Origin of the sequence: Glaciibacter sp. 2TAF33, from assembly GCF_052114945.1 — a bacterium.
Taxonomy (GTDB): Bacteria; Actinomycetota; Actinomycetes; order Actinomycetales; family Microbacteriaceae; genus Cryobacterium.
Genome location: NZ_JBFRFS010000012.1, coordinates 57,672 through 158,703, shown reverse-complemented (window position 1 = coordinate 158,703; position 101,032 = coordinate 57,672). Strand labels below are relative to the sequence as shown.

The window sequence follows — 101,032 nt, the reverse complement described above, 5'->3', positions numbered from 1 at the left end:
ACTGACATTTCCTCAGACCCTGTGGATAACTCCCCCGTGACACCAAACGTGACACCACATAGGCGCGCAACCAACCAGGCCGTTCGGCAATCCTGCGCGGTCCAGGTATCCATACATCCACCCTACGAACCACCACTGACATTTCCTCAGACCCTGTGGATAACTTCGCTCCGCACGCAGGACGCCGGACGTTCATCGAGGCAGTAAGGTCGATCAGCGCCCGGGCAGCTGGGCCCGCGAATCGCGTGCGCCGGCCTGCCAACGCCGCCGGGGCAACTGAGCGAGAAAGGAGAACAGGCGCTCCAGCGGCCCCGATCCGAACCACCACCGCCACGCGGCAGCGAGCACCAGCGAGGCCAGGGTCAGCCAGATCAGCAGCGGCCACCCCGGGTACTCGATGGCACCTCCGCCTTCGTCCACGGCGACCACGATCGCCAACGAGATGATCTGCACCGTATAAACGGTCAGCGCCATCGCCCCGAGGGCGCCCACCGGCCAGGCGACCGCCAGCGCCGCGCGTCCGGCCGCACCGCGTCGCATGGAGGTCGCCCAAAGCAGCGCGCCGATGACGGCGATGGCAACGCCGCCCGACCCGAACACCTCGGCCGTGGTGGAGGAATGAGCCTCGGCCGTGATTCCCGGCACCGCGCGCGCGGCGCCGTATCCGACGATCGCCGCCGCCGTCCCAGCGACCATCATGAACACCTGCGTTCGGCCCCGCGTGAGGCCCGATCGCGCCGCGGCCAACCCGGTCAGCAAAAACGGCATCCAGACCAGGGCCGGGTATGTGCCGTCGAGCAGGTAGTACTGCAGCAGATGCTGCGCCGGCGCGGCGTCGGCATCCGCTTCACCCACTCCGGCTGCCAGGGCGGGCGCTGCCACCGCGAGTGCGACCGCGAGGAGGGCCATCGCCCACCGGGGCAGGAACAGCGCCGGCACCAGCATCAGGAACATGAACGCGTAATAGTCCAGGATCACCACAACGCCGCTGTTCAACGACGCGAGGATGCCGCCCAGCAGGAACAAGCAGACCGCCCGCACGACGACTCCCAGCACGAAGGCCGCGCGGTTTCCACGTGCCAACGGAGACCCTGCGCCGCTCATGAGGCCGAGCGAAACCCCCGCCAGAGTCGCGAACAGCACAGATGAACGACCGTCGACGAGGAGTTCAGACTCGTCAGGCCGCGGAATCGTGTGGGCGACGAACATGCCGATGATCGCGAGCCCCCGAGCGACGTCCACGCCGATGATCCGCCCGCCACCGGACCGCATCAGTGCACGCTCGCGCATCATCGGCCGATCGGCGTCGTCACGGATCGGTGTGACGGATCGCCGTCACACCCCGCGAGCGTCATCGAGCCACTGCAGCGATCGCCCATGCGGTTGCGTGAAGGCCAGCGGCTCTCCATCGAGCGACAGCACGAAATTCGTGGTGTCAGTGGGCGGCGCAACCAACTTCTCCATCACGCCCGGAACAACGGTCTGGCCCTCATTCGCGAGCCAACGCACCGGCAGACGCCCCATCGTCGCGACGAATCGCCGCCGGTCGGCCTCGTTCAGGTAGGCCAGGACCACGGTATGAAACACCACAACGGATGCCCCGGCCGGCGCCCGCGCTACGAGCGCCTCGATCTCGGCGTTCAGGTCTCCCTTCACGATCTCCACCGGTTCGGCCCGCGCCACCTCGAGTGCGGCACCCAGCCGCACCCGACGGTCCTCGTGCTCGGGCCAGATCAGTGCCTCGAGCCAGGCGACGTCGTCCGGATCGTTCACGTCCAACGGGTTGAGATCGATGCCGGCGCGCCAGACGACCTCGGGCAGATGCTCGGGGAACGGCACCGGGCCGGAAGCCGCGCAATCGAGAACGACCGGGCTCGGTCCGTCAGCGGGATGCAGCATCCGTTCACTGCCGTCGGGGAGGGTGTATCGATAGCTGTAGCGGTCCGGGTGCAGGCACAGCCCGGCGGATGTCCCGACCTCGATCAGGGCGAGCGGACCGGGAATACCGGCGAGCGCGGGCACGAGCGTCGCGCAGCGGCCGGCCTCGTTGGTCTGGGTGGCGTGCGCGAGGCACACCTGCTCCACGTCGCCCCAGTTCTCGGCCAGCCAGGCGGCGAATTCGGGATAGCCACTGACCGACGCACCCCGGAAGCGAGCCGCACTGAAGACCAGGTTCGGCTGGCGTTTTGCAGGCGGAAGCCGGTTTATCAGTCCGATGGTCGCCCTGTCGCCGGCGACGCCGTGCGCCCAAGACTCGTAGCATTCGCTCATCCCCCGCGCCTCCACGTCGGCGAAGGCCCGGTAGCGGTCAGCCGTTTCCGCGTGCGGGTCCATGCTGGTTCTCATGCTGCAACACTAATCATGGCTAGGCTTGGGGACCGTGCACCGGCGCCATAAGAGCCTCTGCACTCTCACTTCCCCACGACCATTTGGAGACGCAGTTGCCAGGAGAAAACCTCACCCGAGTCGAAGCCCAGGAGCGCGCCGCTCTCGTCACCGTGCAGAGCTACGACGTGGCGCTTGACCTGACGACCGGGCCGGAAACCTTCCGCAGCGCGACCACCGTGAAGTTCGCGGCACAGCCGGGCAGCTCGACCTTCATCGACGCGATCACGCGCACCGTGCACTCCGTGACCCTCAACGGCGCCGAACTCGACCCGGCGACCGTCAGTGACGGCATCCGGATCCAACTCGACGATCTCGTCGCCGACAACGAACTCACCGTCGTCTCCGATGCGATCTACACCAATACGGGCGAAGGCCTGCACCGATTCGTCGACCCGGTCGACAACGAGGTCTACCTGTACAGCCAGTTTGAGGTACCCGACTCCCGGCGCATGTTCGCGGTGTTCGAGCAGCCCGACCTCAAGGCCACGTTCACGTTCACCGTCACCGCGCCGTCGAGTTGGGAAGTCGTTTCCAACTCCCCCACCCCGGCGCCCACGGACGCCGGCGACGGCGCATCGACCTGGGCGTTCCAACCCACCCACGTGATCTCCAGCTACATCACGGCGTTGGTCGCCGGCCCGTACGCCGTGGTGCGGAGCGAACTCACCTCCAGCGACGGACGCGTGATCCCGCTCGGCATCTTCAGCCGCAAGAGCCTGTTCGAGTACGTCGACGCCGACTACATCTTCGAGAAGACCCGGCAGGGCTTCGCCTACTTCGAGGACAAGTTCGACCACCCGTACCCGTTCACCAAGTACGACCAGCTGTTCGTGCCCGAATTCAACGCCGGCGCCATGGAGAACGCGGGCGCGGTGACGTTCACCGAGACGTACGTGTTCCGTTCGAAGGTCACCGACGCGATCAAGGAACGCCGCGTCGTCACGATCCTGCACGAACTGGCGCACATGTGGTTCGGCGACCTGGTCACCATGAAGTGGTGGAACGACCTGTGGCTGAACGAGTCGTTCGCCGAATGGGCGTCGACCATCGCCACCGCCGAGGCCACCGAGTGGACCGAGGCGTGGACCACCTTTGCGGCCATGGAGAAGAGCTGGGCGTACAAGCAGGACCAGCTGCCCTCCACCCATCCGGTCGTGGCCACCATCAACGACCTCGAAGACGTGCTGGTGAACTTCGACGGCATCACCTACGCCAAGGGCGGCTCGGTACTCAAGCAACTCGCGGCCTGGGTGGGAATCGACGCGTTCTTCACCGGAGTCGGCGCGTACTTCAAGAAGCACGCCTGGGGCAACACCGAGCTGAGCGACCTGCTCAGCGAGCTCGAGTCCTCCAGCGGTCGCGACCTGTCCGAGTGGTCGAACCTGTGGCTCGAGACCGCCGGCGTCAACACGCTGCGGCCCGAGATCACGACCGACGATGCGGGAACCATCACCGGATTCGCCGTGCTGCAGACCGCTGCCGCCGACTACCCCACCATCCGCCCGCACCGTCTCGCGATCGGTTTCTACGACTTCGATTCAGCTGATGGCCAGGGGCACGGCCCCTTGGTAAGGACGCATCGGGTGGAACTCGATGTGGACGGTGAGCGAACGGATGTCGCTGAGCTCGTCGGCCGCGCCCGCCCGGCCCTCGTGTTGTTGAACGACGACGACCTGGCCTACGCCAAGATCCGCCTCGACGAGGCCTCGCTGGCGGTGGCGATCGAGAACCTCGCCGCCATCGAGAGCCCGCTTGCGCGCTCCCTGGTCTGGGGTTCGGTCTGGGACTCTACCCGCGATGCTCAAACGTCGCCGCGCGACTTCGTGCGCCTGGTGCTGAACAACATCGCCACCGAGACCGAGTCGACCACGCTCCGTACTGTGCTCGGGCAGCTCGTGCTCACGGCGAGCCAGTACGTTGCCCCGGAGCACCGCTCAGCTGTGCTGGGCGAGGTCGGCGACGCACTGCTCTTGCTCGCCCGGAGCGCCGAGGCGGGCAGCGACGCGCAGTTCCAGTTTGTGAAGTTCCTCGCATCCGTCGCCAGCACCGGCGAGCAGCTGGACGCTGTCGCTGCGCTGCTGCACGGTTCGGCGCCGCTTGAGGGGCTCGTTATCGACACCGACCTGGCCTGGGAGCTGCTCATTTCCCTCGTCGCGGGCGGGCGGGCCGGCGAAGCAGAGATCGCTGCAGCGCTGGCGCACGACAACACCGCGACCGGCGCGCAATCCGCGGCGCAGGCCCGTGCGTCGATCCCGACCGCCGAGGGCAAACAGGCCGCCTGGGCGTCGCTCATCGATGTCGACACGGCACCGAACACGATCGTGCGGGTGACGGCGGCGGGGTTCCTTCGGGTCAACGACACGGCGCTGCTCGAACCGTTCGTGGAGCAGTACTTCGCCGTGCTGCAGCAGGTCTGGGCGTCGCGCGCGTATGCGATCGCGGAGAAGCTGGTCGTCGGCCTGTACCCGGCGCCGCTGGCCAATCGGGAGCTCGTTGACGCGACCCGCGCATGGCTTGACGCAAACGCCGAGCCGCACGCGCTCCGCCGCCTGGTCGTCGAGAGCCTCGCCGGGGTCGAGCGGGCACTCGCCGTGCAGGCTCACGACGCGGTGTAACCTCCGCTCGCGGTGGTCGAGCGTGTCGAGGCCCGGTCTCGACAAGCTCGACCACCGGCGCCTCAGCCTTTGCCAAGCGGGCCTCGGTAGACTGGTTTGCCTATGGACTTCGACGCACTGTGGACATCACTCTGGAACACTGACAACCTGGGCAAGTTGATCACGATCGTCGTGATCATCGTCATCGCGTTTGCGCTCCGCTGGGGCCTGCACTTCGTGATCCGGCGGGTCGTGCAGCAGATCGTCTCCGGCGCCAAAAAGAAGCAGAACGTGCAGGACACGCAGGCGCTGGTCGCGTCTCCGCTGGCGGCGGTACGGCTGGTGCAGCGGACGCGCACGCTTGGATCGGTGCTGACGAACATCGTCAACGTGCTGATCTTCGTTGTCGCCGTGCTGCTCATCATCAATACGATCAGCCAGACGGTGCTCGGCTCCTTCGCCCTCCTCACCGCCGCCCTGGGCGCTGGCCTTGGTTTCGGCGCCCAGAACATCGTCAAGGACGGCCTGAACGGCCTGTTCATGGTCATGGAAGACCAACTCGGCGTCGGTGACGTGGTCGACGTCGGCCCGGCGACGGGTGTCGTGGAGGCGGTGGGGATCCGGATAACCCAGATCCGCGACGTCAACGGCATCCTCTGGTTCGTCCGGAACGGTGAGATCCTCCGGGTCGGCAACATGTCGCAGGGCTGGGCGCGTGCCATCATCGACCTCGCCGTTCCGTATGACACCGACGTGGATGCCGTCCAGGCCGAGGTCCTCCGGGTCGCCGTCGACATGGCGGGCAGCCCGAAGTGGCGTTCCCGCATCCTCGAGAAGCCCGAGGTCTGGGGGCTGGAATCGATCTCCGACGAAGCACTGGTCATCCGTCTGGTCGTGAAGACCCGCACGTCGACCAAGGACGACGTGTCCCGGGAACTCCGCATCCGCTTGAAGAAGGCGCTCGACGAGATGGGCGTCACGCTTCCCTCGCTCAACACCGTCGTGCTCACCGGGTTCGACGGGGCCGCGAGTGTCTCCGGCGCCCGCCCGCCGCGCACGAGCCCGCTGCCGGTCCTCGAGCCCATCAAACCGGTGCGCAAGAAGCGCGTTTCGCGAGCGGAGGCGCCCCGTGGCAACTGAACCCACCGGAGTACACCTCCGCGACGGCGAACACGGGGACGCCGTCGTGCCGACCTTCTATGACCAGATCGGCGGCCGGGCGTTCTTCGAGAAGCTCATCACCGAGTTCTACCGCGGGATCGCGAACGATCCCGTGCTGCGGCCGATGTACCCGGAACAGGACCTGGGGCCGGCGACCGAACGCTTCACCATGTTCCTTGAACAGTACTGGGGCGGCCCCGGCACATACAGCGAGCAACGCGGACACCCGCGGTTGCGCATGCGCCACCAGCCGTTCAAGGTGAACCCCGACGCCCGCGACCGCTGGCTAGGGCACATGCGCGACGCCCTCGACACGTTCGACCTGCCACCGCTGCAGCGTGAGACCCTCTGGGACTACCTCGACCGGGCGGCGCACGCCATGGTCAACACGTTCGAGGAATAGGAAGCTAGTCCGGCAACGCCGGAGCCAGGTACGGAGCGGTCACACTCTTCGCCATGGTCACCAGCTGCCGCGGCGTGCCGACGGCCACGACGCGGCCACCCTTGTCACCGCCCGCCGGACCGAGTTCGATGATCCAGTCCGACGCTGCGACGACATCCATGTTGTGCTCGACCGCGATCACCGTGTTCCCCGTCTCGGTGAGCGTCTCGAAGACGTCGATGAGCGCATGCACGTTGGCCGGGTGCAGGCCGCCGGTGGGCTCGTCCAGCACGAAGATCGTGCCGACCCTCCCGGGGCGCTGAAGCTCCGTCGCCAGCTTGATCCGTTGCGCCTCACCACCGGACAGCTCCGTGGCGGGTTGCCCGAGGGTGAGGTAGCCCAGCCCGACGTCGGTCAGCACCCCGAGCGCACGGTCGACGGCAGGAACATCCGCGAAGAACGCGTGCGCCGTCGTGACAGGCATCGCGAGCACGTCTGCGATGCTCAGGCCGCGGTAGAGCACCTCAAGGGTCTCGGGGTTGTAGCGGGCACCCTGACAGGTGGGGCATGGCGAGAAGTCGTCGGGCATGAAGATCAGCTCGATGCTGATGAATCCCTCGCCGCGACAGGTCGGGCAACGTCCGCCCTCGACGTTGAATGAGAAACGGCTTGCCGTGTACCGGCGAGCCTTCGCGTCTGGAGTGGCCGCGAAGAGCTGGCGCACGGTATCGAAAAGCCCGGTATACGTCGCGAGGTTGGACCGTGGTGAGCGCCCGATCGGCTTCTGGTCGATCGAGATGATTCGCTGCCTGGGCTGCCCCGCCTCGTTGTCGGAATCGACCCGGTCGATGATTTCGGTGAGCAGTGATGATTTGCCCGAACCCGAGACACCCGTGATCGTGGTCATCACCCCCAGCGGAATCGTGACCGACACGTCCTGGAGGTTGTTCCGGGTCAGCTGGGTGAATTCTCGCCACGCCTGCGGCGTGCGGAGGGCGTGCCGGCGCGGCGGCCCGTCGGGGAACATGTAGCCCGCGGTCACGGACTCGCCCGCATCCTCCAGTTCAGCCGGCGGTCCGCTGAAGATCACCCGTCCTCCCTCGCTGCCGGCCCTCGGCCCCACGTCGACGATCCAGTCGGCTCGGCGGGCGATTCGAAGGTCGTGCTCGACCACGAGCAGGGAGTTGCCGGCGGCGATGAGCTCGCGGAGCGCGGCGTAGAGGGCCCTGGCATCCGCTGGATGCAACCCGGCGGACGGTTCGTCCAGCACGTAAAGCACGCCGAACAGACCGGACCTCAGCTGGCTGGCGAGCCGAATCCGTTGCAATTCACCCGGGGAGAGATCGACGCTGGAGCGGTCCATGGACAGGTAGCCGAGCCCGAGGCGGATGATGGCGTCGACGCGCCCGCCGAGATCCTTGACCAGGGCCCGGGCAGCGGATGCCGCCGGCGCGCCATGCTGGTCCTCCCCGCGGGCTTGCGTCCCAAGGCCCTCGTCCAGCACCTGGCGCAGCCGCGACAAGGGCAGTGCAATCAGTTCGGCGATGTCGTTCCCGCCGAAGGTGACGGCGAGCGCCTCCGGCCGCAGTCGCTTCCCCCGGCAGGTGGGACAGGCGCCCACGACCAGGTACGGTTCCAGCCGGTTGCGCTGGGACTCCGCCTCGGTCTTGGCGTAGGTGCGCATCAAGTACTTCTCCGCCGACTGCCAGGAGCCGTTGTACGGGCGCTTGTTCCCTCCCTCGCGGGCGTGGACGACGACCGTGGGTTCGTCATCGCCGAACAGGATCTCCCGCCGGACGGAGGGCGCCAGGTCTTTCCACGGCGAGTGGATGTCGTAGCCGAGCTCGTCGGCGATGCGCCGGTAGTTGACGCCCTGCCAGCCGCGGTTCGCCCACACCGCGATGGCGCCCCCGTCGATCGACAGCGACGGGTCGGGGACGAGGAGGTCTTCCGTGGTGGACCTCGCCACGCCCAGCCCGTGGCAGGTCGGGCACGCTCCGGGGGGCGTGTTGGGAGAGAACGCGGCAGCCGACAGGTGTTCTGCGCCCTCCGGGTAGGTGCCGGCCCGGCTGAACAGCAGGCGCAGCACGTCGGAGAGGGAACTGATGGTGCCGAGCGATGAGCGGGAGCTCACGCCGCCCCTGGCTTGTTTGAGCGCCACCGCAGGAGGGAGCCCGTCGATCGAATCGATGTCGGGCGCCCCGGCCTGGTCGATCAGGCGGCGGGCATACGGGGCGACGGACTCGAAATAGCGTCGCTGGGCTCCGCGAAGACCGTGCCGAACGCGAGCGATGACTTGCCGGAGCCGGAGACGCCGGTGAACACAACGAAGGCGTCGCGCGGAATATCGACGTCGACGTTCCGCAGGTTGTGTTCCCGTGCGCCCCGCACCCTGAGCCAGCCCGACGACCCCGGAGGGAGTTCAGAACTCGCGGTCACTGTCTCGCCGGTGGTCACCATCTGTCAACGCTAACAAAGCGGAAACGGGTTCGAGGAATAGGCTCGGGTCTCGGGTCTCGGGTCTCGGGTCTCGACAAGCTCGACCACCGAGGCACGACCACCGGGTCTCGACTGCCCGACCACCACGACAGGAGTCACGATGCCCTCTCATCCTCCCGAGGCCGATGTCATTGTTGTGGGGGCGGGCCTGGCCGGGCTGGTGGCCACCGTCGAACTCGTCGACGCCGGCAAACGGGTGCTGCTGGTGGAGCAGGAACCGGCGGCCTCGCTCGGCGGGCAGGCGTGGTGGTCGTTCGGCGGCCTCTTCCTGGTGGACTCCCCCGAACAGCGCCGGATGGGAGTGCGCGACACTTTTGAACTGGCCCGGCAGGACTGGTTCGGCAGTGCCGGTTTCGACCGCGACGAGGACTACTGGCCCCGCGCGTGGGCGGAGGCGTACCTCGATTTCGCCGCCGGGGAGAAGCGCGCCTGGTTGCACCAGCGGGGCATGAGATTCTTTCCGGTGGTCGGCTGGGCCGAGCGGGGCGGATACACGGCCCTCGGGCACGGCAACTCAGTCCCACGCTTTCACATCACCTGGGGTACCGGACCTGGCGTGCTGGCGCCCTTCATCACCCGGGTGCGGGACGGTGTCTCGGCGGGTCTGGTCACGGTACGGCACCGCCACCGGGTCGACGAGCTTGTAACGGTCAATGGCGCCGTCGTCGGCGTGCGCGGTACGACCCTGGCGGCGAGCAACGCCCACCGCGGCGAGGCGAGCACCCGCGACGCCGCCGGCGAATTCGAGTTGCGCGCCTCGGCGGTCATCGTCACCAGCGGTGGCATCGGCGGCAACCACGACCTGGTGCGCGCCCACTGGCCGGCGCGGATGGGCGCGGCACCCGGACACCTGCTCTCCGGGGTCCCCGACCATGTCGACGGGCGGATGCTCGGCATCGCCGAAGCCGCCGGCGCCCGCCTGATCAACGGCGACCGGATGTGGCACTACACCGAGGGGATCACCAACTGGGACCCGGTCTGGGCTGCCCATGGCATCCGGATACTGCCGGGCCCGTCGGCGTTGTGGCTGGACGCCACCGGCACCCGGCTGCCGGCGCCGCTGTTCCCCGGTTTCGACACCCTGGGCACGCTCGAGCACATCGTGAAGACCGGCTACGACCACAGTTGGTTCGTACTGACGCAGAAGATCATCGAGAAGGAGTTCGCGCTGTCCGGCAGCGAGCAGAACCCCGACCTCACCGGGAAGGACCTGAAACTGTTGGCGCAGCGGGTGGGGCCCGGCGCGCCCGGCCCGGTCGAAGCGTTCAAGGAGAAGGGCGCCGACTTCGTCGTCGCCGACACCCTGCACGACCTGATGGCCGGAATGCAGAAGCTCTCCCCCGAGGTGGAGCTCGATTTCGCGCAGATCGAACGGGAGGTCGTCGGGCGTGACCGCCAGCTCGACCACGATTTCAGCAAGGATGCCCAGATCAACGCGATCCGGCAGGCCCGGCACTACCGGGGTGACAAGCTGATCCGGGTGGCCGCGCCGCACAAGCTGCTCGACCCGAAGGCGGGACCGCTGATCGCCGTCAAGCTGCACATCCTCACCCGCAAGTCACTGGGCGGCATCGAGACCGACCTGACAGCGAAGGCCCTCGGACCGGGCGGGCAGCCGATCCCCGGTCTCTACGCCGCGGGCGAGGCGAGCGGTTTCGGCGGCGGCGGAATGCACGGCTATCGCTCGCTCGAGGGCACGTTCCTCGGCGGTTGCCTGTTCTCCGGCCGCACGGCGGGCCGGGCGGTCGCCGCCGCGCTGTAGTCGCGCCGCGCTGGAGCCCCCAAAGTCCAGCTCAGGCGCGGAGTGTCCACGGCTTGCGGCGCACCAGCACGTGCCCGCGACTCGTGCTCAGCCGGGTCCACGGGCCGGTCTCGTAGAGTGCCACGGGCTCATCCGCCGATAGGAACCCGAGGCTGAACGCCGCGAATCCGGCACCGGCGGGCACGAAGTCCAGGCCCTCCACCGGCTTCCCCCACACGTCGGAGCGCACCCGATGGACGATCTGCTCGCCGGTCCCGGCCGGTATGACGGATGCGACCTCGTCGATACCCGCGCGGGCCGCGTTCTCCAGACGGGCGGCATCCGTCTCACCGTGCGGGGCCCAGCCGCCCTGCGGAGGGGAGATGCCCGCCCAGGTGACGGTGCTGACCTGAAGCGGCACAGTCACCTCGACCGGCGACTCCACCGGCTGCGGAACAGTCTGCAGCCGGGCGATCCGATCGAGGAGCGAACGGATCGGCACCACGACGTCGAGCTCGACCGGCTCGCTCAGGGCGAAGGTGCGCAACGCGAGCACGGTGGGGCTGGCGTCAAGAAGCCCCCGCGGGTACAGGATCGCCGTGTAGACGGCGAGCACCCCGGCGGCCGAGACCAGGCGCACCGAACCGTCCTCCACCCTGCTGGCGCGCGACAAGTAGACCTGAAGGTCACCGAGGGAAAGGGAATCTGTGAGGGAAAATGACTGGCTCATCTGCTGTCTAAACTACCAAGGTACGCAGAGGTTCATGCCGGCCCGGCCCGGGTCGCCTGAGGAGGCCACGTGGATACACCCCTGGAGGGCTTGGTTGCCGCCCTCGACCTGACCGACACCGGAGCGCGAACCAGCGAGGACATCTTCACCGGCCCCTCGCAGTGGATGCCGCTCGGCCGGGTTTTCGGCGGCCAGGTGCTGGCGCAGTCCCTGGTCGCGGCCATGCGCACCGTGCCAGACGACCGTACGGTGCACTCCATGCACGGCTACTTCCTGCGCCCCGGCGATGTGGAGCAGCCGATCACGTTCTCGGTGGACCGCATCCACGACGGCCGCTCGTTCTCGACCCGGCGCACCCAGGCGTACCAGGACGGCCTGCCGATCCTGTCGATGATCGCGTCGTTCCAGGACCACGACACCGGACTGGAACACCAGATCGAGATGCCGGACGACATCCCGGACCCTGACACGCTCCCCACCACCGCTGAGCTGCTCGGCCACATCGACCACTCCGTCGCCCGGCACTGGGCGAATGACCGCCCATTCGACATGCGTCACCTGCCGTCGCCGATCTACCTCAGGGTGAACGGCGAACGCACCGCGAAGCAAGCGGTGTGGATGAAGACATTCGGCACCCTCCCGGAAGACCCCGACCTGCACCGGGCCGCACTCGCGTATGCCAGTGACTATTCGATCATGGAACCCGTGTTGCGCCGGCACGGCATCGCCTGGGCAAGCCCCGGCCTCAAGGTGGCCAGCCTGGACCACGCGATGTGGTGGCACCGCTTCGCCCGGGTCGACGAGTGGCTGCTCTACGTGCAGGATTCCCCATCGGCCCAGGGCGGCCGCGGCCTGTCCACCGGCAGCATCTTCAACCGGTCAGGCGACCTGGTCGCGACCGTCGCGCAGGAGGGCATGATCCGGGTCCCACCGGGCACCGAGTAGCCCCGCGGGCGGCGGGGGTGCCTACCCGTCGGCCAGGCGGGATTCGAGCAGCACCTGGCCGGTGGCCACCGAGCGGATGTCGACAGCCGCGATGTCCCGCGCCCGCAGCCAGGTGGTCCCAACCGCTTCAACGGTGCTGCCCGGCTTGGCCAGCCAGGTCGCGACTTCACTCCGCTGCCCCTGCCGGTCGGTCACATACATCGCGTAGGCCTGCGCGCCGGAGGCGTACAGGGTCTCGGCGTACGCGCAGTTCGAATCGATCCGCGTGCCCCAGGCATGGTCGGCCAGGGTCACCTCCGCGCTGAGCGGACTGGGCACGACCTGCTCCAGCACCGCGGTGACAGCCTGCGGCGCGGCCGGCGCCGGGTTGGCGGCAATCCAGCCGGGCAGGACCAGGGCCAGCGACGCGGCCAACCCCGCCGTCACCGTGACAACTCCCGCGAACACAGCGCGCGAACGTCGACGCTGGGTCTTCGCGGCCGCCAGCAACCTCGGCAGGCTGGCGGCCGGCATCCGCTCTCGCTCCTCGTCGTGTGTGGGCGCACCGGCCGCGCTGCGGGCCGGGTCAGCGGCGCCGGCGGCGACGGCCTGCGCGACGGGCACGGCGGCGAGGAGACCCGGCATGCCGGCGAGCTCGGCCACCTGGTCGCGGCACGCGTCGCACGCGGCGAGGTGCCGTTCGTACTCACGGCGCTCATCGGCGGAGAGGGCGCCGATCACGTATGCGGCGTCCCAGTCGCTGTAGCGGTCGTCCATCATGGTTCGGTCACCCCGCGCTCCTGCAGGTCGAGCCGGAGGGCACGCAGCGCGTAGTGAAGCCGGGATTTGACGGTGCCGGCCGGAATATCCAGAAGCGCGGCCGTCTCGGCCACCGATCGACCCTGGTAGTACGCGCACACCACCACGGCACGGTGCTCGACGGACAATCCGGCCAGGGCGTCGGCGATCAGCCACGCGTCCAGCACGGCGTCGGTCTGGTCGGCGGCGGCCCGCTCGGGCATCGGGTCGGCGCCGAACTCGTGCAGCGCACGAGCCGAACGGCGGTCGTCGATGACCAGGTTGCGGGCAACGGTGAACAACCATGCCCTGGCGCTGGACTCCGACTGGTCGAGGACCTGCGGCCGCCGCCACGCCCGGAGCAACGTCTCCTGCACGATGTCATCGGCGAGGCCCTCGTCGTGGGTGAGGTGCACGACATACCGCCAGATCGCCGGGGCATGCTCGTCGTGGAGAGCCCGCAGCAACTCGGTGCGTTGGTCCGTCATGCCACACCTCCATCGTTAACACGAGACTCGGAGTCTCCCGGTTCAATCCGCACGCCGCGATGAACCGAACGACACGCTGTCTCGTGGTTATGGAGAGCAGTGGCCCGCGCAGTGCAAACCTACTCCGGACGTGCGCGGACGTGCCCACGGCCCGGCGACGAGCACGACGACGAGCACGATGACGAGCACGATGACAAGGAGAACCAATGACCCAGCCACCTGATGTCTCGCGACGCACCCTCATCGTCATGGGAGGAGCCGGCACCGCGCTGGCACTGGCGGGGTGCAGCGCTGCGGCATCACGCGGCGTGGGCAGTGACGGCGGGGGCGCTGGCGGCGGCAGTGGCGGTCCCGGGTCGGGCGGCGCGGCCGGCTCCCGGGTGCAAGTGGCCAAGCTCACCGATGTTCCCGTCGGCGGATCCATCTCGGCCACCCTCTCCGGGGCTCCGATCCTTCTCTCGCAACCCACGGCCGGCGAGGTCCTGGCTTTCACCGCCATCTGCACCCATCAGGGTTGTGTCGTCGAGCCGGCGAAGGCTGAATTCGACTGCCCCTGCCACCAGTCGCGCTTCGATGCGACGACGGGCGAAGTCCTCAGCGGGCCGGCGCCGCGAGCACTCAAGAAGATCCCGGTGACCGTCACCGGGGACGCGATCATGGCTGGATAGGGAACATGGACATCTACGTCGTCAACGGCCTTCCACTGCACGTCCTGCTGGTCCACGCGGTGGTGATCCTGGTTCCGCTCACGGCCCTCTGCGTCGTGCTGGCCGCGGTGTGGCCGGCCATGCGGCGTCGAATCGGAATCGTCAATGCACTGCTGGGCCTGGCGTTGATCGGTCTGATTCCACTGACCACCATGGCCGGCCAATGGCTCAGGGATCGGGTGCCGGACACCCCGTTGATCGCGAAACACGCGGACCTCGGTGGCGCGCTGTGGCCCTGGACGTTGTCGCTCGGCATCCTCGGCATTGTCACCTGGCTGTGGTACTTCGTCAGCGACCGACGGGACCGCCGCCGCACCACGCGCGGGGACGCGCGGCGGGTGGTAGCGGTCGTGATCGCCGTCGCCGCGATCGGCATCGGGGGCTTCGCGACGTGGCAAACCGTTCAGGTGGGTGAAGCCGGATCCCGGGCCATCTGGCAGAACTCGTTCAGCGAGACGCCACTGCCATGACCGGGCCGTCCCGCGCCGTCGGCCCACGCGAGAGGGCCGGTGCGGAAAGGTCAGCGCCAGCTTCAGCGGCGGGAGAACTGGACCGGCTCGTCGAGGTACGGCGTCCAGGCGGCGCGCTCGATGTCGTTGATCTTGCGCGGCCGCTCTGACGCGGCGTCGACCATCACGATGGTCGTGTTCGCGCGGGCATAGAGCACGTCGGGTTCGACGCCCTCCGGGCTTCTCACCTCGTAACACACGTCGAGGCTGGCGCCGCCGAGCTTACCGAGCCACAGTTGCACGTCCAGTGGTTGCCGCATGTAGGGAACCGGCGCCAGGTACTCGACCTCCTGCCGGGCGATCAGCGTGAGCGTGGCGGCGCCGGGACGGCCGTCGAGCACCGCTGTGCTGGCGCCGACGGCCGAACCGCCGTCGTCGGTCACCCAGAACGCCTGGATGCGCGCCTCCTCGAGGAGGCGCAGCATCTCGGCGTTATTGACGTGGCCGTAGGCGTCGAGGTCTGACCAGCGCAACCGGATCGGGACATGGAGCTTCATGACCGCAGCCTAGTCACGGGTGAGCTTCCGGTAAGCAGAGCGGTGCGGCTTCGCGGCGTCGGCGCCGAGGCGCTCGATCTTGTTCTGCTCATACGATTCGAAGTTGCCCTCGAACCAGTACCAGTTGGCCGGGTCCTCCTCCGTGCCCTCATAGGCGAGGATGTGCGTGGCGATGCGGTCGAGGAACCACCGGTCGTGCGTGATGACGACGGCGCAGCCGGGGAACTCGAGCAGTGCGTTCTCCAGCGAACCGAGGGTTTCGACGTCGAGGTCGTTTGTCGGTTCGTCGAGCATCAGGAGGTTGCCGCCCTGTTTGAGCGTGAGGGCCAGGTTCAACCGGTTGCGCTCTCCACCGGAGAGTACGCCGGCCTTCTTCTGCTGGTCGGGTCCCTTGAAGCCGAAGGTCGAAACGTACGCGCGGGACGGGATCTCGCTCTTCCCGACCTGGATGTAGTCCTGGCCGTCGGAAACGACCTCCCACAATGACTTGTTCGGGTCGATGCCGCCGCGTTCCTGGTCGACGTAGGAGATGTCGACCGTTTCGCCGACCTTGAGCTCCCCGCCGTCCAGCGGTTCCTTGGCAACGATCGTCTTGAACAACGTCGTCTTGCCCACACCGTTCGGACCGATGACGCCGACGATGCCGTTTCGCGGCAGGGTGAACGACAGGTCTTCAATGAGCACGCGGTCGCCGAAGCCCTTCTTGAGCTTCTTCGCGTCGATGACCTGGGCGCCCAGGCGCGGACCGACCGGAATCTGGATCTCCTCGAAGTCGAGCTTGCGCGTGCGCTCGGCTTCGGTGACCATCTCCTCGTAGCGGGCCAGGCGCGCCTTGGACTTGGCCTGGCGTCCCTTCGCGTTGGAGCGGACCCAGTCGAGTTCCTCAGCGAGGCGCTTGGACAGCTTGGCGTCCTTCTTGCCCTGCACCTGCAGGCGCTCCTGCTTCTTCTCCAGGTAGGTGGAGTAGTTGCCCTCGTACGGGTACAGGTGGCCGCGGTCGACTTCGGCGATCCATTCGGCGACGTGGTCGAGGAAGTACCGGTCGTGGGTGACGGCGAGCACGGCGCCGGGGTACTTGGCGAGGTGCTGCTCGAGCCAGAGCACACTTTCGGCGTCGAGGTGGTTGGTTGGTTCGTCGAGCAGCAACAGGTCTGGCTTCTGCAGCAACAGCTTGGTCAGCGCCACCCGGCGCTTCTCACCACCGGAGAGATTCGCGACTTCGTAGTCCCCAGGTGGGGTACGGAGCGCATCCATCGCCTGCTCGAGCTGGGAGTCGAGGTCCCAGGCATCCGCGTGGTCGATCTCCTCCTGGAGCACGCCCATCTCAGCCAGCAGAGCGTCGAAGTCGGCGTCGGGTTCAGCCATCGCCAGCGAGATCTCGTTGAACCGGTCGACCTTCGCCTTGATCTCGCCGACGCCCTCCTGCACGTTTTCGAGTACGGTCTTGGTCTCATCGAGTTCGGGCTCCTGCATCAGGATGCCGACACTGTAGCCGGGGCTCAGTTTGGCTTCGCCGTTGCTCGGGGTGTCCAGTCCCGCCATGATCTTGAGGATCGTGGACTTACCGGCGCCGTTCGGCCCGACAATGCCGATCTTGGCGCCGGGGAAGAATGACATCGTGACGTCGTCGAGGATGAGCTTGTCGCCAACCGCCTTGCGAGCGCGGACCATCGTGTAAATAAATTCGGCCATAATACCTACCAGTCTATTTGGCGCGTCGCCCCGACGAGACACCGCCCTGTCCCGAGGAGTGGCGCGACCATGCTGTGGAAGCCGTCGCTGGCCGGTCCGTGCTGCCCGATGAGGCATTCGCCGTTGAAACGCACCGCGAACTGGATGGAATCGGCAGCCAGGTTGGCGGCGGTGGTGTCGAATGTCACTTCCATCTGCGTCTTGTCGAACCCCGCGGCGGCGAGGGCGTCGATGAACGCGCGCCCGTCGGCGGACGGATTCGCTGCGAGCGCCCCCGCCGAGACCGAATCGAAGTACGCCAGGTTTTCCGACGCACTCAGCATGGGCTTGACGGTGGGCACCGCGGCCGTCGTCGGTCCCGGTGAGACGACGTCTGGGACGGTCGACGACGGATGCGGCCCGGGCGGTGTCGGCGCGCACCCCGACAGCACCAGTCCGAGCAGCACTCCCCCGGCGAGCAGCGAGCCGGAGAGCACGGAGAATGTCGATATCCGCCGGCGCCCCGTTGATCGGTGTGCTTCTGTCGACCGTTCCGACACGCTGGTCCTCCCCCGCCGCCGTGCGGCAGCACCTGTGGTTGATCTGGTCGCGGGTCGCGCCTCGGACCCGCCGCCTGTCGGCCGCCGTCCGTGGGCCAGTCCGCTGAGCCAGTCCTATGAGTCTAGGGTCGCCATCCCGGTCTCCGATTCGGGCAGGAACCCGTCAGCGGATGCCTGGTACGGATCCTCGGGGACGGGGTCTGCCAGATCGGCCGGTACGCCTGCATCATCCGGGCCGCCCAGTTCCGCGGCCGACCATCCCCCTGGGCTCCGATCAGGGTTCGCCATCCAGTCCGCCGGGCTGGCCGCAGGTTCCGCCGCCAGGGACCCCCCGGCAGCCCGGTCGTCACCGGTCGGGCGAGCCCCGAACTCCTCGGGGTCATACTGGCCGGCCGCGTCCTGCAGTCGGGCGCGGGGCGCGTTGCGCGCGAACGACGTCGTGCACCAGAACAAGTCGTGCCCGATCGCATCAGCTTCGACGTCCATCGTGGTTCCCTTCCTCTCGTCGCTCTCCCAGTTCCGCACATGGAGGCGTCCGGTGACCAGCACGTGTTCGCCCTTCCGGAGCGAGGCCGCCGTGTTGTAGGCCAGGTGGCGAAACGCCTTCACGGTGTACCAGTTGGTTTCACCATCAACCCAGCCCTTTTTTTCCTTGTCGAACCGGCGATTGCCGGACGCCAGGCGGAACGAGGTGATCGCCAGCCCGTCGCTGGTGATGCGGTGATACGGTTCGCTGGCAACGATGCCCGTCAATGTCGTCATGTCACTCATCTGATCTGCTCCCTGCGCTGTCTCCGGCCGCCGGCGGTCGCCGACGCGTGCAGTCCGGAAGCGACCGCTCGTGCCAGAGGACGGTCGCTCCCGGTTCCACATACAGGAGTGTGAGGCGGCAAAGCGGCGCGTGGGACGGCGCTCGACAGATCGGTGGACAACTCCCGCAGAAGGCCACTTGTGGAGGAGGTCCTAGAGTGACTTCATGACCTTCGTCGCCACCGAAAACCGCTATGACTCCATGCCGTACCGACGCACCGGCAGAAGCGGGCTGTTACTGCCCTCGCTGTCGCTCGGCCTCTGGCACAACTTCGGCCACGAACGCACCATTGACACCCAGCGCGCGATACTCCGGCGGGCGTTCGACCTGGGAGTCACGCACTTCGACCTGGCGAACAACTACGGGCCACCCCCGGGGTCGGCAGAAACCAATTTCGGGCGCATCTTCGCCGAGGACTTCCGGCCATACCGCGATGAACTCATCATCTCCAGCAAGGCCGGCTACGACATGTGGCCAGGGCCGTACGGCGAGTGGGGCTCCCGCAAGTACATGCTCTCGTCGTTGGACGCGAGCCTCTGCCGCCTGGGCCTCGACTACGTCGACATCTTCTACTCCCACCGGCCCGATCCGTCCACACCGATCGAGGAGACCATGGGCGCGCTGGCCACCGCGGTGCACCAGGGCAAGGCGCTCTACGTCGGCATCTCGAACTACGACCCGGCGCAGACCCGGGCCGCCGCCGCGGCATTGGCCGAGCACAAGGTTCCCCTGCTCATCCACCAGCCCCGGTACTCGATGTTCGACCGGCATATCGAAGACGGCCTGTTCCCGGTGCTGGACGAGCTCGGCGTCGGCAGCATCGTCTTCTCACCGCTGGCCCAGGGCCTCCTGACCGACCGCTACCTCGGCGGCACCGTTCCGTCCGATTCCCGAGTGGCCACCAGCCGGTTCTTGAACGAAGAAGACCTCAGCGCCACCTACCTGGCACGCGCACGGGCGTTGAACGACATTGCCGCTTCGCGGCACCAGTCCCTCGCCCAGCTCGCCGTGACCTGGATCCTCAGACAGGAGTCCGTGACATCCGTCCTGGTCGGCGCCTCGAGTGTGGCGCAACTGGAACAGACCATCGGCGCACTCGACGCCCCGCCGCTGGACGAGGGCGAGATCGCGTCGATCGAGCCGTACGCGGTGCACGGCACCGCACACTGACCGGTGGGCTACCTCTTTGCGCTGATCGCCTCCCTGCTGTTCGGCCTCAACGGCAGCACCACGAAGGTGGTCATCGAAGCCGGAATCTCCCCGGCGCAGTTGACGTTCATTCGCGTCACCGTGATCGCGGTCATGGCCGGGATCGTGCTGCTGGTCAGCAACCGCGCGGCGTTCCGCATCGACAGACGGCAGATCCTGGTGATGGCGGTCCTGGGAATCGCCGGCGTTGCCCTGATCCAGTGGTTCTACGCGATCGCCATCAGCCTGTTGCCGGTCGGCATCGCCCTGATGCTCGAGTACGGCGGCGTGCTGCTCGTCGCCCTTGCCGCCCGTTTCATCTTCAAGGAGAGGGTGAAGGCACGGATCTGGGTCGCGATCGGCGCCGTCCTGGTCGGCATGGCCGTCGTCGCGCAGGTCTGGGCCAGCACACTCAACGCGCTGGGCGTGCTCGCCGGGATCCTCGCCGCGATCTGCCTCGCCGTCTACTTCCTGATCGGCGAGCGGCAGGTCCAGTCGACGTCCGCCCTGGCGGTGTCATTCTGGTCGATGCTGTTCGCCAGCGCCTTCTGGCTCGTCTTCAGCGGCTGGTGGAACATCCAGCCGGCCGTTCTGGGCCGGCAGACGAGCCTCGGCGGCAACCTGGCCGACTTGTCCTTCCCGCTCTGGTCCGTCCTGCTGTGGAACGGTGTCCTCGGCTCATTCGCCCCCTACCTGTTGTCGTATCTGGCGCTGGGCCGGCTGAAAGCCACCGCGGCGGGAATCGTGTCGTCCTCTGAGGTCATTTTCGCCTTCCTCTTCGCCTTCCTCTGGCTCGGTGAAATGCTCGACCTGGTGCAGGCCGTGGGTGCAGCGATCGTTCTGGTCGGCATTGTCCTGGCGCAGACATCACGCGCCGACAAGGTCATCGACCTGGACCTGGCCAGCCAGGACCTGACCGGTCCGAAAGTGTCCCTCACCAGCTGACCCAGCCGAATGTCGGTGGCCCCGATTAGCGTGAAAGCATCACCAACGCGCACCGGCTGACATCACGGAGGACCACATGAGCGCACTGCCCACTCTCGTTCGCACCACCGCCTTCCACGGGCCCAACCTGGTGCCGGTGAAAGACGGCCTGTGGCGGGTGACCGGGCGGTCGGGCGCGGTGCTGGGCCACATCGAGCGACGAGCGGATGCCGACGGCGACCGTTTCGCAGCCCGGCGGTTGATCGCGGCCACCCGCACCATCGACCTCGGCGTGTTCTGGAAGATCGATGACGCGGCCGACTGCTTTCGCTGACCGATTTTTCGGTCCAGGCGTGGCGCGCCGTCCGCCCTGCCGGTGAACCCGAGCCGGCGGAGGTAAGTTCGGCACATGCAGTGGTGGAATAGCTTCGTAAACTGGCTCACAGACGCCGACACGCTTCCGTTTGTCTACGGTGCGATCGTGCTTGTCGTTTCCCTCGTCGTGGGCAGCGTGCTCGCCGCGTGGATCTCCCGCGGCGCGATCCGCGGCCTGATCGACCAGCGCGACAGGGAGGTGAAGGCCGCCGCGATCGGCGCCCTCATCGACGCCGCAACCGAGGCATCCGTGTGGAATTCGCTCACCCCGCAGGAACAGGTGATGGCCGACCGCGCTGTCGGCCAGGCAGACATCCAGGTGCGCCTGCTTCCGATCCGCGGCGCCGGTACTGCGGCGAACTGGGCCGCCCACCAGCTTGCCGAGTTCAAACGCACGTCCGCGACGTTCGGCTACCAGCTCGAACCGGCGGTGCACGAGTTCCGTGATCGCCTCATCGAGTGGCAGAACAAGCCCTCCCGGGCGCGGAAGATCTTCCAGTCAGACCTCGAACGCTGGGGCACGCAGAGTGCCGCACCGGAATCGGGATTGTTGGCGGAGCAGGACGCCTGGGTGGCGCAGCAGCACCACGACCAGTTCTCAGCGCCCGAGGCCCGTCCCTTCCCCGCCGCACCCGCGCCGGTTCCTTCCAGTCCCGCGTCGGCCACCGCGCCGTCGACCGAGACGCAGCGCCTGCTGGATGACGTTCAGGCGCTCGAGGTGCGCCCGGCGAGCACCGGCAACCACACCGCGGCCGTCAACACGCTGTAGTCCAACGCCCAGACGCACGGGAAGGTGCCAGGGGTCAGCGCCACCAGTCGTCTGCGGGTGACACCGGCAGGTTTCGCTTGTGCCGGGTGGCCAGGTAGCGCTTCTCGATCGCCTCGGCGACGTCGGCGTCGATGTCTCCGCCCTCCAGGTAGTCGTCGATGTCCTGGTAGCTCAGGCCGAGATTCGCCTCGTCGGTCTGGCCGGGGTTGTCGTCGAGAAGGTCCGCCGTCGGGAGCTTGAGGTAGAGCCGCTCCGGGGCGCCCAGTTCGACCAACATGGCCCGGCCCTGCCGCTTGGTGAGCCCGGACAGCGGCAGGATGTCCGCCCCGCCGTCCCCGAACTTGGTGTAGAAACCGGTGACCGCCTCCGCGGCGTGATCGGTGCCCACCACGAGCAACCGGTCGTCACCGGCGATGGCGTACTGCGCGACCATACGCTCCCTGGCTTTCACGTTCCCCTTGTCGAAATCACGGAGCTTCTCGCCGGTGCTGTCGCCGAATTCCGCCTCAACCCCGTCGACGGCCCGTTTGATGTTGAACGTGAGGGCCTGATGGGGCTTGATGAAGTCCAGGGCGAGGTGGGCGTCGTCCTCATCGCTCTGCCGGCCGTACGGCAGCCGCACCGCCACGAAGCGGGCGGTGACGCCATCCTGCGTCAGCTCTTCGACCGCGAGCTGGCAGAGCCGGCCGGCCAACGTGGAGTCCTGGCCGCCGCTGATTCCAAGCACCAGGCCCCTGGCGCCGGAGCTGCGCAGGTAGTCGGTGAGGAAACCGACGCGGCTGGCCACTTCGGCGGCGGGTTCGATCGTGGGTGCCACGTTGAGTTCCGCGATGATTCGCGCCTGAAGGTCTCGCATACAGGCAATCTATCAAGCGGATGCACCGGGTGCCCCCGGTAGGAATCGAACCTACGACAAGCGGATTAGAAGGCCGCTGCTCTATCCACTGAGCTACGGGGGCGGGCTGAGCGGTTCCACGATACCGCAGACCAGGGTACGGCTCCGGTCAGCACGAACGGTCCCGGCGCATCCGCTCAGACGGCCTTGGCCGCCGCGACCAGCACCTGGGCCAGCGTCGGGACTCCGACGGCGCGGAACACCTCGGTGCCGGCGTCGTCGGCCACGATCACGGTGGGCGTGAAGCGGATGCCGTTCGCCTCAGCCTTGTCAGTGTCGCGGGCCACATCGTACTCACGCACGGTGGCCTGGGGAACCAGTCGTTTCACTTCGGCGAGGACAGCGCGGGTCTGGATGCACGGCTCGCAGAATGAGGACGAGAACAGGGTCAGTTCCATGGTTCTTCCAGTCTACGGACGGTTCGCCGCGGCGGGCGCTGTCCGAGCCCACCGATAGACTCGCCCCATGACAAACAGCAGTGACCGGTTGGTGTGGATCGATTGCGAAATGACCGGCCTGGACTTGGATTCAGACGAGCTGGTCGAGATCGCGGTGGTGATCACCGACTACGACCTCAACCTGGTCGATCCCGGCATCGACATCGTGATCAAGCCCGACCCCTCGGCGCTCGAGCACATGGGTGACTTCGTGCGCGAGATGCACACCACGAGCGGGTTGATCGAAGAGATCCCGAACGGCGTGAGCGTGGCCGAGGCCGAGTATGAGGTGCTCGAGTACCTCCTCAAGTTTATCCCGGCCGACCAGAAAGCGCCGTTGGCCGGCAACTCCATCGGCACCGACCGTGCATTCCTGTCGAAGTTCATGCCCCGGCTGGACACCCACCTGCACTACCGCAACGTCGACGTCTCGTCGATCAAGGAACTCGCCCGCCGGTGGTACCCCCGTGCGTACTTCAACTCCCCGCCGAAGGATGGTGGACACCGCGCGCTCGCGGACATCCTCGAATCGATTCGGGAGCTCGCGTACTACCGCCAGACGGTGTTCGTGGCCGACCCGGGGCCCACAAGCGAGGAAGCAAAAACTGTTTCAGCGGACGTTGTGAACAACTTCGGGCCGTTGGTGTAATAGTATTCTTGAGTTGCCTTCGTCCGAGAGGACGGAGACGCACATGGTGGGTATAGCTCAGTTGGTAGAGCGCCTGGTTGTGGTCCAGGAGGTCGCGGGTTCAAGCCCCGTTACTCACCCCAATGAAAACAGCGACAACGGATGCCCGGTCTGACTGATGCTGGACATGGACACCGCCGAGTTCGACCGCCTGGTCGTTGACGAACTCGATCTTCTGCCCGACGACATGGTCGACGGCCTCGACAACGTGATCTTCGTGGTCGAGGATCGACCGGAAAACGGCACCCTCGACACGCTGGGCCTCTACGACGGCATCGCACTCACCGAGCGCAGCCAGTACGGGTTCGGCGAAATGCCCGACCGCATCATCCTCTTCCGGGAGCCACTGCTGGCGATCTGCGACACAGTCGACGACCTGCGGGAGGAGATCCACGTGACCCTGGTGCACGAAATCGCCCACTTTTACGGGATTGACGACGACAGGCTGCACGAGCTCGGCTGGGCCTGACCTCCCCCGGGTTAGCCTGAGGCATGAGCAGATTCCGGCCCGGCCGATTCTTCGGCGTGACGGCCGGCGCACTGGCGATCCTCGCCCTCGGGGTGTACGGACCGGCCACCCTTCTCGGACCACTCCCGGTGGTGCGCGCCACGATACTCACCCCGGCCGCTGCACCGGCGAACCCGTCACCTCCGGCATTGCCGTCGACCGGAGCGAGCGCGGTGATCCCGCTTGAAACGGCCGGCCGAACCGATGCCGCGCCACTCGCGGTCGCCGGAAACGCGGACCCGATGCCGATGGCATCCGCTGCCAAGCTGGTGACCGCCCTGGTCGTGCTCGACGCCAAGCCACTCGAGACCGGGCGCACCGGGCCGTCGATGACGATCACTGCCGAGGACTACCAGGGCTATCTCGACTACGCGAACGAGGACGCTCGGACAGTGGCCGTGTTCCAGGGTGAGACCTGGACCGAGCGGGAACTGCTGCAGGCGCTGATCCTCGGCTCCAGCAACAACCACGCCGACACCATCGCCCGATGGGCGTTCGGATCGATGGGCGCCTACCTCGACGCGGCAGCGGCCTGGCTGGCCGAGCACAAGCTCACCGGAACCCACGTCGCGGACGCCAACGGCCTTCACGACGCCAGCGCCGGCACCGCGCCCGACCTGGCCCGGCTGGCCGGGATCGCCATCACCACACCGGCGATAGCAGAACTGCTCGCCAATCCGTCTTCCGCCCTGGCCGACCGGCGCGGCGTGGAGAACACTACCGCCTACCTGCCGGAGCTCGGCCTCACCGGGATCTCGCGCAGTTACACCGATGCGGCGGGGGTCTGTTTCCTCTTCACCGGCCAGGTCGGCGAGGGTGATGGTGCGTATCGCTTCGCCGGCGCCCTGCTCGGCGAACCCGACTACGACACGCTCAGCGCCGACCTCACTGCCCTGATGGAGAGTGCCGTCGCCGGTGTGCACAACCTCGACGTGCTGAGCGAAGGCGACGCTTTCGTGCGCTTCGAATCGGCGTGGGGCCAGACGGCCAACGGGGTCGTTGGAGTGTCGAAGAGCCGTTACGGCTGGCAGGCCGCGGGTGCGACGGATGCCGACGTGCACCTGGAACCGTTCAGCACCCGGGGCGGCGGATCACCGGTTGGCCGCGTCGCGGTCACCGCGGCAGGCGACTCGGTGTCGTCGGCACTGGTCCTCGACCGTGGGATCAGCGACCCCGGGCCGGGATGGCGGTTGCTGAACCCGGTTCCGGTGATCAGCGCGTGGATCGACTCAGGGCACTGAACGTGGCCCGCTGACCGGGACGGTTCAGAGCTCGTCGAGCTTCTGGTCGTCGTCCGAGGCAGCTGGATCGCTGTCCGGTGCGTCGAAGGCATAGCGGACGTGCAGTTCTCCCTGCACCTCACGGCTGTCGACCTCGTTGTACCAGAACACCGATTCCATGCTCTCGACCGCGGCCATCATGCTGATCTGCGGCTCGTGCCTGCCCTTGACCAGGGCACGGGTCTCGGTGCGGCCTTCGAACGGGCCGTCGATGAACTCGGCCAGGTATACGCTTCCGCGGGAATCAGGACTTGTCATGGCTCCAACCTAGCCCGGCTCGCCCGAAAACAGGCGGACGGTCGCCCAGCGCTCCGGGTCCTCGCGAACAACGTAGGCGTCCCACTCCCGCTGCCACTGGTCCCAGTGCCGGCCGAACGTGTCGCCGTCGCGAGCCAGCGCCCGGCGTTTGCGGAGCCCGTCAGGCGCGCCCAGCCAGACCCTCACATCGCTCAATTCGGCGTTCGCGGCAGCGAGCGCGCCGCAGCCCTCGACGATGAGGGGCCGGTCTGGCACCACCTGATTCCACTCCGCCGGTTGCTGCGCCGCCCAGTCGTAGCGTTGCCACGCCGCCGGGTCGCCGTCGTGACGCGGGCGAAGCACGCACCCGGTGAGGTGCCGCGCGGCGGCGTCAAGGCCGTCCCAGCCCGGGTAGACGTCGTCCAGCCGCACCAGCTGTGGGCGTTCCCCGGTCGGCCACGCGGCCGCGATGGCGTCGGCGAGGGTGCTCTTGCCCGCTCCGCTCGGGCCGTCGATGAGGACCACCGCGCCCCTGCCGGGCGCCGGCACGTCCATCGAAGCGAGCGCGTCGAGTACCGGCGCCAGCAGCGCTGCAGTGTGAGGCGCCGGTTGCCACTCAGCCGAGGACAAAGTTCCAGTTCCCGGTCATCACGGACACCACGACCGCGAGCGCGGCGATCAGGAGCCCGAGCGCCAGCAGCGCCCATTCGCGCCCGCCGAACGGTGACGGCCTGGCCCAGGTGCGTTCGCCGGGCGCCCCGAATCCCCGCGCCTCCATCGCCGTGGCCAGCTTGCTCCCCCGCCTCACCGACAGCACCAGCAACGCGAACGCCTGCCCGCCGAACCGCCGCACGAGGCCGCCGTCGGCGACTCCCCTGGCGCGCCGGGCCGCCTCGAGGGCTCTCCAGTCGTCGAGGAACAACCCGACCAGGCGGAGACCCGCCAGCCCGCCGAGCACGAAACGGGCCGGCAGCCGGACGACCTGGCCGAGCCCGTCCGCCAGGTCGGTCGGGTCGACGGTGACGAAGAGCACGACCGCCGGGAGCCCGATCGCGAGGATCCTGAGCGTCGTGGCGACGGCGAGGGAGATGGATCCGTCGGTGACGTGGATCAGCCCGAACGACACGTATTCGGTGCCGCTGGCTTGCCCGTAGAGGAGCGTGGTAACCCCCGCCGCCGGAGCGGAGATCCAGATCGGCGCGGTGCGCACCAGGAAGGTGCGCACGGACAGACCCGCGAACAGGAAGAGCACGGCTTCACAGGCGAGGGCGACCGCAGCCGACACCCAGTCGATCGTGAGCACCATCACCGCCGCGAGCAGCAGGGAGGCGCCGAGCTTCGCGACCGGGTTGATCGAGTGGATCATGTGCTCAGTGCGTGCGGGAGCCAGGATGGTCACGGCGCCGCCTCCCGCGCCGCTGCCATGGTGAACTCCCGGTCGGCCAGCGCGTCGACGAAGTCACGGTCGTGGGAGACGGCGATGATCGCTGTGCCGTCGGAAGCGACCCCCGCCAGCAGCGCCACGACGTCCTGCCAGGTGCGGAAGTCCTGGCCGAATGTCGGTTCGTCAAGGACCAGCAACCGCGGCCGGCTGGCCAGGACGGTTGCCACCGACAACCGTCGCTTCTCCCCTCCGGAGAGGGTGAACGGGTTCGCTTCGGCGAGGTGGTCCAGGCGCAGCCGGGCCAACAGCGCGTCGACTCGGTCGTCCACCTCCCGGTCGGCGAGCTTCAGCGCGCGCGGGCCGATGGCGAGTTCGGTGCGCACACTGCCGGCCAGGAACTGATGCTCAGGGTCCTGGAAGACGGTTCCGATGCGGCTGAGCAGCTGCCGGGAGGACCAGGAGATCGGCTCTGCGGCGGCGCCGTCGGCCAGCACCCCCCCGGCACGCACACGGCCGGCAGCGGGCTTCAACAGGCCGGCCACGGTCAGCGCGAGCGTGGACTTGCCCGCCCCGTTCGGCCCGGTCACGGCCAGGACCTCGCCGGCGCCGACGGCGAGGTCGATTCCGGCTGCCACAATGGGCTTCCGTGGCCGCGCGACCGCGAGCCGTTCGGTCAGGAGGAACGCTTCGCGGACATCCGCTGTCACACCGCTGTCCGGCCGTCCGGCCGCTCGCGGCAGGCCAGGGAGAGCACCCGGCACCCACACCCCCGCCGCCGCGAGCTCGTCGGCGTGCGCGGTGAGCACCTCTGCGGGCGGCCCGTCGGCGAGAAGTCCTCTGCCGGGGGCGAGGACGATCACCCGGTCGACCAGGTCCTGCCAGACCGACACCCGGTGTTCGATCACGATGAAGGAGGCGCTGGTGTGGGCCAGGACGCGGGCAACGGATGCGCGCACGTCGCGCACCCCGTCGGGGTCCAGGTTCGCTGTCGGTTCGTCCAACAGGAGGAGGCCGGGCTGCATGGCCAGCACACCGGCCAGGGCCAGGCGTTGCTTCTGGCCCCCGGAGAGCGCCGAGGTGGGGTGCGAGACCGGAAGGCCGAGCCCCACCATGTCGAGGGCGTCGTTCACCCGGCGCCAGATGTCGTCGCGGGGTACTCCCAGGTTCTCGCAGCCGAACGCGACGTCGTCGCCGACCCTGGCCAGGATCACCTGCGAGTCCGGATCCTGCAGCACCAGTCCGGCCTGCCCGCGCACGACGCGCGGGTCCCCACCGTTCACCCGCAGGCTTCCCCGTTCCTCGCCCTCGTCGTCGCCGCCGAGCACTCCGGCCAGGGCGTGGATGAGGGTGGACTTTCCCGACCCCGACGCGCCGAGCAGCATGACCCGCTCCCCCGGCTCGATGTGAACGTCGAGCCCGGCGACGGCCCAGGACGCCCGCCCGGCGTGCCGCCAGCCCCAGTTCTCGGCGCGCACCGCCACGCCGCCGCCGGTGCCGCGGTCGGACACCGGTCGCTGTACCGCGACGGGTGGCGGCGCCGACGGCAGGGCGGTGGCAGGGCCGCGTTCCGGCGCGCTCTGGTCGGGGCGGGACATCGGAGTGCGGCTCAGACCCTCGTCGCGACGTCGCGGCCGGCCGCGAACCGGCTGAGCGCCCCGGTGCGGGCGAGGCCGCGCATTGCCAACCAGGACAGCAGTCCGGCCAGGACGATCCCGGAGACGATGGCGGAGACGACGTAGATCGTCGCGAACTCGCTCGCCGATCCGGGGTACCAGAGGACCAGGTCGTTGATCGCCAGGGCGAGTCCGGCCACCGCTCCGGCGGCCAGGGCCACGACCAGGCGATAGTTGCGGTACAGGAACAGGGCGAAGACGATTTCGGCGCCCAGGCCCTGCACCACGCCGGAGACCAGCGTCAGGGCGGCCCACTGGTTGCCGACCAGGGTGGAGATGACGGCAGCGAGCAACTCGGTGTAGATGGCGGCGCCGGGTTTCCTGATGATCAATCCACCGAGCACCCCGGCGAACAGCCAGCCGCCGCCGAGGAGCGCCTGCAGGCCCGGAAGCACCGGCGACAGCACCGCGCTGAGCGGGTTGGACGCCTGGTTCCAGACCACGAAGACGAGGCCGCTGGCCACGCCGATGACACTGGCGATGACGATGTCGACGACGCGCCAGCGATAGCTGCGCGAGCCGGTGGGCGCCGCCGCGTCGGACGGACGGGAAGTGATGATGGTGTGCATGTCGTGCCCTTTCACGTGAAACGGGGCACGGGTACGAGATGATCTGCCTCCCTGCGCTGGCATGATCCAGATCAGGTTCGACGGTCGAAGCTTGAGAAGCTTCCTCTCAGCCCGGCTCACCGGACTCCCGTGTTCGCTCTCATCATACCGCCGCGGCGGGCGCGGACTGGTCCGCGTCAGCCCTAGACTCCCCCTGTGAGCATCGTCGTCCCGCTGGTCCTCGCGGCGCTCATGCTGGTGTTGCTGCGACGGTTCATCCTCCGCCGGCGGCGGATGCGACGGGGACTGCCGGTGCGGGGGCCGTATCACTTCCCGCGCTGGGTGCGTGAGCTCCGCATCCCCTGGCGGCGGCTCTGGCGGCGGATCCGAGGCACCCGGCCGTAGGACAGCCGGGTTCGTCCGGTTCAGTTCGTGCGGCTCAGCTCTTGAATGCCCGGATGATCCGGGCCAGCGCCTTCCCTGCCACCCAGACGAACGGGATCCCGACGGCGAGCAACGAGACCAGGTTGGGATCGAAGCGCACGGTCCCGCCGGACTTGACGTACGCACCGACCGGGATCGACATGCCGCCCCCACCGCCGCCGCCCATTTCGGCGTCTCCGCCGGTCTCATCGCCGCCACCGCCGAACCCGTACTGGACGTACGCAACCGGGATGATGGTGACACCGTCGATCTCCACCGGGTCGCCGTAGGCCGACTTGACGCCGAACGACCGGGTGGCTTCTGCGAGTTTCAGGGCGATGTTAGTCATGACGCACAGGCTACTCGCCTCCCGCGGCCCGGGACCCGCGCCGGCCTATTTTTCGCCCGGCCCGGGCGCATCGCCCAGCTTCGGCCGTGGCTTCCCCGCTCGCAGCAGCGATGCCGGCCCCACCACGCCGCGGCCGAACCTGGCCGACACCTCGTCGACCGCGAGTTCCGCCTCCCGCCAGTCGTCATCCGGGTCCCACAGCCCCAGCCCGAGTCCATCGCCGTCGCCGAGCTGTTCCATTCGCACCCCGATCAACCGCACTCGGATCCCCGAGGCAGCCAGCGTCTCGAAGCTCGACACGGCTTCGTCGTAGATCCTTCGCCCCACGTTGGTGGGCTCCGGGAGGGTCCGCGACCGGGTGACCGTGCTGAAGTCGGCGTAACGGAGCTTCAGCACGACCGTGCGTCCCATGATGCCGCTACGGCGGAGACGGGCGCCCACCTGGTCGGACAGCCGGAGGATCTCGCTGCGCAACCGGGCGGTATCCGTCACGTCGTGTTCGAAGGTGACCTCGTGGCCCACGCTCTTCTCCTCGCGCTCCAGCGTCACGGAGCGCGGGTCCCGCCCCCAGGCCAGCTCATAGAGCTTGCGGGATGTGGCATCGCCGAGCGCCCGCTGCAGCACCGGCAACGGCGTGGTGGCGACGTCGCCGATGGTGCGGAGCCCGAGCCGGGCCAGCGACTCCTCGGTCGTCTTGCCGACGCCCCAGAGCCCCGTCACCGGCAACGGATGCAGGAAGTCGACGGTGCCGTCCGCCGGCACCACCAGCAGCCCGTTCGGCTTGGCCCGGCTGGAGGCCAGTTTCGCCACGAACTTCGTCGACGCCGCCCCCACCGAACAGGTGAGGCCGGTCTCGGCCTCGACCCGGCGGCGGATGAGCGCACCGATCACGGCCGGCGAGCCGTGCACCCGGCGCGCGCCCGCAACGTCGAGGAACGCCTCGTCGATACTGAGCGGTTCGACCAGGGGCGTCATGTCGTTGAAGATGCCCAACACCAGCCGGGAGTATGCGGTGTACCGCTCGTAGTGCGGCTCGAGCACGATCGCCGCGGGGCAACGCCGCAGCGCGATCGACATCGGCATCGCTGAGTTCACCCCGTAGCGACGTGCCACGTAGTTGGCAGCGGTGACCACCGACCGGCCCGAGCGGTGGCCGACGACGACCGGCTTGCCCTGCAATTCCGGGTAGTCGAGCAGTTCGACCGAGGCGAAGAAGGCATCCATGCCGATGTGGAGGATGGTGGCCGAACTGTCGTCGACCTCGCTGGTCGACACCTGCCGACCGCGGCCGTCCTGCTTGCTCATGGTGCCACCGCGCCGCGCGGCCGCTCCCACACCGCGATCGGGCCGTCCACGAGGGTGAACAGCGGATGCGGGTCTGGGGACGACACAGACTCCCACCTCTTCGCGATGTCCGGGCTCCGCAGGGCGAGTTTGCCGCCGAGGTGTGCCCACTCGTACGCCAGCTGCCCACGGGCGAGCGGGATGCGCTGCACCTCGGCTCGCGGGTCAGCCGCGATCTTGTCGTGGCTGAAGGTGTAGCCCCGCGCATCCGCCTCGGCGAGGTAGGCGGCGAGAAAGTGCGCCATGGCCGTCAGCGGTTCGTCGTGTTCGGTGAACCGGAGCAGTTGCGGGTGCTTGCTGTAACCGCGTCCGGGCGCCACCAGCACCGACTGCGCCAGCAGTGCCTCACGCCAACCGGCGATGAGCGCCTGCCGGTCCAGGTAGCGCGGATGAATCGACCACAGTCTCACCCCCCGAGTCTAATTTGGATCCGTCTGGGCGCGTCTGGGCGCCGGTGCCCTAAGTTGGACTGCGATGCAGGTACACGGCAACACCATCGACGACCAGACGCGCTGCGTGCACTACGGCGGCCCGACGGACGTCGTCGCCATCAAGTTCGTCTGTTGTGACCGCTACTACCCGTGCTTCCAGTGCCACCTCGAGTCCGAAGCCCATGAGGCCCGGCAGTGGCCGCGGTCGCGGTGGGCGGAGGCGGCGGTACTCTGCGGCGTCTGCGGAGGCGAGATGACGGTCACCGAGTACCGTTCAGTCGATCGTTGCCCAGGCTGTACTGCGTTGTTCAACGGCGGATGCCGGCTGCACGCCCACCTGTACTTCGAGCCCGAGGATTAGCCGAGGCTGGTGCCGAACAGCAACCCGAGCAGGTAGGTGACAGCGGCGGCGCCAAATCCGATCACCAGCTGCCGCAGTGCGCGGCGGAGGGGCGGTGCCCCGGAGAGCAGCCCCACCACGGCTCCGGTGGCCAGCAGGGCCAGGCCCACCAGGACCGCGGCGACGATGATCGCGGCGAGGCCGGTCAGCCCCACGAGGTACGGCAGCACCGGAAGGAGGGCGCCGGAGGCGAAGAAGCAGAAGCTGGAGATGGCTGCGCTCAGGCCGGTTCCCACCGCCTCATGCTCGTCGACGACCTCCCCGTCGGCAGCGCCATCGACCTGCACCTTCAATGAGCCCGTCGCCACGGCGAGGGTGCGGAGCACCTCGGCGGCGCGCGCCTCTGCCTCTTCGGCGCCCATGCCGCGGGCGCGGTAGACCAGGGTCAGTTCGTTCGCGCCCAGGTCGAGGTGCGGGAGGGCGCTCTGGGCGGCAGGGTTCGGCGTCGAGGCCTCCAGCAGTTCGCGCTGGGACCGAACCGACACGTACTCGCCCGCCCCCATGGACAGTGCCCCGGCCAGGAGCCCCGCGATGCCGGTGAACAGGATCGTGGCCGCCGGCACCCCGGTGGCGCCGATGCCGAGCACCAGGGCCAGGTTGCTCACCAGCCCGTCGTTGACGCCGAACACCGCCGCACGGAACGTGCCGGAGAGCCGTTTGCGGCCGCGCGCGGCGAGGCCGCGCACCACCTCCTCGTGGATGCGCTCATCGGCCGCCATGGCATCCGTGGCGTCGGCGTCGCCCTCGTACGGCGATCGTGCCTCAGCCCGCTGGGCCAGGGCGAGCACGAACACCGACCCGAACCGGCGCGCCAGCCAGCCGAGCAACCGGGTGCGGACGGCGCCGCGGCGCGGGGTGCCGGTCTGGTCGCCCAGGAGATCACGCCAGTGCGCCTCATGGCGGCCTTCTGCCTCGGCCAGCGCAAGCAGGATCTCCCGCTCCTCGCCTGCCCTGCGGCCGGCGAGGTCACGGTAGACCGCGGCCTCTGCGCGCTCGTCCGCCAGGTACTGCCGCCATCGGCGGACTTGCGCGGCGGTCGGCGCGCGGGTCGGGTCCGGGGCGCTCATGCCTCTGGTGCGATTTCGAGGCGGCTCTGGGGAACAAGGGCGGACAGGTGCGGGCCGGAACCGTCCAGACCGACGAACGGCTCGTCGAACTGAACCTGCCACACCGCTTCACGCGGGGCCGCCGGCGCGTACAGCTGAGAGCCGACTGATTCGCCCGGCGCCACGATGACGCCGACCGGGTCTACGCTCAGGAGCTCCTCGACGGCGGAATCGGGATCGCCGCTCCGCTCCAGCCGGACGATGACCTGCACTCCGATGCCGTAGCCGGCCCGGCCGGCGTCCGACTCGTTCTTGTCGGCCGCCCGGCTGCGCTTCCAGATCATGGCCTAGTCCACCGTCCCGGCACGCTCGAGGACGAGTTCCCGCACCCGGGCGGCATCGGCTTGGCCGCGCATGGCTTTCATGACCGCTCCGATGACGGCGCCGGCCGCCTGCACCCTGCCGTCACGGATCTTAGCGAGCACGTCGGGCTGGGCGGCGAGTGCTTCGTCGATGGCGGCGACGAGCATGCCGTCGTCGGAGACGACGGCGAGGCCGCGCTTCTCGACCACTTCGGTGGGGGTCCCCTCGCCCGCGATGACGCCTTCCAGGACCTGTCGCGCCAGCCGGTCGGTCAGGGTCCCGGCTTCGACCAGCTCGATCAGTGCTGCCACCTGAAGCGGCTGGATCAGCGAGTCTGAGGCGACGCCCTGGGCGTTCGCCAGGCGGGCGATCTCGCCGGTCCACCACTTGCGGGCGGACTGGGGTGACGCGCCGCCGGCGACGGTTGCCTCGATCGCGTCGAGCAGGTCGGAGTTCACGACGTCCTGGAATTCCAGGTTCGCGAATCCCCAGTCGGCCTGCAGGCGCTTGCGGCGCGCCGCGGGAGGCTCCGGCAGGGTGGCGCGGAGCTCCTCGACCCACTCGCGCGACGGGGCCATCGGCACCAGGTCGGGTTCGGGGAAGTACCGGTAGTCGTCGGCGTCCGACTTGGGGCGTCCGGCGGAGGTGGTGCCGGTGTCCTCGTGCCAGTGCCGGGTCTCCTGCGTGATCGTTCCGCCGGCGGACAGCAGTGCGGCTTGGCGCTGGATCTCGTACCGTACGGCGCGTTCGACCGAGCGAAGCGAGTTGACGTTCTTGGTCTCGGTGCGGGTGCCGAGCACGTTGGAACCGCGCGGGCGCAGTGACACATTCGCGTCGCAGCGCACGTTGCCCTCTTCCATGCGCGCGTTCGACACACCGAGCGCCTTGACGATCTCCCGCACCGCGGCCACGTAGGTCTTCGCGATCTCGGGCGAGTCGGCCTCGCCGCCCTCGATCATCCGGGTGACGATTTCCACCAGCGGCACCCCGCCGCGGTTGTAGTCGACGAGCGAATACTCGGCACCCTGGATGCGGCCGGTGGCGCCACCCTTGTGGGTGAGCTTGCCGGCGTCGTCCTCCATGTGCGCGCGTTCGATCTGCACGGTCACCTGCCGGCCGCTGGCCAGTTCGATGGTGAGTTCGCCGTCGAAGGCGATCGGTTCGTCGTACTGCGAGGTCTGGAAGTTCTTCGCGGTGTCGGGGTAGAAGTAGTTCTTTCGTGCGAACCGCGAGTATTCGGCGATCTCGCAGCCCAGGGCCAGGCCCAGGCGGATGCTCGACTCGATGGCCTGCTGGTTCACCTGCGGAAGGCCGCCCGGAAGTCCGAGGCAGGTGGGGCAGGTGTTGGTGTTCGCGCCCTGGCCGAATTCATTGGCGCAGCCGCAGAACATCTTGGTCTTGGTGTTCAGTTCGACGTGCACTTCGAAACCGAGCACCGGCTCGTACAGCTCCAAGGCCTTGTCGTAGTCCATCAGGCTCACTTTCGCCATCAGAGCGCTCCTTCTTCGCTTGCGAACATTTCGGTGGGGGTGAGCGCGGGCGCCTGGCTGAGCAGGGTGTGGCCCCACTGGGCTTCGAGCAGGCGTTCCACGGCCGTGCCGAAGGTGTACAGGCGGGCGTCCTGGCCGGCCGGTGCCATCACCTGCAGGCCGACCGGGAGGCCGTCCTCCGGTGCCAGTCCCATCGGCAGTCCCATGCCGGGAACGCCGGCGAGGTTCGCCGGGATAGTGGTGATGTCGTTGAGGTACATGGCCATCGGGTCTTCGAGCTTCTCACCGAACTTGAACGCCGTGGTGGGAGCGCTCGGGGAGACCAGCACGTCGACCTTCGCGAATGCGGCCGCGAAGTCGCGCTGGATCAGGGTGCGCACCTTCTGGGCGCTCCCGTAGTAGGCGTCGTAGTAACCGGCGGAGAGGGCGTAGGTGCCGAGGATGATACGGCGTTTGACCTCCGGCCCGAAGCCGGCCTCGCGGGTGGCGGCCATCACGCGTTCACTGGTGAGCGGTCCGTCGGCGGGGTTGACCCTGATGCCGAAGCGCACCGAGTCGAACCGGGCCAGGTTGCTGGACGCCTCGGCGGGGAGGATCAGGTAGTAGGCGGCGACGGAGTACTCGAAGTTGGGGGCGCTCACCTCGCTGATCTCCGCCCCGGCGGCGGCCAGGAGCGCCAGCGTCTCATCGAAGCGCTGCTTGACTCCGGCCTGGAAGCCGGCGCCGTTCAGCTCCTTCACCACGCCGACGCGCACGCCCTTCAGCGCCCCGTCGGCGAGACCGGCGTGGGCGGCGGCGGTCATCGACGGCCAGGCATCCGTCAGCGACGTGGAGTCGAGCGGGTCGTGGCCGCCGATCACGTCGTGCAGCATCGCGGCGTCGAGGACGTTCCGGGAGACCGGGCCGACCTGGTCGAGGGAGGAGGCCAACGCGATGGCGCCGTATCGGGAGACGCCGCCGTAGGTCGGCTTGACGCCGACCGATCCGGTGACGGCGGCCGGCTGGCGGATGGAGCCGCCGGTGTCGCTGCCAAGGGCCAGCGGCGCCTCGAAGGAGGCGACGGCTGCGGCAGAACCGCCGCCGGAGCCGCCGGGGATGCGGTCCTGGTCCCATGGGTTGCGGGTGGGCCCGTAGGCGGAGTGCTCGGTGGATGAGCCCATCGCGAACTCGTCCATGTTGGTCTTGCCGAGCGGGATCAGGTCGGCCTCGCGGAGCTTCCGCACCACGGTGGCGTCGTACGGCGGGATCCAGCCTTCGAGGATCTTCGAGCCGGACGTGGACGGCATGTCCTTGGTGGCCAGCACGTCCTTGATGGCGATCGGCACCCCGGCCAGCGGGCCGAGGGCCTCGCCTGCGGCGCGGCGGGCGTCGACCCGGGCGGCGGTGGCGAGTGCGGCATCCTTGGCCACATGCAGGAACGCGTGCAGGTCGGTGTCGACGGCGTGGATGTGGTCGAGGTGGGCGCGCGTGACCTCGACGGAGCTGACGGTGCGGTCGGCCAGGAGGCCGGCCAAGGTGGCGGCGGGGAGGGTGATCAGGTCAGTCATATGGGCTCCTCGTCCCTACTCTTCGTCCAGGATGGCGGGCACGCGGAACTTGTCACCGTCGTGGTCAGGGGCGCCGGAGAGCGCCTGCTCGACCGTGAGTGACGGCACGACCACGTCGGGGCGGAAGACGTTGGTCAACGGCATCGGGTGGCTGGTGGCCGGAATGTCGGCGGTGGCGACCTCGGACACCTTGGCCACGGATTCGACGATCTGGCCGAGGTCTGCGGTGAGGTGTGCGATCTCTTCCGGGCTGAGGTCGATTCGGGCGAGGTGTGCCAGGTGGGCTACCTGCTCGGCCGTGATTTCGGGCATGTTACTCCGATTGCGTTCGAGGTGGATGCCCCAAGTCTATTCGGAGCCGTCGGTCGCCAGTTTCGCGTTGTCGGTCCCGATGAGGGCCATGTTGCGCAGTGACTCGCTGCCGGGCTTGAAGTATTCGTTGTGCCCGATCGACCCGGCGAGCCGGGCGCCGGTGACCCGGTCGCGGCCGCCGGAGACTCCGAGTGTCTTCGCACCGTACGACGAGGAGCCGGGGTCGCTACCGAAGAAGGCGCTGTTGACGGCGGGGTCCCAGTCGGCCTCGCCGACGTACACGTTATGGCCGCGCACGCCCAGGCCGGCGGCGGACTGCAGCGCGCTGCCGGGAGAGCCCACCATCACCAGTGCGTCCACCTCCACCGATCCGCGGGCCAGGGCGACCAGGGCAACGGTCGAACCGTAGGAGTGTGCGAACACGGAGATGTACGGTTGGTCGGCGCCGCGGGCCGAGCGGATGCCGAGCCAGGATTCCTCGAGGAAGTCAGCGCCGGCCTCGGCCCGGTCGAGGCCGCCCACCGAGAACAGGTCGGGGGCGCGGTAGCCGATCCAGGAGATGGTGGCCACGCTCTTCATGCTGGTCCCGGTTCCGCCGAGGTCGGCCAGTGCCGCCTTCTGTTCGGTGTAGAGGGCTTCGGCGGTGTTGGACCAGTTCACGATCTGGTCGTGCACCGAGTAGTTCATGCCGGGCACCAGGTAGCTCACGAAGTCTGCGGTGTCGGGATTTCCGAGTGCGATCGCGGCGCGGCCGCCGTCGGTCGGGTCGAGCAGCACGAGCGAGCGTTTGACGCCGCCGGGGCCGGGGGCCAACGCTTCGCGGACCTGGGTGAGCAGGTCGAGGCTGGTGGCGAGTTCCCCACGGCGGGCCGTCGTGGTGGCGGCCGCGAGTTCCGCCCGGGTCTCGTCGAGGGCCTGCCCGAGGTAGCGCAGGTTGGCGCGGCTGCGTTCCCGCAGCGGAATACCGTCGAGGTTCCCCACCAACCGGGGCGAGCCTGCGCTGAGCGCCGCTCGCGCATCCGTTTGAAGCCCGCCCCACCAGCCGGTGACGAGGTTCGCGGTGGGGGGTGCGGCCAGCAGGGCGTCCACCTGTGCCGGGTACTGCGCCACGAAGGCGGAGACGTCGGAGACCGGGAGCCGGCTGAGACCGGCGAGCAGGGATATCCCCGTCATGTTCCGCAGCGCGCTCAGCTCGACGTCAACGGATGCCGCCAGCCGGGGCTCCGTGCCCAGCCAGACGGCGGAGGAGTCCACATTGCCGGGGCGGTCGGAGGTGCGGGTGGGCAGCCGTTCGCTGACGCTTATCGTCACGTTGGCGGGCACGCTGGACGCCTCGCTGGCTCCGCCCAGAGCAAGCGAGGCCGCTAGAGCTGCCATTTCCCACAGCAAACTCGGGTACGTCCCCTCACCCACGACGAGCCGCCGACACGGCTCGACACCGGTCGGTGCCCGGCCCTCACAGCCTATCGAGCCGATTCTCAGCTAAAAAGGTCGGTCGACCCCCGTTTCGGGGGTGTTCTGCCGGAACGTTCGGTGTCGGGCGGGTGTCCACTCGATGAGGTACACGGATCCACGGCCGATCCGGGCGAAGGTCCCGGTGGATTCACCCCGTGCGCGCACCGCACCCGCTCGCGCTGAGGATTTGTCCACACGCTGAGGGCCTGCCCACCGCGCGTGGACAAAACCGCAGCGTGACGGTGTTCAGACTCGCGCGCCGCCCTGCCGGTGTGCCGGCCGACCCGCGGTGCTGCGGATTCCTGCACCGGCCGCGCTTCCCGCCCGGCCCGCGGCCGACCCCACCCGCTCGCGCTGAGGATTCGTCCACACGCTGAGGGCCTGCCCACCGCGCGTGGTCAAAACCGCAGCGTGACGGGATCAGAGGGGCTCGGCGGGAGGCGCGCCCCGGCGGACTCGGCGGTGGCTAGCCGGCGGGCTCGGCGAACGCGGCGGGCCCGTCGGCGAGCAGGCGTCGGAAGCCGTCGGCGTCGATGATGGTGAGACCGAGTTCCTCGGCCTTGGCGAGCTTGGAGCCGGCGCCGGGCCCGGCCGCCACGAAGTCGGTCTTCTTCGACACGCTCGACGCCGCCTTCCCGCCAGCGGCGATGATGGCCTCGAGTGCGCCCTCGCGGGTGAACCCCTCGAGTGACCCGGTGGCGACGACGGTGACGCCGGCCAACACTCCGCCAGCCTCCCCGGCAGCTCCCGGCCCGGGGTGGCCAGGCGTGTCGAATTGCACCCCCGCTCGCGCCCATTCTTCGACGATCTCCCGGTGCCAGTCGACGGTGAACCAGTCCAGCACCGCGTCGGCGATGATACCGCCGACCCCTTCGACCTGGGCGAGCTCGTCGCGCGAGGCGGAACGGATGGCGTCGAGCGAGCCGAAGTAGTCGGCCAGCGCCCGTGCGGCGACCGGGCCGACATGACGGATGCTGAGGGCCACGATCAGCCGCCACAACGGCTTGGTCTTGGCGCGTTCGATCTCCGCCAGGAGGGTGAGCGCACTCGACGACGGCTGCGGCCCGGTCAGGCCCTGCTTCTTCTCGGCCACGGACGGGTTGCGCCGGAACGGGGTGCGCATGCGGAGGGCGCCGTCATCGTCTTCCTTCGGCAGGCCGGTTTCGGCGTCGCGGACGACCACCCCGATCGGGAGCAGATCGTCGATGTCGAGGCTGAACAGGCGGGCCTCGGTGGGAAGCGGCGGCTCCGCGGGCACTGTCGGTTGGGTCAGAGCTGCCGCGGCGACCTCGCCGAGCGCTTCGATGTCGAGCGCTCCGCGGGAGCCGGCGTGCTCGACCCGGCCGCGCACCTGCGCGGGGCAGCTCTTCGCGTTCGGGCAGCGGAGGTCGACGTCGCCTTCCTTGGCCGGCGCGAGCGGGGTGCCGCACTCGGGGCAGTTGACGGGCATGACGAACTCGCGCTCGGTGCCGTCGCGGAGTTCCACCACCGGCCCGAGGACCTCCGGAATCACGTCCCCGGCCTTCCGCAGCACCACGGTGTCGCCGATCAGCACGCCCTTGGCCTTGACCACGTCCTGGTTGTGCAGGGTGGCCTGGCGCACTTCTGACCCGGCGACCCTCACCTTCTTCATCACGGCGAACGGTGTGGCGCGGCCGGTGCGCCCCACGCTCACGACGATATCGAGGAGCGTGGTGTTGACCTGCTCCGGCGGGTATTTGTAGGCGATCGCCCAGCGCGGCGCGCGGCTGGTGGCCCCGAGCTCATCGTGCAGGGCGAGCTCGTCCACCTTGACCACGATGCCGTCGATCTCGTGCTCGACACTCCCCCGGTGTTCACCGAAATACTCGATGAACCCCGCCGCTTCAAGAGCCGAATCCTTCACCCGGTAGTGGCTGCTGGTGGGCAGGCCCCAGCTCGCCAGGAGCTCATAGATCTCGGACTGTGCGGACACCGGGGGACGCTCCCACGCGCCGATGCCGTGCACCAGCATCCGTAACCGGCCGAGCCGGTCGCGCATGAGTTTCAGGCCGGCGGCGTTCTTGCTCTCGGACTTCTGCCGCAGCGACCCACTGGCGGCGTTGCGGGGGTTGGCGAAGACCCGTTCGCCGGCTTCAGCCTGCTGGGCGTTGAGTTCCCGGAACGACTCGACCGGGAAGAAGACCTCCCCCCGTACCTCGACCAGCGACGGATGCCCGGAGCCGGCCAGGCGACGCGGGATCCCGTTGACGAATGCGATGTTCTCGGTGACGTCCTCACCGATCACGCCGTCACCGCGGGTCGCAGCGGTGAGGAGCACACCGTTCTGGTAGCGGAGGTTGATGGCGAGGCCGTCGATCTTCAGCTCGCACAGGTAGTGCACGGGCCGGCCGGCGTCGCGCTCGACCTTCGCGGCCCAGCCGGAGAACTCGTCGATGCTGAACACGTTGTCGAGGCTCAGCATCCGCTCGGCGTGCTGCACCGGGTCGAACAGGCTCTGGGCTCGGCCACCGACGGTCTGCGTCGGGCTGTCCTGGCTTTGCAGCTCCGGGAACAGCCGTTCAAGTTCCTCCAGTCGGTGGAGGAATCCGTCGTATTCCTCGTCGGAGGCGATGGCCGCGTTCTGCTGGTAGTACGCGTCGCGCAGCTCGAGGATACGAGTCGTCAGGCGTTCGGCCTCCGTGCTGGCCGCTTCGAGTTCGCCGGGGGTGTAGGTGTCTGCCACGAATTCAGTTTAGGGCGGACCCCCGACAGCGAAAGGGCCGGGCTAGGCGGGAACCGGGACGGCTGACACCGTGCGGTCGATGGTGCACTGGCCGAGAACACGGGTGCCGACGTAGACGACTGCCGTCTGGCCGGGGGCGACGCCGGTGAGCGGCACGTTCGGGGTGATCTTCAGTTCGGGCGCTTCGGTGCCCGCCTGGGTCACCACCTGCGCGACGGCCGGCACCGGGTCGGCATGGGCGCGAATCTGCACCTCGCAATCGAATGCGACCTCCGGGTTCGCGGGAGGCAACCCGGCCCAGGTGAACGTGGACCCGGCGATCTCGCCGATGTCGAGGGCTTCCTTCGGGCCGACCACGACCGTGTTCGAGACGGGGCGCACCTCGAGCACGAACCGCGGCTTGCCGTCGGCGGCGGGGGTGCCGATGGAGAGGCCGCGGCGCTGGCCGACGGTGTACGCTGCGGCGCCCTCGTGATCGCCGAGCTTGGCTCCGGACCGGTCGACGATGTCGCCCGGTTCGGCGCCGACCCGGTCGGCGAGCCAGCCACGGGTGTCGCCGTCGGGGATGAAGCAGATGTCGTGGGAGTCTGGCTTGGTGGCGACGGAGAACCCGCGCTCGGCGGCTTCGGCGCGCACTTCCGCCTTGGATGGCGTCGCGCCGAGCGGGAACATCGAGTGCGCGAGCTGGTCGGCGGTGAGCACGCCGAGCACGTACGACTGGTCCTTCGCCCATGCTGCGGCCCGGTGCAGTTCGGGGTTGCCGTCCGCGTCACGGACGATGCTTGCGTAGTGGCCGGTGGCGACGGCGTCGAAACCGAGAGCCAGCGCCTTCTCCAGGAGGGCGGCGAACTTGATCCGCTCGTTGCAGCGCATGCACGGGTTCGGGGTGCGGCCGGCCGAGTACTCCGCGATGAAGTCATCGACCACGTCGAGCTTGAACCGCTCGGAGAAGTCCCACACGTAATACGGGATGCCGATGATGTTCGCAGCCCGCTGGGCATCCATCGAGTCTTCGATGGTGCAGCAGCCGCGGCTGCCGGTGCGCAGGGTTCCCGGCATCCGGGACAGCGCCAGGTGCACCCCGACGACCTCGTGTCCCGCCTCGACCGCGCGGGCCGCGGCGACGGCGGAGTCCACCCCACCGCTCATTGCTGCCAAAACTTTCACTGGTTAAGTGTACGCGCCGTTTTCCTGCCCGTCCCACATCCCCGGCCGCTCCGTTCGCGGCGGCAGGCGCACCGGCGTCAGCGGCCGGGCGCGCGGTCGGCCAGGCCGGCCCTGGCGGCCTGCGCGTACGCGGCCGGCAGCGCGGCGAGGAACGCGTCGACGTCGGCATCCGTTGTCGTGCGGCCCAGGGTGATGCGAAGCGCTCCGCGGGCCAGGGCCTCGCTGCGGCCCATCGCCCGCAGCACGTGCGACGGCTCGGGGATGCCCGCCTGGCAGGCCGAACCGGTGGAGACGCAGATCCCGGCGGCGTCGAGCAGGAACAGGAGCGAATCGCCTTCGCAGCCGGGGAAGGTGAAGTGCGCGTTGCCGGGCAGGCGACCGGTCGGCGAGGGGTCGCCGTTCAACACCGCGTCGGGCACCGCGGCGCTGACACCGTCGACCAGCCTGCCCCGCAGGGCGGCGAGCCGCTCGTTCTCGGCTGCAAGATCATGGGTGGCAGCGGATGCCGCTACGGCGAACGACACGGCAGCCGCGACGTCCTGGGTGCCGCTTCGCACCTGGCGTTGCTGCCCGCCGCCGTGGATCAGCGGCACCACGGTCACGGACCGCGACAGGACGAGGGCGGCGATGCCGACCGGCCCGCCGATCTTGTGCGCGGACACGCTGAGCGCCGACACCCCGCTTCGGCCGAGGGCCGCGAAGTCGAGCGGCACATGCCCGTAGGCGGACACTGCGTCCACGTGCACCGGGATGCCATGCCGGGCGGCGATGGCTGCGACCTCCGAGACCGGCTGGAGGGTGCCGACCTCATTGTTCGCGGCGAGCAGGGTGACCAGGGCAACGCTGCCCGGGTCCGCTTCGATCGACGCCTCCAGCGCGGCCAGGTCGATACGGCCGAGCTCGTCGACCGGCAGCCATTCCACCGCGGCGCCGTCGTGCTGGCCGAGCCATTCGACCGTGTCGAGGGTGGCATGGTGCTCCCCGCCGGGGGCGAGGATGCGCGGGCGCGGCGCCCGCGCCCAGTACAGGCCCTTGATTGCGAGGTTGATCGACTCGGTGCCGCTGCCGGTGAACACCACCTCGATCGGTTCACAGCCGACGCTGGCCGCAACCGCCTCGCGCGCCTCCTCCAGCATCCGCTTGGCGTTCTGGCCCTGGCTGTGGATGGAAGCGGGGTTGCCGACGATGCCCATCGCCTCGGTGTAGGCAATGATGGCGGCGGGCAGCATGGGGGTGGTCGCCGCGTGGTCAAGATAAACGGCCATACTCATTACTCTAGAACCCATGACTGACGCCGATCCCCTGCGCAACCTCGGCGTGCGCGCGACCGCCCACGGCGGCGAGTTGCGGGTGTGGTCTGCGAGCGCCGACGCCATGGAATTGTGCATCTTCGATGAGACTGATCCGAATTGGATCGTGAAAACCGTTCCGATGACGCAGGAGGTGGCGGGCGTCTGGTCCGGGCGGACCCGCACGCTGACGCCCGGCCGGCGCTACGGCATCCGGGTCGCCGGGCCGGTCGGCCCGGAGAACGCGTTCCGGCCCGAGAAGACGCTGGTCGAGCCGTATTCCCGGGGCCTGGTGCGGGTGGGCGGCCAGCAGTGGCAGTCCGTCGTCGTCGACGGCGATTTCGACTGGGCCGGCTCCACCAAGCCCGCCACGCCAATGGACCGCACCGTGGTCTACGAGGCGCATGTGCGCGGCATGAGCAAGCTCAACCGCGCCATCCCGCCCGCTCTCCGCGGGACCTACGCCGGGCTCGCCCACCCGTCGACGATCGCGTACCTCACTGACCTCGGGGTCACCGCCGTCGAGCTGCTTCCGGTGCACGCATTCGTCTCCGAGCAGCGCCTGGTCAAGCAGGGGCTCACCAACTACTGGGGCTACAACACCCTGAACTTCTTCGCGCCGCACGCCGACTACGCCTCCCTTGCCGCCCAACAGGCTGGACCGGAGGCGGTCCTCCGCGAGTTCAAGGGCATGGTGAAGCTGCTGCACGAGGCGGGCCTCGAGGTCATCCTCGACGTGGTGTACAACCACACCGCAGAGGAGGGTCGGAACGGCCCGGTGCACAGCTTCCGCGGCATCGACAACGCCGGCTACTACCGGCAGGACCAGTCCGGCGCGTACATCGACGTCACCGGCTGCGGCAACACCGTCGACTTCAGCCGTACCGCGCCGACCCGGCTGGTGCTCGACTCCTTGCGCTACTGGGCGAACGAGGTCCAGATCGATGGCTTCCGGTTCGACCTCGCGGTTACCCTGGGCCGGGACCGGAACGGGGAATTCGACCCGGAACATCCGCTTCTGGCCGCCATTGCCGACGACCCGCAGCTGGCCGGCGTGAAACTGGTCGCCGAACCCTGGGACGTCGGACCGGGCGGCTGGCAGACCGGCAACTTCCCGGCCGGCTGGTCGGAGTGGAACGACCGTTATCGCGACCGGATGCGCGATTTCTGGCTGGGGGACATCGCCGCCGCCAGGGCCGGCGGCCACGCGGCCAGCGGGATCGGCCGCTTCGCCACCCACCTGGCCGGCTCCTCGACCACCTTCAGCTCCGGGCGCCGGCCACTCGCGTCGCTCAACTTCATCACCGCGCACGACGGTTTCACCATGGCCGACCTCACCGCGTACAACGTCAAGCACAATGTCGGCAACGGCGAGTCGAACCGTGACGGCACCGACAAGAACAACTCCTTCAACCACGGCGTCGAGGGTCCCACCCGTGACCGGGCGATCCTCGCCGCCCGCCGCAAGGCGATGCGCAACCTGATGGGAACGCTGCTCTTGTCCGCGGGCGTGCCGATGATCACGGCCGGCGACGAATTCGGCCGCAGCCAGCGGGGAAACAACAACCCGTACTGTCACGACAGCGAGCTCAACTGGCTCAGCTGGGACCTCGACGACTGGCAGCAGGACCTGCGCCGTGTCACCCGCACCCTGCTCCGGGCGCGGCGGGAGAACCCGGCGCTTCGCCCCTCTCATTTCGGGCGGCCCGGTGAGGAGGTTCCGAGCGCCAGCCAGATGGAGTGGTACGACGCGAACGGCACAGCGATGGGCGAGGAGAACTGGAACTCGCCGTCCCAGCGGACGGTTCAGTACCTGGTCGCCAGTACGCCAGAGCACGGGGAGCCCAACCGGGTTCTGCTGATCGTGCACGGACTCGAAGCGGATGTCACCGTCTCCCTGCCCGAGCACCCCGGCGTGGTCGGCTACACGACGCTCTGGGACTCCAGCCACGACGACCTCCGCGAAACGGTCATCGAGCACGCACCGGGCACACCGCTCTCGGTCGCTGGCGCCTCGATGCAGCTGCTCAGGGCGCATTAGGCCGCGGAGCAGGTTGCGAATGAGCAGCAGGAAAGCGGATACCGGTACCCCGGCGACGGCGCAACTCACGCGAGCGGGGATCGCGTTCACGCCCCACCGCTACGAACACGACCCGGCAGCGGCCAGCTTCGGACTCGAGGCGGCCGAGAAGCTCGGGCTGGACCCTGAGCGAGTGTTCAAGACCCTGCTCGCCGACGCCGACGGGCGGCTGGTCGTCGGCATCGTCCCCGTCACCGGGCAGCTCGATCTCAAGGCGCTTGCCGCCTACGTCGGCGCGAAGAAGGCGACCATGGCCGACCCGCGGGTCGCGGAGCGGAAGACCGGCTACGTGGTGGGCGGGATCAGCCCGATCGGGCAGAAGAGCTCCCTGGCCACCGTGATCGACGCATCCGCTGAGTCGTTCGACACGGTGTTCGTCTCCGGCGGTCGACGCGGGTTGGACATCGAACTCGCCCCGGCGGACCTGCAACGGGCGACAGGTGGGGCCTTCGCCGCGATCGCCCGCCACGCCTGACCCTCGCTCCGTGCCCCTTCCCCCTTCGGCGAAAACGCATTTGTTGGGGTTATGCGGGCCTGATAACCCCAACAAGTGCGGTTTCGCGGGACGGGTACGGAACAGGGAGAGGAGTGGGGCGGAGAGGAGGGGTCAGCTCGCGACGGCGATCAGGCCCATCTCGGCGGGGCCGGCCAAGAGCTCGTGCCGGGGCACGACACGCACCGTGTAGCCGAAGCCGCCGGCACGATCGAGGATGACCGTGCCGGTGAACAGGGTCGAGCCCTCTGCGACGATCACCGGGCCGGCCTGGCCGCCGAAGGTGCCGCCCGGCTCGTCAGCGGATGCCCCGTCGGCGGATGCCGCGTCAGCGCCGACGGATGCGCCCGCGTCAGCGTCGGCGCCGGTGTCACCGTCCAGGACCAGGTCCTGCGTCCGGGTGCCCTGCAGCTCGTCGCCGTTCAGGCTGCGCCCGTAGACGACCTGCACACTGACGTCGTCGGCACTCAGGCCGTTCAACTGCACGTGCGCCCGCAGGTGCAGCTCGTCACCGACCTGAGGCACCGCCATCACACCGCCTGATTCCACGTGGGCGACGGCGACGCCCGGCCACTGGCGCGAGATCCTCGACTTCCACGCGGCCAGTTCCCGGGCACCGCGGTAGTTGTCGGAGGTGAGGGCCGCCTCTGCGGAACCGGCCGGGCGGTACATCCGCTCCACGTACTGCCGCACCATCCGGTCGGCCGAGAGCTCAGGCGAGAGGGTCGCCAGGGTGTGACGGATGCTCGTCACCCACCGTTCCGGAACGTCATCCGCGTTCCGCTCGTAGAACGGTGGGCTAACCTGGTGTTCGAGCAGATCGTAGAGGGCTTCGGCCTCGACCTTGTCGCGTTCGACCGGGTCGCCGGCGGCATCCGCTGACGGAATCGCCCAGCCGTTCTGTCCGTCGTAGTACTCGGGCCACCAGCCGTCGAGGATCGACAGGTTGAGCGCCCCGTTGAGCGCGGCCTTCATGCCGGACGTGCCGCACGCTTCGAGGGGGCGCAACGGGTTGTTCAGCCAGACGTCGGTGCCCGGGTACATCAGTTGCGCCATCGAGATGTTGTAGTCGGGCAAGAAGGCGATCCTCGTACGCAGCTCGGGGTCCTCGGCGAACTGCACGATCTGCTGGATCAGCCGCTTGCCCTCCTCGTCGGCGGGGTGTGACTTGCCGGCGATCACGATCTGGATCGGCCGGGTCGGGTGGGTCAGGAGTGCGCGCAGCCGCTCGGGGTCGTGCAGCATGAGGGTGAGTCGCTTGTAGGTGGGTACCCGCCGGGCGAAGCCGATCGTGAGCACGTTCGGGTCGAACACCTCATTCAGCCACGCCGGGGGGATACCGCCGGCGTTCTGTTCCTTCCAGGCTGCGACCAGTCGCCGGCGGGCGTCCTGCACGAACTGCAGCCGCATCCGACCGCGCACCGCCCAGAGTTCCTGGTCGGAGACGGCGGGCGACGCCCAGTCCGCGGCGCTGGTGTCGCCGGTTCCCAGTCGGCTCTCCGCGAGGGTGAGCAGCGCCGGGTCGGTCCAGGTCGGCGGGTGCACGCCATTGGTGATAGAACCGATCGGCACGTCCGCCGCATCGAATCCCGGCCACAGCCCGCTGAACATCCGCCGGCTCACCTCGCCGTGCAGCGTGGACACGCCGTTGGCGTGCTGCCCGAGCCGGAGGCCCATCACGGCCATGTTGAATACGTCGGGCGAACCGCCGTCGTAGTTCTCGGCGCCGAGGGCCAGCACGTCGTCGACGGCCACCCCCGGCAGCAGCTCGGTGCCGAGGTAGCGCTTCATCAGCGGGCGCTCGAAGCGGTCGATGCCGGCGGCGACGGGAGTGTGGGTGGTGAAGACCGTGCCGGCCCTGGCGACCTGCAGCGCCTCCTGGAAGGTGAGCCCCTCACCGATGAGGCTGGAGATCCGCTCGAGGCCCAGGAATCCGGCGTGGCCCTCGTTGGTGTGGAACACGTCGGGTTCCGGGCTGGAGCCCAGTTTGCTCCACAGCTTCACCGCCCGCGCGCCGCCGATGCCGAGGAGCAGCTCCTGCATCAGGCGGTGCTCTCCCCCGCCGCCGTACAGGCGGTCCGTGACCAGGCGGAGGTCGTCGGGGTTCTCCGGGATGTCGGTGTCGAGGAGCAGCAGGGTGATCCGGCCGACGGATGCCTGCCAGATCCTGGCGTGCAGGGTGCGGTCCTCGGGAAGCGCGAGCGACACCTGCGCCGGGGACCCGTCACCGTGCCGGAGCACCGACAACGGCAACCCGTCGGGGTCGAGGACCGGGTAGCTTTCCATCTGCCAGCCGTCCGGGGAGATCGACTGGCTGAAATAACCGGCGCGGTAGAAGAGCCCGACGCCCACCAGCGGCACGCCGAGGTCTGACGCGCTCTTGAGATGGTCGCCGGCGAGGATGCCGAGGCCACCGGAGTACTGGGGCAGGGCCGCCGCGATGCCGAACTCCGGCGAGAAGTATGCGATGCGGTCGGGTTTGTCGCCTTCCAGGGACTGGTACCAGCGGGGCTCCTCCAGGTAGGCGCGGAGGTCGTCGCGTATCAGGTTGACCCCGGCGACATAGTCGTGGTCGACGGCCAGCTCTTCGAGTCTGCTCGGTTCGACGGCGCCCAGCAGGGCGGCCGGGTCGTGTCCCGACGAGCGCCAGAGGTCTGGCGCGATGTGCTCGAACAATTGCCGGGTGGGCTCGTGCCACGACCAGCGCAGGTTGCCGGCGAGCTCTTCGAGCGCCTGGAGCGACTCGGGCAGGACGGCACGGACGGTAAATTTACGGATCGCCTTCACGGGACCACACTAGGGCCGCGCCCGCTCCAACGGGTAAACGGATGCGGCCCCGTTCACCGGTTTTCGCGCTACGGTCGTGATGTGGCCAGGACAGCAAAGACCCCAGCAGGAAAGACTCCGGCAGCGAAGACTACGGCAGCGAAAGCTTCGGCGGCGAAGATTCCCGCGGCCGAGGCCGCGGCGGCCAAGCCGATCGCGCCGGGCACCGGCACCGCCTCCGGCACGGTGACGCGCGCCGGACGCATCCCCGTGCTGGGTCTCAGCCCCCAGCTGCCGGACAACCTGTGGCCTGCGCGTGCGTTCGCCGGCGAAGTCGTGCCGTTCAGCGCCACCGCGTTCCGGGAGGGCCACGACCTGATCGGCGTCAGCGTGCTGCTCACCGGCCCGGACGGCACGCAGAGCAGCCATCCGATGACGCTCCCTGTGGCCGGTACCGACCGCTGGGAAACCGCCGTGCAACTGGGCGCAGCCGGCACCTGGCAGTACCGGGTGCGCGCGTATGCGGACGACTTCGCGACCTGGGAGCACAATGCGTCGGTGAAGATCCCGGCCGGGATCGACGTCGAGCTGATGTTCATGATCGGCGCCGAACTGCTCGGCCGGGGTGCAGCTGACACCAGTCGCCCGGCCGCCGAGCGCACGCTGCTCCAGGCGACGGCCGGCATCCTCGGCGACCGAACGCTCCCCGTGGACCAGCGCCTCGCGGCGGCCACCGGCGAGGAGGTGCACGCCGCGGCATCCGTTCGCCCGATCTCGAGCCTGGAGACGATCTCTGAGCCGCGGACGATCATCGTCGAGCGGGAACGAGCCGGTGTCGGCGCCTGGTACGAGTTCTTCCCCCGCTCTGAGGGCGCCGTGAAGAACGTGGACGGCACCTGGACCAGCGGAACGTTCAGGTCGGCGGCCGCCCGGCTTTCCGGCGTCGCAGCCATGGGCTTCGACGTGCTCTACCTGCCGCCGATCCACCCGATCGGCCGCGCATTCCGGAAGGGTCCCAACAACTCGCTCGACGCCGGGCCGAACGACCCCGGTTCGCCCTGGGCGATCGGTTCGGCCGACGGCGGCCACGACGCCATCCACCCCGACCTCGGCACGGTGGCGGACTTCACCTGGTTCGTCGGACAGGCCCGCGAGGCCGGGCTGGAGATCGCGCTCGACCTGGCGTTGCAGGCCTCGCCGGACCACCCCTGGGTGACCGCCCACCCCGAGTGGTTCACCACGCTGCCTGACGGCAGCATAGCCTACGCGGAGAACCCGCCGAAGAAGTACCAGGACATCTACCCGATCAACTTCGACAACGACCCGGACGGCATCCGTGCCGAGGTGCTTCGGATCGTGCGGTACTGGATCGGGCTGGGCGTCAACATCTTCCGGGTGGACAACCCGCACACCAAGCCGCTCGACTTCTGGGAATGGCTGATCAACGAGGTCAACACCGAGTACCCCGACGTGGTGTTCCTGGCCGAGGCTTTCACCCGGCCGGCTCTCCTGCACGCGCTGGGCAAAGTCGGTTTCCAGCAGTCGTACACCTACTTCACCTGGCGCAACACCAAGGAAGAGCTGGAGGAATTCTTCGACGGGCTCGCGCACGAGACCGCGGATTTCCTGCGACCGAACCTGTTCGTGAACACGCCGGACATCCTCACCGAATACCTGCAGTTCGGTGGTCCAGCCGCGTTCAAGATCCGGGCCGCCCTCGCGGCGACCGCGGCTCCCACCTGGGGCGTCTACGCAGGCTTCGAACTCTACGAGAGCGTCGCCCGCCCGGGCGCCGAGGAGAGCATCAACAACGAGAAGTACGAGTACCGCCCGCGTGACTTCGACCACGCGGTGGACCAGGGCACATCGCTCGCGCCCTTCATCACCCTGCTGAACCGGATCCGGCGGGAACACCCGGCGCTCCGGCAATTGCGGAACCTCAACATCCACGGAAGCGACGACGAATCGATCCTCGTCTACAGCAAGTTCCTTGACGCCCCGTTCACCGGAACGGGTCGTGCCGACGCTCTGATCATCGTCGCCAACGTCGACCCGCACTCCGCCCGGGAAACGACCGTGCACCTAGACACGACCAAGTTCGGCATCCCGGCCGGACACGCGTTCGAGGTGCGGGACCTGGTCTCGGGAGCCGTCTGGACCTGGTCGGCCGACAATTACGTGCGACTGGATGCATTCACCGAACCGGTGCACATCCTCCAGGTGAAAGGCCAGTGAACAAGATGAAGAAGACTCCGCCCCGGGCCACGCCCGATGTACCCGGCGCCACGGCACAACCCGCCGGCGCGGCAGATTCCGCCGGCGTAGCCGACCCGGTGAAGACGCCGCGGCACGCGCTGCCCGACCGGATGGCCGAATTTCCGAAGGTCCCGGCCGAGGTGCTCGCGGCCGTTGCCGCCGGCAGTTACTACAACCCGCACGCGGTGCTCGGGCAGCATCTCGTCGACGCTGCGGGCGTCACAGACCCTGTCACCGTGATCCGGAGCCTCCGGCCGCTGGCCAGCGAAGTGTTCGCGATCCTGCCGACCGGCGCCCACGTCGAGCTGTCGCACCTCTCCGACGGCATCTGGGAGGGCCACAGCACGCTCGGGATGCAGGACTACCAGATCGAGGCCCGCTACGAAGGCGGACCGCCCTGGGTCTCGGACGACCCGTACCGGTACTCCCCCACGCTCGGCGAACTCGACCTGCACCTCATCGGCGAGGGCCGGCACGAGCGGCTCTGGGACGTGCTCGGCGCCCACCACCGCGAACACGCCGGGGCGGACGCGACCACGGCTGGCACATCGTTCGCCGTGTGGGCGCCGCACGCCAGGGCGGTGCGGGTGATCGGAGACTTCAACGGCTGGCACGGCAACGGCCACGCCATGCGCAACATGGGCTCAACCGGCGTCTGGGAGTTGTTCGTACCGGGCCTTGCGCCCGGCTCAAACTACAAGTTCGAGCTGCTCTCGCAGTCGGGGGACTGGGTGCGGAAAGCCGACCCGATGGCCCGTTACACCGAGGTTCCTCCGCTGACCGCGTCGGTGATCGGCGAGACCTCCTACGAGTGGGCGGATGCCGCGTGGATGCAGCGCCGCGCCGCCACCGACCCGCACAACGCCCCGATGAGCATCTACGAGATGCACCTCGGCTCCTGGCGCCCCGGTCTCGGCTACCGCGACGTCGCCGACCAGCTGATCGGCTACCTGCAGGAGCTGGCGTACACGCACGTGGAGTTCATGCCGCTCGCCGAGCACCCGTTCGGTGGTTCCTGGGGCTACCAGGTCACCGGTTACTTCGCGCCGACCAGCCGGTTCGGCCACCCCGACGACCTGCGCTACCTGATCGACCGGCTGCACCAGGCGGGCATCGGCGTGATCATGGACTGGGTGCCCGGCCACTTCCCCAAGGACGACTGGGCGCTGGCCCGGTTCGACGGCCAGGCACTCTACGAGCACCCCGACCCGCGCCGTGGGGAGCAGATGGACTGGGGCACCTACGTCTTCGACTTCGGCCAGCCGCAGGTGCGCAACTTCCTGGTCGCCAACGCGCTGTACTGGCTCGAGGAGTTCCACATCGACGGGCTCAGAGTCGACGCCGTCGCGTCGATGCTGTACCTCGACTACTCCCGCGAGGACGGGCAATGGCTGCCGAACCAGTACGGCGGGCGGGAGAACCTGGAGGCCATCAGCCTGCTGCAGGAGGTGACGGCGACCTCGTACAAGCGCAACCCGGGAACAGTCATGATCGCGGAGGAGTCGACCAGCTGGGGCGGGGTCACCGCGCAGACGTCCGGCGGCGGCCTGGGTTTCGGCCTGAAATGGAACATGGGCTGGATGCACGACTCCCTCCAGTACATGCAGGTCGACCCGATGTACCGTTCGCACCACCACAACGACATCACGTTCTCGTTCGTCTATGCGTTCAGCGAGAACTTCCTGCTGCCGATCAGCCACGACGAGGTCGTGCACGGCAAGGGATCGCTGGTGTCGAAAATGCCGGGCGATTCGTGGAAGCAACTGGCGAACCTGCGCGCGTACCTGTCGTTCATGTGGGCGCACCCCGGCAAGCAGCTCCTGTTCATGGGGCAGGAGTTCGGGCAGCGCTCGGAGTGGAGCGAGGAGCGGGGACTGGACTGGTGGACGCTCGACCAGCCCGCCCACCGCGGCCTGTTCACCCTGGTCGGCCAGCTCAACCGGCTCTACCAGGCCAACCCGGCGCTGTGGTCGCTCGACAACGACCCGGCCGGTTTCCGGATGATCGACGGCGGCGCGTCGAGTGACAACGTGGTGTCGTTCCTGCGCTACGACGCCGACGGGAACGCGATCGCCTGCTTCTTCAACTTCGCCGGGATGCCGCACACGGACTACCGGGTCGGGCTGCCCTTCGCCGGCGCCTGGGAGGAGATCCTCAACACCGATGCCGGCGACTTCGGCGGGTCAGGCGTCGGAAACCTGGGCCAGGTCGATGCCTCGGCCGAACCGTGGGGCGGCCAGCCGGCATCCGCCCAACTCACCCTGCCGCCGCTGGCAGGACTCTGGTTGCGGTTGCAGCGGGTCTCGACAAGCTCGACCACCGGTGACTGAGCTCGACCAGCGGTGACTGAGCTTGTCGAAGTGATCAGTAAAGCAGTGCCGCCAGGCGGGCGCGCGTCTTCGGTACTCGCGGGTCGTCGGTGCCGACGACCTCGAACAGTTCGAGCAGCCGCTCCCGAATGAGGTTCTTGCCGGCGGCGTCCTGCTTCGGGAACAAGCTGAGCAGCCGGTCGAAGGCGTCCTCGACATGCCCGCCGGAGAGGTCGAGGTCCGCGACCAGCAGCTGCGCCTGGAGGTCGTCAGGGGCGGCGGCGGCCCCATTGCGGATTTCGTCCAGCGACAGGCCCTGGAGGCGGGCGAGCAGGCTCACCTGGGCGAGGCCGGCGACGGCCATCGCGTCCCGCGGTTCGCTCGCCAGCGCGGCCTTGTACTCGCGGATGGCGCTCTCGTAGTCGCCCCGCTCGATCGCGTCGTACGCCTCGCGGTGGTGCGGGGGCAGGACGGGCTCGGCAGGCGTCGCGTCGGTTGAGTCGGTGCCGGCGGTGGCCGGGTCCGCGTCCGGTGCGATGGCGGTACCCGTCACCCCGTGCTGGGCGGCGAGTTCCAGCACCCGCTGGAACACCTCGCGGGCCTCTGGCTCGCCGACGACCCCGCTGAACAGCTGCACCGGCTGCCCGCCGATCACGGCGGCGACGGTCGGGACCGTCTGGGCCTGGAAGGCCTGGACGAGCTGCGGGTTGGCGTCGACGGCGACCCTGGCCAGAATAAACCGCCCCGCGAACTCTCCGACCAGCTTCTCCAGGGTCGCGGTGAGCTGGATACCGGGCTCACTCCAGTCGGCCCAGAGGTCGACGATCACGGGGACGCGGATGGACAGCTCGAGGATTTCGCCGAAGTTGGCGTCGGTGCCGTCCAGGACCAGGCTCGGCACCTGCACCGGAGTCGCGTCCGGTGACGCGCCACCGGGCGCGCCCGCCGCACCGGGCGCCGCACCCACCGGCCGGTTCACGAGGGAGGAGAGGTCGACGGCGCCGCGCAGGCTCGCAGCGGACGGTGGCACGTTGGTCATGGAAGCTCCGCAGATGAGGTGAGGCCCTGGGCGAACCCGAGGAGGACGATTTTGTCTTTCGACCCGGCGGCCGGCACATGGAACAGGAGCTGGTCGCCGTAACTGCTTTGGATCCCCTTGGCCGTTGCGCTGACCCCGGAGAGGGCCTTGCTGGCGCCTTCGGGGCTCACCGTGGCGCCGGCGTCGACCGGCTTGACCGTCTCGGTCTCGGTGAGGCTGACGGCGACGATCGCACCGGAGTCGTTGGTGGCAAGTGCCGTGGTCTTGCCGCTGCCCGCGCTGGTGGCGAATTCGATGGACGCCGTGGTGGGCAGCGCGGCCTTCTTCTCGTTCTTCTTGTCGACACCGACCTGGGTGCGGAAGGTGTCGCCGTCAACCTGGAACATCGAGTACGAGGGGCTCGCCTCCCCCTGCATCAGCACGTCGGCGTAGGCGGCAGCGACCTTGTCCGGCGCCATCAGCAGGAAGTTGGAGTCGGGGGGGATGATCGGGGCGCCGATGGTCGCCGGCGCGACGCCGGGGACCTTGGCCGCGGCCTCGAGTTGCACGGCGTACTCGATCAGGTAGTTGCTCCGCGCCGACTCCTGCCGAAGCAAAATCGCCGTGGGCGCCACGGTGGGGTCGTCGGGGTTCTGGATCACGCTGAAGACCACCCGGGGCCAGCCGGATGCCTGCTGCGGGAGCGTCAGTCGCAGCGGGGACGCCGGCAGTGCGGGGGCCGCGGCGTAGTCGGGAATCGCGGCGCGGATCTTGTAGTTGGCGACCCGCTGTTCGAGCGCCGGCCCGGTGAACCGGGTGGCGATCGCGTCAGCGTTGAGGGTGGCGTCGGCGTCCTTGGTGAGAACGGCGATCCGGCGCACGATCCGCTCCAGCTGCGGCACCGTCACAGCGGGCGGCGCGACGCTCTCCGCGGTATTCGGCGGCGCCGTCGCCTGGGGCGTCGCGACAGCGGACGGGGTGGACGCGGAGCCGGTCTTCGGCCAGAAGTCGGCGGAGCATCCGCTCAGGACCAGGCCGGAGACAAGCATCACCGGCACCACGGCGACCAGGGAGCGGGTGATCGACTTTCGCCCGGTGATCTGGCTGGCCTTGATCGACTTGGGACGCGGCGGGCGGGGCAGCCGGGGCATCCGCGGCCCGCTCGGCAGGTTGCGCCTCGGGCCGCGGGAGCGGCGGAGGTGAAGGAGTGCCCAGAGGTAGAGCACCAAACCGATGAGGAGCAGCGCCGCCCCGGCGGCGATCAGCGGGCCGGCCCATGGGGTGGAGTTGTCGATCGGCCAGGAGATGCTGATGCTTCCCGGTGCCGGCTTGGTACCGTCGGAGGCCAGGATCACGGAAATGCCCTCCGGCACGTTGATCGTGGTGGTGAGGGACTTCTCTGCGGTGAATTCGTCGAGCCACAGGTCCGATCCGGCCGGGTTGCCGGGGGCGGCGGCGGCGGGGGCCTCCGCGGCAGGAGCACCGGTCGGTGCGGGCGACGCGATGGGGGCCGGCGTCTGGGTCTGGGCCGTCGCGACCCCGTGGCGCAGAGAGTCGGCTCCGTCCTTGTGGGTCACCGCGACATAGTCGTCGCCGCCCAGCCAGGCACGGATGTCCGCGGTACGCCCGTAGGCCATGAAGACGGTGTCCGAACCGCTCACGGTCAGGGTCTGACTGCCCGGGTGCGCGGACAGGGCGCTGGAGTCGATCACCGTGTACGGCGCGTCACCCTCCACCGTGGTGGACATGCTGGTCGAGGACGGTTCAAGCAGAACCGTGCGCTGGGCGATTCCAAGCACGATCATCACCGCCGCGAAGACGAAAGCCACGATGGCAAGAACGAAACGCACGTATCACCCTTCCTGCGTCAGATACGGGCATCGGAGCCCGAAACACGCAACGTGCCACGATACCGGACAGCCCTGAAAGCTTCCTAATAGGTCGCTGACGGGCAGTCGGCCTAAAGCAGTGGCCGGTCAGACTAAAATTGCATCGGCTCACCCGCAGATCCGTGCGGTTCCACGACGAGGAGAAACAGTGCCAACTGACGAGGCTGAATTCACCCAGGCGTTCCGCGGCTACGACAAGGACGAGGTCGACAAGGCCGTCCAGGGCCTGCGACGCGACCTGATCACAGCGAATGCCCAGGGCACCGAGGCTGCCAGGGAGATCAAGCGCCTGGCCGCACGGATCGATGACCTCAACGCAGAGATCGAAGAAGTCGGGAGCCCCACGTTCTCCGGGCTCGGCACCAAGCTCGAGAACACGCTTCGTGTGGCCGAGGAGCAGTCCACCCGGGTGATAGCGCAAGCGGACATCGACGCCGAGAAGCTGCGCGCGTCCGTGGCCGGCGAAGTGGACAAACTCCGCCGGGAAGCCACCGACCAGGCCGAGCGAATCCTCTCCGACGCGGCGGTGAAGGCAGCGCGGATCCGGGAAGACGCTCGGATCGAAGTTGACGAACAGGTGGCGCGCGGGCAGGAACAGCACGAGATCCTGGTGCAGGACGCGGTGCAGGAAGCCGCCGCGATCCGGGGCGCAGTCGCCACCGAGGCCGCCGAGGTGCGCGCGACGGTGAAACGGGAAGCGGCAGCCATCCGCTCCGAGGCCGAACGCGAAGCGGCCGAGGTTCGCGTCGTGGCCGAGCGTGAAGCGACAGAGGCCAGGGAGGCCGCCGCCGGGTTGGCCAGGGAGACTGAGCTCACTCGCGCAGAGGTCGCCCATGAACTCGACCAGCAGCGGGCTGACCTCGCGGCCGAGACCGAGCAGGCCCGGATCGATCTCATCGCCGAAACCGAACAGGCCCGCGTCGACCTCAGCCGGGAGGGTGAGCAGGCGCGCCTCGAACTCGCCCACGAAGTCGATGTCGCCCGCCAGGCGTTGACGATCGAGACCGAGCAGGGACGCACCGACTTGGCCCGCGAGATCGTTGAGACCCGCGGCAACCTGGAAATCGAACGCGAACAGGCGCGCACCGACCTGGCCCGCGAGATCGAACAGAAGCGGGCCGCGCTCGGCCGGGAGATCGAGCGCGCCCGGCTGGCGCTGGCGACGGAGCTGGAGCAGGCGCGTGCGGACCTGGCGAGGGACAATGAACAGGCCAGGGCCGACTTCGACGCCGAAACCGAACAGCTTCGGATCGACCTCGACAACGAGCTCACCTCGGCTCGCAAGAAGGGCCTCTATGACTCGGCCCGGGCGAACCGGGAGATCGACCAGATCAGGGCGGACCTCGAGGTCGAGCTGAAGGCCAGGCGAAACGAAGCAGAGCAGGACCACCTGGCCCGGCACCAGGAGGCTGTCGCGCAGACCCAGAAGTACCTCGCCGACGCCACCCGGCAGCTGACGGAGACCACGCAGCGCACCCAGGAATTGCGAGCCCTCAACGAGGAACTCGACTCGGGCGCCCGCGCGGCGGCGAAGGCCGCCAAGAAGGCGGCAGAGGACGACGCTGACCGTATCGTGCAGGGCGCCGCTGCCGCAGCGAAAGCCATGATCGAGGACGCTGAAGCGCGAACCCGGATCCTCGTGGCTGACGCGGAAGAGCGGCTGAGCCAGATTAGGATTGAGCAGGGCGCCGTGGCCGGGTATTTCGAAAGCCTGCGCAGCGTCCTCAGCCAGGCAGAGAAAGTCACCGGCACCAACAGCTAGGGGCGGCACCGAGCGCAGAACGAACATCGCAACCGAAGCAACGGGGAGTTTCAGTGAAGATCCAGAATGCATTCCGCTTCGGGTTGATCGGCACGCTGGGCGTGGGACTCGGCCTGCTGGTCATCAGCTCTGTGGTCACGCTCCAAACGATCATCACGTATGTCGGCGCCGCCTTGTTCCTCTCGCTCGGCCTCGACCCTGCGGTGTCTTGGCTGGAGCGGCACCGGTTCCCCCGCTGGTCGGCCATCCTGACCGTGTTGATCGCGGTCCTCGGAGTCCTGACCGGCGTGGTCTTCGCGATTGTGCCGATCATCGTCGACCAGGTCGCGAAACTCTCCGAACGAGTACCGGAGCTGGTCGACTCGGTCAATTCGGCCACCTTCGTGAACGACCTGCAAAAGCAGTTCCCCGGCCTGGACATCCCGAAGATCACCGAATCCGTCACGGATTTCGTGGGCAAGAACGTGACCAACATCACCGGAACGGTGATCCAGTCGGGCCTGGCCGTGGTCGGCGGCCTGTTCGGCGGGCTGATCATCCTGATCCTGACGCTGTACTTCACGGCGTCGCTGAACAGCATCAAACGCGGAATGTACCAGCTGGTGCCGGCCTCGAAACGGGAACGCTTCACCGACATCAGCGAGCAGATCATGAGGGCCGTCGGCCGCTACGTCGTGGGCCAGGCCGGCCTCGCCGCGTGCAATGGCGTGCTGAGCTTCATCTTCCTGTCGATCATCGGCGCACCGTTCCCCGCGTTGCTGGCGTTCATCGCCTTCCTGCTCTCGCTGATTCCTCTCGTGGGTACGATCAGCGGCTCGGTGATCATCGTGCTGACCTGCCTGATCCCCGGTATCGGCAGCTCGGTGCCGACGGCGATCACCGCCGCGATCTACTACCTCATTTACATGCAGGTTGAGGCATATGTGCTGAGCCCGAACATCATGAACCGTGCCGTCGCCGTTCCTGGCGCGGTCGTGGTGATCGCGGCTCTCGCCGGCGGTTCCCTCCTCGGCCTGCTCGGCGCCCTGATCGCGATCCCGGTCGCCGCCTCGATCCTGATGATCATCAAGCAGGTTGTGATTCCCAGGCAGAACGAGCTTTAGCCCACCCGGTCCTGGGGCGGGGTCCACTGCGTGGGCAGCGGCCCCGCCGCGGGGTTGACCACGTCGACGATCTCGTTCAGGATCCGCCGGGTCTGGTTCTCCCCCACCCAGAGGTGCTTGCCGCCGTCAACCGCGATGAACCTGGTGTGGGGCACGGTGGCAAAGCGCTGCCGAGCCTCCTCCGGCCGGAGATAGTCGTCATGCTCGGGGATGATGGCCACCAGCTGGCGCTGGTCGCCCGCCCAGGCGGCCAGTTCGGCATCCGTTGCCCGGTGCAACGGCGGCGACAGCAGGATGGCCCCGACAATGGGATGCTCGCGGCCGTATTTGATCGCGAGTTCGGTGCCGAACGACCAGCCGACCAGCCACGGGTTCGGCAGCGCCCGCTCGGCGACGAAGGCCATCGCCGCGGCCACATCGTCGCGTTCGCTCTCCCCGTGGCCGAAGGCACCGTCGCTGGTTCCGCGCGGTGAGGTGGTGCCGCGGGTGTTGAAGCGCAGCACAGCCAGGTCGGCCAGCGCCGGCAACCGGCCGGCGGCCTTCCGCAGGATGTGCGAGTCCATGAAACCGCCGCCGGTGGGCAGCGGATGCAGCGTCACCAGCGTGGCCACGGGCGGCCGGTCCTCGGGGGTGGCCAGCTCGCCGACGAGGGTGAGGCCGTCCCGGGTGTGCAATTCAATGTGCTCGCGAACTGCGGGCAGGTCCACGCCGCCACGGATCTCGATCGGTTCAGTCATGCCTGCGCTCACCTGTGCGTCCTTCTCGGTCATGGGCGTCGGATTACTTGAGTTTCCAGCAGTGGGAATGCCAGTGCCGTCGGCCGGCCAGGTCGGCGGCGTCGCCCAGCACGCCGTCGGCGCGCCAGGTGACCAGGTGGGCGACGCCCGGAGACACGTCCAGGTTGCACCCCGGGCAGAGGTAGGTCTTCGCGGCTTGCGCGGCGGACACCGGCTGCACGTTCCAGAGCCCGTCCCGGCGCACCTCGGTTCGGCGCCAGCCTGTCAGCAGGCGGGTGAGGTCGTCATCCGCGTCATCCGAGCCTGGCTTGCGGCCGTGGGGTCGGTTGCTGCGGGGCATGTGTCCAGTCTACGGGCGCGGCTGACCCGCTTTCCGGCTGGCTAGTACCAACCGGCGTCCTCGGAGTGGGCCCATGCGCCGCACGGGGTGCCGTACCGGCCGGAGATGTAGCCAAGTCCCCACTCGATCTGGGTGCCCGCGTTGGTCTCCCAGTCGGATCCGGCCGACGCCATCTTCGAACCCGGCAGGGCCTGCGGAATACCGTACGCCCCACTCGAGGTATTCATGGCGTTCACCCGCCAGCCGGACTCACGGCTCCACAGCGACACCAGGCAGCCGTACTGGTCTTCGCCCCAGCCGCGCGAATGCACGGCGTCGTAAGCGTACGCCTGCGCGGAACCGGGATCAGGGACGGCGGCCGACGGAGCGGAGAAACTCTTCTTCGCCGCTGCGACGGGCGGCGGGGGCGGTGGCGGGTCTGTGACGGTAAAATTGTCCCGGGAGACGGCGTTCGTGTACGTGCCGGCGATGGTGACCGACTGGGCCGCTTCGCCGTTGAAGCGGGCTCCGGATGGCTGGTAGTACGGGGACGCCGTCGCGCCGGAGTACGGGTCGATCACCGTGACCAGGACGAAGGCTACAGCGGCGGTGAACGCGAACAGGGCCAGCGACGTGTGGCTGCGGGAACGCGGCCGGTGCATCCTGGCCCTCTGCGGGCGGGCCTCCCACGGCTGGGCCAGGGGCCTGATCATCGCCGTAATGTCAACGGACTGCGATGTGCTGACGCTCAGATGTTTACCCACGATTGTTCGATGGTAGCCCAATTCGAAGATAACGGCCAGATAACGGCCAGCCGACTGCCGCCGATCAGCGAACTGCGAGCATGACGTCAACCACGCTGTCCATCACGACGTCGACCTGCGCTTCGCGGTACCCCCCGCGCTGCGGGCGGAACACCGCGGTGCGGACATCGTCCACCGTGATCGGGAAACCGTCCGTGAAATACTTGACCAGCTTGTTGGCGAACCGGTCGACATCCGCTCGGCTGTAGCCGACGCTGAGAACGCTGGTGCGGTCGAAACGGTGTCCGGTCGGCCGGCCCAATCGCTCAACGATCACGCGGGAGGTCGCGTGGGCCTCGGCCAGCCAGGCCTTCTCCCCCATAGTGGCTGCGGCGCGTTCCCGCTCCCGGGCCGCGAACGCGTCTTCGAGGCGCTCCAGGGCCGCGTCCACGTGCTGGGGGGAGTACCCGCCCTTCTGCATGGCGAACGCGGTGTGCCGGATCTCCTCGGCGGTGAGCTGTTTCTCGGCGTCGCCCCGGTCGTACGCCTCACGCGTCGATGCGAGGAAATCGTCGACCTGCCCGACCTTGTAGCCGAGCGTCTTGCTGCTGGTTCGGGGAAACGTTGTGCTCACAGCGTTCATTCTCTCCCGCCGGGTGGCGCGTTGTCGAAACCGGGCGGGCTCACGCGAAGATCAGGAACATCGCGTACGCAGCCGCCGCGGAGGGGAGGATGGAGTCGAGGCGATCAAGGAAGCCGCCGTGCCCTGGCAGCCAGGAACTCATGTCCTTGATGCCGAGGTCGCGCTTGATCAGCGATTCCGCCAGGTCGCCGAACGTGGCGGTGAGCAGTATCACGCCGCCGAAGACCAGCCCGAACCACCACGGCTGGCCCAGCATGAAGATCGCCAGCAGCACCCCGACGATGACGCAGACGAGCGCGGCTCCGGCGAGGCCCTCCCAGGTCTTCTTGGGACTGATCGTGGGCGCCATCGGGTGCTTGCCGAAGGTGAGACCGCTGGCGTACGCCCCGATGTCGGCGGAGATGACCAGGAGGAGGAAGGCGAGGGTCCACCACTGCCCGCCGACCTGGGCGACCAGAAGCACCGAGAAGCTCGCCAGGAAAACGACGTACACCTCGATCAGGAACGCCGCGCCGATGTCCTGCAGCAACGCGCTGCCGGTCACCCGCCTGCTCGGCCACGCCAGTTCCACCAGCCGCCACAGCGCGATGAATGCGATCCCGGCGAAAGTCGTCAGCAACTGCCCTGGGGCGTCCCAGTAGAACGCCGCCGGCACGATGGCGACGGCAGAGACGACCGCCGGTATGCGTGGCACGTTACGTCCCGCTCGGCGCAGTGCCTCGGCCAGTTCGAACGCCGTGAACCCCACGAGCACGACCGCGAAGATCATGAACAGTTCTTTGATGAAGATCAGGCTGAACAGCATGGCCAGCCCGAGGGCCAGCCCGATCAGGATCGCGCCGATCAGGTTGCGGCCGGTGCGTGCCTCGATACGTTCGTTGGTGGCGTCGATCTGCGCCCGGGTCGCCTGCACAGACCGTTCGAAATCGGCCCTGGTGTGCTGCACTGACCGTTCGAAATCGGCCCTGGTGGCTTTGACCTGGGCACGGAATTCGGCCCGGCTGACGCCACGGCCAGGTTTTCGCGGCTGCTCACCCTGAGGTTCATGCGTCATGACGAAGGCGCTCCCCTAGATCTCGCTCCCCTAGATCTCGAGGAGTTCGGATTCCTTGCGCCGCAACGCCTCGTCGATGCTGTCCACGTGGGTTTTGGTGATCTGCTCGAGTTCCTTCTCGGCACGGGCCACTTCGTCGTCGCCGACCTCAGCCTTCAACGCGTCGAGTTCGTCCTTGGCCTTGCGCCGGATGTTGCGGACCGACACCTTGGCGTCCTCAGCCTTTCCGCGCACGATCTTGACGAATTCCTTGCGACGGTCGGCGGTGAGTTCCGGGAGCGAGGCCCGGATGACGGTGCCGTCGTTTCCGACGTTCGCCCCGAGGTTCGGGGTGTCGCGGATTGCTTGCTCGATGTCGCGCAGCGCGCCCTTGTCGTAGGGCGTGATCAACAGCATGCGGGCCTCCTGGTTGTGCAGGGACGCGAGCTGGCCGAGCGGAGTCGGGGTGCCGTAGTAGCTGACCAGGATCTTCTGGAACAGCTGCGGGTTCGCCCGGCCGGTGCGCACGTTGGAAAAATCTTCCTTCGCCGCTTCGAGCGCGCGGGCCATACGGGTGGTGGTGTCGGTCAAGACATCCGCGATCACGGTGACTCCTTCTGTTGTGGCTGCACTAATTCTAGTTGGAGACGAGTGTTCCGATTTCGGCGCCGAGGATGGCGGCGGTGACGTTGCCGTCCGGCGCCATCCCGAACACCTGCATGGGCATGCCATTGTCCATGCACAGGCTGAAGGACGTCGAGTCGACGACTTTCAGTCCGCGCTGCAACGCCTCCTGGTAGGTGATGTGGTCGATCTTGCGTGCGTCGGGATTGGTGCGCGGGTCGTCGGAGTAGACGCCGTCGACGCCGTTCTTCGCGACCAGGACGACATCCGCTCCGATTTCCAGCGCCCGCTGGGCCGCGACGGTGTCGGTGGAGAAGTACGGCAGGCCGGCGCCGGCGCCAAAGATGACGACGCGGCCCTTCTCGAGGTGGCGTTCGGCTCGCCGGGGAATGTACGGCTCGGCGACCTGGGTCATCGCGATGGCCGACTGCACCCGGGTCTCGGCGCCGGCCTGTTCGAGGAAGTCCTGCAGGGCGAGCGCGTTCATCACCGTGCCGAGCATGCCCATGTAGTCGGCGCGACCGCGGTCCATTCCGCGCTGGGACAGTTCCGCTCCGCGGAAGAAGTTGCCGCCGCCGACGACGATCGCGATCTCGACCGTTTTCGCCGCTTCGGCGATCTCACGGGCGAGGGCGCTCACCACGTCGGGGTTCACGCCGAGGGAGCCGGCGCCGAAGGCCTCACCCGACAATTTGAGGAGTACCCGGCGTTTCTTGGCGGTGATCGTATGCCCGATGTCGCTCATATGGTGTGAAACCTTCCGTTGTGACGTGTCAAACAAAACTACCGGGTTGGTCGGTGCCGGCACGCAGAAAAGGAGACCGGGGCGAATTTCACTCCCCGGTCTCCCTGCCTTCATGCGGTGTTCTGGTTACGCGCCGACCTTGAACCGGGCGAATCCGGAGACGGTCACGCCGGCGTCGGCGAGGACCTGGCGTACGGACAACTTGTTGTCCTTGGCGTAGTCCTGCTCAAGCAGTGCGACCTGCTTGAAGTACGCGTTGACGCGGCCTTCGACGATCTTCGGGAGAGCCGCTTCAGGCTTTCCCTCGCTCTTCGAGATCTCGGTGACGATCTTGCGCTCGGCCTCGACGGCTTCGGCGGGAACGTCCTCCCTGGCCAGGTACTCGGGGTTCGCGAACGAGATGTGCTGGGCGACGCTGCGCGCCGTCTCGGCATCCGTGCCCGCGTATCCGAGCACAACGCCGACCTGCGGGGGCAGGTCCTTGTTGGTGCGGTGCAGGTAGACGGCGAAGTTTTCACCGGTGACGGATGCGACGCGGCGCAGTTCGATCTTCTCGCCGAGGATCGCGGCCTGATCGTTGATCAGGTCTGCGACGGTCGCACTGCCGGCCGTGGCGGCCAGTCCCTCCTCGACCGTGGTGGCACCTGCTGCGGCGACCGCGTCGAGGACCGTGTCGGCCAGGGCGACGAACTTGTCACCCTTGGCGACGAAGTCGGTCTCGCAGGCGAGCTCGATCATCGTTGCGGTGCTGCCGTTGTCCTTGGCGGCGACCAGACCCTCTGACGTGGAACGGTCAGCGCGCTTGGCGTTGCCCTTTGCGCCCTTGAGGCGGAGGATCTCGACGGCCTTCTCCATGTCGCCGTCGGCTTCAACGAGGGCGTTCTTGGTGTCGACCATGCCGGTGCCGAGGCGCTCACGAAGCGCCTTGACGTCTTCGAGCTTGACGTTTGCCATACCTGGTGTCCTTACTTGGTCTCGTCGGCGGCTGCGGCAACGGCCGGAGCGTCCGCGGTGTTCTCTGCTGCAGCATCCGCTGCGTCTGCTGCCTCTGAAGCCTCGACGACGGCCTCGACTTCACCTTCGGTGAAGTCGGCCTCGGTTGCGGCGACCTTCTGGTCGGCGACCTTCTCGGTCTCAGCGGAAGACTGTGCGGGGGTCGTCTCGCCCGCGGCGGTCTCTGACGCCTGCAGGAGCTCGGCTTCCCAGGCGGCGAGCGGCTCGACTTCGGCGCCCTCTTCCGGCTTCTGGTGACGCTGGATGAGGCCCTCGGCCGCCGCGTCGGCGATGATGCGCGTCAACAGGCCCACGGAGCGGATGGCGTCGTCGTTACCCGGGATCGGGTACTGCACGTCGTCGGGGTCACAGTTGGTGTCGAGGATCGCGATGACGGGGATGCCGAGCTTGTGCGCCTCGTCGATGGCGAGGTGCTCCTTCTTGGTGTCAACGATCCAGATCGCCGACGGCGTCTTGGTGAGGTTGCGGATTCCGCCGAGGCTCTTCTGCAGCTTGACCAGCTCGCGCTTCTGGATCAGAAGCTCCTTCTTGGTGTAGCCGCGGGTGGTGTCGTCGAAGTCGACTTCCTCGAGCTCCTTCATGCGCGCCAGGCGCTTGGAGACGGTCTGGAAGTTGGTGAGGAGGCCACCGAGCCAGCGCTGGTTGACGTACGGCTGGCCGACGCGCTGCGCCTGCTCGGCGATGGCGCCCTGTGCCTGCTTCTTGGTGCCGACGAAGAGGACGGTGCCGCCGTGGGCGACGGTCTCCTTGACGTAGTCGTAGGTCTTGTCGATGTGCACCAGCGACTGCTGCAGGTCGATGATGTGGCTGCCCGAGCGCTCGGTGAGGATGAAGCGCTTCATCTTCGGGTTCCAACGGCGGGTCTGGTGCCCGAAGTGAACACCGCTGTCGAGCAGCTGGCGAATGGTAACGACGGCCATGAGCCGTACTCCTGTTCTGCGTCGTGCGCCCTGCGGGCAGGACGACGCCAATCGGTTCCAGCAGTGATCGGTCGATCACCGCTCCTGGTGCCTGGCACACATCCGCCTTCGCTTCCTGGTGGAAGGTGAGGACCGACTGGATGTGGAGGCCGCATAGGCACGCGTAGTCAGCGCACAAAGCGCTGCTTCGGAGAGTTTAGCATCCCGCCGGGGCGGCCGACGGACACCGTCCTCCACAAGCGGGCTGACGCAGGAACTGTCCACGGATCAGAGCACCGGAGCGGATTCCAGGGACGCCGGCGAGCATGCTGGACGGGTGATCATTCGACTCGTTGCGGCGGTGGTAGTGGCGCCGGCGGTGTTTGCCTCGGCCGTCGCACCGCCGGTCGGCGTGGTGGTGCTGGGCGGTTTGAGTGGTGTGAGAGGTCAGGGTGGTGTGAATGATCAGGGTGGTGTGAGCGGCGAGGTGACCAGGTCGGTGCGGGGGGCCACCGGCCTGCCGGATGCCGGTGACGCGAATTCCCCCGGTGCCGCGAATGCCGCCGGTGAATGGACCTGGCCGGTCGCCGCACCGCGCACGGTCGCGCGGGCATTCGAAGCGCCCCGGAGTCGGTACGCGGCCGGGCATCGCGGAATCGATGTCGCGACAACACCGGGAACCCCGGTCTTCGCACCGGCAGCGGGGCAAATCTCATTCGCCGGCGTGGTTGTCGACCGACCGGTGCTGTCGATCGCCCATCACGCTGACCTCGTGTCCAGCGTGGAACCGGTGCTGCCGGCCGTTTCGCCAGGGGAATGGGTGAGCGCCGGCCAGGTCATCGGCGTGGTGGCGTCAGGAGGGCATTGCGCGTCGGGTTGCCTGCACTTCGGCGTGCGGCTGCACGGGCAGTACGTGTCGCCGATGTTGATGCTCGGCAGAATTCCCCGGGCTGTGCTGCTGCCCCTGGACGACGGCTGATGGCCCGAGGATCGTCGCGCACGGACGACGGTGCGCCGTGGACGGTCAGGCGCGAGGGTGAGCGGTTCGGTACGTCGCTTTCAAGCGTTCGCCTGACACGTGCGTGTAAATCTGCGTGGTCCCAAGACTGGCGTGCCCGAGCATCTCCTGTACGGCCCTGAGGTCGGCTCCGCCGTCGAGGAGATGGGTCGCCGCCGTGTGGCGCAGGGCGTGCGGGCCGGATGGCCCGGTACCCGGGAGATCCGCCAGGAGACCGGCGACCAGTCGGTATACGGCGCGTACGCCCAGCCGATTCCGATGAGAGCCGAGGAACAGGGCCGACGAGCCGGGGCGCGGAGCGGCATCCCTGGAGCTGGTCCGCGCGGGTGCGGCGTGCTCGGTGGCGGTCGCGGAGGCGTTCGGGAGCGGCGAAGCGGCCAGCGCCGGCCTGCCGCGCCGCAGGTAGTCCACGATGGCGGACTGGGCAGGCACCCCGAACGGAACGACGCGCTCCTTGGACCCCTTGCCCGTCACGCGCACCGTCAGCCGGTCGAGGTCGACGTCGGTGACGTCGAGCCCGGTCAGTTCTGACACCCGGAGTGCTGACGCGTACAGCAGCTCGATGATGGCCAGGTCGCGGAGGGCTGCTGCGTCGTCGCCCGCCGCGCGCAGCTGGAGCGACGCCAGGAGCTCACTCATCTGCGACTGGTTGACCACCCGGGGCAGGGTGCGCCCTGGCTTCGGGGAGCGCAGCCGCACTCCGGAATCGACGGGGGTGACCCCGGTGCGGGCCAACCAGGCGGTGAAACTCCGAGCCGAAGCGGAATGGCGGGCGATCGTCGAGCGTGCCAAGCCGGCCTGGGTGCTCCCCCACAACCAGTCGCGGAGCAGCTCAAGGGTCACGTCGTCCGGTCGCTCAACGCCACGAGTGGCCGCGAAGCCGGCGAGCTGGGCAAGATCTGTGCGGTACGCCCGCACGGTGTGAATCGAGAAGCCGCGCTCGCTCGTCAGGTAGAGGAGGAAGTCGTCGATCGCGGCCTGGATGTGCACCCTTCCAGCATCGGGCATGCCGGCGATATCGCGCGGCGCAACGCTCGACATGCTGCCTGTCACACCTTGCGGGAGAACGCGTCGGCGCGTTCCTCCGCGTTCAACTGCTCCATCCGGTCCAGGAACGCGGAGTCGAAATGGGACACCGTGGGGAAATCCCCCAGCGGGACGACAGCGTGGACGAGCTGCGTGTCGTACACCTCGACCACGTTGATCGCCTGGCCGCCGTCCACCCCGGTGAGTTCTCGCTCCGGTGCGCTGAGGTCCATCGTGTAGCAGGTGGCAGCGGCGACGGACACCGGAATTCCGGCGAAGAGACTGTGCGTTGCATAGTGCAGGTGGCCGCCCAGGATACCCCTGATGTCACTGCCGGCGATCGCCTCGGCAAGGCGTTCCTGTCGCCGCAGTTCCAGGATGTTCATCAATGCCAGCGGGGTCGGGATGGGCGGATGATGCAGGGCGAGGATCGTCCCGCGTTCCGCCGGTGTCGCCAGGACATCGGTCAGCCAGTCGAGTTGCCCGTCGGTCAGGTCGCCATGGTGATAGCCGGGCACAGTGGTGTCCAGTGCCACGATCCGCAAGCCGCGAATGTCAAAAACTCGGTCGACGGGATCCGACGACCCCTCTTCCCTGAGCAGTTCGCTGCGGAATGCTGCGCGCTCGTCATGGTTCCCCATCACCCAGACCAGCTGGGCGCCGAGCCGGTCGGCCGTTGCCTCGACCAGGTCGCGCACGCGGCGGTACGCGTCAGGCTCGCCCAGGTCAGCAATATCACCGGTGAAGACGAATGCGTCAGGACGGAGTCCTGACCGTTCCAGCTGCTCCATCGCCAGGCGCACCGTGCGATCGGTGTCGACTCGCCCGTGGAGCGGGCGTCCGTTCCCGTGCGCGTCGGAACCCAGGAAGTGTGTGTCGCTCACGTGCACGATGAGGTGCGTGGGGGGCGGATACTGGCCCAGCTGGACGGCTGACATTTCTCACCCTTCGTCGGTTGCCTCCAGACTATGGCGTGCCACGGACACCCCGCAGAGCCGGCGCGACCCGGGCGGCCAGGCGTGACCCGGGCGGCCACGAACGTCACCTCACCCGCGCAGCCACCCCGTCTCCCGCTCCCGCGCGGCGCCCTCCAGTTCAAGGGCGCCCAGCGCACCGAGAACCGCGTTTGTCGCGAGACCGGCGCGACGGCCGACATCCGCTATCGACCGCGGCGAGCGGGAGCTGAGCGCATCGAGCACGCGGATTTGATCGCTGGTGCGCCCCGCTGCTCGTTCCCCGGGAACGCCGCGAACTCTGCCTCCGGCCGGGTCAGCGTCGCCCCTCCCACCGTGACCGCCGGGAGTCCCGGAACCGCCGCGTCCTCCGGGGTCCTCACCGAGGAGTTCGGCCATTTCCAACGCGTTGGTCACGCAGACGGCGTCGTATTCGCGAATCAGGCGGTGGCATCCGGCTGACGTGGGTGATGTGACCGGGCCGGGCACCGCCCCGAGCGGCCGCCCGAGCGCTGCCGCGTGACCGGCTGTGTTGAGCGAGCCGGATCGCCATCCGGCCTCCAGGACAACGGTGGCCCGGCTGGCGGCCGCGATCAGCCTGTTCCGTTGCAAGAACCTCCACTTGGTCGGCGCTGCCCCGCACGGGAGTTCGGAGATGACGGCCCCTGACTCCGCAATTCGGCCGAGGAGCGCGTCATGTCCGCTCGGGTAGAACCGGTCGACGCCACCGGCGAGGAAGGCAACGGTGATGCCCTGGCTGGCGAGGGCTGCCCGGTGGGCCATCCCATCGATCCCGTAGGCGGCCCCGGAGACGATGGCGTAGCCGCGGTCGACGAGTCCAGCGGATGCCTCCATCGCAACATGTTCGCCATAACCAGTAGCCGCGCGCGCACCGACCAGGGAGACCGACTGCGGCAGTGCTTCGAACGCTTCGGGAACGCCACGCCACCACAGGCCAAGCGGTGCATGCGCGCCCAGGTCGTTGACGCCCTCAGGCCACAACCTGTCGCCGGGCAGCAGCAGACGCGCCCCGACCCTCCCCGCCTGGCGCAGGCACAGGATCACGTCGCGCGACTTCAGCCGCGGCGCCCACCGCTGAAGGGCTTGCTCGACAGACCTCCTGAATTCATCGGCGTCCCCGTCATCGACGTCGCCGCCCGCACGTTCCCGAACTGCCAGGGCGAGGCGATCCGGCGCCCAGCGGTCGATGACAGAGCGCAGGGCGCCCGCCGCGCCCAGGCAGCCCACCACGAGGCCCGCCATCCCGTCACCCGGCTCCGCGATGGTGCTCCAGGCCGCCCGCGCAAAGATGTCGGCTGGGTTGTTGGCGGCGACATCGGCGCGGTCGTCTGCGGTGAGGTCGGCGCGGTCGTCTGCGGTGCGGTCCGCGCGGCCATCGACCCGCTCATCGGCGAGCCCGTCGGCACGATCATCGGGATGCTCGTCGGTGCGGCACTCGGCATCGTCACGCGCGGAGTCGGCAAGGCTGCTCCGCGGCGCTGCAGCACTCAGCGCCTCGTTCCACGCCGGACGGACCGCGGACGCCAGATCACGCACCGTGCCTTCGTCCAGCCCGAATATCGTCATCAGGTCATCCCCTTTCGCAGGTACAGCGCCTGCCCCACCTCGTCAGGGCCGGGTCTGCCGATCCCCGCGAGGTCGGCGATGGACCACGCCACTTTCAACACCCGGTCGTAGCCGCGCATCGTGATGCCCCCGCGCTCAAGCGCACGGTCAAGAAGGCCAGTCGTCGCTCGGTCAAGCCGAGCGCGCCGGGCGCGAAGCCAGGTTCCCGGGACCTCCGAATTAAGGGTCCACGGTGTCGCTGCGAGCCGCTCGGCGGCAGCGCCCCGCGCCGCCTCGACCTGCGTCCTGGCCATGGCGCTGGTCTGGCGGGGCTCGTCGTAGGCCAGTCGGAGCTCGCCGGCGGTGATCCGCCGCACATTTAACTGGATGTCGATGCGGTCGATGAGGGGGCCCGAGATGCGCCCCAGGTAGCGCCGGCGCGCGTACGGCGGGCAGGTGCACTCAGCGTCCGCTGAGCCGAATTGGCCGCACGGGCACGGATTGGCGGCCATCACCAGCTGGAACCGGCCGGGGAAATGCGCGACCGAGTTGGCCCGGTGGATGGTGATGATGCCCGACTCCAGCGGCTGGCGGAGAGCGTCGAGGACGGACGCGGCAAACTCAGGAGCTTCGTCGAGGAACAGGACCCCGTGGGAGGCGCGCGCGGCGGCGCCCGGCCGGATCTGGCCGCTGCCGCCGCCCACCATCGCTGCCGCGGTCGCGGTGTGGTGAGGAGCCTCAAGCGGTGGTCGCGTCACCAACGCGCCGCCGATGCCGCGGCCGACCAATGAACGCATCGAGCTCACTTCGAGGGAGGCCCTGGGATCGAGGTCGGGAAGCAGACCGGGCAACCGGGCAGCGAGCATGGTCTTGCCTGCACCGGGGGGTCCCACCATGAAGACATGGTGGCCTCCAGCTGCGGCAACCTTCAGGGCCAGGATGGCGTCGTCGTTGCCGACCACGTCGGCCAGGTCGAGCTCCGCGATGTCCTCCGGCACGTCGGGAGGGGAAGCGATCGCGTCCACCGTGACCGGTTCGAGTGCGGCGCCGTGCCAGATCGCGGCGTCCCGGAGGGAGGCCACCCCGACAACCCGGACGCCCGGAACCAGGGACGCCTCGGCCTCGCTTCCGGCCGGCACCATCACGGTCGTATGCCCGAGCCGCGACGCCGCGAGGACAGCCGGTAGCGTGCCGGGTGTCGGCCGCAGCCTGCCATCCAGGGCCAGCTCGCCGATGTGCACCACACTGCCGACCGATGACCCCGACACCACCCGGTCGGCCGCCAGGCAGGCCAGCGCGATCGCCAAATCGAAACCGGAACCGTGCTTGGGCAGCGCCGCCGGCGACAGGTTGATGGTGAGGTGGTTGCGCGTGAGCGGGCAGCCCGAGTTCTTGGCCGCCATCCGTACCCGTTGGGTGGCCTCTGCGAGCGCGGCGTCGGGCAGCCCGATCAGCACGATCCCGGGCAGCTGGCCCGAGATGTCCGCTTCGACCTCCACCAGCGAGCCCGCCAGTCCGAGCAGGGCGACCGACTGGGTGCGCGCCAGGCCCATCAGAACACTCCCTCGAGGTGCTCGATGACCGACAGGCCCCCGTCTGACGCGATCACCGCGATCGCATCGATGCGGATTTTCGCCGGACGCACGGGTGCCTCACCGCACCAGGCCGCGGCGAGTCGGCGCAGCCGGGCGAGTTTCTGCACCGTGATCGCTTCGAACGGATGCCCGAAGCCGACTCCAGAACGGGTCTTCACTTCGACGAATACCACCTCGCCGCCGCGTTCGGCGACAAGGTCGATCTCACCCTGAGCGCACCGCCAGTTTCGCCCGAGAAGCCGATAGCCGGCATCCGTCAGGTAGGCGGCGGCGCAGTCCTCCCCGAGCCGACCCAGGTCGTCTTTGCGTGCCACGAGCACCTCCCGCCACCAGCGTGACGAACGGCGGGCATCGTGCGGACGCAGACGGAGCGATCAGTGGATAACTCGGCAAATCCGGCCCTGTGGAGAGACCGCCCGCCGTGCCAGTCGTTACTCGTCGAGCGCGAGTTCCTTGGGCAACTCGAACTCCTTGGCGGCGAGCTCTTCGACGTTGACGTCTTTGAAGGTCAGTACCCGGACGGATTTGACGAACCGGTCGGCGCGGTACACATCCCACACCCAGACGTCCTTCATCGACAATTCGAAGTAGAAGTCATGCTCGGTGTCGCGGCGGACCAGCTCCACCTCATTGGCGAGGTAGAACCGGCGCTCGGTCTCGACGACGTACTTGAACTGCCCCACCACATCGCGATATTCGCGGTACAGGGCAAGCTCGACCTCGCGGTCGTAGTCCTCGAATTCGTCTTCTTCCATGGTGGCTCAATCCTACGCTGACAACTTGAGCCACGACTTGCGATGCAGCTCGCTCGGTCCCCGCTCCACGATGGCGATCATGTGGTCGGCGCTGCCGTAGCCCTTGTTGGCAGCCCAGCCGTAGTACGGCTCGTTCGCGTGCGCCTGGATCATCAGCCGGTCGCGGTGCACCTTCGCGATGACGGATGCGGCGGCGACCGACCCGCAGTCACGATCGGCTTTGATCCGGGTGACGACATTCACGGGCGTGGAGAGCGCCTTGTTGATGTAGTCGTCGTTGCCGTCCAGGAGCAGCACGCTTCCGTTGATATCGGCACCGGCCACGTGCAGCTGGGTCAGCGCACGCTTCGCGGCGAGCCCGAGCGAGGCGATGATGCCCAGGGTGTCGACCTCCTGCGGGGAGGCCAGGCCGACGGTCGAATACACTGCCCAGTCGACCGCGAGTGGCGCAAGCACCTCCCGGCGTGGCTCGCTCAGGAGCTTGGAATCCCGGAGGCCCGCCGGGAACACCCTGGCCTCTGCGGTCATGACGACGAGTCCCACGGCGACCGGGCCGGCCAGCGCACCCCGCCCGACCTCGTCGCATCCGATCACGCAGCTGGCTCCCCCGGCGAGCATCTCCCGCTCCACCTCGAGGGTGGGATCGGTCACTGCCATCATTTCGCTGCGCCTGATCTTCCCGCGCCGGCGTCAACTCCCTTGAACACCGCCGGGTAGTCGTCGAGCCAGGTCCACCGATTGATCGGCCAGCTGATCACGAGGGCGCGGCCGACGACGTTGTCGATCGGCACGTAGCCCTTGCCCGGGGTGTCCCCGTTGTAACGGGAGTCCTTGGAGTTGTAGCGGTTATCGCCCATCACCCACAGTGAGTCCTTGGGCACGACGACGTCGAAATCATCCTTGGAGACCTCGGTTGTGCCCGGCGGCAGCATCACGTATGGCTCGTCAAGGGGAACACCGTTGACGCTCATCTGGCCGAGGGCATTGCAGCAGATGACGTGGTCGCCCGGCAACCCGATCACCCGTTTGATGAGGTGGTCGTTGCTGTCCGGCGCGGACAGTCCGACAACCGAGAGCGCCCAGTCCAGTCCGGCCACGATGGGGTTCTGCTGGATCTCTGGCTGCGGCAGGAGCCATCCGCCTGGATCCCGGAACACCACGACGTCGCCGCGTTCGATCGGCATCAGCGCGGGTTCGAGCTGGTTGACGATGATGCGGTCGTTGATCAGCAGGGTGTCTTCCATCGACCCGGAGGGGATGTAGAACGAGCGGATCAGGAACGTCTTGATCAGGAACGAGATCAGCAACGCGACCACGAAGATGATCAAGAGGTCGCGAATGAATAGTAGGACGCCGCGCTTCTTGCGCTTCGTTTCTGTTTCCAGGCGATCCGATCGCGTGGGCAGAGTGTTTTCTGTCATTTAACCGCCTGAGCTCCTCACCCAGTTTACGGGGTGAGGAGCTCGGCTAAAACGACAGCGGGACTTAGTTGTCGCGCTTTTCCTTGATCTTGGCCTTCTTGCCACGGAGGTTGCGCAGGTAGTACAGCTTCGCGCGGCGGACGTCACCGCGGGTGACGATTTCGATGTGGTCGATCACCGGGGAGTGCACCGGGAAGGTACGCTCGACGCCGACCTGGAAGCTGACCTTGCGTACGCAGAAGGTCTCGCGAACGCCCTCGCCCGAACGGCCGATGACGACGCCCTGGAAGACCTGGACACGAGAGCGGGTGCCCTCGACGATGTTGACGTGAACCTTGACGGTGTCACCGGCGCGGAAGGCCGGGATGTCCGACTTCAGCGATGGGGCGTCCACCTGGTCGAGAATATGCATGTTGATTCGCTCTCTGTACCCGCCACAGGTCGACTACGGATGTAAGTGTGAATGAAATGGCCGCATAAACGCTGACTCCCCTGTGGCAGAGGCTTGCCGCGGCACAAACGCCTATTCTGCCACGAAACGCCCTTAACCAGCAAAAGCGCCCCACCTCCGACCGGATCATGCGCCAGGATCCTGCGGATCCTGCGCGACGATCCAGGCGGTCAGTGCTCGGCGGGCCGTTCGGTGATGACGATGACCTCGTGCGGGTCCGGCTTCGTCCCGAACCCGGCGGACCGAGCACCGGGGCCGGCCGCTGCGGGCCCGGTGCCGCCGGGAGCCCTGAGGTAGTCCGGTTTCGCTGCGATCTCGATCTCGTCGATGACGGCGCGCACACGTCGCTTCGCGGCGTCGTACAGCTCCCAGACGGCGAACCAGAAGGCGCCGATGCCGACCAGGATCACCAGGATCGACAGCCACGGCGACGCCGCGGCGTAGAACCCGACGCTGATGATCAGGGCGTGCCAGACCGTGAGCACCGCGGCATCCACCCACGAGACCGCGCGGATCGCCCGCACCTCCCTGCGGGCGTAGAACAGGAGGCTGACCACGAGGAGGGCGATGCCCAGTACCACGGCGCCGAAGAAGACGCCGAGCACTTTCCAGCCGCCCGCTCCGAAGATCGGCCAGCCGACCACCAGCCACAGGGGCAGCACAATGACGGCGATGAATTGCCAGTAGAAGAATGCCTTGCGGATCAACACGGCTTCAGACTAGCGGCGGAAGGTGCGGGAATCCTCCGAGTTCGCCCGAGGCTGAAGGGTGACGGAGGCTAGCCGGGAAGCAGGTCGGGACGCACGCGGGCGGTGCGCTCGAGTGCCTGCTGCCGGCGCCAGGCGGCGATGGCGCCGTGGTTGCCGCTCAGCAGCACCGGCGGCACTTCGAGGTCCCGCCAGGCCGACGGCTTGGTGTAGCTCGGGTACTCGAGCAGGCCGTCTTCGTGAGATTCTTCGACCAGGCTCTCCGGGTTGCCCACCACACCGGGGATGAGTCGTCCCACAGCCTCGATCATGGCCATGACCGCCACCTCTCCCCCGTTGAGCACGTAGTCACCGAGGCTGATCAGCCGCACCCGGGTGCGGGCGGCGTAGTGGTCGACGACGCGCTGGTCGATGCCTTCGTAGCGGCCGCAGCCGAACACCAGGTGCCGCTCGGCGGCGAGGTCGCGGGCGATCGCCTGCGTGAACTGCTCACCGGCCGGGGAGGGGAAGATGAGAACCGGACCCCGCGCATCCGCTTCGCCCTCGCCGACCAGGTCAGGCATCACCGCGTCGAGTGCCTCGCCCCATGGCTCCGGCTTCATCACCATGCCGGCGCCGCCTCCGTACGGGGTGTCGTCGACGGTGCGGTGGCGGTCATGGGTGTAGTCGCGCAGGTTGTGCACCCCCAATTCGATCAACCCCGACTGGCGGGCCTTGCCGAGGAGCGAGAGGTCGAGCACATCGAAGAACTCCGGGAAAATCGTCACGATGTCGATGCGCATGTCTCGAATTCTAGGAGAGTGCGAGCTCCTCGACGACGCGCACTACTTGCGATACTCAGTTGTGCACGGCAGCACCGGCGCAGTTCAGCCCCGATTCCCGCTCGCACACGGCGGATGGCGCCGCGGGGTTGATACAGCCGCGCACCGAAGCCAGCCATGTGGCTGTGAATTCGCCAGGGACGGATGGATCGCCCCGCAGCTGCATTCGCTGCTCCCGCTTCGGCCAGGAGTTGTGCACAGATTGAGAGCCCGGGCGTTGGGGCGGGTTGAGGGCGGCCACTCTTGATGCATGATCACTGCCCTGAACGCACTGGGCGCCCTGGACGGGGTGGCGCACACCACCAGGCTGAGGAGCGCAGGCGTGAGCCGAGCGTCGTTGGAAGAGGCGGTGCGCACCGGAGCCGTGGAACGCATCCGGCCGGGCTGGTTCTGCCGACCCGGGGACTCCAGTGACACCGTGCGTGCCCTTCGAGTGGGCGGGCGCCTCGGCTGTGTCTCACTTCTGCGAGTGCACGGGGTGTGGTTGATGCCGGACCCCCGACTACACGTGGCCGTCGCTGTCGCCCGCTCCAGGCTGCACACGCCGACGCGTCGCGGTGTTGCGCTCGCATCCTGGCCCGCCGGCCCGTCGGTCGTGACCCATTGGCGGCGGAAGCTGCTCGACCCGCATGAGCCGACCGACCTGGTCGATGATGCCGCAGCCTGTGCGGCGACCTGCCTGCCGCGGGATCACGCGATCGTCGCGTTCGATTCCATCCTGAACTCCAAGCTGCTCTCGGCGAACCGGCTTCGCGCCGCGCTCGCTGGGTTGCCGGATTCGCACGCATGGATGATGGATCTGGTCGACGCCGGATGCGGTTCGGGACTCGAGACGCTGGTGCGGCTGAATCTTCGCAGGCACAACGTGAGAGTGAGGAGCCAGGCGCACATACCGGGGATCGGCTGGATAGACCTCCTGGTGGGCGACCGGCTCGTGGTCGAGCTCGACAGCCGACGCCACCACGCCAATCCGAATGCATACGAGCGCGACCGCGCCAGGGATCTCGCTCTCGTCGAGCGGGGCTACATCGTCGTTCGCGTCACCTACCGGCGGGTGATGGAAGACTGGCCAGCGGTTGAACGGGCGCTGCTGGCGGTCGTCAGACGGCAGGAACACCGCTGGCAGTCCGTCCACCGCTCGGCCGGCATCGCGATCGAGGCCGAATAACTCGCATCACAACCAGCTGTGGCCCACCGCAACCGTGAATACGGTGCGGTAGGCCACAGGGCTGGTTTCAATACCGGGCTGGTTCTAGCCTTCGGTGTCTCCAGCGGATGCCGCGGCATCCGTTTCGGGCTCGGCATCCGCTTCGGGCTCGGCCGGGATCTCCTCGAAGAGCCCGATCGGCGGCGTCACCGTGACGATGCGCGCCTTCACGTCGACGCTCGGCACGATCGCTTTCACGAACGGGACCATGACGTCCCCGCTGGGCGTCTTGACGATCAGGAGGTCCTGCGCCGGAAGGTGTTCGAGGCGAGCAATGGTGCCCACCTCGGCCCCGTCGCGCACGACCTTCAGACCCACCAGCTGGTGGTCGAACCAGGCGTCTTCCTCATCCGACTGCTCTGCCGCATCCTGGTCGATCCAGAGGATCGCCTTGGCGAGGGTTTCAGCTGCCGAACGGTCCGCCACGCCCTTGAAGAAGCCGACCGGCTGCTGGTTGTACCAGCGCAGTTCGACGAGTTCCAGGGTCTTGCCGTGCCAGGGTGAGCTGGTCGGCACCTGGAGCGTGAACACGGCGCCCGGGACGAAACGTCGCCCCGGGTCGTCCGTGAACAGTTCGAGCTTGATGGCGCCCTTGAGGCCGTGGGCCTTGGTCAGGCGACCCACGCGAAGCTGGGTTCCGGGTGGTGTGCTGTCGTTCACCGAGCTCACTACGAACTCAGAAATCGGTGTCGACGACGTCGACCCGAACGCGCTTGCCGTCGGCCAGGGCCGCGACCAGGGTACGCAACGCCTTGGCGGTACGGCCAGCGCGACCGATGACCCGGCCGAGGTCCTCGGGGTTCACACGAACCTCGAGAACATCGCCACGGGGTGAGTTCTTTGCTGCAACATGCACATCTTCAGGGTGATCGACGATCCCCTTGACGAGGTGCTCGAGTGCGGGAGCGAGCAAGATCAGGCCTGGTCCTCTGCGGGAGCCTCAGCAGCGGCATCCTCGGCCGGGGCAGCAGGTGCCTCTTCCTTGGCGGCGGGCTTCTCAGCCTTCGGCTTCAGAACCGGCTTCTTCTTCTCGTCGGCGACGAAAGCAACCTTGGCTTCCTTCACCTTGACGGTGCTGACGGCGTTCTTGTCTCCCTTGAACTTGCCCCAGTCGCCGGTCAGCTTGAGGAGTGCCGCAACCTGCTCGGTCGGCTGTGCGCCGACACCCAGCCAGTAGAGGGCACGCTCGGAGTCGACCTTGATGACCGAAGGCTCTTCGGTCGGGTGGTACTGGCCGATTTCTTCGATGACACGGCCATCGCGCTTGGTGCGCGCGTCGGCGACAACGATGCGGTAATACGGCGCGCGGATCTTGCCCATGCGCTTCAGACGGATTTTGACAGCCACAATTCTCCTGTGATTCTTAGATGTTTTGGCGAACTGACTGCCGTGAGCGTGGGGGCACACTCGGCAGGAGGTCTAATGGGGTTCATGTTCGTCTGATTAGAGGGTCGGACAGAACGGAACTCGACTAACCATTCTGTCAGACTTGGCACGCATTTGATAATCGCACTGTGCCCCACCGCACCAGCACGAGACCCGAGGACCGCACATGGACATCGACTTCGCCCCGTCCCGGCGCTCCACCGTCGGCATCGAATGGGAAATCGCCCTAGTCGACCGCACGACCGGCGACCTCGTCTCGGTCGCCGAGCGCGTGCTCGACAGCCTCCGCACGGCTGACGGATCCGCCCACCCGCAGGTCACCGGAGAGTTGCTGCTCAATACCGTCGAGCTGGTCTCGGGGGTGCACGACACCATCGCCGGTGCGGTGGCGGATGTCGCCGGCCAGCTTGCCGAAGTGCGCGCGATCACGGAGCCGCTCGGCGTCGACCCGGTCTGCAGCGGCTCGCATCCGTTCGGGCAGTGGTACGACCAGGAAGTCACCGACAAACCGCGCTACCACAAGCTGATCGACCGCACCCAGTGGTGGGGCCGCAACATGATGATCTGGGGCATCCACGTGCACGTGGGCATCGAAGACCGGGACAAGGTGATGCCGATCCTGAATGGGCTGCTCAGCTACCTGCCGCACCTGCAGGCGCTGTCCGCGTCGAGCCCGTTCTGGGCCGGCGTCGACACCGGGTACGCATCGAACCGCGCGTTGATGTTCCAGCAGCTGCCGACCGCCGGCGTCCCCTGGGACCTGCCCGACTGGGCCGCGTGGGAAGCCTACGTCGCAGACATGACCCGCACCGGCATCATCGACGACGTCACCGAGGTGCGCTGGGACATCCGCCCGGCACCACGCTGGGGCACGATCGAGGTGCGGGTGTGCGACGGTGTGGCTACCGTGCAGGAGCTCGGCGCCATCGCCGCCTTCATCCAATGCCTGGTCGAATGGATGTCCACCAGGATCGACGACGGCGAGGCCGTACCGACCATGCAGCAGTGGTTCGTTCGGGAGAACAAGTGGCGCGCCGCCCGCTACGGCCTCGACGCCGAAATCATCCTCGACTCTGCGGCCAACGAACGCCTGGTGACGGATGACGTGCGCCGGTTGATCGGGATCCTCATGCCCTTCGCGGAGCGGCTCGGCTGCTCGGTGGAACTCGGGCAACTGCACCTGATCCTCGACCACGGGGCCAGCTACCAACGCCAGCGGAAAGTCGCCGAAGCGCACTGGGGTGACCTGCCCGCCGTGGTGTCCTCGCTCCGGCGTGAGCTGAAGCACGGCCTCGTGACCGGCTAGGTGTTGCGCGAGTCTCGCCAGGCCAGCCAGTCACGCACCGGGGCCAGGTCATAGTCCGGTCCGCTGATCCCGACGGTGAACAGTCGCGTACCGAGGTCGTACAGCTCGTCGCCCTGCTCCGGTGTGCGCCGCCGTACTTCGGTGGAAATCTCGATCTCATCACGGTCGCGGCCGACCCTGTCGCACCAGCTTCCGAGCACCCCGAGTTTGTGCTCGAGCACCTGGGGGTTCGAGAAGGAAGGCCAGATGTCGGCGTGCTGGGCGACGATGCGGAGTGTCTTCTGCTCTCCCCCGCCGCCGATCAGGACCGGGATGTCGCGCACCGGCGCGGGGTGGAGCTTCGACCAACGGGATTCGATCCGGTCCATGCTTGCCGCGAGGGCGTCCAGCCGGCTGCCGGCGGTGCCGAATTCGTAGCCGTACTCGTCGAAGTCCCGCTGGAACCAGCCGGAGCCGGTGCCGAAGATGAAGCGGCCATTGCTGATGTGGTCGATCGTGCGCGCCATGTCGGCCTGCAGGTCGGCGTTGCGGTAGCTGTTGCAGTTGACCAGGGCGCCGATCTGAATGGTCGAGGTCTGCTCCGCCCATGCCGCGAGCATGGTCCACGACTCGAAGTGGAGGCCGTCCGGGTCGCCATTGAGCGGAAAGAAGTGGTCCCAGTTGAAAGCGATGTCGGCGCCGAGCGCTTCGACTTCTGCGACGGTGTCCCTGATCTTCGAGTAGCTCGCGTGCTGCGGTGCGAGCTGCACACCGATGCGCACCGGGCGGGCTGTGGACGCTGTCATGCGGTCAGCCTAACTGGCCGGAGGGGCGATGGGCGTGAGATCCTCGCGTCCGGCGACGAGCATCGTCGTCGGGCCGGCTGCGTCGACCAGGGTCACCGTCTCGCTCCCGTCCAGGGTGGCCACGGAGGCCGACCGGGCGTTGGCGAACAGGGTCGGCAGGGGCTTGCCGTCGCAGGCGATGAGTGTGCTCGGGCCGGCCTCGACGGTGAGTGCGCCGTCGCCGCCCACCGCCCAGGTTCCGCGCACACCATTGCAGCCGTCAGAACCGGCCCAGCTGCCGTCCTCACGGATGGTGAGGAACGGCTGGTTCGGAGCGTCGAAGATGGCGTCGACGACCCAGGTTCCCACCAGCTGCTGGGCGGTCGCCGGGGTGACCGGCTCGTCCGCCGGCGCCGGCCCCGCCCCGTCGGGGGCGGTGTGCGATCCCGCACCCGGCGACGCTCCCCCGCCGGAGCCGCCGGAATCCGGAGCGTTCGCGCAGGCGCCCAACAGCCCGGTGGCGAGAACGCAGATCGCGACGAGAAGGCCCGTTCGGCGCATCACCACCTCCGGATTGCTGGCTCGAGTGGGTTGTTGGTTCGAGCCTAACGCCCGAGCATCTTCTGCAGGGCGGCCAGTTCCTCTTCGGTCGGCGCACCGCCCTTGGCGGCCTTCGCGCCCAGTCCGAAGCCGGTCCCGCCGGCCGACGCCGGGAGGGTGCCGGACGCCAGCGCCGCGTTCTCCGCGGCACGCTTGGCCGGGTTGCCGGACTTCGAGCCCTTCTTCTTCGGCTGCTGCTTTCCGCGCCCGCCGCCGAAACCGGCGCCTTGGATCGGGCCCATGCCGGGGATGTTCGGCATGCCGCCCTTGGCGACGGTCTTCATCATCTTCGCGGCCTGCTCGAAGCGCTGCACCAGCTGGTTGACCTCGGTCACCGTTGAGCCCGAGCCGCGCGCGATCCGCAACCGGCGGGATCCGTTCAAGAGTTTCGGCGTGGTGCGCTCAGCCTTCGTCATCGACTGGATGATGGCTTCGGTGCGCACGATCTCGCGCTCGTCGAAGTTGTCCAGCTGCGCCTTCATGGCGCCGGCCCCGGGCAGCATGCCCATCATCTTCTTGATCGAACCCATGTTGCGCAGCTGTTGCATCTGCCCGAGGAAGTCGTCGAGGGTGAAGCTGTCCGTCGCGAACTTCTCGGCGACCTTGCGCGCCTCCTCCTCGTCGAAGGCGCCCTGGGCCTGCTCGATCAGGGTGAGGATGTCACCGAGGTCGAGGATGCGGCTGGCCATACGGTCGGGGTGGAACGGTTCGAAGTCGTCCAGTCCCTCACCGGTGGAGGCGAACATGATCGGCCGGCCGGTCATCGACGCCACCGAGAGTGCGGCGCCGCCGCGGGCGTCGCCGTCGAGCTTGGAGAGCACGACGCCGGTGAAGTCGACCCCGTCCTGGAACGCCTTGGCCGTGGCGACGGCGTCCTGCCCGATCATCGCGTCGATGACGAAGAGCACTTCGTCGGGATCGATGGCGCGGCGGATGTCCGCAGCCTGCTTCATCAACTCGGCGTCGACACCGAGGCGGCCGGCCGTGTCCACGATGACGACGTCGTGCAGCTTCTGCTCGGCGAACTTCACACCGTCCCTGGCGACCGCGACGGGGTTGCCGACACCGTTGCCGGGTTCCGGTGCGTACACCGGGACGCCGGCCTGCGCGCCAACGACCTGGAGCTGGGTGACGGCGTTCGGCCGCTGGAGGTCCGCGGCGACCAGGATCGGGGTGTGGCCGTCCTTGGCCAGCCATTTCGCCAGCTTCCCCGCGAGAGTCGTCTTACCCGCACCTTGGAGGCCGGCGAGCATGATGATCGTCGGCGGCTTCTTGGCGAACTCCAGCCGGCGCTGCTGGCCGCCGAGGATCTGCACCAGTTCCTCGTTGACGATCTGCACGACCTGCTGGGCCGGGTTCAGCGCCTGGTTGACCTCGTCGCCGAGGGCCCGCTCGCGGATCTTGCCGGTGAAGTCCTTGACGACCTCGAGGGCGACGTCGGCGTCGAGCAGGGCGCGACGGATCTCGCGGACGGTGCCGTCGACATCCGCTGCGGAGAGTTTGCCCTTGGTGCGGAGATTCTTGAACGTCTCGGCCAGGCGATCTGAGAGGTTTCCAAAAGTAGCCATTGTGGCTCCAGTTTAACCGGTGCCAGGGTCAGCTCTCCACCGAGATGGCGACGGTGTCGCCGTTGACATCCATGACGACGACGAGGAGGGCGTCGGTGTCATCCGGGCTGATCGAGTAGTCCAGCACCGCGAAGTGCTCGTCGCCCTTGGTGTGGTGCGGGTGGAAACCGACCCGCTGCAGCCGGAGGGAGCGGAGGAAGTCGATCTGTCGGTCGCCCGAATCCCAGATCAGTGCGTTCGCCAAGGCTTCGTCGTCCAGCTCGCCGAGCACTTGGGTGATGTACTGCAGCGTCTGCGAGCCATCGGCGCTCAGGTCCGCCACCAGGGATTCCTTGGCCTGGGAATCGAGGTCCTCGATGGAGTGGATCATGGCGGCCGCGATGTCCAGCGCCTCGACCGAGACGGATGCCTCATCGGGCGAGTTCAGGTCGATGTCGACGCTCTCGTTTCCCAGTTCCACTGCCTCCGACCAGTACACCTCGCCCTCGTCGTCACTGCCGAGGATGCCGAAAAAGTCATGTTCGATGGTCATACGGGGTCCTATCCAGGTCTATCCGACGAGTTTCTGGGCGAAGACGTGCGGGGTGAAGCCGGTGAGGTCGTTGATCCCCTCACCCTGCCCGACCAGCTTGATCGGGATCCCGGTCTTCTCCTGCACGGCCAGCACGAAGCCGCCCTTGGCGGAGCCGTCCAGTTTGGTCAGCACCAGGCCGGTGACGCCGGCGTGTTCGATGAACGCCTCGGCCTGGGCGAGTCCGTTCTGTCCGGTGGTCGCGTCGAGCACCAGCAGCACCTCGGCGATCGGCGCCTGCTTCTCGATCACCCGGCGGATCTTGGTGAGCTCGTCCATCAGCCCGCCCTTGGTCTGCAGTCGGCCGGCCGTGTCGATGAGCACGATTTCGATGCCCTCGTTCTTCGCCTTCTCGACCGTCTGGAAGGCAACCGATGCCGGGTCCTGGCCCTGCGCCTGCGGCCGCACGATCTGGGCACCGGCGCGTTCCGCCCAGGTGGCCAGCTGCTCGACCGCCGCGGCGCGGAAGGTGTCTGCCGCGCCGATGACGACGCTGCGCTCGTACGTCCGGAGGAACTTGGCGAACTTGCCGATCGTGGTGGTCTTGCCCACCCCGTTGACGCCGACGACCAACACCACGGCGGGGCGCTCGCTGAGGGTGAGTGTGGGGTCGAGCTTCGACAGGCGTTCCTCGATGCCCTCGCGGAGCATCCGCTGCAGGTCGGCGGGATCTGTGGTCTTGTACCGGTCGACCTTCGCACGCAGGTCGGAGACGACGGCGTCGGTGACGTCGGGCCCGAAGTCGGCCTGGATGAGCGCATCTTCGAGGTCTTCCCAGGTTTGCTCGTCGATCGTCTTCTTCGCGAACATCCCGCGCAGGGCGCCGGAGAGTGACCAGGGGGTGCGTTCTGCCATGCCTCTAGCCTAGAGTGCTGCCGCTGCCGCCCTTCGGTGTGAGGCTCCGCAGCCAGCCGAGGATCTCGTCCTGGTGCACCGGCGCATAGTCGTGCACGTCGACCCCCACGTTGTATTGGCGGCCCTGCACCGCGAAGTCGGTGTGCACATGCCCGTGCAGTATCGGCAGCCCGGCGTCCAGGGGCCGTTCAGCGGTATACCGGTCGCCGCTGTCCAGCGAATCGCCGCGATACGGGAAGTGGCAGACCATCACCCGGAACCCGTCGATGTCGTGCTCGAACCGTTCCGGCATCACCTCCCACCCCGCCGCCTCGTAGACCGGCGTGAAGCGGATGCGCTGGTCGCCGCCCTCGAAGAAGCTGGCCACCCGGTCGTGGTTGCCGGGGACCAGCCGGCGATGCCCGTTGAGGGCACCGGTCATCAGCACCTGGCGCTCGACGTCGTGGCCGAGGGCGAGGTCGCCGAGGTGCCAGACGTCGTCGTCCGGGGCGACCCTGGCATTCCACCGTGAGATGAGCTCGGCGTTCATCTCGTCGACGTCTGTGAAAGGACGGGACGCGTACCTGATGATGTTGCGGTGCGAGAAGTGGGTGTCGCTGGTCCACCAGGTCGCCATTTCGCCCTCCATCCGTCTGCGGGGATGCACTGTGCCGAACCTACAGCTGGTTGGCGGCCGGCGGGGCCGCGCAGGAGTGTCCCGCCGGTTGAAAATTGGGGCTGGCCGCACCCGGTTCCCGGTCGCTACCCTCGGTGCTGTCCGTGTGTATCCGGCGTGCAGCCGGTGTCCCCTCACTCCCGAACGGAACCCGCCATGCCCCAGATCAACCTGTCGTCACTCGAATCCCTCGCCGCGGAGATCGCCGGCACCGTCGTCCTTCCGAGGGACGACGACTGGGACGCCGCCCGCCGCCCGTGGAACACAACCGTTGACCAGCGGCCGGCGGCTGTCGTCACGCCCGGTGGTGTCGAGGACATCCCGATCATCCTCGCGGCGGCGCGGGACGCCGGCCTTGGTGTCGCGGTGCAGCCGCGCGGTCACGGTGCTTCCGGTGACCTGTCTGACAGCATCCTGATTCGTCCGTACGCGTTCGACGAAATCACGGTGCACCCGGAGGAGCAGTACGCCCGGGTCGGTTCCGGCGTGCTCTGGGGTGCCTTGCTGCCGCACCTGGAGGGCACCGGCCTGGTTCCGTTGTCCGGCACCAACCCCGATGTGAGCGTCGTCGGATACCTCTTGTCGGGAGGGCACTCCTGGTTCAGCCGTTGGCAGGGATTGGCCGGGCATTCCATCCGCGCGGTGGAACTCGTCGACGCGCAGGGCGAGCCGAGGCGGGTCACTCCGGATTCCGACCCCGAACTCTTGTGGGCCCTTCGTGGTGCCGGGGGGCTGTTCGGGATCGTCACGAGCGTCGAGATCGACCTGTTCCCGGCATCCGCTTTGTTCGGCGGCAAGATCCTCTTCGCCGGGGCGGCGGCCGAAGCGGTGTTCGAGAACGTCGCCGCGCTCATGCGCACGGCGCCCCCTGAGCTCAGCATCTTCTTCGGACTGGTCAACTTCCCGGATCGCCCGTTCGTTCCGGAACCGATGCGCGGGCAGACGTTCGCCACGGCTGACGTGGTGTTCGTCGGCGAAGCGGATGCCGCGAAGCCCCTGCTGGCTCCGCTCCTGGCCGCGGCGCCCGTCGTCCTGGACCAGACCCGGGTCTTCACGATTTCGCAGATCGGCGACGTGGCCGCAGAACCGGCGGAGCCGAGCCAGGCGCTTGACTTCGGCGCGACGATCACCACCCTCGACGACGGCGGACTGCTGGACCTCGTCGGCGCATTCCGGGACGCGACGCCTGACGGACTCACGGTCATGCAGCTCCGGGCGCTGGGCGGCGCGGTGGCCGACGCGTCCCGGGACGCCACCGGCGTCATCGGCCACCTCGACGCGCACTACCTGGTGTTCGCTGCAGCCCTCGAGATGTCGCCGGGCACCCTGGACCGGGCGCTGTTCGCGCCGCTGCAGAAGGTGCTGGACGGGCGGACCGTGCCGCTCACCGTTCCCACGTTCCTGCGCTCGGGACAGACCCTGGCCGACGCCTACCCGAACCAGACGGTGCGGCGGCTCGCCGCGGTCAAAGCCCGCGTCGACCCCGACAACCTGATCCGGAGCAACCGCCCGCTGCGGTGAGCGTCTGGACCGGCGAAGCCCTCAGGACGCCGCCGCTTCCTCCTCACGCACGATGCGCTGGCCCACCACCGCGGAGACACCGTCCTGGCGCATCGACACCCCGTAGAGCGCATCGGCGATCTCCATGGTGCGTTTCTGGTGCGTGATCACGATCAGCTGGCTGGATTCCCGGAGGTCTTCGAAGATCGTCAGCAGCCGGCCGAGGTTGGCATCGTCGAGTGCCGCCTCCACCTCGTCCATGATGTAGAACGGGCTGGGGCGGGCCTTGAAAATGGCGATCAGGAGGGCAACGGCGGCCAGCGACCGCTCCCCGCCGGAGAGCAGCGACAACCGTTCGATCTTCTTGCCCGCCGGCTTGACGGACACCTCGATGCCCGTGACGAGCAGGTCGTCGGGGTTGGTCAGCCGGATACTGCCGGTACCGCCAGGGAAGAGGACAGGGAACACCTCGGCGAATGCGGCCCTGGTGTCATCGAAGGCGCTGGCGAAGATGGTCTGCATCTTGCCGTCGATCTCATCGATGATGGTGAGGAGGTCCGTGCGGGTGTTGGTGAGATCGGTGAGCTGCTCGGTGAGGAATTTGTGCCGCTGCTCGAGGGCTGCGAACTCCTCGAGTGCCAGCGGATTCACGCGTCCCAGCTGGCCGAGCTTCCGCTCGGCGACGGCCAGGCGGCGCTGCTGCCGTTCCCGGTCGAACGGCTCCCCGGCCGGCTCGCCGGAGCCGGCGTCAACCCCGTCGCCCTCGCCCACCGGGACCGCGGCATCCGCTGTCCCCGGACCGGGATCGGTGCCATCCGGCGGCACGAGCTGCCCTGGTCCGTATTCGGCCACCAGGACGTCCTCGACCAGGCCGAGCTCGCTGCCGGCCCGCTCGAGCAGGCTCGAGAGGTGGAGTTTCTTCTCGTAGATCTGCAGTTCGAGGCCGTGCACGTTCTCGGTGATCGCCTGCAGGCGTTCCCGCAGCGCGTTCTCGTCCCGGCGCAGGGCGACGAGCTCCTCGTTCTGGCTGGCCCGCTCGGATTCGGCACGCGCCAGGCGCAGTTTGGCTTCGCTGACCGAAGCGTCAACCGACGCGAGCACGGCGGGGAGGGCGCGGGCGACATCCGTTGCGATGGCGATCTGGCGTCGACGGATGACGGCGCGCCGTGCCGCCTCCTCGGCTGCGGCGCGATCGGCCTCGAGCCGCCTGGCCATGGCCGCCCCCCTGGCTTCCTCTGCCCTGACCCGTTCCCGGATGGTCTCGACCTTCAGCCGGGCCTCGACTTCACGCTCCCTGGCTGCCTCGAGCTCACCATAGAGGGCGTCGCGGGAGCTCACATCGAGGATCGGGCGGGGACGGGACTGCGCGGTCTCGAGCTCGGCGGTGCTGCGTCCGGCCGCGCTTTCCGCCTCGGCCACTGCGCTGGCGGCCAGGGCCAGCCCCGCGGAGAGCCGGTCGAGCTCCGCCGCGGCTGCTTCGCCCTGCACCCGTGCCCGGCTCAGCTTCTCTGCGCGGGCGGCCAGGCGTGAGTCGTAGTCGCGGAGGGCGCCGAGTGCTGCAGCGGACTGTTGCTTGTACGCCTGCAGCAGGCCGCGCTGTTCGGCCAGGTCGAACCGTACCCGCTCGATCCCTGCGGTGACGAGTTCGAGCTTGTCGCGGGCGATGTCACGTTCGGCGACGAGTTCAAGCTTGCTCTGCCTGGCGCCGGAGCCGCCCCGAAGCACGTAGTCGGTGATCACTTCGCCGGCGCGGGTGATGATGGTGAGCGGGGAGGCCGGCTGGCGTGCCGCCAGCGCCTCGGTGGCTGCGCGCGCGGCGGCGAGATCGTCGGCGACCAGGGTGTGGGCGAGGATACCGGCGACGCCGGCCGGTGCATCCACCACCGAACGGGCCCACACGACTCCGGCGACGCCGTCGAGCTCGGGGTGTGCGGCCTGGTTCGGGCGGTCGGCGGTGCCGGCGGGGTCCGCCCCACCGGCCGCGATGATGACCTCGACCCGGCCGAGGTCATCATCCCTGGCGTGCTCGATCGCCCCGAACGCCGCGTCGCGGGTCTCGGCGAGCACCGCATCGGCGAGCGAGCCCAGCGCGGCGGCGATGGCCGTCTCGAAGCCCGGGTGCACGCGCACGTGCTCGGCGACGAGGCCGCGCACGCCGTCGAGCCTGGCCGCGACCAGGGCTGAGGAGCCGTCTTTCTGGTCCAGTGCCAGCGAAAGCGCGCCGGTACGCGCGGCCAGGGCGTCGCGTTCGCGTTCCAGCGCGTGCAGCTCTTCGCGGAACCGCTCGATCTCGCCCTCGGCTTCGAAGACGGATGCCTGCGCGAGCTCATAGGCCTCGCCCCGGTCGCCCTCACCCTCGTCTGTCACGTCGGCCTCGGCTTCGAGGGCGGCCTCGACCTGCTGCGCCGAGGTGAGCCGGTCCCGCGCCGCGTCGATGGCGTTCTGCTGGCGGAGCACCTCGCCGCGCACCGCGGCGAGGCGGGATGCGGCCGTTTCGGACTGCCCCCTGAGTTTCGAGATTTCGAGGTCGTGGCGGGAGACCAGAGCCGCCTGGGCGGCGATCTCCTCGTCCACCGAATCCAACTGGCTGCGCGCGTCCACCGTCGCCGCCTGGGCTGCGGTCCAGGCCTGTTCGGCGGCCGTGATCGACGTGCGCAGGCGCGTGACCTCGGCCGCGGCATCCGTCAGCATCTGCGGGGTGACGCTCGGCGTCTGCTCCGTGGCCTCAGCCTGGGAGCCCAGCAGGGCCAGCCGCTGGTTGGCGAGGGTGTAGAGGCCGCGGAGTCGCTCCTGCACCGATTCAAGGCCGAAACTGGTGCGCCGTGCGGTGTCGACGGCGTCGCCGATCTGGGCCTGTTCGAGGCGCTGCACCCTCAGCTGCTTCTGTTCGACCTGCTCCTGGATGACGATGCGCTCCGAGTGGCGTTCGCTCTCGGTGCGGCCATGCGCGTCGAGGGCGGTGCGCAGGGTGACGACCTCGTCGGCGAGCAGTCGAGCGCGGGCGTCCCGCACGATCGCCGCAATTGTCTGCGCCTCACGGGCGATCTCGGCCTGGCGGCCGAGCGGTTTCAGCTGGCGGCGGATCTCGCCGGCGAGGTCGCTCAACCGGGTGAGGTTGGCCTGCATGGCGTCGAGCTTGCGGAGGGTCTTCTCTTTGCGCCTGCGGTGCTTGAGGATCCCGGCGGCTTCCTCGATGAACCCGCGGCGTTCCTCCGGGCTGGCGTGCAGCACGGCGTCGAGCTGGCCCTGGCCGACGATCACGTGCATCTCCCGGCCGAGGCCGGAGTCGCTGAGGAGTTCCTGCACGTCGAGCAAGCGGCAGGTCTGCCCGTTGATCGCGTATTCGCTGGCGCCGTTCCGGAACAGGGTGCGCGAGATCGTCACCTCGGAGTACTCGATCGGCAGGGCCCCGTCGGCGTTGTCGATGGTGAGGACCACCTCCGCCCGGCCGAGGGGCCCCCGGGTGGACGTGCCGGCGAAGATGACGTCTTCCATCTTGCCGCCGCGGAGGGTTCTGGCGCCCTGCTCCCCCATCACCCAGGCGAGTGCGTCGACGACGTTGGACTTGCCGGACCCGTTCGGCCCGACGACGCACGTCACCCCGGGTTCGAATGCGAAGGTCGTCGGCTGCGCGAATGACTTGAACCCTTTGAGGGTCAGGCTCTTCAGGTACAACGCGCCCCGCCCTTCCTGGTCTGCCGGTGGGAACTACGGTACCCGACCCGGTGGCGCCGGGCGTGTCGGCACGCTACCGTGACCAGCAATGGAACAGGCGCGTTTCACCATCGACGAACTCAGCATTCCGGACCGGCCCGGGGCGGAGGGCTGGGACGACTTCGTCGCCATGACCCGGGTGCGGAACGAAATCGAGACGGCCGGCTACGGGAACGCCGAGTTGAGCTACTCGGCGGAGGAGTTGCTGCCGATCTGGCGGAACCAGGCTTTCGACCCCAAGCGCCTGTTCGTGGCGAGGGTGGGCGGACGCATCATCGCCCGCGGCGCCATGGAAACCGTGGCCGACCCGACGAACGAGTACGCGTGGCTGGAAGTGCAGGTCTTGCCGGAGTGGCGGAGGCGCGGAGTCGGCACTGCCATGTTCGACCGGCTGGAGGACCTCGCCGTCCGCGACGGCCGCACCACGCACGTGGTGTACACGGTGTCACCGGATGCACCGGGTGAACGCCTTCCCGCCCTGACGGGTTTCGGCTCGGTGCCGGTGGGGAACGCGGAGGTGCGGTTCCTGCTGCGGCGCGGTTACCGCCTGGAGCAGGTCGAACGCGGCAGCAGGCTGCCGCTTCCGGTTGCCGACGGGGTGCTGGAGCACTATCTGGCCGACGCCGCCGCCCACGCCGGCGCCGATTACGACGTGCGCACCTGGATGGGCGCCGCGCCGCCGAACTGGCGGGACGACCTCGCCCTGCTGTACACGCGGATGTCAACGGATGCGCCGAGCGCGGGCCTGGAGGAACCAGAAGACGTGTGGACCGTCGAGCGGCTGCTGGAGCTGGAGGCCGAGCGGGAGGCGAGCCCGCGCACGACACTGACCGCCGTGGCCCTGCACCTGCCGAGTGGACGGCTGGCGGGGTACACCGAACTGTCGGCGCCGCCCGAGATCCGGCGCGCGGTGGCCCAGGAGGACACCCTGGTGCTCCGCGAGCACCGCGGGCACCGGCTGGGGATGCTGCTGAAAGCAGCGAACCTGCTCCAACTGGCCAGGCTCCGTCCCGGCCACCCGGCGGTCACGACTTTCAACGCCGAAGAGAACCGCCACATGCTGATCGTCAACGAAGCGCTGGGTTTCGTGCCGATGGGATACGAGGGCGCCTGGAAACGGGTGGCCCGCTAGGCCCCGCGGGCGGCGCGGAGGCGCTGGCAGCGCGGGCAGAAGTGCGAGCCGCGGTTCATGAACTGTTCCCGCACCATCGTGGTTCCGCAGCGGGGACACGGTTTCCCGTGCTGGCCGTAGGCGCGGAGGCTGTGCGCGAAGTATCCCGACTCCCCGTTGACGTTGACGTATTGCGCGTCGAAGCTGGTGCCGCCCTCGGCCAGCGCCTGGTGCAGGATCTCCCGCGCGGCGGCGAGCAGGGTTCGCGCCCGCGCCCGTGACAGCGACGACGCCGGCTGGTCGTAGTGCATCCTGGCGACGAACAGCGCCTCATCGGCGTAGATGTTGCCGATGCCGCTGACCAGCGACTGGTCGAGCAGTGCCCGCTTGATCCCGCTCTTCCGGCGGGCCAGGGCGGTGAGGAAGGCGGTGTCGCTGAATGCGGGGTCGAGGGGGTCGCGCGCGATGTGCGCGACCTGCGAGGGGATCAGGCTCTCCCAGGGGCCCACCGCGCCGCCGGAGTAGCCGGCCGGGCGGGCATCCGCTGTGGGGACCATGGTGTCGATGGCCATGCCGCCGAAAATGCGCTGGTCGACGAAGTTCAGCCACAGTTCGCCATGGCCGGGGTGGTCCAGGTGCAGCCTGATCCGCAACAGGCGGTCGCCGCCGGGAGCATTGGCGGCCAGTCCCGGGCTGCCGAGCAGCACCTGCCCGCTCATGCCGAGGTGCACGACCAGGGCGCGGCCGCTCTCCAGCGGCATCCAGAGGAACTTGCCGCGGCGCACCGCGGCAAGGATGCGCTGGCCCTCGAGCAGGTCGCCGAACGTTCCGGCGGCGGCGTCGTGGCGGCGCAGGGAACGCTGTTCGGCGACGTCGACACCACAGACGCGCGCGCCGCTGACGGCCGGGGAGATGCCGGCCCTGACCACCTCGACTTCGGGAAGCTCAGGCATGCGGCTATCGGGGCGAACGGATGCCGGTGGTCCCGGCGACGCCGGTCATGCCCGGGGCTTCGTGACCGGACCGAGCCGCGACCAGGCTTCGAGCGCGGCAGCCATTTCGGCGTGCTTCTTGCTAGTGCCTTCGCCGTGCGTGGTGACCAGCGAGCCGACGGTCACCGTGGCGATGAAGATCTTGGCGTGGTCGGGTCCGCTCTCGGTGACCGTGTACACGGGCACGCCGGCTCCACGGCGGGCCGCGAGTTCCTGAAGACTGGTCTTCGGGTCCATCGCGGCGCCGAAGCGCTCGGGGTCCGCGAGCAGCGGCTCGAGCATGCGCAGCACGAATGCCGTCGCTGCCTCGCCGCCGGCGTCCAGGTACACGGCACCGATCAGGGCCTCGACGGTGTCGGCCAGGATCGAGGCTTTCTCCCGTCCGCCGGTGAGCGTCTCGCCGCGGCCGAGCTTCACATACCTGCCGAGTCCGATGCCGCGAGCGACCTCGGCCAGGGCAGCACTCGACACCAGGCTGGCCCGCCGCTTGGCGAGGTCTCCCTCGTCAAGCTGCGGGTATTCCCGGTAGAGCATGACCGTGACGGCCTGCCCGAGGATCGAGTCGCCGAGGAATTCGAGGCGTTCGTTGGTGGGTATTCCGCCGTTTTCGTACGCGAAAGACCGGTGAGTCAGGGCCAACTCAAGCAGGCCCCGGTCGATCTGAACGCCGAGAGTCGCCTGCAGGGCAGACTGGTCGGCCTCCACGTCGGTCACGGCTGTTCGCACAGGTTAAACGTCGGCGACCTTGCGGCCCTTGTACTCCATGAACAACGCGGTGCCCGCGGAGTCTTCAACCACCTTGGCGCGGTGCGGCAGGCTGTACGTGATCTTGCCGTTCTCGACGGTCTTGACCAGGGTTGGCGCTTCGGCCTTCCACTGCGAACGGCGTGCGTGCGTGTTGGAGCGTGACTGCTTCCGCTTCGGAACTGCCATGGTTACTTCTCTTCTCTGTCTGTTTCAGCGCGGCTGACTGCACCCGTGCTGATTTCATCCGTGCTGATGTCTTCGGAAGCCTGGAATCCCGCAAGCGCGGCCCACCGGGGATCGCGCGTTTCTTCTGGTTCACTCTCAGGGGCCGCGGCAAGCCGCAGTCCGGTCTCGGGGTCGAGACCTGGGCAGTCCGGCCGGCAAACCGGCTGGAACGGCAGTGACAACACCACCGCATCCCTGATCAGAGGTTCCAGATCCACATGGTCATCGTGAACCTCAAATTCGAAAGCTTCGTCTAGAGAATACGCGAAAAGCTCCTGAAACTCGACTTGGACCGGCAAGTCGATGTCAATCAGGCATCTTCCGCACACTCCGAGGGCGCGCGCGGACACGTCAACACTGGCCAGGATGCCCTCGTGCATCGACTCGAGTCGCAGTTCGGTCTCCATGGTGGAACCGGCCTTGACCGCCACCAGGCCCTCTCCGAGGTCATCGGGCACCGTGATATCGAGGCTTCGCTCCAGCATCGCGCCGGGGCGGTTGATGAGGTCACGCACGTCAATCGTGTACGGCGTCTTGTTGAACTTGGTCACTTGCTCAATTCTACCCGTTCGTGGCTGTCCGTACGTTCGGCCCGCCCGGCACGCCCTGCCAGCACCGCCGGCCACAGTGACGCCGGCAGCACGGTGGCCCGCCAGCGGGCCTTCCGTTCGGCCGCGGCGTGCAGGGCTCCGATGACGACGGCGAGGTCGGCGGCGAGACCCGCACCGGCATCCGTCGTGGTCGGCTGGCCCGGCCGGGCGAAGCTGCTCCGTTCCTCTGCGACCAGGAGCCGATCCACCTGCGCCCGCACGCCGTGCGCGTCTCCGGTTGCATCGTCTCGCGCGGGTCCGGTGCCGGGCTCCGTTCTGCTGACGAACCCGGTCAATCGGGCGGCGAGTTCGCGCGGCGTCTCGGTGTCGCGCACCGGGATGCCGTGGTCTATTGCCGTGTCGGTGAGTTCGGCCCACGCGGCCGCGGCTCCGTCGGCGCCCGAGCGGATGCGGACCAGGCGCCGGGTGCGCCGGATGCGCCGCGTGACCCCCGGAGCGAGGAGGATGGCGAGGAGAATCGCGACGGCGAGGCCGGCGTGGAGCAGCGCATCGAGCTGTTGGCTCTGCACGGTCTGGCCGGATGTGCCGCCTTGGCCGGTTGAGGCACCGTCCTCGTTCGCGCGCGGGGCGGACGTGGGAAGGGATCCCCCGGGGGTCGTTGGGGCAGCAGACGCGGCTTCCGGGGTGGCGTAGTCCGGCACGCTGCCGCGGCCGGGGGTGGGCTCGAACGGTACCCAGCCGATTCCGGTGAAGTACAGTTCGGGCCAGGAGTGCAGGTCGTGTGAGCTGACGTTGTACCGCCCGAAGCCTTCCGTGACGTTCGAGGATGCGCTGCCGGGCAGGTAGCCGAGGACGATCCGTGACGGGATGCCGATACTGCGCGCCATGATCGCCATTGCCGACGCGAAATGCACGCAATAGCCGCGCTTGACCTCGAGGAAGGTGCCGATGACGTCGGCGCCGCCGCCGTCATAGCCGTCTTCGACGGGCGCCTCGGTGTCGTAGCTGAAGTCGTCGCCACGCAGGTAGTCCTGGATCGCCACCGCGGCGTCGTAGTTCGATGCCGACGAACTCGTCACCTCCCGCGCCGTCTGATCGATGATCTCCGGTCTCGGAACCGGCAGGTCGAGGTATGACACGACGCTCGCCGGGTAGGTGGTGCTCGATGCGCGCAGCTGTTCCGCTGTCGGTGCCAGTTGCAGCGCGGTGACGGTGTACTTCTGGTCGCGCGTGGTGGTGTCACGGCTGCCGATGGCGCGGGTGCGGCTATCCCAGTACCAGGCGCCGCTGAGCCCGGTGACCTTGGTCGCGGGCGTCGGCGCCGGCAGCCAGTTGGTCTGGACCCCGTCGATGACCACACTGGTGCGGGACTCGGTGGTCCGCACGTCTGCCGACAAGCCCGGCGGGTCGGCGATCTTGTCCACGGTGTTTTCCGGGTCTGCCCGGTCGATGCTGGCCGTCCAGGTGGTGCCGACGAACTGGTCGAGCGTGAGGAGCTTGAAATAGGGCAGGACGGTCGCCGTTGTCGTGTAGTGCAGGGCAGGCCCGGCTTTGGGCCGGCGGAGATCCTGACCGAGGTCGATCATGGGGCTTACTCCGGAGCCGAACAGGAGCCGGCTGGACCCGGAACCGGCGAGGCTGCCCGTGGTCAAGGCCGGCGTGGTCGTGCTGAGCACCAGTGCGCTCACGATGCCGACGCTTCCGACGATCACGGAGCCCCAGAGCGGACCGGGGCCCCGCCGGCGCACCGGCGCGAACACCCGGGGCGCGTCCCTGCCCTGGTCGGGATTGTCGGCTTCCTGGGTGCGCCGGGTACGAACGTCCACTCGCAACAGCAGCAGGAAGGCGGCGCCGGCCAGGACGAGTGAGATCGCCTCGGCTCCGCCGTCCACGACCACACCCGGCACCAGCACGGGTATCAGCATCGGCAGGCCGGCCAGCGCCGGCCAGCGGAGCGTGATCGCGAGGATGTCCATCAGGATCGCAATGAGGCCGCCGCCGCAGACCAGGAGGAAGACGATCCCCTCCGTTGGTACGGCAGGAGTGCTCTGTTGTTCGATCGACCTTATGCCCGATGTGATCAGCGCGTGGAAGTGCTCGAACGTGTCGGTCGAGGGCAGGATCCACAGGAGGCCGGTCGCGTTGCCGAAGAGCAGCGTGATCACGCCGAGCAGCACGCCGACCGCGGCGACAGGAACCACGGAGACGGGAACGCCCCACCGGCGGAGCACTGCGGTCGAACACAGCACGACGGCGGCGACGAAGGTCATCGCGAACCACCACCCGGAGCCACGCAGCAACGGGCCGAGCGCACTGAACCCGACGACGAGCAACAGGAGCGAGGCGAGGGTGAGCGGCCAGTGCGCGGCTCGTGCGGGCTGCGGGCCGCGACGGCTAAGCAGGGTCATGGACGGCCCCTCGCTCCCGCTGCACCTGGTTCCAGGCGTCGGGGATGTCCCGGGGTGTGCGGACCGCGATGCAGTGCCACCCGGCGTCCTGCAGGATCTCCACCGGGCGGTGCGCCATCGTGTCCAGGGCGAAGACGACGGCCGGCTGGTAGTGCCCGCGGAGGGCCGCCAGGTCCGTGGCGTCCTCTTCGTCGAGGTCGACCAGCACGGCGAACGCCGGTACCTGGCCGTTCAGCCCCCTGGCCGCGCCACGCGGCAGCATCGCCCGGGCCGCATCCAGGTCGGCACGCTCCACCGGCACCAGGTTGGCCAGCCCTTCGAGCAACAGCCGGTCGCCGCCCGGCGCGCGGAACGTGCTGTTCGCGTCCCCGTGCAGTCCGCCGCGCGTTTGCGCGGCACCGGGGGCCAGCTGGCTGGCGCCGAGCTCGATCACCTGCAGGCGGAAGTTCTCGTCGAGCAGGTGCACGCCGACGGATGCCGCCACCTCGACGGCGAGCTCGAAGGCCTGGTCGTGATGGTTGGTCCGATCGCCCGCCCGGCCGGCCCCGGACGTCGGCGCCCCGGTGAGGGTGGTGTCGATGATCAGCAAGGCCTCTGGATTGCTGCGCTGCTCCTCCTGGCGAACCATGATCTCGCCGTGTCGCGCGGTGGCCGGCCAGTTCACTCGGCGGAGCGAGTCTCCCGGCCGGTATTCGCGCGCGATCAGCTCATCCGAGTTCGGGTTGACGTGGCGCAGCAATTCGTGGACCGAGCCGTCACCCCGGATCAGGGCTTCACCGCTGCCGGGCAGCGGGGTGACCCGCGGCGTCACGACCAGGTCGTGCGCGATTCCGGCCACCCGCTCGGACAAGGCGAGGCCGAACGGGTCGAACCGGCCGAGCATCAACGGCCCTACGTCATACACGCCGCGTTGCCGGGGGGTGATCGTGTATTCCAGGATCGCGGTGTCCGCACCGCCCTCCGGGCCGCCTTCATAGCGGTCCAGGGCCGGGAGTTGCATGCTCGCGGGGACCCGGATGCCGGCGGAGCCGGTGTCCCGCCACCTCGTCCCGTACACCGGGCGAAGCGAACGATTCCGAACGTGGAGCGACACGACGGTATCGCCGCCGGCCGGCACGATCGGCGGGCGGAAGGTGCGCGAGATGTCGAGCTTCGCCGGCCGCACCGTGACATAGACCAGCGCGACCACCGGGACGGCCAGCAGCAGGCAGGCGACGAAGAGCAGGTCGCGCCGGTCGATGACGAGCGCATTCAGGAACAAGGCGCCGCCGGTGGCCAGGAAGATCCCTCCGCGCAGGGTGAGGCGTGGAAACCAGACCGGGCGGCTGCGCCGCCTGCGCGCGGGCATGGCCGTCAGGTTCTGCTCTGGACGCCCACGGGAACCGGGGTGGCCGCCACGATGCGGCGCACGACCTCCTCGATGAGCGGGCCGCTGTCCTGGTGATGGTGGCCGAGGGCGCGGCTGGTCGGCATCAGGCGGTGCCCGAGCACGGGCACGGCGAGGGAGTCGATGTCGTCCGGAAGCACGTATTCGCGTCCGTTGACCGCGGCCTGCGACTTCGCCGCCCTGATCAGCTGAAGCGTCGCTCGCGGGCTCCCACCCAGGCGCAGGTCACGGTCCTCTCGCGTTGCCCGCACCAGATTGACCGCATACTCCTTGACGGCCGGCGACGCGAATACGCCGCGGGCCGATGTCATCATCGATCGCAACTGCGCGACGGTGACCACCGCGTCGATCATGGACAGCGGGCTGGTGGTGTCACGCGCGTCGAGCATCATCAGTTCCGACTCGTTGTCGGGGTAGCCCATCGAGATCCGCGCCATGAAACGGTCGCGCTGGGCTTCCGGCAGCGCGTAGGTTCCCTCCATCTCGATCGGGTTCTGGGTGGCGATCACCGTGAACGGCATCGTCAACGGGTACGTGGTGCCGTCGACGGTGACCTGTCGCTCCTCCATGCACTCCAGCAGGGCCGACTGGGTCTTGGGACTGGCACGGTTGATCTCATCGCCGATGACGATGTTCGCGAAAACCGCGCCGCGCTTGAACTCGAACCGGCGCTCGGCCTGGTTGAAGACCGACACCCCGGTCACATCCGAGGGCAACAGGTCGGGCGTGAACTGGATCCGGCTGACCGAGCAGTCCACCGACTTGGCCAGCGCCTTGGCCAGCATGGTCTTGCCGACGCCGGGCACATCCTCGATCAGGAGGTGCCCCTCCGCCAGGAGCACGGTGAGCGCGGTCAGCACGGCTTCCGGTTTGCCATCGATGACCGCTTCGATGTTCCGCATGATGGATTCGGCGGCCGACTGCACCTCGGTGATGGTCATCACCTGGTCGTCGTCGAGTGGGACAGCCGCGTCATCGGCCAGCACCCGGGACGGGATGATATTCATACTCTCGTCCCCTGGAGGAAGTCGGCCACGGCAGCGGGAACGTACGGGGCGACGTCCCCGCCGAGCCCGGCGACCTGCCGCACCAGTGAACTCGACACGTGTGCGTGCGACGGGTCGGGAAGCATGAAGATGGTCTCGACACCGGCCAGGTTGCGGTTGACGATCGCCATGGGCGTCTCGTAGGCGACGTCGACCTGAGAACGGATGCCTTTCACGAGCACGCTGGCACCGACATCCGTGCAGTAGTCCACCAGCAGGCCGACGTTCCAGGAGGCCACGACGATATTGGTGGGCAGACCGCCGTCACGGATCGACTGCTCGAGCAGGGAAACCCGCCGGTTGATCGGCAGCAGCGCCGACTTGTCCGGGTTGTGCACGACCAGCACGTGGAGCTCGTCGAAGAGGCCGGCAGCCCGTCCGATCACGTCGAGATGCCCGAGCGTGACGGGGTCGAACGAACCAGGGACGACGGCAATCCTTCGCATACTTTCACACTAGCGCCATGGGCTAACCGCGGGTACGCGGTTCAGCACACTCCAAGACGGACGCTGTCCTCCGCGATCAGCTCTTGGTGAGCGACGCACGCTCGGAGTCATCGAGCCGGCGCTGCACGGCGCCCTGCAGCGCGGGAATGCCGGCCAGGCCGGGGTCTTCGTCGATGAGGCGCCCGGCGTGCTGGCGGGCCGCGGTGATGAGGTCGCCGTCCGTGGCGACGCGGAGCAGCCGGAGTGAGGACCGCCCGCCGGATTGGTTGCTCCCGAGCACGTCGCCCTCCCGCCGGAGTTCGAGGTCCACCTGCGCCAGGTCGAAGCCGTCGAGAGTCGCGGCGACAGCATCGACCCGCTCGCGTGCGAGGGAGCCGGACTCAGCCCAGGTGACCAGCAGGCAGAGCCCCGGCACGTCCCCGCGGCCGACCCGCCCGCGCAGCTGGTGCAGCTGTGAGACCCCGAACCGGTCGGCGTCCATCACGACCATCACCGACGCGTTCGGCACGTCGACGCCCACCTCGATCACGGTCGTCGCCACCAGCACATCGATGTCGCCGGCGGCGAACGCCCGCATGACGCTGTCCTTGGCGTCGCTCGACATCTGGCCGTGGAGTTCTTCGATCCGGGCTGAGGCCAGTACGGGGTTTGCGCGAAGTTCCGCCAGGACCCATTTAACGGATGACGGCGGGCGGGCGGGCGCGCCGCTCGCGTTCGGCCCTCCGGTCGCCTCCGACGCGTCGAGGATCTCGCCCTCTTCCGGCTGTTTCAGGGTGATCGCCGGGCACACCACGAACGCCTGGCGGCCGAGCGCCAGTTCCTCGGCCAGCCGATCCCAGACCCGGGTGGCCCAGGCCGGTCGCTCGCCGGGCGGGACCACGAAGCTCTCGATGCCGGCCCGGCCCACGGGGAGCTCGGTGATGGTGCTCACGTCGAGGTCACCGAACACCGTCATTGCGACGGTACGCGGGATCGGGGTGGCGGTCAGCACCAGGACGTGCGGGGGGACGGCGCCCTTCAACCGCAACGCCTCGCGCTGGTCAACGCCGAACCGGTGCTGTTCGTCGATGACGACCAGGCCCAGGTCGAAGAACTCGACCTTCTCTCCGAGGAGGGCGTGGGTGCCGATGACGATGCGTGCCTGCCCGGACACGGCGCGCAGCATGGCCTTGCGCCGTTCGGCGACCGGCAGCCCGCCGGTGAGGAGCGTCGGCATCAGGCTCGCGGACAGGTCGGGGCCGAGCACCCGGGCGATGGAGCGGAGGTGCTGGGCGGCGAGCACCTCGGTCGGGGCCAGCAGCGCGGCCTGGCCGCCGGAGTCGGCGACAGTGAGCATCGCCCGCAGCGCCACCAGGGTCTTGCCGGAGCCGACCTCACCCTGCACCAGCCGGTTCATCGGCCAGGTCTGCGACAGGTCGTCGGCGATCTCGCGCCCGACGAATTTCTGGTCTCCGGTGAGGTCGAATGGGAGGCTCGCGTCAAAGCGCTCGAGGAACCCGCCCTCCACCGGTATTCGCGGCGTCGCGGGTTTCTTCCTCGCCTCCGCGCGCTGCTGCAGGAG

General features: G+C 68.4%; 99 protein-coding genes, 2 tRNA genes and 1 riboswitch (1 of these 102 running past the window's edge). Of the genes, 28 read left to right on the top strand and 73 right to left on the bottom strand.

Translation table 11 applies throughout. The features are described 5' to 3' along the window. Nucleotides 1–213 precede the first annotated feature (213 nt). Nucleotides 214–1,272: a hypothetical protein gene (locus AB4Y94_RS14240; protein ID WP_441728525.1), complete on the bottom strand. Its 1,059-nt coding sequence runs from the start codon at nucleotides 1,270–1,272 to the stop codon at nucleotides 214–216. Between the two features lie 63 nt (nucleotides 1,273–1,335). Further along, the gene (locus AB4Y94_RS14235) at nucleotides 1,336–2,346 is read right to left on the bottom strand and encodes a DUF2332 domain-containing protein (protein WP_441728524.1); all 1,011 of its coding nucleotides are present in this window, start codon (nucleotides 2,344–2,346) and stop codon (nucleotides 1,336–1,338) included. Nucleotides 2,347–2,441: 95 nt separating this feature from the next. Between AB4Y94_RS14235 and pepN the strand changes: the two genes are divergently transcribed. The 3 genes from pepN (at nucleotide 2,442) to AB4Y94_RS14220 (ending at nucleotide 6,546) form a co-directional block, all read left to right on the top strand. Next, nucleotides 2,442–5,003 carry an aminopeptidase N gene (gene pepN / locus AB4Y94_RS14230; protein ID WP_441728522.1) on the top strand — a complete coding sequence of 854 codons (2,562 nt, stop codon included), beginning with the start codon at nucleotides 2,442–2,444 and terminating at the stop codon, nucleotides 5,001–5,003. 102 nt (nucleotides 5,004–5,105) lie between these two features. After that, nucleotides 5,106–6,122, top strand: a complete 1,017-nt coding sequence (locus AB4Y94_RS14225) for a mechanosensitive ion channel family protein (RefSeq protein ID WP_441728521.1) — start codon at nucleotides 5,106–5,108, stop codon at nucleotides 6,120–6,122. 46 nt (nucleotides 6,123–6,168) lie between these two features. Further along, entirely contained in the window at nucleotides 6,169–6,546 is a 378-nt protein-coding gene (locus AB4Y94_RS14220) for a globin (RefSeq protein WP_441728532.1), read from the top strand. A 4-nt stretch (nucleotides 6,547–6,550) separates the two neighbouring features. On the opposite strand, the gene AB4Y94_RS14215 is transcribed toward AB4Y94_RS14220, so the two are convergent. Further along, the gene (locus AB4Y94_RS14215; protein ID WP_441728519.1) at nucleotides 6,551–8,659 is read right to left on the bottom strand and encodes an AAA family ATPase; all 2,109 of its coding nucleotides are present in this window, start codon (nucleotides 8,657–8,659) and stop codon (nucleotides 6,551–6,553) included. An 80-nt stretch (nucleotides 8,660–8,739) separates the two neighbouring features. After that, nucleotides 8,740–8,985, bottom strand: a complete 246-nt coding sequence (locus tag AB4Y94_RS14210; RefSeq protein WP_441728518.1) for a hypothetical protein — start codon at nucleotides 8,983–8,985, stop codon at nucleotides 8,740–8,742. 139 nt (nucleotides 8,986–9,124) lie between these two features. On the opposite strand from AB4Y94_RS14210, the gene AB4Y94_RS14205 reads away from it, so the two are divergent. Continuing rightward, nucleotides 9,125–10,786 (top strand): FAD-binding dehydrogenase, encoded by a 1,662-nt coding sequence (locus AB4Y94_RS14205; protein ID WP_441728516.1) that lies wholly within the window; start codon nucleotides 9,125–9,127, stop codon nucleotides 10,784–10,786. Between the two features lie 31 nt (nucleotides 10,787–10,817). Here AB4Y94_RS14205 and AB4Y94_RS14200 read toward each other — a convergent pair whose 3' ends face one another. Next, the gene (locus tag AB4Y94_RS14200; RefSeq protein WP_441728514.1) at nucleotides 10,818–11,495 is read right to left on the bottom strand and encodes a hypothetical protein; all 678 of its coding nucleotides are present in this window, start codon (nucleotides 11,493–11,495) and stop codon (nucleotides 10,818–10,820) included. Nucleotides 11,496–11,564: 69 nt separating this feature from the next. Between AB4Y94_RS14200 and AB4Y94_RS14195 the strand changes: the two genes are divergently transcribed. Beyond that, nucleotides 11,565–12,440, top strand: coding sequence for an acyl-CoA thioesterase (locus AB4Y94_RS14195; protein WP_441728512.1), 876 nt, complete (start codon nucleotides 11,565–11,567; stop codon nucleotides 12,438–12,440). Between the two features lie 21 nt (nucleotides 12,441–12,461). Here AB4Y94_RS14195 and AB4Y94_RS14190 read toward each other — a convergent pair whose 3' ends face one another. Together AB4Y94_RS14190 and AB4Y94_RS14185 are read right to left on the bottom strand one after the other, a co-directional pair. Then, nucleotides 12,462–13,199, bottom strand: a complete 738-nt coding sequence (locus AB4Y94_RS14190; RefSeq protein WP_441728511.1) for an anti-sigma factor family protein — start codon at nucleotides 13,197–13,199, stop codon at nucleotides 12,462–12,464. Further along, the gene (locus tag AB4Y94_RS14185; protein WP_441728510.1) at nucleotides 13,196–13,705 is read right to left on the bottom strand and encodes a sigma-70 family RNA polymerase sigma factor; all 510 of its coding nucleotides are present in this window, start codon (nucleotides 13,703–13,705) and stop codon (nucleotides 13,196–13,198) included. The genes AB4Y94_RS14190 and AB4Y94_RS14185 overlap by 4 nt, the downstream gene beginning before the upstream one ends. Nucleotides 13,706–13,911: 206 nt before the next feature. Here AB4Y94_RS14185 and AB4Y94_RS14180 point away from each other — a divergent pair, with 206 nt between their 5' ends. Then, a complete protein-coding gene (locus AB4Y94_RS14180) occupies nucleotides 13,912–14,373 on the top strand; it encodes a ubiquinol-cytochrome c reductase iron-sulfur subunit (protein ID WP_441728508.1) in 462 nt (153 codons plus the stop codon). Nucleotides 14,374–14,378: 5 nt separating this feature from the next. Then, nucleotides 14,379–14,882, top strand: a complete 504-nt coding sequence (locus AB4Y94_RS14175) for a DUF2231 domain-containing protein (RefSeq protein WP_441728507.1) — start codon at nucleotides 14,379–14,381, stop codon at nucleotides 14,880–14,882. 62 nt (nucleotides 14,883–14,944) lie between these two features. Here AB4Y94_RS14175 and AB4Y94_RS14170 read toward each other — a convergent pair whose 3' ends face one another. From AB4Y94_RS14170 to AB4Y94_RS14155, 4 genes are all read right to left on the bottom strand, one after another. After that, complete coding sequence (locus AB4Y94_RS14170) at nucleotides 14,945–15,418, bottom strand: acyl-CoA thioesterase (RefSeq protein ID WP_441728505.1); 474 nt, start codon at nucleotides 15,416–15,418, stop codon at nucleotides 14,945–14,947. Nucleotides 15,419–15,427: 9 nt separating this feature from the next. Beyond that, the gene (gene ettA, locus AB4Y94_RS14165) at nucleotides 15,428–17,110 is read right to left on the bottom strand and encodes an energy-dependent translational throttle protein EttA (protein WP_441728504.1); all 1,683 of its coding nucleotides are present in this window, start codon (nucleotides 17,108–17,110) and stop codon (nucleotides 15,428–15,430) included. A gap of 5 nt (nucleotides 17,111–17,115) precedes the next feature. Continuing rightward, a complete protein-coding gene (locus AB4Y94_RS14160; protein ID WP_441728503.1) occupies nucleotides 17,116–17,586 on the bottom strand; it encodes a DUF6993 domain-containing protein in 471 nt (156 codons plus the stop codon). Nucleotides 17,587–17,763: 177 nt separating this feature from the next. After that, on the bottom strand, nucleotides 17,764–18,420 hold the full coding sequence (locus AB4Y94_RS14155; protein ID WP_441728502.1) for a single-stranded DNA-binding protein: 657 nt from the start codon (nucleotides 18,418–18,420) through the stop codon (nucleotides 17,764–17,766). A 205-nt stretch (nucleotides 18,421–18,625) separates the two neighbouring features. On the opposite strand from AB4Y94_RS14155, the gene AB4Y94_RS14150 reads away from it, so the two are divergent. From AB4Y94_RS14150 to AB4Y94_RS14135, 4 genes are all read left to right on the top strand, one after another. After that, nucleotides 18,626–19,630 carry an aldo/keto reductase gene (locus tag AB4Y94_RS14150; RefSeq protein ID WP_441728501.1) on the top strand — a complete coding sequence of 335 codons (1,005 nt, stop codon included), beginning with the start codon at nucleotides 18,626–18,628 and terminating at the stop codon, nucleotides 19,628–19,630. Between the two features lie 3 nt (nucleotides 19,631–19,633). Beyond that, entirely contained in the window at nucleotides 19,634–20,593 is a 960-nt protein-coding gene (locus AB4Y94_RS14145) for an EamA family transporter (protein WP_441728500.1), read from the top strand. Between the two features lie 76 nt (nucleotides 20,594–20,669). Further along, on the top strand, nucleotides 20,670–20,906 hold the full coding sequence (locus AB4Y94_RS14140) for a hypothetical protein (RefSeq protein ID WP_441728498.1): 237 nt from the start codon (nucleotides 20,670–20,672) through the stop codon (nucleotides 20,904–20,906). 75 nt (nucleotides 20,907–20,981) lie between these two features. Then, a complete protein-coding gene (locus AB4Y94_RS14135) occupies nucleotides 20,982–21,716 on the top strand; it encodes a hypothetical protein (RefSeq protein ID WP_441728496.1) in 735 nt (244 codons plus the stop codon). Between the two features lie 34 nt (nucleotides 21,717–21,750). Here the strand turns inward: AB4Y94_RS14135 and nadE are convergent, their stop codons facing one another. The 3 genes from nadE to AB4Y94_RS14120 all read right to left on the bottom strand — a co-directional run bounded on the left by nadE (nucleotide 21,751) and on the right by AB4Y94_RS14120 (nucleotide 23,009). Next, nucleotides 21,751–22,572, bottom strand: coding sequence for an ammonia-dependent NAD(+) synthetase (nadE, locus tag AB4Y94_RS14130; protein ID WP_441728495.1), 822 nt, complete (start codon nucleotides 22,570–22,572; stop codon nucleotides 21,751–21,753). Between the two features lie 30 nt (nucleotides 22,573–22,602). Next, nucleotides 22,603–22,675 (bottom strand) — tRNA-Arg (locus AB4Y94_RS14125). 73 nt (nucleotides 22,676–22,748) lie between these two features. Further along, nucleotides 22,749–23,009: a thioredoxin family protein gene (locus AB4Y94_RS14120; protein ID WP_441728493.1), complete on the bottom strand. Its 261-nt coding sequence runs from the start codon at nucleotides 23,007–23,009 to the stop codon at nucleotides 22,749–22,751. A 67-nt stretch (nucleotides 23,010–23,076) separates the two neighbouring features. Between AB4Y94_RS14120 and orn the strand changes: the two genes are divergently transcribed. From orn to AB4Y94_RS14100, 4 genes are all read left to right on the top strand, one after another. After that, nucleotides 23,077–23,697 (top strand): oligoribonuclease, encoded by a 621-nt coding sequence (gene orn, locus AB4Y94_RS14115; protein ID WP_441728491.1) that lies wholly within the window; start codon nucleotides 23,077–23,079, stop codon nucleotides 23,695–23,697. A 46-nt stretch (nucleotides 23,698–23,743) separates the two neighbouring features. Further along, a tRNA-His gene (locus AB4Y94_RS14110) sits at nucleotides 23,744–23,819 on the top strand. Nucleotides 23,820–23,854: 35 nt separating this feature from the next. Then, nucleotides 23,855–24,205 (top strand): metallopeptidase family protein, encoded by a 351-nt coding sequence (locus tag AB4Y94_RS14105; RefSeq protein WP_441728490.1) that lies wholly within the window; start codon nucleotides 23,855–23,857, stop codon nucleotides 24,203–24,205. Nucleotides 24,206–24,228: 23 nt separating this feature from the next. After that, complete coding sequence (locus AB4Y94_RS14100) at nucleotides 24,229–25,485, top strand: D-alanyl-D-alanine carboxypeptidase family protein (protein WP_441728489.1); 1,257 nt, start codon at nucleotides 24,229–24,231, stop codon at nucleotides 25,483–25,485. Between the two features lie 24 nt (nucleotides 25,486–25,509). Here the strand turns inward: AB4Y94_RS14100 and AB4Y94_RS14095 are convergent, their stop codons facing one another. The 5 genes from AB4Y94_RS14095 to AB4Y94_RS14075 are packed head-to-tail and all read right to left on the bottom strand — an operon-like array spanning nucleotide 25,510 to nucleotide 29,387. After that, a complete protein-coding gene (locus AB4Y94_RS14095) occupies nucleotides 25,510–25,782 on the bottom strand; it encodes a hypothetical protein (protein ID WP_441728488.1) in 273 nt (90 codons plus the stop codon). A gap of 9 nt (nucleotides 25,783–25,791) precedes the next feature. After that, entirely contained in the window at nucleotides 25,792–26,391 is a 600-nt protein-coding gene (locus AB4Y94_RS14090; RefSeq protein WP_441728487.1) for an ATP-binding protein, read from the bottom strand. Beyond that, nucleotides 26,378–27,160, bottom strand: a complete 783-nt coding sequence (locus tag AB4Y94_RS14085; RefSeq protein ID WP_441728486.1) for an energy-coupling factor transporter transmembrane component T family protein — start codon at nucleotides 27,158–27,160, stop codon at nucleotides 26,378–26,380. Before AB4Y94_RS14085 ends, AB4Y94_RS14090 begins: the two co-directional genes overlap by 14 nt. Beyond that, a complete protein-coding gene (locus tag AB4Y94_RS14080) occupies nucleotides 27,157–28,740 on the bottom strand; it encodes an ABC transporter ATP-binding protein (protein ID WP_441728485.1) in 1,584 nt (527 codons plus the stop codon). Before AB4Y94_RS14080 ends, AB4Y94_RS14085 begins: the two co-directional genes overlap by 4 nt. Nucleotides 28,741–28,751: 11 nt before the next feature. Further along, nucleotides 28,752–29,387, bottom strand: a complete 636-nt coding sequence (locus tag AB4Y94_RS14075; RefSeq protein WP_441728484.1) for an ECF transporter S component — start codon at nucleotides 29,385–29,387, stop codon at nucleotides 28,752–28,754. Between the two features lie 31 nt (nucleotides 29,388–29,418). Next, nucleotides 29,419–29,528, bottom strand: a riboswitch (TPP riboswitch). Nucleotides 29,529–29,582: 54 nt separating this feature from the next. Here AB4Y94_RS14075 and AB4Y94_RS14070 point away from each other — a divergent pair. Next, nucleotides 29,583–29,771, top strand: coding sequence for a hypothetical protein (locus AB4Y94_RS14070; protein ID WP_441728482.1), 189 nt, complete (start codon nucleotides 29,583–29,585; stop codon nucleotides 29,769–29,771). A gap of 34 nt (nucleotides 29,772–29,805) precedes the next feature. Here AB4Y94_RS14070 and AB4Y94_RS14065 read toward each other — a convergent pair whose 3' ends face one another. The 3 genes from AB4Y94_RS14065 to AB4Y94_RS14055 are packed head-to-tail and all read right to left on the bottom strand — an operon-like array spanning nucleotide 29,806 to nucleotide 31,892. Then, nucleotides 29,806–30,138: a spore germination protein GerW family protein gene (locus AB4Y94_RS14065; RefSeq protein ID WP_441728480.1), complete on the bottom strand. Its 333-nt coding sequence runs from the start codon at nucleotides 30,136–30,138 to the stop codon at nucleotides 29,806–29,808. 45 nt (nucleotides 30,139–30,183) lie between these two features. Continuing rightward, the gene (locus tag AB4Y94_RS14060; RefSeq protein ID WP_441728479.1) at nucleotides 30,184–31,443 is read right to left on the bottom strand and encodes a DNA polymerase IV; all 1,260 of its coding nucleotides are present in this window, start codon (nucleotides 31,441–31,443) and stop codon (nucleotides 30,184–30,186) included. After that, entirely contained in the window at nucleotides 31,440–31,892 is a 453-nt protein-coding gene (locus tag AB4Y94_RS14055; protein WP_441728477.1) for a pyrimidine dimer DNA glycosylase/endonuclease V, read from the bottom strand. Before AB4Y94_RS14055 ends, AB4Y94_RS14060 begins: the two co-directional genes overlap by 4 nt. Before the next feature lie 64 nt (nucleotides 31,893–31,956). Here AB4Y94_RS14055 and AB4Y94_RS14050 point away from each other — a divergent pair, with 64 nt between their 5' ends. Beyond that, nucleotides 31,957–32,274 carry a CHY zinc finger protein gene (locus AB4Y94_RS14050; protein ID WP_441728476.1) on the top strand — a complete coding sequence of 106 codons (318 nt, stop codon included), beginning with the start codon at nucleotides 31,957–31,959 and terminating at the stop codon, nucleotides 32,272–32,274. Here AB4Y94_RS14050 and AB4Y94_RS14045 read toward each other — a convergent pair. The 9 genes from AB4Y94_RS14045 to AB4Y94_RS14005 form a co-directional block, all read right to left on the bottom strand. Next, on the bottom strand, nucleotides 32,271–33,380 hold the full coding sequence (locus AB4Y94_RS14045) for a VIT1/CCC1 transporter family protein (RefSeq protein ID WP_441728475.1): 1,110 nt from the start codon (nucleotides 33,378–33,380) through the stop codon (nucleotides 32,271–32,273). The two genes, AB4Y94_RS14050 and AB4Y94_RS14045, sit on opposite strands and share 4 nt — an antisense overlap. Further along, nucleotides 33,377–33,703, bottom strand: coding sequence for a hypothetical protein (locus AB4Y94_RS14040; protein WP_441728474.1), 327 nt, complete (start codon nucleotides 33,701–33,703; stop codon nucleotides 33,377–33,379). Before AB4Y94_RS14040 ends, AB4Y94_RS14045 begins: the two co-directional genes overlap by 4 nt. Nucleotides 33,704–33,706: 3 nt before the next feature. Further along, a complete protein-coding gene (gene gatB / locus AB4Y94_RS14035) occupies nucleotides 33,707–35,212 on the bottom strand; it encodes an Asp-tRNA(Asn)/Glu-tRNA(Gln) amidotransferase subunit GatB (RefSeq protein WP_441728473.1) in 1,506 nt (501 codons plus the stop codon). Then, a complete protein-coding gene (gatA, locus tag AB4Y94_RS14030; protein ID WP_441728472.1) occupies nucleotides 35,212–36,759 on the bottom strand; it encodes an Asp-tRNA(Asn)/Glu-tRNA(Gln) amidotransferase subunit GatA in 1,548 nt (515 codons plus the stop codon). Before gatA ends, gatB begins: the two co-directional genes overlap by 1 nt. Before the next feature lie 15 nt (nucleotides 36,760–36,774). After that, a complete protein-coding gene (gatC, locus tag AB4Y94_RS14025; protein ID WP_441728471.1) occupies nucleotides 36,775–37,071 on the bottom strand; it encodes an Asp-tRNA(Asn)/Glu-tRNA(Gln) amidotransferase subunit GatC in 297 nt (98 codons plus the stop codon). Between the two features lie 36 nt (nucleotides 37,072–37,107). Beyond that, nucleotides 37,108–38,448, bottom strand: coding sequence for an alpha/beta hydrolase (locus tag AB4Y94_RS14020; RefSeq protein ID WP_441728470.1), 1,341 nt, complete (start codon nucleotides 38,446–38,448; stop codon nucleotides 37,108–37,110). A 544-nt stretch (nucleotides 38,449–38,992) separates the two neighbouring features. Next, nucleotides 38,993–41,230: an NAD-dependent DNA ligase LigA gene (gene ligA / locus AB4Y94_RS14015; RefSeq protein ID WP_441728469.1), complete on the bottom strand. Its 2,238-nt coding sequence runs from the start codon at nucleotides 41,228–41,230 to the stop codon at nucleotides 38,993–38,995. Between the two features lie 42 nt (nucleotides 41,231–41,272). After that, nucleotides 41,273–42,397: a tRNA 2-thiouridine(34) synthase MnmA gene (mnmA, locus tag AB4Y94_RS14010; RefSeq protein WP_441728467.1), complete on the bottom strand. Its 1,125-nt coding sequence runs from the start codon at nucleotides 42,395–42,397 to the stop codon at nucleotides 41,273–41,275. A 77-nt stretch (nucleotides 42,398–42,474) separates the two neighbouring features. After that, nucleotides 42,475–43,662 carry a cysteine desulfurase family protein gene (locus tag AB4Y94_RS14005; protein WP_441728466.1) on the bottom strand — a complete coding sequence of 396 codons (1,188 nt, stop codon included), beginning with the start codon at nucleotides 43,660–43,662 and terminating at the stop codon, nucleotides 42,475–42,477. Between the two features lie 19 nt (nucleotides 43,663–43,681). Here AB4Y94_RS14005 and glgX point away from each other — a divergent pair, with 19 nt between their 5' ends. Both glgX and ybaK read left to right on the top strand, forming a co-directional pair. After that, complete coding sequence (glgX, locus tag AB4Y94_RS14000) at nucleotides 43,682–45,727, top strand: glycogen debranching protein GlgX (protein ID WP_441728464.1); 2,046 nt, start codon at nucleotides 43,682–43,684, stop codon at nucleotides 45,725–45,727. 19 nt (nucleotides 45,728–45,746) lie between these two features. Further along, a complete protein-coding gene (gene ybaK, locus AB4Y94_RS13995) occupies nucleotides 45,747–46,241 on the top strand; it encodes a Cys-tRNA(Pro) deacylase (RefSeq protein WP_441728462.1) in 495 nt (164 codons plus the stop codon). 132 nt (nucleotides 46,242–46,373) lie between these two features. On the opposite strand, the gene glgP is transcribed toward ybaK, so the two are convergent. After that, complete coding sequence (gene glgP / locus AB4Y94_RS13990; protein WP_441728460.1) at nucleotides 46,374–49,046, bottom strand: alpha-glucan family phosphorylase; 2,673 nt, start codon at nucleotides 49,044–49,046, stop codon at nucleotides 46,374–46,376. Between the two features lie 225 nt (nucleotides 49,047–49,271). On the opposite strand from glgP, the gene AB4Y94_RS13985 reads away from it, so the two are divergent. Beyond that, nucleotides 49,272–51,260 carry an alpha-1,4-glucan--maltose-1-phosphate maltosyltransferase gene (locus AB4Y94_RS13985; RefSeq protein WP_441728531.1) on the top strand — a complete coding sequence of 663 codons (1,989 nt, stop codon included), beginning with the start codon at nucleotides 49,272–49,274 and terminating at the stop codon, nucleotides 51,258–51,260. Nucleotides 51,261–51,391: 131 nt separating this feature from the next. Next, the gene (gene glgB, locus AB4Y94_RS13980) at nucleotides 51,392–53,611 is read left to right on the top strand and encodes a 1,4-alpha-glucan branching protein GlgB (RefSeq protein WP_441728530.1); all 2,220 of its coding nucleotides are present in this window, start codon (nucleotides 51,392–51,394) and stop codon (nucleotides 53,609–53,611) included. A 34-nt stretch (nucleotides 53,612–53,645) separates the two neighbouring features. On the opposite strand, the gene AB4Y94_RS13975 is transcribed toward glgB, so the two are convergent. Together AB4Y94_RS13975 and AB4Y94_RS13970 are read right to left on the bottom strand one after the other, a co-directional pair. After that, nucleotides 53,646–54,629 carry a tetratricopeptide repeat protein gene (locus AB4Y94_RS13975; RefSeq protein ID WP_441728459.1) on the bottom strand — a complete coding sequence of 328 codons (984 nt, stop codon included), beginning with the start codon at nucleotides 54,627–54,629 and terminating at the stop codon, nucleotides 53,646–53,648. Continuing rightward, nucleotides 54,626–56,458, bottom strand: coding sequence for a hypothetical protein (locus AB4Y94_RS13970; RefSeq protein WP_441728458.1), 1,833 nt, complete (start codon nucleotides 56,456–56,458; stop codon nucleotides 54,626–54,628). Before AB4Y94_RS13970 ends, AB4Y94_RS13975 begins: the two co-directional genes overlap by 4 nt. Nucleotides 56,459–56,645: 187 nt before the next feature. Here AB4Y94_RS13970 and AB4Y94_RS13965 point away from each other — a divergent pair, with 187 nt between their 5' ends. Both AB4Y94_RS13965 and AB4Y94_RS13960 read left to right on the top strand, forming a co-directional pair. Further along, nucleotides 56,646–58,259, top strand: coding sequence for a DivIVA domain-containing protein (locus AB4Y94_RS13965; protein WP_441728457.1), 1,614 nt, complete (start codon nucleotides 56,646–56,648; stop codon nucleotides 58,257–58,259). A 53-nt stretch (nucleotides 58,260–58,312) separates the two neighbouring features. After that, entirely contained in the window at nucleotides 58,313–59,362 is a 1,050-nt protein-coding gene (locus AB4Y94_RS13960; protein WP_441728456.1) for an AI-2E family transporter, read from the top strand. Here AB4Y94_RS13960 and AB4Y94_RS13955 read toward each other — a convergent pair. The 9 genes from AB4Y94_RS13955 to rpsB form a co-directional block, all read right to left on the bottom strand. Continuing rightward, nucleotides 59,359–60,099: an alpha/beta hydrolase gene (locus AB4Y94_RS13955; RefSeq protein ID WP_441728455.1), complete on the bottom strand. Its 741-nt coding sequence runs from the start codon at nucleotides 60,097–60,099 to the stop codon at nucleotides 59,359–59,361. The two genes, AB4Y94_RS13960 and AB4Y94_RS13955, sit on opposite strands and share 4 nt — an antisense overlap. 43 nt (nucleotides 60,100–60,142) lie before the next feature. Then, nucleotides 60,143–60,439, bottom strand: a complete 297-nt coding sequence (locus tag AB4Y94_RS13950) for a hypothetical protein (protein WP_441728454.1) — start codon at nucleotides 60,437–60,439, stop codon at nucleotides 60,143–60,145. 41 nt (nucleotides 60,440–60,480) lie between these two features. Beyond that, a complete protein-coding gene (locus AB4Y94_RS13945) occupies nucleotides 60,481–61,131 on the bottom strand; it encodes a lytic transglycosylase domain-containing protein (RefSeq protein ID WP_441728453.1) in 651 nt (216 codons plus the stop codon). A gap of 115 nt (nucleotides 61,132–61,246) precedes the next feature. Continuing rightward, nucleotides 61,247–61,804, bottom strand: coding sequence for a DivIVA domain-containing protein (locus tag AB4Y94_RS13940; RefSeq protein ID WP_441728452.1), 558 nt, complete (start codon nucleotides 61,802–61,804; stop codon nucleotides 61,247–61,249). Nucleotides 61,805–61,844: 40 nt separating this feature from the next. Beyond that, nucleotides 61,845–62,858 carry a phosphatidate cytidylyltransferase gene (locus tag AB4Y94_RS13935; RefSeq protein ID WP_441728450.1) on the bottom strand — a complete coding sequence of 338 codons (1,014 nt, stop codon included), beginning with the start codon at nucleotides 62,856–62,858 and terminating at the stop codon, nucleotides 61,845–61,847. Nucleotides 62,859–62,888: 30 nt separating this feature from the next. Further along, nucleotides 62,889–63,443: a ribosome recycling factor gene (frr, locus tag AB4Y94_RS13930; RefSeq protein ID WP_441728449.1), complete on the bottom strand. Its 555-nt coding sequence runs from the start codon at nucleotides 63,441–63,443 to the stop codon at nucleotides 62,889–62,891. Between the two features lie 31 nt (nucleotides 63,444–63,474). Further along, nucleotides 63,475–64,206, bottom strand: a complete 732-nt coding sequence (gene pyrH / locus AB4Y94_RS13925; RefSeq protein ID WP_441728447.1) for a UMP kinase — start codon at nucleotides 64,204–64,206, stop codon at nucleotides 63,475–63,477. Nucleotides 64,207–64,332: 126 nt separating this feature from the next. Then, nucleotides 64,333–65,160, bottom strand: coding sequence for a translation elongation factor Ts (gene tsf / locus AB4Y94_RS13920; protein WP_441728446.1), 828 nt, complete (start codon nucleotides 65,158–65,160; stop codon nucleotides 64,333–64,335). A gap of 11 nt (nucleotides 65,161–65,171) precedes the next feature. Beyond that, a complete protein-coding gene (gene rpsB / locus AB4Y94_RS13915) occupies nucleotides 65,172–66,140 on the bottom strand; it encodes a 30S ribosomal protein S2 (protein WP_441728445.1) in 969 nt (322 codons plus the stop codon). A gap of 316 nt (nucleotides 66,141–66,456) precedes the next feature. Between rpsB and AB4Y94_RS13910 the strand changes: the two genes are divergently transcribed. Further along, complete coding sequence (locus tag AB4Y94_RS13910) at nucleotides 66,457–67,098, top strand: murein hydrolase activator EnvC family protein (RefSeq protein WP_441728444.1); 642 nt, start codon at nucleotides 66,457–66,459, stop codon at nucleotides 67,096–67,098. Between the two features lie 45 nt (nucleotides 67,099–67,143). On the opposite strand, the gene AB4Y94_RS13905 is transcribed toward AB4Y94_RS13910, so the two are convergent. The 11 genes from AB4Y94_RS13905 to trmD form a co-directional block, all read right to left on the bottom strand. Further along, nucleotides 67,144–68,178 carry a tyrosine recombinase XerC gene (locus AB4Y94_RS13905; RefSeq protein WP_441728443.1) on the bottom strand — a complete coding sequence of 345 codons (1,035 nt, stop codon included), beginning with the start codon at nucleotides 68,176–68,178 and terminating at the stop codon, nucleotides 67,144–67,146. A gap of 8 nt (nucleotides 68,179–68,186) precedes the next feature. Then, complete coding sequence (locus AB4Y94_RS13900; protein WP_441728442.1) at nucleotides 68,187–69,101, bottom strand: metallophosphoesterase; 915 nt, start codon at nucleotides 69,099–69,101, stop codon at nucleotides 68,187–68,189. Nucleotides 69,102–69,209: 108 nt separating this feature from the next. Next, complete coding sequence (gene dprA, locus AB4Y94_RS13895) at nucleotides 69,210–70,703, bottom strand: DNA-processing protein DprA (protein ID WP_441728441.1); 1,494 nt, start codon at nucleotides 70,701–70,703, stop codon at nucleotides 69,210–69,212. After that, nucleotides 70,703–72,235 (bottom strand): YifB family Mg chelatase-like AAA ATPase, encoded by a 1,533-nt coding sequence (locus AB4Y94_RS13890; protein ID WP_441728440.1) that lies wholly within the window; start codon nucleotides 72,233–72,235, stop codon nucleotides 70,703–70,705. Before AB4Y94_RS13890 ends, dprA begins: the two co-directional genes overlap by 1 nt. Then, nucleotides 72,235–72,591, bottom strand: coding sequence for a YraN family protein (locus AB4Y94_RS13885; protein ID WP_441728438.1), 357 nt, complete (start codon nucleotides 72,589–72,591; stop codon nucleotides 72,235–72,237). Before AB4Y94_RS13885 ends, AB4Y94_RS13890 begins: the two co-directional genes overlap by 1 nt. Before the next feature lie 117 nt (nucleotides 72,592–72,708). Then, the gene (locus tag AB4Y94_RS13880; RefSeq protein WP_441728437.1) at nucleotides 72,709–73,032 is read right to left on the bottom strand and encodes a DUF2469 family protein; all 324 of its coding nucleotides are present in this window, start codon (nucleotides 73,030–73,032) and stop codon (nucleotides 72,709–72,711) included. Between the two features lie 12 nt (nucleotides 73,033–73,044). Continuing rightward, nucleotides 73,045–73,689, bottom strand: coding sequence for a ribonuclease HII (locus tag AB4Y94_RS13875; RefSeq protein WP_441728528.1), 645 nt, complete (start codon nucleotides 73,687–73,689; stop codon nucleotides 73,045–73,047). After that, nucleotides 73,689–74,453 carry a signal peptidase I gene (gene lepB / locus AB4Y94_RS13870; protein WP_441728436.1) on the bottom strand — a complete coding sequence of 255 codons (765 nt, stop codon included), beginning with the start codon at nucleotides 74,451–74,453 and terminating at the stop codon, nucleotides 73,689–73,691. The genes AB4Y94_RS13875 and lepB overlap by 1 nt, the downstream gene beginning before the upstream one ends. A gap of 64 nt (nucleotides 74,454–74,517) precedes the next feature. Further along, on the bottom strand, nucleotides 74,518–74,865 hold the full coding sequence (rplS, locus tag AB4Y94_RS13865) for a 50S ribosomal protein L19 (RefSeq protein ID WP_441728435.1): 348 nt from the start codon (nucleotides 74,863–74,865) through the stop codon (nucleotides 74,518–74,520). A gap of 209 nt (nucleotides 74,866–75,074) precedes the next feature. Next, nucleotides 75,075–75,614 (bottom strand): MFS transporter, encoded by a 540-nt coding sequence (locus tag AB4Y94_RS13860; RefSeq protein ID WP_441728434.1) that lies wholly within the window; start codon nucleotides 75,612–75,614, stop codon nucleotides 75,075–75,077. A gap of 68 nt (nucleotides 75,615–75,682) precedes the next feature. Then, nucleotides 75,683–76,393: a tRNA (guanosine(37)-N1)-methyltransferase TrmD gene (gene trmD, locus AB4Y94_RS13855; protein WP_441728433.1), complete on the bottom strand. Its 711-nt coding sequence runs from the start codon at nucleotides 76,391–76,393 to the stop codon at nucleotides 75,683–75,685. A 289-nt stretch (nucleotides 76,394–76,682) separates the two neighbouring features. On the opposite strand from trmD, the gene AB4Y94_RS13850 reads away from it, so the two are divergent. Further along, on the top strand, nucleotides 76,683–77,600 hold the full coding sequence (locus AB4Y94_RS13850; RefSeq protein WP_441728432.1) for an endonuclease domain-containing protein: 918 nt from the start codon (nucleotides 76,683–76,685) through the stop codon (nucleotides 77,598–77,600). Between the two features lie 84 nt (nucleotides 77,601–77,684). Here the strand turns inward: AB4Y94_RS13850 and rimM are convergent, their stop codons facing one another. The 3 genes from rimM to rpsP are packed head-to-tail and all read right to left on the bottom strand — an operon-like array spanning nucleotide 77,685 to nucleotide 78,986. Next, the gene (gene rimM, locus AB4Y94_RS13845) at nucleotides 77,685–78,299 is read right to left on the bottom strand and encodes a ribosome maturation factor RimM (RefSeq protein ID WP_441728430.1); all 615 of its coding nucleotides are present in this window, start codon (nucleotides 78,297–78,299) and stop codon (nucleotides 77,685–77,687) included. Between the two features lie 16 nt (nucleotides 78,300–78,315). After that, on the bottom strand, nucleotides 78,316–78,552 hold the full coding sequence (locus tag AB4Y94_RS13840) for an RNA-binding protein (protein WP_441728429.1): 237 nt from the start codon (nucleotides 78,550–78,552) through the stop codon (nucleotides 78,316–78,318). Between the two features lie 2 nt (nucleotides 78,553–78,554). Continuing rightward, nucleotides 78,555–78,986, bottom strand: a complete 432-nt coding sequence (gene rpsP, locus AB4Y94_RS13835; RefSeq protein WP_441728427.1) for a 30S ribosomal protein S16 — start codon at nucleotides 78,984–78,986, stop codon at nucleotides 78,555–78,557. Between the two features lie 205 nt (nucleotides 78,987–79,191). Between rpsP and AB4Y94_RS13830 the strand changes: the two genes are divergently transcribed. Beyond that, the gene (locus tag AB4Y94_RS13830) at nucleotides 79,192–80,331 is read left to right on the top strand and encodes a glutamate--cysteine ligase (RefSeq protein WP_441728426.1); all 1,140 of its coding nucleotides are present in this window, start codon (nucleotides 79,192–79,194) and stop codon (nucleotides 80,329–80,331) included. Here the strand turns inward: AB4Y94_RS13830 and AB4Y94_RS13825 are convergent. From AB4Y94_RS13825 to AB4Y94_RS13800, 6 genes are read right to left on the bottom strand one after another with little or no spacing between them, the layout of a single operon-like run. After that, on the bottom strand, nucleotides 80,328–81,116 hold the full coding sequence (locus tag AB4Y94_RS13825; protein ID WP_441728425.1) for an LLM class F420-dependent oxidoreductase: 789 nt from the start codon (nucleotides 81,114–81,116) through the stop codon (nucleotides 80,328–80,330). The two genes, AB4Y94_RS13830 and AB4Y94_RS13825, sit on opposite strands and share 4 nt — an antisense overlap. Before the next feature lie 9 nt (nucleotides 81,117–81,125). Continuing rightward, entirely contained in the window at nucleotides 81,126–81,656 is a 531-nt protein-coding gene (locus AB4Y94_RS13820; RefSeq protein ID WP_441728423.1) for an META domain-containing protein, read from the bottom strand. A gap of 44 nt (nucleotides 81,657–81,700) precedes the next feature. Continuing rightward, nucleotides 81,701–83,263 carry a signal recognition particle protein gene (gene ffh / locus AB4Y94_RS13815; protein ID WP_441728422.1) on the bottom strand — a complete coding sequence of 521 codons (1,563 nt, stop codon included), beginning with the start codon at nucleotides 83,261–83,263 and terminating at the stop codon, nucleotides 81,701–81,703. Nucleotides 83,264–83,291: 28 nt separating this feature from the next. Next, the gene (locus tag AB4Y94_RS13810) at nucleotides 83,292–83,795 is read right to left on the bottom strand and encodes a DUF2004 domain-containing protein (protein ID WP_441728421.1); all 504 of its coding nucleotides are present in this window, start codon (nucleotides 83,793–83,795) and stop codon (nucleotides 83,292–83,294) included. Between the two features lie 18 nt (nucleotides 83,796–83,813). Next, on the bottom strand, nucleotides 83,814–84,689 hold the full coding sequence (gene ftsY, locus AB4Y94_RS13805; protein ID WP_441728420.1) for a signal recognition particle-docking protein FtsY: 876 nt from the start codon (nucleotides 84,687–84,689) through the stop codon (nucleotides 83,814–83,816). A 4-nt stretch (nucleotides 84,690–84,693) separates the two neighbouring features. After that, nucleotides 84,694–85,305, bottom strand: a complete 612-nt coding sequence (locus AB4Y94_RS13800) for a hypothetical protein (RefSeq protein WP_441728419.1) — start codon at nucleotides 85,303–85,305, stop codon at nucleotides 84,694–84,696. Nucleotides 85,306–85,500: 195 nt separating this feature from the next. Here AB4Y94_RS13800 and AB4Y94_RS13795 point away from each other — a divergent pair, with 195 nt between their 5' ends. Continuing rightward, on the top strand, nucleotides 85,501–86,865 hold the full coding sequence (locus AB4Y94_RS13795; RefSeq protein WP_441728417.1) for an FAD-binding oxidoreductase: 1,365 nt from the start codon (nucleotides 85,501–85,503) through the stop codon (nucleotides 86,863–86,865). Nucleotides 86,866–86,886: 21 nt separating this feature from the next. On the opposite strand, the gene smc is transcribed toward AB4Y94_RS13795, so the two are convergent. Next, on the bottom strand, nucleotides 86,887–90,519 hold the full coding sequence (gene smc, locus AB4Y94_RS13790) for a chromosome segregation protein SMC (RefSeq protein WP_441728416.1): 3,633 nt from the start codon (nucleotides 90,517–90,519) through the stop codon (nucleotides 86,887–86,889). A gap of 88 nt (nucleotides 90,520–90,607) precedes the next feature. Between smc and AB4Y94_RS13785 the strand changes: the two genes are divergently transcribed. Next, a complete protein-coding gene (locus AB4Y94_RS13785) occupies nucleotides 90,608–91,690 on the top strand; it encodes a GNAT family N-acetyltransferase (protein ID WP_441728415.1) in 1,083 nt (360 codons plus the stop codon). Here the strand turns inward: AB4Y94_RS13785 and mutM are convergent. From mutM to AB4Y94_RS13740, 9 genes are all read right to left on the bottom strand, one after another. Continuing rightward, entirely contained in the window at nucleotides 91,687–92,622 is a 936-nt protein-coding gene (gene mutM, locus AB4Y94_RS13780) for a bifunctional DNA-formamidopyrimidine glycosylase/DNA-(apurinic or apyrimidinic site) lyase (protein WP_441728413.1), read from the bottom strand. The genes AB4Y94_RS13785 and mutM overlap by 4 nt on opposite strands. Nucleotides 92,623–92,667: 45 nt before the next feature. Continuing rightward, nucleotides 92,668–93,375, bottom strand: a complete 708-nt coding sequence (rnc, locus tag AB4Y94_RS13775) for a ribonuclease III (RefSeq protein WP_441728412.1) — start codon at nucleotides 93,373–93,375, stop codon at nucleotides 92,668–92,670. 15 nt (nucleotides 93,376–93,390) lie between these two features. Continuing rightward, nucleotides 93,391–93,594 carry a 50S ribosomal protein L32 gene (rpmF, locus tag AB4Y94_RS13770; RefSeq protein ID WP_441728411.1) on the bottom strand — a complete coding sequence of 68 codons (204 nt, stop codon included), beginning with the start codon at nucleotides 93,592–93,594 and terminating at the stop codon, nucleotides 93,391–93,393. Nucleotides 93,595–93,596: 2 nt separating this feature from the next. Next, nucleotides 93,597–94,184: a YceD family protein gene (locus AB4Y94_RS13765; RefSeq protein WP_441728410.1), complete on the bottom strand. Its 588-nt coding sequence runs from the start codon at nucleotides 94,182–94,184 to the stop codon at nucleotides 93,597–93,599. Then, a complete protein-coding gene (locus AB4Y94_RS13760) occupies nucleotides 94,181–96,592 on the bottom strand; it encodes a transglutaminase family protein (protein WP_441728408.1) in 2,412 nt (803 codons plus the stop codon). The genes AB4Y94_RS13765 and AB4Y94_RS13760 overlap by 4 nt, the downstream gene beginning before the upstream one ends. Beyond that, a complete protein-coding gene (locus AB4Y94_RS13755; protein WP_441728406.1) occupies nucleotides 96,579–97,940 on the bottom strand; it encodes a DUF58 domain-containing protein in 1,362 nt (453 codons plus the stop codon). Before AB4Y94_RS13755 ends, AB4Y94_RS13760 begins: the two co-directional genes overlap by 14 nt. A gap of 5 nt (nucleotides 97,941–97,945) precedes the next feature. Further along, entirely contained in the window at nucleotides 97,946–98,920 is a 975-nt protein-coding gene (locus AB4Y94_RS13750) for an AAA family ATPase (protein WP_441728526.1), read from the bottom strand. Between the two features lie 62 nt (nucleotides 98,921–98,982). After that, on the bottom strand, nucleotides 98,983–99,471 hold the full coding sequence (gene coaD, locus AB4Y94_RS13745; RefSeq protein ID WP_441728405.1) for a pantetheine-phosphate adenylyltransferase: 489 nt from the start codon (nucleotides 99,469–99,471) through the stop codon (nucleotides 98,983–98,985). A 76-nt stretch (nucleotides 99,472–99,547) separates the two neighbouring features. Further along, on the bottom strand, nucleotides 99,548–101,032 hold the 3' portion of the coding sequence (locus AB4Y94_RS13740; protein ID WP_441728404.1) for an ATP-dependent DNA helicase RecG. 735 nt of this gene lie beyond the right edge of the window; only the last 1,485 of its 2,220 coding nucleotides appear in the window; its start codon lies off the right edge, out of view — the gene reads right to left on this strand; it ends in the stop codon at nucleotides 99,548–99,550.

Bases quoted from the DNA above. Each gene is read 5' to 3' on its own strand.
- AB4Y94_RS13820 (WP_441728423.1), bottom strand. From the start codon at position 81,656: ATGCGCCGAACGGGCCTTCTCGTCGCGATCTGCGTTCTCGCCACCGGG.
- AB4Y94_RS13750 (WP_441728526.1), bottom strand. From the start codon at position 98,920: ATGACCATCACCGAGGTGCAGTCGGCCGCCGAATCCATCATGCGGAAC.
- ettA (WP_441728504.1), bottom strand. From the start codon at position 17,110: ATGGCCGAATTTATTTACACGATGGTCCGCGCTCGCAAGGCGGTTGGC.
- ftsY (WP_441728420.1), bottom strand. From the start codon at position 84,689: ATGGCAGAACGCACCCCCTGGTCACTCTCCGGCGCCCTGCGCGGGATG.
- AB4Y94_RS14135 (WP_441728496.1), top strand. From the start codon at position 20,982: ATGCAGTGGTGGAATAGCTTCGTAAACTGGCTCACAGACGCCGACACG.
- AB4Y94_RS14095 (WP_441728488.1), bottom strand. From the start codon at position 25,782: ATGACAAGTCCTGATTCCCGCGGAAGCGTATACCTGGCCGAGTTCATC.
- AB4Y94_RS14100 (WP_441728489.1), top strand. From the start codon at position 24,229: ATGAGCAGATTCCGGCCCGGCCGATTCTTCGGCGTGACGGCCGGCGCA.
- AB4Y94_RS14140 (WP_441728498.1), top strand. From the start codon at position 20,670: ATGAGCGCACTGCCCACTCTCGTTCGCACCACCGCCTTCCACGGGCCC.
- AB4Y94_RS14155 (WP_441728502.1), bottom strand. From the start codon at position 18,420: ATGAGTGACATGACGACATTGACGGGCATCGTTGCCAGCGAACCGTAT.
- AB4Y94_RS14105 (WP_441728490.1), top strand. From the start codon at position 23,855: ATGCTGGACATGGACACCGCCGAGTTCGACCGCCTGGTCGTTGACGAA.
- tsf (WP_441728446.1), bottom strand. From the start codon at position 65,160: ATGGCAAACGTCAAGCTCGAAGACGTCAAGGCGCTTCGTGAGCGCCTC.
- pyrH (WP_441728447.1), bottom strand. From the start codon at position 64,206: ATGAGCGACATCGGGCATACGATCACCGCCAAGAAACGCCGGGTACTC.
- gatA (WP_441728472.1), bottom strand. From the start codon at position 36,759: ATGACTGACCTGATCACCCTCCCCGCCGCCACCTTGGCCGGCCTCCTG.
- AB4Y94_RS13945 (WP_441728453.1), bottom strand. From the start codon at position 61,131: ATGATCAGGCCCCTGGCCCAGCCGTGGGAGGCCCGCCCGCAGAGGGCC.
- AB4Y94_RS13975 (WP_441728459.1), bottom strand. From the start codon at position 54,629: ATGACCAACGTGCCACCGTCCGCTGCGAGCCTGCGCGGCGCCGTCGAC.
- AB4Y94_RS13890 (WP_441728440.1), bottom strand. From the start codon at position 72,235: ATGGGCCTGGCGCGCACCCAGTCGGTCGCCCTGCTCGGACTGGCGGGC.
- AB4Y94_RS14050 (WP_441728476.1), top strand. From the start codon at position 31,957: ATGCAGGTACACGGCAACACCATCGACGACCAGACGCGCTGCGTGCAC.
- AB4Y94_RS13755 (WP_441728406.1), bottom strand. From the start codon at position 97,940: ATGCCCGCGCGCAGGCGGCGCAGCCGCCCGGTCTGGTTTCCACGCCTC.
- dprA (WP_441728441.1), bottom strand. From the start codon at position 70,703: ATGACGATATTCGGGCTGGACGAAGGCACGGTGCGTGATCTGGCGTCC.
- AB4Y94_RS13940 (WP_441728452.1), bottom strand. From the start codon at position 61,804: ATGAACGCTGTGAGCACAACGTTTCCCCGAACCAGCAGCAAGACGCTC.
- AB4Y94_RS14235 (WP_441728524.1), bottom strand. From the start codon at position 2,346: ATGAGAACCAGCATGGACCCGCACGCGGAAACGGCTGACCGCTACCGG.
- AB4Y94_RS13800 (WP_441728419.1), bottom strand. From the start codon at position 85,305: ATGGCGACCTGGTGGACCAGCGACACCCACTTCTCGCACCGCAACATC.
- AB4Y94_RS13830 (WP_441728426.1), top strand. From the start codon at position 79,192: ATGGACATCGACTTCGCCCCGTCCCGGCGCTCCACCGTCGGCATCGAA.
- AB4Y94_RS14225 (WP_441728521.1), top strand. From the start codon at position 5,106: ATGGACTTCGACGCACTGTGGACATCACTCTGGAACACTGACAACCTG.
- AB4Y94_RS13785 (WP_441728415.1), top strand. From the start codon at position 90,608: ATGGAACAGGCGCGTTTCACCATCGACGAACTCAGCATTCCGGACCGG.
- rplS (WP_441728435.1), bottom strand. From the start codon at position 74,865: ATGCATATTCTCGACCAGGTGGACGCCCCATCGCTGAAGTCGGACATC.
- AB4Y94_RS13955 (WP_441728455.1), bottom strand. From the start codon at position 60,099: ATGACTGAACCGATCGAGATCCGTGGCGGCGTGGACCTGCCCGCAGTT.
- AB4Y94_RS14005 (WP_441728466.1), bottom strand. From the start codon at position 43,662: ATGGCCGTTTATCTTGACCACGCGGCGACCACCCCCATGCTGCCCGCC.
- AB4Y94_RS14200 (WP_441728514.1), bottom strand. From the start codon at position 11,495: ATGAGCCAGTCATTTTCCCTCACAGATTCCCTTTCCCTCGGTGACCTT.
- nadE (WP_441728495.1), bottom strand. From the start codon at position 22,572: ATGCGAGACCTTCAGGCGCGAATCATCGCGGAACTCAACGTGGCACCC.
- ybaK (WP_441728462.1), top strand. From the start codon at position 45,747: ATGAGCAGCAGGAAAGCGGATACCGGTACCCCGGCGACGGCGCAACTC.
- AB4Y94_RS14080 (WP_441728485.1), bottom strand. From the start codon at position 28,740: ATGTCCCGCCCCGACCAGAGCGCGCCGGAACGCGGCCCTGCCACCGCC.
- AB4Y94_RS14040 (WP_441728474.1), bottom strand. From the start codon at position 33,703: ATGATCTGGAAGCGCAGCCGGGCGGCCGACAAGAACGAGTCGGACGCC.
- mutM (WP_441728413.1), bottom strand. From the start codon at position 92,622: ATGCCTGAGCTTCCCGAAGTCGAGGTGGTCAGGGCCGGCATCTCCCCG.
- AB4Y94_RS13935 (WP_441728450.1), bottom strand. From the start codon at position 62,858: ATGACGCATGAACCTCAGGGTGAGCAGCCGCGAAAACCTGGCCGTGGC.
- orn (WP_441728491.1), top strand. From the start codon at position 23,077: ATGACAAACAGCAGTGACCGGTTGGTGTGGATCGATTGCGAAATGACC.
- gatB (WP_441728473.1), bottom strand. From the start codon at position 35,212: ATGGCGAAAGTGAGCCTGATGGACTACGACAAGGCCTTGGAGCTGTAC.
- AB4Y94_RS14185 (WP_441728510.1), bottom strand. From the start codon at position 13,705: ATGACGGACCAACGCACCGAGTTGCTGCGGGCTCTCCACGACGAGCAT.
- AB4Y94_RS14150 (WP_441728501.1), top strand. From the start codon at position 18,626: ATGACCTTCGTCGCCACCGAAAACCGCTATGACTCCATGCCGTACCGA.
- AB4Y94_RS14020 (WP_441728470.1), bottom strand. From the start codon at position 38,448: ATGGCAGCTCTAGCGGCCTCGCTTGCTCTGGGCGGAGCCAGCGAGGCG.
- AB4Y94_RS14045 (WP_441728475.1), bottom strand. From the start codon at position 33,380: ATGAGCGCCCCGGACCCGACCCGCGCGCCGACCGCCGCGCAAGTCCGC.
- glgX (WP_441728464.1), top strand. From the start codon at position 43,682: ATGACTGACGCCGATCCCCTGCGCAACCTCGGCGTGCGCGCGACCGCC.
- AB4Y94_RS13875 (WP_441728528.1), bottom strand. From the start codon at position 73,689: ATGGCAGTGACCGATCCCACCCTCGAGGTGGAGCGGGAGATGCTCGCC.
- AB4Y94_RS13760 (WP_441728408.1), bottom strand. From the start codon at position 96,592: ATGACCCTGCTTAGCCGTCGCGGCCCGCAGCCCGCACGAGCCGCGCAC.
- trmD (WP_441728433.1), bottom strand. From the start codon at position 76,393: ATGCGCATCGACATCGTGACGATTTTCCCGGAGTTCTTCGATGTGCTC.
- AB4Y94_RS14120 (WP_441728493.1), bottom strand. From the start codon at position 23,009: ATGGAACTGACCCTGTTCTCGTCCTCATTCTGCGAGCCGTGCATCCAG.
- rpmF (WP_441728411.1), bottom strand. From the start codon at position 93,594: ATGGCAGTTCCGAAGCGGAAGCAGTCACGCTCCAACACGCACGCACGC.
- AB4Y94_RS14180 (WP_441728508.1), top strand. From the start codon at position 13,912: ATGACCCAGCCACCTGATGTCTCGCGACGCACCCTCATCGTCATGGGA.
- AB4Y94_RS13825 (WP_441728425.1), bottom strand. From the start codon at position 81,116: ATGACAGCGTCCACAGCCCGCCCGGTGCGCATCGGTGTGCAGCTCGCA.
- AB4Y94_RS14175 (WP_441728507.1), top strand. From the start codon at position 14,379: ATGGACATCTACGTCGTCAACGGCCTTCCACTGCACGTCCTGCTGGTC.
- AB4Y94_RS14240 (WP_441728525.1), bottom strand. From the start codon at position 1,272: ATGCGGTCCGGTGGCGGGCGGATCATCGGCGTGGACGTCGCTCGGGGG.
- AB4Y94_RS13900 (WP_441728442.1), bottom strand. From the start codon at position 69,101: ATGTCAGCCGTCCAGCTGGGCCAGTATCCGCCCCCCACGCACCTCATC.
- coaD (WP_441728405.1), bottom strand. From the start codon at position 99,471: ATGCGAAGGATTGCCGTCGTCCCTGGTTCGTTCGACCCCGTCACGCTC.
- AB4Y94_RS14210 (WP_441728518.1), bottom strand. From the start codon at position 8,985: ATGGTGACCACCGGCGAGACAGTGACCGCGAGTTCTGAACTCCCTCCG.
- AB4Y94_RS13795 (WP_441728417.1), top strand. From the start codon at position 85,501: ATGCCCCAGATCAACCTGTCGTCACTCGAATCCCTCGCCGCGGAGATC.
- AB4Y94_RS14060 (WP_441728479.1), bottom strand. From the start codon at position 31,443: ATGAGCAAGCAGGACGGCCGCGGTCGGCAGGTGTCGACCAGCGAGGTC.
- AB4Y94_RS13905 (WP_441728443.1), bottom strand. From the start codon at position 68,178: ATGTCGAGCGTTGCGCCGCGCGATATCGCCGGCATGCCCGATGCTGGA.
- glgB (WP_441728530.1), top strand. From the start codon at position 51,392: ATGGCCGAATTTCCGAAGGTCCCGGCCGAGGTGCTCGCGGCCGTTGCC.
- AB4Y94_RS13810 (WP_441728421.1), bottom strand. From the start codon at position 83,795: ATGACCATCGAACATGACTTTTTCGGCATCCTCGGCAGTGACGACGAG.
- AB4Y94_RS13880 (WP_441728437.1), bottom strand. From the start codon at position 73,032: ATGGAAGAAGACGAATTCGAGGACTACGACCGCGAGGTCGAGCTTGCC.
- AB4Y94_RS14065 (WP_441728480.1), bottom strand. From the start codon at position 30,138: ATGACTAACATCGCCCTGAAACTCGCAGAAGCCACCCGGTCGTTCGGC.
- ffh (WP_441728422.1), bottom strand. From the start codon at position 83,263: ATGGCTACTTTTGGAAACCTCTCAGATCGCCTGGCCGAGACGTTCAAG.
- AB4Y94_RS14190 (WP_441728511.1), bottom strand. From the start codon at position 13,199: ATGATGGACGACCGCTACAGCGACTGGGACGCCGCATACGTGATCGGC.
- AB4Y94_RS13950 (WP_441728454.1), bottom strand. From the start codon at position 60,439: ATGCCCCGCAGCAACCGACCCCACGGCCGCAAGCCAGGCTCGGATGAC.
- gatC (WP_441728471.1), bottom strand. From the start codon at position 37,071: ATGCCCGAAATCACGGCCGAGCAGGTAGCCCACCTGGCACACCTCGCC.
- rpsB (WP_441728445.1), bottom strand. From the start codon at position 66,140: ATGGCCGTCGTTACCATTCGCCAGCTGCTCGACAGCGGTGTTCACTTC.
- AB4Y94_RS14170 (WP_441728505.1), bottom strand. From the start codon at position 15,418: ATGAAGCTCCATGTCCCGATCCGGTTGCGCTGGTCAGACCTCGACGCC.
- AB4Y94_RS13850 (WP_441728432.1), top strand. From the start codon at position 76,683: ATGATCACTGCCCTGAACGCACTGGGCGCCCTGGACGGGGTGGCGCAC.
- AB4Y94_RS14075 (WP_441728484.1), bottom strand. From the start codon at position 29,387: ATGCACACCATCATCACTTCCCGTCCGTCCGACGCGGCGGCGCCCACC.
- lepB (WP_441728436.1), bottom strand. From the start codon at position 74,453: ATGACAGAAAACACTCTGCCCACGCGATCGGATCGCCTGGAAACAGAA.
- AB4Y94_RS14205 (WP_441728516.1), top strand. From the start codon at position 9,125: ATGCCCTCTCATCCTCCCGAGGCCGATGTCATTGTTGTGGGGGCGGGC.